At 43.3% G+C, this 115343-nt stretch carries 115 protein-coding genes, 1 tRNA gene and 2 pseudogenes (1 of these 118 running past the window's edge); 80 read left to right on the top strand and 38 right to left on the bottom strand.

Translation table 11 applies throughout. From position 1 onward, the window contains the following. From JMX93_RS10595 to JMX93_RS10630, 8 genes are all read left to right on the top strand, one after another. On the top strand, positions 1–1076 hold a 1076-nt coding region (locus tag JMX93_RS10595; protein ID WP_499204675.1), incomplete at its 5' end, for a TRAP transporter large permease. Positions 1077–1513: 437 nt separating this feature from the next. After that, complete coding sequence (locus JMX93_RS10600; protein ID WP_499204676.1) at positions 1514–2968, top strand: NosD domain-containing protein; 1455 nt, start codon at positions 1514–1516, stop codon at positions 2966–2968. 131 nt (positions 2969–3099) lie between these two features. Beyond that, positions 3100–3393 carry a hypothetical protein gene (locus tag JMX93_RS10605; RefSeq protein WP_499204677.1) on the top strand — a complete coding sequence of 98 codons (294 nt, stop codon included), beginning with the start codon at positions 3100–3102 and terminating at the stop codon, positions 3391–3393. Between the two features lie 204 nt (positions 3394–3597). Then, complete coding sequence (locus tag JMX93_RS10610) at positions 3598–4248, top strand: hypothetical protein (RefSeq protein WP_198332305.1); 651 nt, start codon at positions 3598–3600, stop codon at positions 4246–4248. Positions 4249–5171: 923 nt separating this feature from the next. Beyond that, positions 5172–6002, top strand: a complete 831-nt coding sequence (locus JMX93_RS10615; RefSeq protein WP_499204678.1) for a p-hydroxycinnamoyl CoA hydratase/lyase — start codon at positions 5172–5174, stop codon at positions 6000–6002. A 160-nt stretch (positions 6003–6162) separates the two neighbouring features. After that, a complete protein-coding gene (locus JMX93_RS10620; protein WP_499204679.1) occupies positions 6163–7611 on the top strand; it encodes an aldehyde dehydrogenase in 1449 nt (482 codons plus the stop codon). Between the two features lie 58 nt (positions 7612–7669). Continuing rightward, positions 7670–9565, top strand: a complete 1896-nt coding sequence (locus tag JMX93_RS10625; protein WP_499204680.1) for a feruloyl-CoA synthase — start codon at positions 7670–7672, stop codon at positions 9563–9565. A 99-nt stretch (positions 9566–9664) separates the two neighbouring features. After that, complete coding sequence (locus tag JMX93_RS10630) at positions 9665–10120, top strand: MarR family winged helix-turn-helix transcriptional regulator (RefSeq protein WP_499204681.1); 456 nt, start codon at positions 9665–9667, stop codon at positions 10118–10120. 155 nt (positions 10121–10275) lie between these two features. Here the strand turns inward: JMX93_RS10630 and JMX93_RS10635 are convergent, their stop codons facing one another. Next, a complete protein-coding gene (locus JMX93_RS10635) occupies positions 10276–11325 on the bottom strand; it encodes a hypothetical protein (RefSeq protein WP_499204682.1) in 1050 nt (349 codons plus the stop codon). 754 nt (positions 11326–12079) lie between these two features. Between JMX93_RS10635 and JMX93_RS10640 the strand changes: the two genes are divergently transcribed. The 5 genes and pseudogenes from JMX93_RS10640 (at position 12080) to JMX93_RS10660 (ending at position 18381) form a co-directional block, all read left to right on the top strand. Then, positions 12080–13108: a TRAP transporter substrate-binding protein gene (locus JMX93_RS10640; RefSeq protein ID WP_499204782.1), complete on the top strand. Its 1029-nt coding sequence runs from the start codon at positions 12080–12082 to the stop codon at positions 13106–13108. A gap of 63 nt (positions 13109–13171) precedes the next feature. Then, positions 13172–14974 (top strand): acyl-CoA dehydrogenase C-terminal domain-containing protein, encoded by a 1803-nt coding sequence (locus JMX93_RS10645; protein WP_198332312.1) that lies wholly within the window; start codon positions 13172–13174, stop codon positions 14972–14974. Between the two features lie 116 nt (positions 14975–15090). Further along, entirely contained in the window at positions 15091–15300 is a 210-nt protein-coding gene (locus JMX93_RS10650) for a hypothetical protein (protein WP_499204683.1), read from the top strand. Positions 15301–15348: 48 nt separating this feature from the next. Next, positions 15349–16529, top strand: a pseudogene (locus JMX93_RS10655) (aldehyde dehydrogenase family protein). A 463-nt stretch (positions 16530–16992) separates the two neighbouring features. Further along, positions 16993–18381, top strand: a complete 1389-nt coding sequence (locus tag JMX93_RS10660; protein ID WP_499204684.1) for an ApeA N-terminal domain 1-containing protein — start codon at positions 16993–16995, stop codon at positions 18379–18381. 261 nt (positions 18382–18642) lie between these two features. Here the strand turns inward: JMX93_RS10660 and JMX93_RS10665 are convergent, their stop codons facing one another. The 4 genes from JMX93_RS10665 to JMX93_RS10680 all read right to left on the bottom strand — a co-directional run bounded on the left by JMX93_RS10665 (position 18643) and on the right by JMX93_RS10680 (position 23420). Further along, positions 18643–19737 carry an NADH:flavin oxidoreductase/NADH oxidase gene (locus tag JMX93_RS10665; RefSeq protein WP_499204685.1) on the bottom strand — a complete coding sequence of 365 codons (1095 nt, stop codon included), beginning with the start codon at positions 19735–19737 and terminating at the stop codon, positions 18643–18645. Positions 19738–19868: 131 nt separating this feature from the next. Continuing rightward, on the bottom strand, positions 19869–20714 hold the full coding sequence (locus tag JMX93_RS10670; protein WP_499204686.1) for an IclR family transcriptional regulator: 846 nt from the start codon (positions 20712–20714) through the stop codon (positions 19869–19871). 158 nt (positions 20715–20872) lie between these two features. Then, positions 20873–22138 (bottom strand): MFS transporter, encoded by a 1266-nt coding sequence (locus JMX93_RS10675; protein ID WP_499204687.1) that lies wholly within the window; start codon positions 22136–22138, stop codon positions 20873–20875. Between the two features lie 127 nt (positions 22139–22265). Further along, positions 22266–23420: an acyl-CoA dehydrogenase family protein gene (locus JMX93_RS10680; RefSeq protein ID WP_499204688.1), complete on the bottom strand. Its 1155-nt coding sequence runs from the start codon at positions 23418–23420 to the stop codon at positions 22266–22268. 342 nt (positions 23421–23762) lie between these two features. Between JMX93_RS10680 and JMX93_RS10685 the strand changes: the two genes are divergently transcribed. The 6 genes from JMX93_RS10685 to JMX93_RS10710 all read left to right on the top strand — a co-directional run bounded on the left by JMX93_RS10685 (position 23763) and on the right by JMX93_RS10710 (position 31033). Beyond that, positions 23763–24539, top strand: a complete 777-nt coding sequence (locus JMX93_RS10685; protein ID WP_499204689.1) for an enoyl-CoA hydratase — start codon at positions 23763–23765, stop codon at positions 24537–24539. Between the two features lie 75 nt (positions 24540–24614). Further along, positions 24615–26180, top strand: a complete 1566-nt coding sequence (locus JMX93_RS10690) for a 3-hydroxyacyl-CoA dehydrogenase (RefSeq protein WP_499204690.1) — start codon at positions 24615–24617, stop codon at positions 26178–26180. Positions 26181–26253: 73 nt separating this feature from the next. After that, a complete protein-coding gene (locus JMX93_RS10695; RefSeq protein WP_499204691.1) occupies positions 26254–27456 on the top strand; it encodes a 3-oxoadipyl-CoA thiolase in 1203 nt (400 codons plus the stop codon). Between the two features lie 49 nt (positions 27457–27505). Then, entirely contained in the window at positions 27506–29194 is a 1689-nt protein-coding gene (locus tag JMX93_RS10700; protein ID WP_499204692.1) for a fatty acid--CoA ligase, read from the top strand. 170 nt (positions 29195–29364) lie between these two features. Beyond that, positions 29365–29838, top strand: coding sequence for an acyl-CoA thioesterase (locus JMX93_RS10705; protein ID WP_499204693.1), 474 nt, complete (start codon positions 29365–29367; stop codon positions 29836–29838). Between the two features lie 160 nt (positions 29839–29998). Next, positions 29999–31033 (top strand): porin family protein, encoded by a 1035-nt coding sequence (locus JMX93_RS10710; protein ID WP_499204694.1) that lies wholly within the window; start codon positions 29999–30001, stop codon positions 31031–31033. A 23-nt stretch (positions 31034–31056) separates the two neighbouring features. Here the strand turns inward: JMX93_RS10710 and JMX93_RS10715 are convergent, their stop codons facing one another. Beyond that, positions 31057–31221, bottom strand: a complete 165-nt coding sequence (locus tag JMX93_RS10715; RefSeq protein WP_499204695.1) for a hypothetical protein — start codon at positions 31219–31221, stop codon at positions 31057–31059. Positions 31222–31691: 470 nt separating this feature from the next. Here JMX93_RS10715 and JMX93_RS10720 point away from each other — a divergent pair, with 470 nt between their 5' ends. Continuing rightward, complete coding sequence (locus JMX93_RS10720; protein WP_499204696.1) at positions 31692–34046, top strand: FepA family TonB-dependent siderophore receptor; 2355 nt, start codon at positions 31692–31694, stop codon at positions 34044–34046. 413 nt (positions 34047–34459) lie between these two features. Then, complete coding sequence (locus JMX93_RS10725) at positions 34460–35590, top strand: NAD(P)-dependent alcohol dehydrogenase (protein WP_499204697.1); 1131 nt, start codon at positions 34460–34462, stop codon at positions 35588–35590. A gap of 181 nt (positions 35591–35771) precedes the next feature. Here JMX93_RS10725 and JMX93_RS10730 read toward each other — a convergent pair whose 3' ends face one another. Then, entirely contained in the window at positions 35772–36218 is a 447-nt protein-coding gene (locus tag JMX93_RS10730; protein ID WP_499204698.1) for a DUF2798 domain-containing protein, read from the bottom strand. Positions 36219–36502: 284 nt separating this feature from the next. On the opposite strand from JMX93_RS10730, the gene JMX93_RS10735 reads away from it, so the two are divergent. From JMX93_RS10735 to JMX93_RS10750, 4 genes are all read left to right on the top strand, one after another. Continuing rightward, on the top strand, positions 36503–38059 hold the full coding sequence (locus tag JMX93_RS10735; protein WP_499204699.1) for an ABC transporter substrate-binding protein: 1557 nt from the start codon (positions 36503–36505) through the stop codon (positions 38057–38059). Between the two features lie 69 nt (positions 38060–38128). Beyond that, the gene (locus JMX93_RS10740) at positions 38129–39067 is read left to right on the top strand and encodes an ABC transporter permease (RefSeq protein ID WP_499204700.1); all 939 of its coding nucleotides are present in this window, start codon (positions 38129–38131) and stop codon (positions 39065–39067) included. A gap of 96 nt (positions 39068–39163) precedes the next feature. Then, a complete protein-coding gene (locus JMX93_RS10745) occupies positions 39164–39967 on the top strand; it encodes an ABC transporter permease (RefSeq protein WP_499204701.1) in 804 nt (267 codons plus the stop codon). Further along, a complete protein-coding gene (locus JMX93_RS10750) occupies positions 39964–41424 on the top strand; it encodes an ABC transporter ATP-binding protein (protein ID WP_499204702.1) in 1461 nt (486 codons plus the stop codon). Before JMX93_RS10745 ends, JMX93_RS10750 begins: the two co-directional genes overlap by 4 nt. Positions 41425–41505: 81 nt before the next feature. Here the strand turns inward: JMX93_RS10750 and JMX93_RS10755 are convergent, their stop codons facing one another. Both JMX93_RS10755 and JMX93_RS10760 read right to left on the bottom strand, forming a co-directional pair. Further along, the gene (locus JMX93_RS10755) at positions 41506–42831 is read right to left on the bottom strand and encodes a basic amino acid/polyamine antiporter (protein WP_499204703.1); all 1326 of its coding nucleotides are present in this window, start codon (positions 42829–42831) and stop codon (positions 41506–41508) included. A 10-nt stretch (positions 42832–42841) separates the two neighbouring features. Beyond that, a complete protein-coding gene (locus JMX93_RS10760) occupies positions 42842–43783 on the bottom strand; it encodes a homocysteine S-methyltransferase family protein (RefSeq protein WP_499204704.1) in 942 nt (313 codons plus the stop codon). 605 nt (positions 43784–44388) lie between these two features. On the opposite strand from JMX93_RS10760, the gene JMX93_RS10765 reads away from it, so the two are divergent. Beyond that, entirely contained in the window at positions 44389–45453 is a 1065-nt protein-coding gene (locus JMX93_RS10765) for a 2,3-butanediol dehydrogenase (RefSeq protein ID WP_499204705.1), read from the top strand. 135 nt (positions 45454–45588) lie between these two features. On the opposite strand, the gene JMX93_RS10770 is transcribed toward JMX93_RS10765, so the two are convergent. Next, a complete protein-coding gene (locus JMX93_RS10770; protein WP_499204706.1) occupies positions 45589–45978 on the bottom strand; it encodes a tautomerase family protein in 390 nt (129 codons plus the stop codon). 489 nt (positions 45979–46467) lie between these two features. Between JMX93_RS10770 and JMX93_RS10775 the strand changes: the two genes are divergently transcribed. Then, the gene (locus JMX93_RS10775) at positions 46468–46971 is read left to right on the top strand and encodes a hypothetical protein (RefSeq protein ID WP_499204707.1); all 504 of its coding nucleotides are present in this window, start codon (positions 46468–46470) and stop codon (positions 46969–46971) included. A gap of 26 nt (positions 46972–46997) precedes the next feature. On the opposite strand, the gene JMX93_RS10780 is transcribed toward JMX93_RS10775, so the two are convergent. The 3 genes from JMX93_RS10780 to JMX93_RS10790 form a co-directional block, all read right to left on the bottom strand. Next, on the bottom strand, positions 46998–47318 hold the full coding sequence (locus JMX93_RS10780) for a phosphatase PAP2 family protein (protein WP_499204708.1): 321 nt from the start codon (positions 47316–47318) through the stop codon (positions 46998–47000). After that, positions 47319–47474 carry a hypothetical protein gene (locus JMX93_RS10785; protein ID WP_499204709.1) on the bottom strand — a complete coding sequence of 52 codons (156 nt, stop codon included), beginning with the start codon at positions 47472–47474 and terminating at the stop codon, positions 47319–47321. Positions 47475–47844: 370 nt separating this feature from the next. Further along, entirely contained in the window at positions 47845–48750 is a 906-nt protein-coding gene (locus tag JMX93_RS10790) for a LysR family transcriptional regulator (RefSeq protein ID WP_198332339.1), read from the bottom strand. 320 nt (positions 48751–49070) lie between these two features. Between JMX93_RS10790 and JMX93_RS10795 the strand changes: the two genes are divergently transcribed. The 3 genes from JMX93_RS10795 (at position 49071) to lldD (ending at position 53820) form a co-directional block, all read left to right on the top strand. Then, positions 49071–50777 (top strand): L-lactate permease, encoded by a 1707-nt coding sequence (locus JMX93_RS10795; RefSeq protein WP_193013499.1) that lies wholly within the window; start codon positions 49071–49073, stop codon positions 50775–50777. Between the two features lie 62 nt (positions 50778–50839). Beyond that, complete coding sequence (dld, locus tag JMX93_RS10800) at positions 50840–52546, top strand: D-lactate dehydrogenase (RefSeq protein ID WP_499204783.1); 1707 nt, start codon at positions 50840–50842, stop codon at positions 52544–52546. 131 nt (positions 52547–52677) lie between these two features. Next, on the top strand, positions 52678–53820 hold the full coding sequence (gene lldD / locus JMX93_RS10805) for an FMN-dependent L-lactate dehydrogenase LldD (RefSeq protein WP_443557210.1): 1143 nt from the start codon (positions 52678–52680) through the stop codon (positions 53818–53820). 97 nt (positions 53821–53917) lie between these two features. Here the strand turns inward: lldD and JMX93_RS10810 are convergent, their stop codons facing one another. The 12 genes and pseudogenes from JMX93_RS10810 to JMX93_RS10865 all read right to left on the bottom strand — a co-directional run bounded on the left by JMX93_RS10810 (position 53918) and on the right by JMX93_RS10865 (position 60902). Beyond that, on the bottom strand, positions 53918–55534 hold the full coding sequence (locus tag JMX93_RS10810) for an NAD(P)/FAD-dependent oxidoreductase (RefSeq protein WP_499204710.1): 1617 nt from the start codon (positions 55532–55534) through the stop codon (positions 53918–53920). Positions 55535–55700: 166 nt separating this feature from the next. Then, positions 55701–55922, bottom strand: a pseudogene (locus JMX93_RS10815) (hypothetical protein); the annotation flags it as partial. Between the two features lie 500 nt (positions 55923–56422). Further along, complete coding sequence (locus JMX93_RS10820; protein ID WP_443557212.1) at positions 56423–56617, bottom strand: hypothetical protein; 195 nt, start codon at positions 56615–56617, stop codon at positions 56423–56425. Next, positions 56614–56823, bottom strand: coding sequence for a hypothetical protein (locus JMX93_RS10825; RefSeq protein WP_499204711.1), 210 nt, complete (start codon positions 56821–56823; stop codon positions 56614–56616). Before JMX93_RS10825 ends, JMX93_RS10820 begins: the two co-directional genes overlap by 4 nt. Continuing rightward, positions 56816–57466 (bottom strand): hypothetical protein, encoded by a 651-nt coding sequence (locus tag JMX93_RS10830; protein ID WP_499204712.1) that lies wholly within the window; start codon positions 57464–57466, stop codon positions 56816–56818. The genes JMX93_RS10825 and JMX93_RS10830 overlap by 8 nt, the downstream gene beginning before the upstream one ends. Continuing rightward, a complete protein-coding gene (locus JMX93_RS10835) occupies positions 57450–57896 on the bottom strand; it encodes a hypothetical protein (protein ID WP_499204713.1) in 447 nt (148 codons plus the stop codon). The genes JMX93_RS10830 and JMX93_RS10835 overlap by 17 nt, the downstream gene beginning before the upstream one ends. Further along, positions 57880–58008 carry a hypothetical protein gene (locus JMX93_RS10840; protein ID WP_499204714.1) on the bottom strand — a complete coding sequence of 43 codons (129 nt, stop codon included), beginning with the start codon at positions 58006–58008 and terminating at the stop codon, positions 57880–57882. Before JMX93_RS10840 ends, JMX93_RS10835 begins: the two co-directional genes overlap by 17 nt. A gap of 2 nt (positions 58009–58010) precedes the next feature. Further along, the gene (locus JMX93_RS10845) at positions 58011–58769 is read right to left on the bottom strand and encodes an exonuclease domain-containing protein (protein WP_499204715.1); all 759 of its coding nucleotides are present in this window, start codon (positions 58767–58769) and stop codon (positions 58011–58013) included. Position 58770: 1 nt separating this feature from the next. Then, the gene (locus tag JMX93_RS10850) at positions 58771–59784 is read right to left on the bottom strand and encodes a recombinase family protein (RefSeq protein WP_499204716.1); all 1014 of its coding nucleotides are present in this window, start codon (positions 59782–59784) and stop codon (positions 58771–58773) included. A gap of 1 nt (position 59785) precedes the next feature. Further along, positions 59786–59962: a hypothetical protein gene (locus JMX93_RS10855; protein WP_499204717.1), complete on the bottom strand. Its 177-nt coding sequence runs from the start codon at positions 59960–59962 to the stop codon at positions 59786–59788. Then, entirely contained in the window at positions 59959–60627 is a 669-nt protein-coding gene (locus tag JMX93_RS10860; RefSeq protein ID WP_499204718.1) for a hypothetical protein, read from the bottom strand. The genes JMX93_RS10855 and JMX93_RS10860 overlap by 4 nt, the downstream gene beginning before the upstream one ends. Then, the gene (locus JMX93_RS10865; protein ID WP_499204719.1) at positions 60624–60902 is read right to left on the bottom strand and encodes a hypothetical protein; all 279 of its coding nucleotides are present in this window, start codon (positions 60900–60902) and stop codon (positions 60624–60626) included. Before JMX93_RS10865 ends, JMX93_RS10860 begins: the two co-directional genes overlap by 4 nt. A gap of 361 nt (positions 60903–61263) precedes the next feature. Between JMX93_RS10865 and JMX93_RS10870 the strand changes: the two genes are divergently transcribed. The 3 genes from JMX93_RS10870 (at position 61264) to JMX93_RS10880 (ending at position 62164) form a co-directional block, all read left to right on the top strand. Continuing rightward, complete coding sequence (locus tag JMX93_RS10870) at positions 61264–61515, top strand: hypothetical protein (RefSeq protein ID WP_443557221.1); 252 nt, start codon at positions 61264–61266, stop codon at positions 61513–61515. A 139-nt stretch (positions 61516–61654) separates the two neighbouring features. Further along, positions 61655–61900, top strand: a complete 246-nt coding sequence (locus tag JMX93_RS10875) for a hypothetical protein (protein WP_443557222.1) — start codon at positions 61655–61657, stop codon at positions 61898–61900. Between the two features lie 87 nt (positions 61901–61987). Beyond that, positions 61988–62164: a YdcA family protein gene (locus tag JMX93_RS10880; protein ID WP_499204720.1), complete on the top strand. Its 177-nt coding sequence runs from the start codon at positions 61988–61990 to the stop codon at positions 62162–62164. A gap of 52 nt (positions 62165–62216) precedes the next feature. On the opposite strand, the gene JMX93_RS10885 is transcribed toward JMX93_RS10880, so the two are convergent. From JMX93_RS10885 to JMX93_RS10915, 7 genes are all read right to left on the bottom strand, one after another. After that, the gene (locus tag JMX93_RS10885; RefSeq protein WP_499204721.1) at positions 62217–62912 is read right to left on the bottom strand and encodes a hypothetical protein; all 696 of its coding nucleotides are present in this window, start codon (positions 62910–62912) and stop codon (positions 62217–62219) included. Then, positions 62905–63333 carry a hypothetical protein gene (locus JMX93_RS10890; RefSeq protein ID WP_499204722.1) on the bottom strand — a complete coding sequence of 143 codons (429 nt, stop codon included), beginning with the start codon at positions 63331–63333 and terminating at the stop codon, positions 62905–62907. The genes JMX93_RS10885 and JMX93_RS10890 overlap by 8 nt, the downstream gene beginning before the upstream one ends. Before the next feature lie 10 nt (positions 63334–63343). Further along, a complete protein-coding gene (locus JMX93_RS10895) occupies positions 63344–64420 on the bottom strand; it encodes a hypothetical protein (RefSeq protein ID WP_499204723.1) in 1077 nt (358 codons plus the stop codon). Between the two features lie 115 nt (positions 64421–64535). Continuing rightward, positions 64536–64925: a hypothetical protein gene (locus tag JMX93_RS10900; protein ID WP_499204724.1), complete on the bottom strand. Its 390-nt coding sequence runs from the start codon at positions 64923–64925 to the stop codon at positions 64536–64538. Then, a complete protein-coding gene (locus JMX93_RS10905) occupies positions 64898–65191 on the bottom strand; it encodes an excalibur calcium-binding domain-containing protein (RefSeq protein ID WP_499204725.1) in 294 nt (97 codons plus the stop codon). The genes JMX93_RS10900 and JMX93_RS10905 overlap by 28 nt, the downstream gene beginning before the upstream one ends. Positions 65192–65225: 34 nt before the next feature. After that, complete coding sequence (locus JMX93_RS10910) at positions 65226–65672, bottom strand: hypothetical protein (RefSeq protein ID WP_499204726.1); 447 nt, start codon at positions 65670–65672, stop codon at positions 65226–65228. Between the two features lie 122 nt (positions 65673–65794). Then, the gene (locus JMX93_RS10915) at positions 65795–66442 is read right to left on the bottom strand and encodes a LexA family protein (protein ID WP_499204727.1); all 648 of its coding nucleotides are present in this window, start codon (positions 66440–66442) and stop codon (positions 65795–65797) included. A gap of 106 nt (positions 66443–66548) precedes the next feature. On the opposite strand from JMX93_RS10915, the gene JMX93_RS10920 reads away from it, so the two are divergent. From JMX93_RS10920 to JMX93_RS10970, 11 genes are all read left to right on the top strand, one after another. Further along, positions 66549–66725 carry a Cro/CI family transcriptional regulator gene (locus tag JMX93_RS10920; RefSeq protein ID WP_499204728.1) on the top strand — a complete coding sequence of 59 codons (177 nt, stop codon included), beginning with the start codon at positions 66549–66551 and terminating at the stop codon, positions 66723–66725. A 66-nt stretch (positions 66726–66791) separates the two neighbouring features. Next, positions 66792–67274, top strand: coding sequence for a phage regulatory CII family protein (locus tag JMX93_RS10925; RefSeq protein WP_499204729.1), 483 nt, complete (start codon positions 66792–66794; stop codon positions 67272–67274). 153 nt (positions 67275–67427) lie between these two features. After that, positions 67428–68666, top strand: a complete 1239-nt coding sequence (locus JMX93_RS10930) for a YdaU family protein (RefSeq protein ID WP_499204730.1) — start codon at positions 67428–67430, stop codon at positions 68664–68666. Continuing rightward, positions 68663–68935 carry a hypothetical protein gene (locus JMX93_RS10935; RefSeq protein WP_499204731.1) on the top strand — a complete coding sequence of 91 codons (273 nt, stop codon included), beginning with the start codon at positions 68663–68665 and terminating at the stop codon, positions 68933–68935. Before JMX93_RS10930 ends, JMX93_RS10935 begins: the two co-directional genes overlap by 4 nt. Before the next feature lie 22 nt (positions 68936–68957). Next, positions 68958–69155, top strand: a complete 198-nt coding sequence (locus tag JMX93_RS10940; protein ID WP_499204732.1) for a hypothetical protein — start codon at positions 68958–68960, stop codon at positions 69153–69155. Then, on the top strand, positions 69155–69499 hold the full coding sequence (locus JMX93_RS10945; protein WP_499204784.1) for a DUF1064 domain-containing protein: 345 nt from the start codon (positions 69155–69157) through the stop codon (positions 69497–69499). Before JMX93_RS10940 ends, JMX93_RS10945 begins: the two co-directional genes overlap by 1 nt. Positions 69500–69590: 91 nt before the next feature. Beyond that, a complete protein-coding gene (locus JMX93_RS10950) occupies positions 69591–70157 on the top strand; it encodes a hypothetical protein (protein WP_499204733.1) in 567 nt (188 codons plus the stop codon). 61 nt (positions 70158–70218) lie between these two features. Further along, positions 70219–70551, top strand: a complete 333-nt coding sequence (locus JMX93_RS10955; protein ID WP_499204734.1) for a hypothetical protein — start codon at positions 70219–70221, stop codon at positions 70549–70551. Beyond that, positions 70551–70775 (top strand): hypothetical protein, encoded by a 225-nt coding sequence (locus tag JMX93_RS10960; RefSeq protein ID WP_499204735.1) that lies wholly within the window; start codon positions 70551–70553, stop codon positions 70773–70775. The genes JMX93_RS10955 and JMX93_RS10960 overlap by 1 nt, the downstream gene beginning before the upstream one ends. A gap of 82 nt (positions 70776–70857) precedes the next feature. Then, complete coding sequence (locus JMX93_RS10965; protein WP_499204736.1) at positions 70858–71118, top strand: hypothetical protein; 261 nt, start codon at positions 70858–70860, stop codon at positions 71116–71118. A 289-nt stretch (positions 71119–71407) separates the two neighbouring features. Further along, complete coding sequence (locus JMX93_RS10970; RefSeq protein WP_499204737.1) at positions 71408–71827, top strand: hypothetical protein; 420 nt, start codon at positions 71408–71410, stop codon at positions 71825–71827. Positions 71828–72116: 289 nt separating this feature from the next. Here the strand turns inward: JMX93_RS10970 and JMX93_RS10975 are convergent, their stop codons facing one another. Beyond that, entirely contained in the window at positions 72117–72503 is a 387-nt protein-coding gene (locus JMX93_RS10975) for a DUF6173 family protein (RefSeq protein ID WP_499204738.1), read from the bottom strand. An 86-nt stretch (positions 72504–72589) separates the two neighbouring features. On the opposite strand from JMX93_RS10975, the gene JMX93_RS10980 reads away from it, so the two are divergent. Genes JMX93_RS10980 through JMX93_RS10995 form a run of 4 tightly spaced genes read left to right on the top strand, consistent with a single transcriptional unit; the run spans position 72590 to position 76425 of the window. Further along, positions 72590–73153, top strand: a complete 564-nt coding sequence (locus JMX93_RS10980) for a putative metallopeptidase (protein WP_499204739.1) — start codon at positions 72590–72592, stop codon at positions 73151–73153. A 32-nt stretch (positions 73154–73185) separates the two neighbouring features. Next, complete coding sequence (locus tag JMX93_RS10985; protein ID WP_499204740.1) at positions 73186–73659, top strand: DUF2280 domain-containing protein; 474 nt, start codon at positions 73186–73188, stop codon at positions 73657–73659. Next, positions 73640–74905 (top strand): PBSX family phage terminase large subunit, encoded by a 1266-nt coding sequence (locus JMX93_RS10990; RefSeq protein ID WP_499204741.1) that lies wholly within the window; start codon positions 73640–73642, stop codon positions 74903–74905. Before JMX93_RS10985 ends, JMX93_RS10990 begins: the two co-directional genes overlap by 20 nt. Continuing rightward, positions 74902–76425, top strand: a complete 1524-nt coding sequence (locus JMX93_RS10995; RefSeq protein ID WP_499204742.1) for a phage portal protein family protein — start codon at positions 74902–74904, stop codon at positions 76423–76425. Before JMX93_RS10990 ends, JMX93_RS10995 begins: the two co-directional genes overlap by 4 nt. A 31-nt stretch (positions 76426–76456) precedes the next feature. Here the strand turns inward: JMX93_RS10995 and JMX93_RS11000 are convergent, their stop codons facing one another. After that, positions 76457–76828, bottom strand: a complete 372-nt coding sequence (locus tag JMX93_RS11000) for a hypothetical protein (protein ID WP_499204743.1) — start codon at positions 76826–76828, stop codon at positions 76457–76459. 308 nt (positions 76829–77136) lie between these two features. Here JMX93_RS11000 and JMX93_RS11005 point away from each other — a divergent pair, with 308 nt between their 5' ends. The 29 genes from JMX93_RS11005 to JMX93_RS11145 all read left to right on the top strand — a co-directional run bounded on the left by JMX93_RS11005 (position 77137) and on the right by JMX93_RS11145 (position 101638). Continuing rightward, on the top strand, positions 77137–77943 hold the full coding sequence (locus JMX93_RS11005) for a PhzF family phenazine biosynthesis protein (RefSeq protein WP_499204744.1): 807 nt from the start codon (positions 77137–77139) through the stop codon (positions 77941–77943). A gap of 76 nt (positions 77944–78019) precedes the next feature. Continuing rightward, positions 78020–78694 (top strand): LysE family translocator, encoded by a 675-nt coding sequence (locus JMX93_RS11010; RefSeq protein WP_499204745.1) that lies wholly within the window; start codon positions 78020–78022, stop codon positions 78692–78694. A gap of 78 nt (positions 78695–78772) precedes the next feature. After that, a complete protein-coding gene (locus tag JMX93_RS11015) occupies positions 78773–79717 on the top strand; it encodes an EamA family transporter (RefSeq protein ID WP_499204746.1) in 945 nt (314 codons plus the stop codon). A 326-nt stretch (positions 79718–80043) separates the two neighbouring features. Continuing rightward, complete coding sequence (locus tag JMX93_RS11020) at positions 80044–80844, top strand: phage head morphogenesis protein (RefSeq protein ID WP_499204747.1); 801 nt, start codon at positions 80044–80046, stop codon at positions 80842–80844. A 128-nt stretch (positions 80845–80972) separates the two neighbouring features. Then, positions 80973–82166, top strand: coding sequence for a S49 family peptidase (locus JMX93_RS11025; protein ID WP_499204748.1), 1194 nt, complete (start codon positions 80973–80975; stop codon positions 82164–82166). Continuing rightward, a complete protein-coding gene (locus JMX93_RS11030) occupies positions 82166–82546 on the top strand; it encodes a hypothetical protein (protein WP_499204749.1) in 381 nt (126 codons plus the stop codon). Before JMX93_RS11025 ends, JMX93_RS11030 begins: the two co-directional genes overlap by 1 nt. Before the next feature lie 12 nt (positions 82547–82558). Beyond that, on the top strand, positions 82559–83653 hold the full coding sequence (locus JMX93_RS11035; RefSeq protein WP_499204750.1) for a major capsid protein: 1095 nt from the start codon (positions 82559–82561) through the stop codon (positions 83651–83653). Between the two features lie 62 nt (positions 83654–83715). Continuing rightward, complete coding sequence (locus JMX93_RS11040; protein ID WP_499204751.1) at positions 83716–84051, top strand: hypothetical protein; 336 nt, start codon at positions 83716–83718, stop codon at positions 84049–84051. Between the two features lie 2 nt (positions 84052–84053). Next, positions 84054–84491, top strand: a complete 438-nt coding sequence (locus JMX93_RS11045; RefSeq protein WP_499204752.1) for a phage protein Gp36 family protein — start codon at positions 84054–84056, stop codon at positions 84489–84491. 8 nt (positions 84492–84499) lie between these two features. Further along, positions 84500–84937, top strand: a complete 438-nt coding sequence (locus JMX93_RS11050) for a phage virion morphogenesis protein (RefSeq protein ID WP_499204753.1) — start codon at positions 84500–84502, stop codon at positions 84935–84937. Next, positions 84934–85452 (top strand): phage tail terminator protein, encoded by a 519-nt coding sequence (locus JMX93_RS11055; protein ID WP_499204754.1) that lies wholly within the window; start codon positions 84934–84936, stop codon positions 85450–85452. The genes JMX93_RS11050 and JMX93_RS11055 overlap by 4 nt, the downstream gene beginning before the upstream one ends. Before the next feature lie 12 nt (positions 85453–85464). Next, positions 85465–86214 carry a phage tail tube protein gene (locus tag JMX93_RS11060; RefSeq protein WP_499204755.1) on the top strand — a complete coding sequence of 250 codons (750 nt, stop codon included), beginning with the start codon at positions 85465–85467 and terminating at the stop codon, positions 86212–86214. A gap of 126 nt (positions 86215–86340) precedes the next feature. Then, positions 86341–86772 carry a hypothetical protein gene (locus JMX93_RS11065; RefSeq protein ID WP_499204756.1) on the top strand — a complete coding sequence of 144 codons (432 nt, stop codon included), beginning with the start codon at positions 86341–86343 and terminating at the stop codon, positions 86770–86772. A 32-nt stretch (positions 86773–86804) separates the two neighbouring features. Beyond that, positions 86805–86942, top strand: a complete 138-nt coding sequence (locus JMX93_RS11070; RefSeq protein WP_499204757.1) for a hypothetical protein — start codon at positions 86805–86807, stop codon at positions 86940–86942. Between the two features lie 72 nt (positions 86943–87014). Then, complete coding sequence (locus JMX93_RS11075; protein WP_499204758.1) at positions 87015–88679, top strand: hypothetical protein; 1665 nt, start codon at positions 87015–87017, stop codon at positions 88677–88679. After that, the gene (locus JMX93_RS11080; protein WP_499204759.1) at positions 88679–89023 is read left to right on the top strand and encodes a hypothetical protein; all 345 of its coding nucleotides are present in this window, start codon (positions 88679–88681) and stop codon (positions 89021–89023) included. Before JMX93_RS11075 ends, JMX93_RS11080 begins: the two co-directional genes overlap by 1 nt. 1 nt (position 89024) lies before the next feature. Continuing rightward, positions 89025–89249, top strand: a complete 225-nt coding sequence (locus JMX93_RS11085) for a hypothetical protein (protein WP_499204760.1) — start codon at positions 89025–89027, stop codon at positions 89247–89249. A gap of 9 nt (positions 89250–89258) precedes the next feature. After that, entirely contained in the window at positions 89259–90155 is an 897-nt protein-coding gene (locus tag JMX93_RS11090; protein ID WP_499204761.1) for a hypothetical protein, read from the top strand. A gap of 2 nt (positions 90156–90157) precedes the next feature. Then, positions 90158–90481 (top strand): hypothetical protein, encoded by a 324-nt coding sequence (locus JMX93_RS11095; RefSeq protein WP_499204762.1) that lies wholly within the window; start codon positions 90158–90160, stop codon positions 90479–90481. Between the two features lie 18 nt (positions 90482–90499). After that, a complete protein-coding gene (locus tag JMX93_RS11100; RefSeq protein ID WP_499204763.1) occupies positions 90500–92959 on the top strand; it encodes a hypothetical protein in 2460 nt (819 codons plus the stop codon). Next, on the top strand, positions 92952–93185 hold the full coding sequence (locus tag JMX93_RS11105) for a hypothetical protein (RefSeq protein WP_499204764.1): 234 nt from the start codon (positions 92952–92954) through the stop codon (positions 93183–93185). The genes JMX93_RS11100 and JMX93_RS11105 overlap by 8 nt, the downstream gene beginning before the upstream one ends. Then, complete coding sequence (locus tag JMX93_RS11110; RefSeq protein WP_443557261.1) at positions 93182–93616, top strand: DUF6631 family protein; 435 nt, start codon at positions 93182–93184, stop codon at positions 93614–93616. Before JMX93_RS11105 ends, JMX93_RS11110 begins: the two co-directional genes overlap by 4 nt. A 2-nt stretch (positions 93617–93618) precedes the next feature. Continuing rightward, a complete protein-coding gene (locus JMX93_RS11115; RefSeq protein ID WP_318260515.1) occupies positions 93619–93753 on the top strand; it encodes a hypothetical protein in 135 nt (44 codons plus the stop codon). A gap of 54 nt (positions 93754–93807) precedes the next feature. After that, the gene (locus JMX93_RS11120) at positions 93808–94383 is read left to right on the top strand and encodes a hypothetical protein (protein ID WP_499204765.1); all 576 of its coding nucleotides are present in this window, start codon (positions 93808–93810) and stop codon (positions 94381–94383) included. A gap of 12 nt (positions 94384–94395) precedes the next feature. Next, positions 94396–94632 (top strand): hypothetical protein, encoded by a 237-nt coding sequence (locus JMX93_RS11125; RefSeq protein WP_443557263.1) that lies wholly within the window; start codon positions 94396–94398, stop codon positions 94630–94632. A gap of 20 nt (positions 94633–94652) precedes the next feature. Beyond that, positions 94653–94970 carry a hypothetical protein gene (locus JMX93_RS11130; protein ID WP_499204766.1) on the top strand — a complete coding sequence of 106 codons (318 nt, stop codon included), beginning with the start codon at positions 94653–94655 and terminating at the stop codon, positions 94968–94970. A gap of 70 nt (positions 94971–95040) precedes the next feature. Beyond that, positions 95041–100560, top strand: a complete 5520-nt coding sequence (locus JMX93_RS11135) for a tape measure protein (RefSeq protein ID WP_499204767.1) — start codon at positions 95041–95043, stop codon at positions 100558–100560. Positions 100561–100607: 47 nt separating this feature from the next. Then, positions 100608–101000, top strand: a complete 393-nt coding sequence (locus JMX93_RS11140; RefSeq protein WP_095568777.1) for a hypothetical protein — start codon at positions 100608–100610, stop codon at positions 100998–101000. A 56-nt stretch (positions 101001–101056) separates the two neighbouring features. Next, positions 101057–101638 (top strand): N-acetylmuramidase family protein, encoded by a 582-nt coding sequence (locus JMX93_RS11145; protein ID WP_499204768.1) that lies wholly within the window; start codon positions 101057–101059, stop codon positions 101636–101638. 67 nt (positions 101639–101705) lie between these two features. On the opposite strand, the gene JMX93_RS11150 is transcribed toward JMX93_RS11145, so the two are convergent. The 4 genes from JMX93_RS11150 to JMX93_RS11165 all read right to left on the bottom strand — a co-directional run bounded on the left by JMX93_RS11150 (position 101706) and on the right by JMX93_RS11165 (position 104609). Then, complete coding sequence (locus tag JMX93_RS11150) at positions 101706–102911, bottom strand: tyrosine-type recombinase/integrase (RefSeq protein ID WP_499204769.1); 1206 nt, start codon at positions 102909–102911, stop codon at positions 101706–101708. A gap of 162 nt (positions 102912–103073) precedes the next feature. Then, a tRNA-Arg gene (locus JMX93_RS11155) sits at positions 103074–103149 on the bottom strand. Between the two features lie 73 nt (positions 103150–103222). Then, the gene (locus JMX93_RS11160) at positions 103223–104020 is read right to left on the bottom strand and encodes a hypothetical protein (protein WP_499204770.1); all 798 of its coding nucleotides are present in this window, start codon (positions 104018–104020) and stop codon (positions 103223–103225) included. Between the two features lie 67 nt (positions 104021–104087). Then, on the bottom strand, positions 104088–104609 hold the full coding sequence (locus tag JMX93_RS11165) for a hypothetical protein (RefSeq protein ID WP_443557271.1): 522 nt from the start codon (positions 104607–104609) through the stop codon (positions 104088–104090). Positions 104610–105066: 457 nt separating this feature from the next. On the opposite strand from JMX93_RS11165, the gene JMX93_RS11170 reads away from it, so the two are divergent. The 3 genes from JMX93_RS11170 to recD form a co-directional block, all read left to right on the top strand. Beyond that, positions 105067–109530: an exodeoxyribonuclease V subunit gamma gene (locus JMX93_RS11170; RefSeq protein WP_499204771.1), complete on the top strand. Its 4464-nt coding sequence runs from the start codon at positions 105067–105069 to the stop codon at positions 109528–109530. A 60-nt stretch (positions 109531–109590) separates the two neighbouring features. Beyond that, positions 109591–114045, top strand: a complete 4455-nt coding sequence (locus tag JMX93_RS11175) for a UvrD-helicase domain-containing protein (RefSeq protein WP_499204772.1) — start codon at positions 109591–109593, stop codon at positions 114043–114045. Between the two features lie 72 nt (positions 114046–114117). Next, on the top strand, positions 114118–115343 hold the 5' portion of the coding sequence (gene recD, locus JMX93_RS11180; RefSeq protein WP_499204785.1) for an exodeoxyribonuclease V subunit alpha. 982 nt of this gene lie beyond the right edge of the window; the window shows 1226 of its 2208 coding nt (coding positions 1–1226); its start codon is at positions 114118–114120; its stop codon lies off the right edge, out of view.

Genomic DNA, 115343 nt, shown 5'->3' on the forward strand with positions numbered 1-115343 from the left:
GCGTCTTTGCCACTCATTCAGGGATGGCAGGGAAGCTGTTTGAAGCTACACGAACTATCTTTGGTGGGGTGAGGGGAAGTCTTGGTATTGCAGGTATTGGTTCCTCTGGTATCTTTGCTTCTATCTCAGGCTCATCCTTAGCCACAGCTTCCACTATGACTAAGGTTGCGCTACCGCAAATGGAGAAGTATGGCTATCAACCCGGCTTTGCCTGCGGTATTTTAGCCGCTGGTGGCACGTTAGGTATTATGATCCCGCCCAGTATTGCGCTACTGGTCTATGCCATCCTAACCCAGCAGTCGGTTGGTGATATGTTTATCGCAGGTTTTTTACCTGGTATGTTAGGGATGGTGATGTACTCAATCACGGTGATGATTATGGTGCGCTGGAAACCGCATCTGGCAAAGCGCGGTGAGAAAACGTCTTGGAAAGCCAAGTTTGTATCACTTACTGGTTTGATCCCTTTTAGTTTTATCTTTGTTGTGATTATCGCTGGTATCTTCTTTGGGTTGTTTACCCCGACAGAAGGTGCGGCCGTTGGTGCCTTTGTCTCTTGGGCTTATGCGTTCGTGAAAGGTATGCGCATGGATGGTCTCAAGCAATCCTTGATTGAGACCTTGGCGCTCTCTGCAGTGGTGTTCTTTATGCTCTTGGGCGCAGAAGCCTTGGGTTACTTTATCTCAGTGTCGCGTTTGTCTTATACATTGGCGTCTTGGATTGGTGGCTTGGCTGTCAGTCCGATGATTGTGCTGATCTGTATTTTGATCATGTATTTCTTGCTGGGTCTGTTTATGGATGCGCTAGCGATGCTGGTGATTACCATTCCAGTGGTGTATCCGATTATTCTAGCATTGGGGTTTGATCCGGTATGGTTTGGTATCGTGGCGGTGCTGACGGTGGAATTAGGTTTGATTACGCCGCCAATGGGGATGAATATCTTTGTGATTAAGGCGATGGCGCCACATATTAAGCTGTCCGATATGTTCCGCGGGGTGGCTCCTTTTATTGTGTCGGATTTGGTTAGATTAGTAATCTTGGTTATGTTCCCTGCGATTTCGCTGGTGTTGTTAAGTTGAGGTCTGTCACTTAGATTGCGAGCGCACTTTATTATCAGCCTTGTCATCTTAGTGCCTAATATTATTCACAATGCTGCGTGTTGTTATGCGTAGCATTATATAGACCTTACTTTATAAGGGCGTAGTCATACTTCATTTAGACCACTATATTTGGATACGGTGCAATGCTCTCGTTTGGCAAGATTACGACAGATGAGTCTGTGTCAGGTCTCGATTGCCGCATATTGGTTTTGTACAATTAGCGAAGAGTATGGAATATGAAGGAACACTTATAAAGGCGTATTTACCAAAAGCAATAGATGGAGCAGTCAATACATCAGACTTTTATCTGTTAGAGATTATTGGCCCAAATACAAGCGAAATTTAGGAAGCGATCTTGTGTGATGTGCTAAGTGTGATGTAAGCAAAAAGAATCAGTCATTAATAAGGGAATATAGATGAAAAAGACGATTTCAGTATTGGGTGTCATGGCCTTAAGTTGGAGCAGTTTTGTACAGGCTGATACATACATAGTAGATAGTTATGCCGATGATAATTCACAAGGAACACTACGCTGGGCTATTGAACAATCTAATATTAACAACACGCAAGAAAATGACATTTTAATTCAAGCTGTTGGTAAAGCACCTTATATTATTCAAGTTAATAAACCATTGCCACCAATAAAATCTGCAGTAAAAATTATTGGAGCGCAGTGGGCTAAAACAGGAGAGTATATTGCAATTGATGGTTCGCAATATATCAAGGGCGAAGGTGCGAAAGCGTGTCCAGGAGCTAATCCTAAACAATATGGAACCAACGTGCGTACAATGACCTTACCTGGATTGGTAATACAAGATATTAATGGTGTGACGTTAAAGGGTTTAGATATTCATCGCTTCTGTATTGGTGTGTTAATTAATCGTTCAAGTAATAATCTAATTCAACATAATCGCATTAGTAATAATTATGGTGGATCAGGTGTTATGCTTACTGGTGATGATGGTCAAGGTAATCCAACTTCAACGACAACCAACAACAATAAAGTGTTGGATAACTTGTTTATCGATAACGGTGACGGTTTAGAGCTTACACGTGGTGCAGCATTTAACCTTGTAGCAAATAATGCTTTTATTTCGACCAAAGCTAATCCAGAGCCTTCACAAGGTATTGAGATTTTATGGGGCAACGATAATACTGTGGTTGGTAATAAATTCGAAAATTATTCTGATGGTTTGCAAATTAACTGGGGTAAACGTAATTACATCGCATATAACGAATTAACTAACAACTCGATTGGATTCAATTTATCGGGCGATGGCAATATTCTTGATAGTAATAAAGTGCATGGTAACCGTATCGGCATTGCGATACGTTCAGAGAAAGACAATAATGCCCGTACTACTTTAACTAAAAACTTAGTTTGGGATAATGGCAAGGACATTAAGCGTTGTGAGGCAGGTGGTTCTTGTGTATCAGGTCAACGTGTAGGTTCAATTATCTTTGAGGTTCCTGGATTAGAACATGCTGACTTTGTTGGCTCTCGTGGCGGTGGTGTGGTCATCGAAGCTGCAAAGCTGCAAAAAACCTGTACCCAGCTAGGTCAAAAAAATTGTAATAGCACACCCAACCAAGCCATTCAGACACCCACGCTAATTGTCAAAGAAGGCATAATCGTAGCAGAAGTCAATGCGCAGCCGAATCAGAGTTACCAGTTAGAATTTTTTACTAATACTCAAGCAGCTTCTCAAGAAGCTGAAAAATATCTTGGATCGAAAATGGTAACAACCAATGCTAGAGGAACAGCAGAGGTATCTTTAAAACCTATAACTGGAATATCCACAGTAACAGCTACATTAACTAATCATCTAGGTGCAACTTCTGAGCTCAGTGCGCCTATAGTTGTTCCTTAAGGCCATGTTCTATATTGAAAAACACCATGATAACCTTTTAATGTCATCATAGTTTTTATTTGTGAGGAATAGTAAATTGTATTTTAAAACTACGTATTTTGAGACCAGTTTTAATCGTTATGTTCAGATGTATGTATTCAAAACTCTTGGAAGTATTTGGCCATATCGATGCGCTAGTTAACGATGCAGGACGCGGTTTATATGCGTCGACAGAGGATATTGATACTGTTTCTTATCGTGAGCTTCTTGAGCTTAACAACTTAGTGCTTCTGACTAGACGCAAGCTTGTTGAAGAAGGGCAAAACGCTGCTGAAGCGGAAATAAGCAATATTGGCTTGGCGGCTCGCTCTCCCGAATGTGTAGAAGAAAAGATTCTTGGCTTAATCCGAACAGGCGAGAGCCAAGATGATCTGGTTACTAAATAATATGGGGGTAGCCTTCTACAAATATACTTTCTGATGAGGTTAAAAAAGACTTATTTTATTTTAGATGATCGTAATCAAAGTGTAATATATCCGCAAATAGTAGTTATAGCCTTATCCAATAATATTATTGACAGTTGTTTTGGGAGGCTATAAACCACGCAATGAGATTGAATAAGCTATTAGATATAAAGGAAGTTGGAACGCATGAATTATGAAGCGAGAATTAAACAGATCGTTGAAATAGCCTACGATCGTCTTTGCGGGAAAATAACAGGCCAACGAATCAAAGTGTCCAATGAGGCTTCCTTACAGTTACAGTTTGCGTCAATTTTAAAAACAATTGGCGAACTCTACGAGGAAACGCCAAATGAAATATTCAATATCGAAATCGAGAAAAATGTCACGCTGAGCGGTGGTACATTTTTTAAAAGTAAAACCGACAAGGCTAAAATCGATATTTGGTTTTCGCTAGAGAATGTTAAAAGTGGTGAGAAACACTCTTGTGCTATTGAGCTTAAATATTTCAAGAAAGTAAATTACCGTGAGCCAAATAATCGATATGACGTCTTCAAGGATATCCATAATCTTGAGCGCTATGGAAACTTTGTAGATGTCGGGTTTCTATTGGTGGCCACTGATCATTCTCATTATATCAATCAACAAAAATTTTCTGAGGATACTAAAGATTTCGATTTTCGAGAAGGTCAAAGTTATAGTGCTGGTACGGAACTTGTCTATAGGACTAAAAATCCATATGGGCCACCTATCATTTTGAAAGGCAGCTACGATTTCGTGTGGCGACCCGTCGAAACAGGCCTAAGCTTTCTATTCGTTCCGGTAGCACCCTGCGAATGAAATCTAAAAACCTCCTAACTGACCATCGACTCTGTTAAACCTGCTATCGGGTATATTGTATGAATATATCCAATAGGATTATTAAATTGGTATGATCATTAACCAATAAAAAATAAATTGGCAACGTAATCAAATTACTTAGACAAAAAGTCTCTTAACTTGAATTGGGGTGAATATCTTTGTAATTAAGGCGATGGCACCGCATATTAAGCTTAAGCTTTCCGATATGTTTCGAGGGGTGGCACCGTTTATTGTGTCGGATTTGGTTCGGTTGGTGTTACTGGTAGCCTTCACGTCAATTTCGCTGGTGTTGCTGAATTAAGCCTTATTGATAGGGCTGAGTACGATGCAATGGTATTCGTGTCTTCGCTCAGTCCCTCATTTCTGTTTTATTGCCATGCCGCCTCAATGACGGCATGGTTTTTTTTGGATTTTAAGCTCGTGTTGACAATAAGAGACTCAAGTAACGTGACTGATAGTATGAAGGGTAATGATTTTATGCTGACCTCACTATAAATACTGATGTTTGATATGTTTGTCTGCTAGAAACATATAATTTATTATCAACTAAGTTTATTAAATAGGATAGTTGTCATAGGTATTCGTAGAAATATTGTGTTATATATTTTGCCTTACTTATGATAAAACCACCATTAATTCCTATTTTTATCAGTAAAATGATAGGTATTATTACTATATATGGTTATTTATCAATAATCAGAGTATTTAAATATTAGTTCCCTGTTAAAACAGCTTTACAAGTTATCAACTTTATTGATAATATTAAGTCAAGATCAGCAGCACGTTATTAGTCACTCTCTAAGCTAGTCTCAATTGCCTGCTTAAGAATTGATGTTGATTCTTTGAATAACACTTATTTATATATTATCAGGAAAGTAATAACATACATCATGGAGCACACTATGTCAGATTATAAAAACCGCTGGACAACCGTCAAAGTAGAAGTGACCGAAAATATTGCTTGGGTGACTTTCAATCGTCCAGATCAACGTAACTGCATGAGCCCAACGCTCAACCGAGAAATGATCGACATACTAGAAACGCTAGAGCAAGATCCTGAAGCTGGAGTGGTGGTTATCACTGGTGAAGGCAGTGCATGGACAGCAGGGATGGATCTAAAAGAATACTTCCGTGAGACAGATGGCCAGCCTGAGATTGTTCAAGAAAGAACGCGTAGAGACGCCTGTCGATGGCAGTGGCAACTACTGCGCATGTACAGCAAACCGACTATTGCAATGGTGAATGGCTGGTGTTTCGGTGGTGCTTTTTCGCCGCTCGTGGCCTGCGATCTGGCCTACTGTGCTGATGAAGCCACCTTTGGTTTGTCAGAAGTGAACTGGGGTATTCCACCGGGCAATCTTGTGAGTAAAGCGATGGCTGATACGGTGGGTCACCGCGAATCCCTATACTACATTATGACAGGCGAACCGTTTAAAGGTAAAAAAGCAGCAGAGATGGGTCTTGTTAATAAAAGTGTCCCACTTGAGGAGCTAAAGGCGGAAGTAGAGCAAGTGGCAAAGGTACTGCTCGCAAAAAATCCAGTCGTGCTGCGCTATGCAAAAAATGGCTTTAAGCGCTGTCGTGAGCTGACATGGGATCAAAATGAAGACTATCTCTACGCCAAGATTGATCAGTGCGCTATGCGTGATCCAGAAAATGGCCGCGCTGAAGGCATGCGTCAGTTCCTTGACGAAAAAAGCATTAAGCCTGGGCTACAAACGTACAAGCGATAAGCGTCTTGCAGTTATAGACTTGTGAAATAACCGATTAAAAATACAATAATTTTTTTGCTGTAAAGCCCTTCTAGCAAAGGGCTTTCAGTATTTTATTAAATAAAAAATGAAAGATAAAATCTAAATAGCGTCTACTTCTATCTGGAAAAGGAACTCCAATATGTATCACGTCCAAATGATTATTAATGGTAAATCATGCCCCGCAACCGACAACAGTACCTTTGACCATATTGGCTCAACTACTGGTGACGTTGTCACCAAAGCAGCTGCTGGAAAGGCTGATGATGCAAATAAAGCGATTGAGGCCGCCGCCGCCGCTTTTCCAATGTGGTCAGCGCTACCACCGAGTGAAAAAAGAATACGGTTACTAAAAGCTGCCGATTTACTTGCCTCACGGGCAGAGGAGTTTATCAGTATCGGCATGACTGAAATGGGGTCAAGTGGTGCATGGTACGGTTTTAATGTGCAGGTAGCTGCCAATATGCTGCGTGATGCAGCAGGAATGGTCACTCAAATTCAAGGTGATATTATTCCCAGCGATGCTGAAGGTCGTATGGCGATGGCTTGGCGTGTGCCTTGCGGCGTAGTGGTAGGAATGTCTCCTTGGAACGCTCCTATCATATTGGCGACGCGGGCCCTTGCCATGCCATTGGCTTGTGGAAACACAGTGGTACTCAAAGCCTCTGAAAACTGCCCTGCTACTCATGAGCTATTGATCCAGACTCTAAATGATGCAGGTTTAGGCGAAGGGGTCGTCAATTTGGTGACGCATAGTTGCGAAGATGCACCAAGTGTAGTGACGGCTCTAATCGCACATCCAGCCGTCAAGCGTATCAACTTCACAGGTTCAACGCATGTCGGGAAAATCATTGCAAAACAATGCGCTGAATATCTAAAGCCAGTTATCCTAGAATTGGGAGGAAAAGCGCCCGTTATTGTCTGTGAAGATGCAGATCTCGAAGAAGCCGCCAATGCCATTGCTTTTGGTGCTTTTTTCAATCAAGGTCAAATCTGTATGAGTACAGAGCGTGTTTTGGTCAATGAGAAAGTTGCGGACAAACTGATTGAGTATCTTAAGTTAAAGATTGATGGTTTTGTTACTGGTTTGCCAACAGACCAAGTACATATTGCCCATGTGATAAGTCAGCAAGCCGCTGATCGTATCAAGGCTCTGGTAAAAGACGCAGAAGATAAAGGCGCTAAGGCCATTACTGATTACACTTTTAACGGTACGGCTGTTAGCCCAATCCTGTTAGAGCATATCTCTCCAGAAATGCAAATTTATACGGAAGAGTCTTTTGGTCCTGTCTGTACCTTAGAGCGAGTAGCAGACGATGATGAAGCAATCATGAAAGCAAATGCTTCAGAGTTTGGGCTGTCTGCTGCTATCTTTAGCAAAGATATTGGACGCGCTATGAATCTTGCCAAACGCATTGAAAGTGGCATATGTCATATCAATTCTGCCACTGTAGACGATGAAGCACCTATGCCATTCGGCGGTGTCAAATCTAGCGGCTATGGGCGTTTTGGTAGTAAAGCTTCAATCAGCGAATTTACTGAACTTCGCTGGGTCACCATGCGTAGTACGCCAAAACATTATCCGATTTGATGTAAGGAAAAACAAAGTACGAAAAGGAAGCAAATAATTAGAAATAAAGGAATATTTCATGACCCAATTTACCTATCACAGCTATCCAGAACGTGCCGTTGCTGTCGGTAGTAGCGATGCTGTCGTTCACCAAAAGTATGATTCAGAAGGCGATATTCACTACATAAACGCTACCACACCGCTGGACGATTATCCCGATTTTTTATTTGATAAATTATACGACTATGCCAAAAAATATCCCGATAGAGTACTGATTGCGCAACGTGAGCTAAATGTCGCCACCAATGAGCGTGGCGATTGGGTCAAACTGACCTACAGCGATGTGTTAAAAAAGGCGCGTAGCATTGCTCAGGCATTACTTGAATATGATCTCTCAGAAGAGCGCCCGTTGATGATCTTATCTGAGAATTCAATTGAGGTGTTCTTACTCATGTGCGGCGCGATGCTGGCAAATGTGCCTTATGCCTTGGTCGTACCTGCCTATTCATTGGTGGCCAAAAAACCCGATAAGTTGCAGTACGTGATCGAAAAGCTCACGCCAGCTCTGTTTTATGCGGGTGATGGCAAAGGGTTTTTGCGTCAGCTCAAGGCTTGTGGTCAGATGGACAAACCGATCATCACATCGACGGGCAATATTGATGGCGAGCCGTGCCTGAATCTGAATGATTTGCTGGCAACTGAGGCGACGGATGCGGTTGAGCAAACCCATAAGCAAATGTCAGCAGACAGCATTGCCAAGTTCCTCTTTACCTCAGGCTCCACAGGCAACCCTAAAGTCGTGCCCACAACCCACCGTATGCTGTGTAGTAATCAGCAAATGCTCAAGCAAGGACTGTGTTTGACAGAAGACGATCCACTGGTATTGGTCGATTGGCTCAGTTGGCATCATACCTTTGGTGGCAGTCACAACCTTGGCATTGCACTATACAATGGCGGGACATTTTATATTGATGATGGTCGTCCTGTTGCCGGTAAGTTTGATGAGACCATTCGCAATCTTAAAGAAATCTCTCCCAGTAAGTACTTTAACGTACCCGTTGGGTGGTCGATGCTTGCCAATGCCTTAGAGGAAGATGAGGCACTGCGCGATAACTTTTTCAAAAAGGTCGATTTGTACTTTTTTGGCGGTGCCAGTTTATCGGCAGAGCTGTGGCAACAGCTGGGCGATATCAGCTATCAACACTGCGGCGAAAGAATCCGCATCATGTCGGGCATCGGTATGACAGAGACCTCACCGTCTTGTACCTTTACCACGGGTCTATCAAACGACACGGCAAGCTTTGTGGGCGTGCCTGCAGCAGGTGTTGAAATTAAACTGGTGCCGATGAAGGACAAAATAGAGCTGCGTATCAAAGGCCCCCATGTGATGCCAGGGTATTGGCGGCATGATACTGCCACATCCAAGGCAGCAGACAGTTTTGATGACGAAGGATTTTACTGCAGCGGTGATGGCGTACTGCCTTACAACCCTAACGATCTTTCAGAGGGCTTGGTCTATGATGGCCGTATCGCTGAGGATTTTAAATTAACCACAGGAACTTTTGTCAACGTGGGCGAACTGCGTAACCGTATGGTATTAAAAGGTATGGAGCTGATCGAAGATGTGGTATTGACGGGTGAAGGCAAAAGTGAAATCGGGGCTTTTGTGTTTGTAAAAGAAAAAGTGGCACGTAAGTTAACCGAGCTGCATGATACTGAACTTAAGCAGGTACTAGAGCATGATCGATTGCAGGCATGGTTTAGCCACTTCATGAGTACCATCAATGACGGCTATGAAGCCAGCTCAAAAATAATTGCCCGTATCTATTTGATGGAAACTCCGCCTAATGTGGTTGAAGGTGAGAAAACCGACAAAGGCACTCTCAATCAACGAAAACTGCGCAATAATAGAGTGAAAGAAACGGATAAATTATACGAAGACAAAGCAGATAAATTGAGGTTTTTGGCCAAATAGCTTAACATGACACGCTAGAGTGTGCCTTCAATCTGAACGAAAGTGCCTAAATGAGGACACGCTCTAGAATACCTAATACTGTCGAGCAAGGAAAATCCATTGAATAACATACAGTCAAGCAAGCCTACTGGCAATGCGCCAACCGTTAGCTATAGCGTTGGTAAGCTCGACAAGCTCGTTAGTCAACAGCTCAGTGAATTACTCTCAGAGTTGGATGTCAGTTTGCCCCAATTCACCATGCTATCAAACCTTCATCTGCATGGTGAAATGGCAAATGCTAAACTGGCGTCGCGATCATTTATCAGTCCGCAAGCCTCTAATCAAATCATCAAAACGATGGAAGAGAAGGGGTGGATCAGTAAAAGTGACGATCCCAATCATGGACGTATTTTACTGATTGGCTTGACGTTAGAAGGGCAAGCAGTGTACGAGCGATGTAAGGCAAAAGCGATGGATTTTGAAAATATGATGCTCGCGGGGCTGCCTGCTGAGAATGTTATAATGCTAAAAGCCACAGTACAGCGATTGATCGCGAATTTAAAACAAGAATCTTAAAACAAGACTAAAGAGACACTGAGATTTGATAGACCTTTAGCTTATAAGGACTTAAGTGGAAAGCCTCAGTAAAAGCAGAAATGAACCGATACGTTGTCATAAACGTATCGGTTTTATTTTAAGCTAATAACAGTGCGGTTTAGAATGATGACTGCTTAGAATTTGTATTTGGCCATCACCTCGACTTCTTGACCTTTTAAGCGCCATGGTAGGGTGGTATCGCTGCGATCGCGCCACTCAATACCAACATCAAGATCGGGTAAGTAGGTATAAATAAGGTTGGCACTTTTTATATCGATTGAGTTGTCAGCCTCATCATCCACATTGACCTCACCATAGCGCATGTTACCGCGCAGTTTTGGCGTAAAAGTATGACTATAGCCGACGCTAAAGCCCGTTTGCGAGACAAGCTTACCATTCTCGGCATCACAGTTGACACTGACTGGAGTGAGCGCTCCTGTGGTACACACGCCTGAGTATACCCCCATACCTTTGCCAGTATAGACACTACCATGTAGCGACCCATCTCCTAGCGTGAGCTTACCCGCTAATGACGCACCAATACCGATGTCTGAATCCGAATCATCTTCAATACTTGTACCCGCTTCACGGCCAGTCACGGCGGCAGTGTAGCCAAAATCGGCGATATTGTCGCTATAGCTGACAACCATATCAGGTAAGTTGGCATCGTCATAGACAGGATCTTGCGCGGTCACCCGTAGTCCGTCATTCACATAATGAAATGTTAGGTCTGGACGAACATAAAGCCCACTACCAGCGATGGTACCAAAGCCTGTGCCATAGAAATCAAGCTGTTCCGTGAGACGCGGGGCAACGGCAAAAAACTGACCGCTCCAGGTCTTACCTACCGTAAATTTGTCATATTGCATAAAAGCGTGGCGTAGCCTTAATTCAGGCGTGCCGCTATCATAGCCCGTAAAATCGCCATAAAAATCGCCTTCAATAAAGCCTGTCAGTTTTTTGTTATCAACGAGCGTAGTGGCTTTGAGATTAATTCTCGATTCTCTGATATTGCCTTCAAAATCAGAATCTTTGTCATCGGGCGAAATAAACATCCCTTCAGCTTTAATATATCCCCCGATACTTAGCGTTGTGTCCCCGTCAGTCACGACATCTATTGCTTGTACATGGGTACATAGGGATAAGGTGGATACCGCAAACAACACCGTTTTTAGATTACGCATATACGTCACACTCCGTGTTTATTTTAAAACCAAAGTCACACGTGCTAAAAATCACGCGCGCTATTCGCCACTGCTTATAGCGACTTTAGCCTATAAAAAATAGTGCAGATCATGTCATCTGGCACTAACCAATTCCTTTTGTTTTCTACTTTTATGCGCTAACCACAGCTCTTTAACGCTCGCTCTTTACTGTTTACTTTCTCAAGAATAACGCACACTCACATGACATCACGGCGGGGCACAAAGCCTTATTGTTCGCCGTATGATGATAGCGGTGTATGACAGAGAGAGATGAGACAGACGTTTGAGTACCTATGACACGTACTACTGAACGCGTAGTAAACCCCCTTATGATTGATAGGAAAAATGCAGTTGTTTACCAGTTATTAAGGTTGTGTTAACGCGTATTACAAGATAGCAACTTATCTAAATTATTGTCAAGCTTCTTTATAAAATAGTTTGACATATTTATATTATAAACCGTATTATGTACCAATATTAAGGGATTTATAAATTTATAGATGAATTTTAAAAATTATATTATAAAGAAGGTTTATAATATAACGAGTGGTTACGTAGCGATTAAGGCTTCAAATAAGAGGGTATATTTGAGTCGTCCGCTTTGTAATACAAGAAATAAATATGACGTCGCCCTCACTCTATTAATCAAAAGGATTTGATCATGTCTAGCGATAACGCGCATTTCAGAAATACTCGTACTAAGGCTACTCTCAACTTACGCCACGGCCTTTCTATGTTGGCATTATCACTGGTATTACCACTGAGTCTGACGGCTTGCAGCAGTGGCTCAGAAGCCAAAAATGGCGGCGCGGATGAGGTGGTAGTCTTGCGTATGTCACATTTCATGCCTGCACCATCGGCCATGAATGCGGAGATATTTGAACCTTGGGCCAAAAAAATCGAAGAAGAATCCAATGGTCGTATCAAAATCGAGAATTTTCCTGGATCTACACTCACCAAACCCTCTGATACGTATGAGGCTGTGGTAAACGGTAGGGTGGATATAGGCATACAGTTACAGGGTTACACTAGTGGCCGCTTTCCATTGTCACAAATCGCTGAATTACCAGGTCTATCAAACTCAGGGTCTCAGATGAGCTGTCTGATGCAGACGTTGTATGACAACGGGACTATCGCAAGCGAGTATGAAGATTCTCATGTCATATCGCTTTACGGTCTTGGACCTGGCGTACTTCATAGCACTAAATTGATTGCCAAACCTGACGACATGAAAGGCCTACGTATACGCCGCCCCTCTGCCGTGGCTGGTGACATCATAGAAAGTATGGGCGCCGCGCCAGTCGGGTTACCTGCGACCGATATCTATACCTCTTTACAGCGTGGGGTCATCGATGGGTTGAGCTTGCCTTGGGATGGCGTACCCATATTTCGTGTGAATGAGCTGGTCGACAATCACACCAATATCCCGCTTTATTCTTCTAGCTTGGTCATCAATATGAATAAAGAAAAGTACGATTCACTACCACCTGACTTGCAAAAAGTTATTGATGATAACTCTGGCATGGTCTTTGCCAAAAAAGTGGGAGAAATGCTGACTGAAGACGATAGGGAAGCTCTGCAAGCTGCCAAAGACGCGGGTAGTACTATTGTTGATATTCCTGATCCACTCAATGACCCAGCATGGTCAAGTCTCTTAAAACAAGGCACGAAAAAATACCTCAACTCTGTAAATCAAAATGGGGTCGATGCCGATGCAGTATATGAGAAGGTAAAAGCGGCTAGTGAAGCCTGTAAGGTGTAAAAATGCTTGAGCAGATCATTACGCCCCATTATTTTATGTTAGGTTTTATCAGAAGGAATATTTATGCATATCTATAATGCCCCGCTACAAGACATACGTTTTTTATTGACGGATGTTTTTGATGCCCCATCATTTTGGCAGGTCAACAAAAGCCTGAACCATATTGATATGGATACGGTGGATATCGTGCTTGAAGCATTGTCCAAGTTCACCAAAAATGTATTGCTGCCTTTGAATCGTAGCGGCGATGAAGAAGGGGTTGGTTTTTCGTATGATGAAGAAGGCTATGGCGCAGTCAGTACGCCGACGGGTTTTAAACAGGCTTATGATCAGTATAAAGAGGCCGGCTGGGTTGGCCTAGGGGCAACGCCAGAGTATGGCGGGCAAGGGTTTCCTAAAATGGTATCGATGTTTCAAGAAGAGATGATGTTTAGTACTAATCAAGCGTTCGCGCTTTACCCCAACCTTGCGTTGGGTGCAGGCCTGTGCTTATTGAAGTCAGCTTCCGAGTCACAAAAAGACAGGTATCTGGAGAAAATATACGCTGGCGAATGGGCAGGCACGATGTGTTTGACAGAAGCACATGCAGGGACGGATTTGGGCCTGATCAAAACCAAAGCCGTGCCCAATGACGATGGCAGCTACGACATCACGGGCAGCAAGATTTTTGTGACCGGCGGCGATCATGATTTGACAGAAAACATCATTCATTTGGTATTGGCAAAAACACCCAACGCCCCTGCAGGCTCAAAGGGTATTTCTTTATTTATTGTACCCAAATATTTGATTGAAAAAGAGGCTGATGGTGGCGACCGAATCGGTGCGCGAAACGCCGCTTCGGTGGGTTCTGTCGAGCATAAAATGGGGGTCAAAGGCTCAGCAACGTGCGTGCTCAATTTTGATCAGGCCAAAGGCTGGATGGTGGGTGAAGAATATACAGGACTTGCCTCTATGTTTCTGGTGATGAACTACGAGCGTCTGGCTATCGGTATGCAAGGCATTGCCGTCACAGAATTGGCGTATCAAAATGCTGCCGCCTACGCCAACGATCGATTGCAGTCACGTAGTGATTCTGGGATAAAAAATCCTGATAAATTAGCAGACGCCTTGATTCATCATGCTGATATACGCCGCATGCTGCTTAATGCCAAATCTCATGCTGAAGTGTCTCGCTGCTTTGCGATGTATGTTGCCAAACAATTGGACATTGCAAAATACAGTCATGACAAGCAAATGATCGACACGGCCAATGCGCGTGTTGCATTATTGACCCCGATTACCAAAGCCTTTTTGAGTGATAAAGGGTTTGAGGCAACGGTTGACTGCCAGCAAGTATTTGGCGGGCATGGTTATATCTGTGATTGGGGGATGGAGCAAATCGTACGTGATGCACGCATTGCCCAAATCTATGAAGGTGCAAACGGCATTCAGGGGCTAGATCTACTGGGGCGCAAAGTTGCCAAAGATGGTGGTGCCATGCTGTTTGATTTTTTAACTGAAATACGCCGTTTTATTGCCAATATGTCAGGGGAACATGGCATCAAGCAAGCCACACTGACTGCGGCTGATGACCTTGAGCGCATGACCAATACATTATTAGGTAATATGGATGAGCGGAGCGATGATGTGAATGGCTGTGCGGTCAATTATCTACACGCCACTGGGTATCTGTGTTTTGCCTATATGTATGCCATGATGGTGGCGGCCAGCCAGTATAAGAAAGGGGCATTTTATGCCAATAAGCTTAAATTGGCAGACTACTTTATCGATCATGTGTTACCGCGAATGCAAACGCATATAGAGATGGCTCAAGCGGGTAGCCAATCCATGATGGCGTTTGATTTGGCCTATTTTGAACCTGCGTGATCCAATTGCAAATATCAGTTTGTTATCTATTCGCTTAACGATGCATTGACTATTAACCAGCAGTTTTTATTATGATCGACAAGGAGTATGACCTGTCTAGCTATAACAATCTGAATATGAACTATATCACTGGAGAGTGGTGTGATGGCACCTCAAACCATCAATTAGTGACGAGTAATCCATTTACCGGTGAAGAGATTGCTACCTTTAAAGCGGCAAGCTTAGATAATCTCAATGACGCATATATCGCACTAGAAAAGGCGCAGCAAGAATGGAGCATGACCAACCCTTACCCCATGAGTTATATCATCGAGCAAGCCGTGTAAGTCCTTATCAATCGCCGTGAGGAATTAATTGATATGCTGGTGCGTGAGATGGGCTCCACCGTCATTAAAGCCAGTATCGAAGTCGATGCTTGTGTTGGGACGATGAAGGTAGCGGCAGAATATCCGTTTTTATTAGAAACAACTGTTGCGCGCTCTGCCATCCCTGGCAAAATCAATCGCATCATTCGTAAGCCTGTCGGTGTGGTGACCGTTATTGGCCTTTTTAATTTTCCACTAGTGTTGGCCATGCGTTCGGTCGTCACCGCGCTTGCAAGTGGCAATGCGGTACTACTAAAGTCACCACTAATATGCCTATTAGTGGCGGGGTCTTACTGGCCAAAATCTTTGAAGAGGCAGGACTGCCAGCTGGCGTACTATCCGTCGTTGTACCTAAAACCTCTGAAATTGGCGATGCACTCTACACGCATCCTATCCCACGGGTGATCTCATTTACTGGCTCTACTGAAGTAGGACAGCGTATTGGTGAAAAAGCGGGTCACGGCATCAAGCGCACTATCTTGGAGCTTGGCGGAAATAATGCGTTTGTCGTTCTGGACGACGCTGATGTTGATTATGCAGCGCGTTCGGCGGTCTTTGGGCGCTTCTTACATAGTGGCCAGATTTGTATGTCAGCCAACCGTATTATCGTTCATGAGTCTATCTTTGATGATTTTGCAGCGAAATTCGTTAAATATACCAAAGCGCTCAACGTCGGCGATCCGTCACGACCTGAGGTACTGGTCGGACCATTGATCGATGAAAAAGAAGTGATCCGTGTGGAAGAAGCGGTAAAAGCGGTAAAACGTGCTGTGGAAGATGGCGTTGAAATACTACTGGAAGGCAAACGTGAAGGGGCACTTATTTATCCATATATCCTCAAAAGTACCAATGATGGCTATTCTGCTTGTACAGAAATGTTTGGCCTCGTCGCGACTTTGATTTTACATACAGGTGATGAGGATGCACTGCGATTGGCCAACGATACCGACGCTGGACTAAGCGGAGCTGTACACTCAGCCGATATCGCACGCGCGCAAAAATTTGCCGCTGGCTGGAGAACGGGTATGGTGCATATCAACGATCAGAGTGTCAACGATGAACCACGTATTGCCTTTGGCGGTGAAAAGGCGTCAGGTATCGGGCGTTTTGGTCGTCACATCACGTTTGATGAGTTCACAACCTATCAGTGGGTATCGGTACAAACGGAGCAACGCGCTTATCCAATCTAAACAAGTGTGCTTTAGCCAATAGAGCAATTCTGTATCTAAAAAACCATGATGACCTTTTACGGTCGTCATGGTTTTGTTTTGGGTGATTGAAAATCGAGGATTTTTGAGGTTAATTTTGATAGTTATATTTAACAAATGTGGGTAAGCTAATAAGGTTATGAGTGCTAAAGTATATTAGAGCGGTCGAGAAAGACAGGAGGCTGAAGCGAAATAAGTAATTCTAAAACCACAGGTTAAATTCATAGGTGATAAGCAGCCGACCATGGCGCAACTTGAAAAAATACATCATTAAACACATGAGCAATGCTTTATCGCGAACACGGTAAAAGCTGACGTTGTTACGGAGATCGTGGTTTAATAAGGTGTTAAAAGGACAAAAAACAATTGGTATGTTACTTCGTTGCTTATTCCAAGTGACTATTTGAGCCTCTTAACGAGGTATTAAATTCTATAAGGAAACCGCATGAGAATTAAAGAAGAATTGAAAAATTCTGGTTACTTTTGGCTACCTGGAAACGAGGATAAAAAAATACCAGGAACCTTAACTATTTTAGATGGTGGAAAAATTGAGCTTGAGGTGGTAGGACTATTCGACGAAAGTATAAAAGCCTTGAGTGGAGATGATGACTTAAGAAGAATTATTGGTTACGTAGAAAAAGATGGTCTTGTTACACTAGAGAACTGTTTCTATAGAAAGAAGAATATTACATTTGGTGGTATAAGCAAATCAACTGTTCATGTCCATAAAGTCATTAGCGGAGTTGCTTACGATAAAGACGAGGCTATTACCTTTAATACTGTTTCTTTTATAGTAGAAGGTATAGATGAGTGGGTAGGGATAACAGGGATAAAAATTTCACGTAGCAATGACTACAAAACAGCAACTATAAGTTATATTCCTCAGGAAGAAATAGTTTACAACTTACAAGCAGGGTTTAAGTTACATATCTTTTTTGGATATACGCTTCCAGGGTTTGCTAATACAACAGAAGCTAGGATAACTCATCGAACATACTTCAAACTATCATCTGATGATGCCAAAGAGTTTTCAGAGTTTAGCAAGATTATACATCGGATTACGTACTTGCTTGGTTTTGCGGTTGATTCTACAGTCACGATTAGTGACATATCTGCAACATCAAATGAGATAGTCAGGGAAATTTCAGAGGGGGAAACAATACCTGTAACTATGAAACTATACTACCCCAGTCTACCTTTCTCGGATAATGTACCTAAAATTGACACACATAGAATGCTATTTCGTTTTGCAGACATTAGTGAAAATGCTGAACATGTATTTAATCAATGGCTTAGTACCTATTCAATAATACGTCCTTCCCTTGGGCTGTACTTCTCCGCAGTATCTGGAGATCACAAATATCTGGATGGAAAATTCTTGGCACTTGCACAAGGTCTAGAAACGTATCATAGAAGAACATCGAATGAGACCTTGAAAGATGAAGCAGAGTTTAGGGCAATGATCGCATCTATTCTATGGAGTTGCCCAAAGCAAAATAGAAGATGGTTGCGGGGGCGATTGTATCATGGCAATGAAATTAATCTTGGTCAAAGGATTAAACGGATTATTGAGCCCTACAAGTCTTACCTCGGGAATTCAAAGCAGCGCAATAAGTTTATTAGAAGCGTAGTCAACACTAGAAATTATCTTACTCATTATAGCGAAGAGCTTGAAAAAGATTCTGTGAAAGGCTCAGAGCTATGGAGTCTATGCCAAAAAATGGAAGCTGTTTTTCAGCTTCATCTTCTACAGCAGTTGGGTTTCGAAGAGTTTGATATTCAAAGAATACTAAGTAATAACTACAAGCTAAAACAGAAGTTTGATGAAATCTAACAAGTCAATTAACTATGCGTTTTTGGCGCCAAAAGCAGCAAAGATGTGCCTGTTGTTGAGGAGTCGGCATAATCCACTCATGTTACCAAGTTGACAGTCAAAACTTTAACGGCATAAATATTTATTCCTCTTTTAATTGTGCCAAACAGCCTAACCTAGCATTTTAAACGCTTCAGAACTGAACAGTACTCGCTAACGGCTTTATTTATAACGGTAAGGCTCAATCGGTTGTAACCAATTGAGCCAGTATTGCCTATACCGTTATTCTATTGGAGAGGGCTTACCGTGTGGGCTTGAGCGCAGATATTGTTTAGGGGCTTTTACTTTTGCGCCAAGCTCTGCCGCAGCATGCCAAGGCCAATGCGGGTCATAAAGCATACCGCGTGCCAATGCAACTGCATCCGCTTGCTGCTCAGTAATGATGCTTTCCGCTTGTTGTGCTTCGGTTATCAATCCCACTGCGATGACGGGTATATCTACGGCTTCTTTTATTGCTGTGGCAAAAGGCACTTGAAAGTTCGCTTCCACAGGGATTTGCTGCTGTGGGCTAAGTCCTGCTGTGCTCACATGGATATAATCACAGCCTAATGCCTCTAGTGCTTTAGCCAGTTCGATCGTTTGTGTAAGATCCCAGCCGCCATCAACCCAATCGGTTGCAGAAACACGCACACCCACTGGCTTTTCACTTGGAAATTCGGCTCGAACCGCTGTAAATACGTCAAGTAACAAGCGCATTCTGTTCTCAAGGTTGCCGCCGTATTGATCATCACGCTTATTAGAGAGTGGCGACAAAAACTGATGTAATAGATAACCGTGCGCACCATGAAGTTCAATTAAGTCAAGGCCCAGAGCGTCTGCGCGTTTTGTTGCATTCACAAAATCGCTTATTAACGCATCAATGTCATTTTGATCCATTGCTTTGGGCACGTTTGAATTTTCGTCATACGCCAGCGCCGAAGGTGCCACCGTTTGCCAGCCATTTAATTGATCAGGGGCAATCGAACCGCCGCGATCCCACGGTTTTTTGGTTGACGCTTTACGCCCCGCATGGGCAAGTTGTACGCCTATCGGCATCGGGCTGTACTGCCTGATTGCTGTGAGCGTTTTATCCAGTGCCGCTTGTGTCCTGTCATCCCATAATCCCAAATCCGCATAGCTGATGCGTCCTTGCGGATTGACCGCCGTCGCTTCCAAAATAAGTAGCCCTGCACCGCTCAAACTCATTTGGCCCAAATGGATAGTATGCCAATCGCTTGCCGCGCCATCATTGGCAGAGTACTGACACATGGGTGCGATGATAATACGGTTATCTAATGTGAGTTGCCCAAGCTTTAAAGGCGAAAAAAGTTGGCTCATGGTAAATCCTTAAAAACGTGTCTAAAGGCATGTAAATACAATGTAAAAGCGATATCAATGACTTATACGATTATCGCTTGAATAGTTGGTGGGGATGACTCGTTATTTTTATAGGGTGCATTTAAGTGACGCTAGCTAATATATAAATTACTCTCAATCATGTTTTTCATATGCAGCAGGCGAGGGGCGATGTCTTCTTCTAGCTTGGTGCGGCTCAAGATAAAGCTTGGCGCGCCGCAGTTAAAGGTGAGCAACCCTTCCGTCGGGTGCATTAGCGCAATGGCAACCGCATTGACATCTTTTTGCCATTCGCTGATAGAAAAACAATAGCCGTAATCTTGATAATCTTGAAAGGCTTTGTCTAGCCCTCGTCTGATCTTTAACCAATCATCTTTATACTTATTGCGAATCGCATTTAGGATAAATTCTTGCTCAGCAGGGGGCATACTTGCTAGGCAAGCGCGACCCATCGAGCTTAAATGAATGGGGAGATATGAGCCGATATTGCGCTGCATGGTCGTGCTACCTGCGCCTTGTACCACATTGAGATAGACCATCATCAACCGATCGCGAGTCGCCATAGCCACCGCACTATTGGCATAATCTGCCAGCTCTTCCATATAAGGGGTGGCGAGATTATTGATAGAGATGTTGGTCATCATCGTATAGCCAAACCCAAGCACGCCTGTTGAAAGCTGGTACTTGCTGCTATTGGTAGACTGTTTTAGATAGCCTAATTTTACCAAGGTGTACGTCAGACGCGTGATGGTACCTTTAGGAATCCCTGTCAGCTGACTGAGGTCTTGATTACCCAAATAAGGGCGCTGCGGGGTAAAACAGCGCAGCAGCTCGAGACCGCGAGCCAATGCAGTGACAAACTGTCTGTCGTTTTTGTCACGCATCTCTGCAATGGGTTCTAATAACTCCATATGCATCTCACTATTAGCGTTGTCATTGGCAAGCGTGTCATTCGTCATAGGTGGTCTATTATCCCCAATTAAGTTCATTCAAATATCGTTTATCGCTTTAATTATACTATATTAATGTATATTTATAGTCTCAGCATAGCACGATGCGGAGTTATTGTTTCGCTATGCGGTATGAACGGTAGTGATATTCGTCATAAGAGGCATTATCACGCCTCTTGAGGATCATACTGCTTTTCTTTAATAAACAACGTCGGAATAAGACCGCATAAGAAGTACGCGCCTGCCATCAGCAATAAACCTGCACCGATAGAGTTATGCATCGCCATGTAGCCAATAGCGACAGGGGCAATCACAGAACCAAGTCGCCCGATATTGAATGCTCCACCAATGGCCGTACCTCGGATAGCCGTAGGGAAGCTTTCTGTTAAATAGGTGGCGTTGATAGCATAAGGGATGCCATACAAGAAACCGAAAGTGATCATCAGCCAACCGATGTTTTCTGGAGTATGAAAATATACCAATAGTGGAATAAAGAGCGCTGTACCCATCGTCCCGAATGCAAAGACTATCTTGCGTCCAATTTTATCAGACACTATACCTGCGATCACTTTTGCAAACATCATGGTTAGATAAGTTCCTGCCATATATAGTGCCATCTCCTTGAACTTAATACCCAGTTCAGTTTCTAGATAAGAAGGCAGCCAATTGCTGACGCCAAAATATCCAAATAGTAAAAGCCCTGAGCTCATTGACCATAATATGAACATGATGCGATGTTTGGGGTTTTCAAATATGGCTTTGTAGGGATTTTCCGCTTTTGGCAGTGTGTTTTTCTCGCCACTCAATTTACGCGCACGAGACTCCTTCCAAGATTGTGGTTCAGGTACTAGGAAATACATGGATATTGAAAGGAGAATGGGTAAAAATGTTAAAAGGTATAATGTACGCCAGCCATAACTGGGAATAATCCATGCTGAAATACTTGTAATGACCAAAGACCCGAGCGTAAAGCCTGTCATGAGCGCAGCAAGTACAGTAGTTCGATGCTTAGTCGGTACCATCTCTGACATGAGCGTATTGGTCGCGATATACAAACTACCCAGACCCAAACACGCGAATACCCGGAGTGCTATAAATTGTTCATAGCTTTGTACAAATCCACTAAAACCAGATAGGATTGAAAACATCCCAGTAGCCAGAACAATCACGCGTACCCGTCCAAAACGATCGCAGGCCCAGCCGCCAAAAACGCCGCCAATCGCCATGCCAAATAATGACCAACTACCTAGCGCGCCAGCTTGTACATTGGACAATCCGAATTCTTGCTTTAGGCTAGATAGGGTAAAGGCAAGAATACCAATATCAGCCCCATCACATAATAAAACTAAGAAACAAAAAACAAAGGCGAGTTTCCAAGGCTGTTTTTGGGCAGCGCTTACATTTGGGTTGGACGTTATAGCGACACTTTTCACAATGTATATCCTTATCGTTGTGAGAATGAAAGACTAATTTGAGGCGTGGTGGTAGAGATAGAGGGAACGGCATCAGCATCCTAGCAAATACCGCTTTGTGTTTTGGTGGGTGAATCAGTATGCGTGATTACTCGCTGGCTTCTTTGATCATGTTGCGGGCAATAATGACTTGCTGAATTTGCGTGGTACCTTCATACAGACGATATAGCCGAACATCACGATAAAAGCGCTCAATACCGTAGTCTGCGATATAGCCCGCACCGCCATGAATTTGCACCGCTCTATCAGCAACACGGCCACACATTTCGGTGGCAAACATTTTGGCACACGAGGATTCAGTAACGACATCTTTGCCCTCATCACGTAGACGTGCAGCGTCTAGCACCATGGATTTGGCGGCATAGATTTCTGCTTTTGAGTCAGCAAGCATGCCTTGAATGAGCTGAAAACTGGCAATGGGTTGACCAAATTGCTTACGTTCGACGGCATAGTTGAGCGCATCATTTAGCATGCGAGTGGCGGCTCCAGTACTGGCTGCCGCAATGTGTAAACGCCCTTTATCTAAGACTTTCATGGCAGTTTTGAAGCCCACACCCTCGACACCGCCAATGAGCGCATCAGCTGGCACGACACAGTTCTCAAAGATTACATCGCAGGTATGCGTGCCTTTTTGCCCCATTTTTTTATCAATTTTGCCCAAGGTAATACCCGGCGTGTCACTCTCCACAATGAATGCCGAAATGCCGCCCGAGCGTTTGTTTTGCGGATCCGTACGTGCCATGACAGTGAATACGCCAGCTTGAGGCGCATTAGTGATATAGCGCTTGGTACCATTGATGATGTATGTATCACCATCCTTAATAGCCGTCGTTTTTAATGAGGCGGCATCTGAACCTGACTCAGGCTCGGTCAAACAGAAGGAACCAATGATTTCACCACTGGCGAGGCGAGGCAGATATTTCTGCTTTTGCTCTTCAGTCCCATCAATCACAAGACCAGATGAGCCAATACCATTATTTGTCCCTATTAATGAACGAAACGCGGGGGAGGTGCGTCCCAGCTCAAATGCCAACGTCACTTCTTCTTCCATCGTGACACCCAGTCCGCCGTACTCTTCAGGGATAGTTAGCCCAAATAGCCCTAACTCGCGCATCTGCTCAATGATGTCTTCTGGCAGACGGTCGTTTTCTGCAACCCAATGCTCCATAGGAACCAGTTCGTCGTTAACAAAGTTGCGAATCGTTTGGGTGATGTGGTCGAGGGTCTCTTTATCTCTAATCATGTGAATCTTCCTTGTTTGATTAATGCCTGATAGTCATAACGGCTTTTTGACGGTGCTAGTAGTGCTGTACTCAGTAATTTGGTGACCTTGCTAAACAGCATAATCCATGGATTATTAAATTACAATAGTTTTGGTTTAAAAAACCGCAATGCGGTATTTTTATAATAATTATCCATTATCACTCACATATTATTTTTCGATTCAGCGGGTTTTCACCCTTCACAAATCAAAATAAACAGTATATATTGATATTAAATACCGCATAGCGATATTTTTATTTCAAAATAATCGTTTTAATATGCGTTTGTACTTTATATCGGAATGATGTCTAAGGAGTGGATCATGGAAGAGCAAATCCTTATTTGTGAAAAACAAGGAGAGGGCGTGAGTGTCATCACACTTAATCGCCCCAAAGTACGCAATGCGCTAAACGCTGAATTACGCCAACAAATGGCAGATTTGTTCATTCAGTTAAATGAGGATCCACAAACCAAAGCGATCGTGCTGACGGGTGGTGATAAGGTGTTTGCTGCTGGTGCTGATATCAATGATTTCTTGACGATCAGTACGGCTGATATGTATCTGCGCCATAGCGAGCGCTATTGGGATGCCATCACTCATTGCCGCAAGCCCATTATTGCTGCCGTCAATGGCTATGCGCTTGGCGGTGGCTGTGAGCTAGCGATGCATGCTGACATTATCGTCGCAGGCAAGTCTGCCAAATTTGGACAGCCCGAGATCAAAATAGGACTCATGCCAGGTGCTGGCGGGACGCAGCGTTTGTTTCGTGCCATTGGCAAACATAAGGCCATGAAAATGGTACTCACTGGCGATATGATCAGCGCTGATGAGGCGGATACAATGGGGCTGGTCTCTGAAGTCGTTGACGATGAGGCTACCATCACTCGCGCCATTGAGATCGCTGAGCAGCTGTCAAAGTATTCTCCTATTGCCTTAGCGCAAATCAAAGAAGTGGCAAATCTAGGTGTTGATATGTCCTTAGAGGGCGCGCTAGCACTGGAGCGTAAAGCCTTTCAGATACTGTTTGATACCCACGACCAAAAAGAAGGGGCCAAAGCTTTTTTGGAAAAACGCTCTGCAGAGTATAAAGGCTATTAATCTGCATCGACGCCGCTTATGTCTTTTGAGGTCCACGCCGACCAAATCCTATCGCAAATTATGTAGAGAATCATTATGACCGTGAATACACTTGCCATTGTTGGCACTGGTATTATGGGTATGGGCATTGCCCAAATTGCTGCCCAAGCTGGTATCCAAGTCCTTTTATATGACGCCAAAGCAGGCGCAGCTGAGCAAGGGCGACAGTCGCTGCAAGCTATGCTCGAAAAGCTTACCGCTAAAAGCAAATTTAGTGATGATGAGCTGCAGTTGATGCTAAGCAACTTAACAGTCGTCCAAGAACTGAGCCAGATTGCTACCGCTGAGATCGTGATTGAAGCCATTATCGAAAACTTAGATATCAAAAAACAGCTTTTTGCCCAATTAGAAAGTGTTGTCACAGCCGATACCATTTTGGCGACCAATACCTCGTCTTTATCAGTCACCGCAATCGCTGCTGACTGTGACCATCCAGAGCGCGTGGCAGGATTTCATTTCTTTAACCCAGTCCCCTTGATGAAAATTGTAGAAATCATCCCTGGGATTTCTACTCAGCAATCGGTCGTTGACGTTCTCACCGATTTGGCTAAACGGATGGGTCATCTGGGCGTGGTGGCAAAAGACACACCAGGATTTATCGTCAACCATGGTGGTAGAGCCTATGGTACCGAGGCATTAAAAATATTGGGTGAAGGTGTCGCAAGTTTTGAGCAAATTGACCGCATTCTACGTGATGGTGCAGGGTTTCGTATGGGGCCGTTCGAGCTGCTTGATTTGACGGGCGTTGATGTATCTCATCCTGTGATGGAGTCGATTTACAATCAGTTCTATCACGAAGCGCGTTATCGCCCGCATCCATTAACCCGCCAAATGCTGGTAGGCAAAAAGCTCGGCCGTAAAGTTGGTGAAGGTTTTTATCACTATAAAGACGGTCAGAAGCTGTCTACGGCTGCCGCTCAAAATCAATCGTCCGAAGCGCTCATATCTGATGCCGTTATTACATCGGTTTGGATTGGCGCTGATTTGGCAGAAGATAAAACACAGCTAATCGATTATCTAAACACTTGTGACATCACTATTGATAATAACGACACACCGCACCCTGATAGTTTGGTGTTGCTGGCTATCTATGGCGAGGATACGACCAATGCTGCGATTCGTTATCAGGTCGATCCCAAGCAAGCCGTTGCTATTGATATGCTTACCGAGCTTACAAAGCATCGTACGTTGATGCCAAGCATCGTCACGCAAGAGCAGTTTGTAGCGCAAGCTTACAAGTTATTTGGTAACGGTTTGGATAGCAGTGAGGCAGATGCGCAGGATGCAGGCAGTGCCACGCTGATTACTGAAAGTACAGGTTTTGTGGCACAGCGTGTGATCGCTATGGTAATCAATCTTGGCTGTGACATCGCAATGCAAAAGATTGCCACGCCAGAGGATATCGATAATGCCGTCAAGCTTGGGCTAGGTTATCCATATGGCCCTATATCTTGGGGCGATCATCTTGGTGCTTCGCGTGTGCTGCTCATTTTAGAGCGCATATACGCGCTCACAGGCGATCTACGTTACCGTCCAAGCCCTTGGTTACAACGCCGCGCTAAACTAGATGTCTCACTCTTTACTCAGCAAACCACCTATTAATAAGAACGACAGAATATGGTTATCAAACCATAGAACCATTATTCAAAGTTAAAAAATACGACAAGGAAAAGTTATGTTAGATGCTTATATTTATGATGGATTAAGAAGTCCTTTTGGTCGCTATGTCGGCGCATTAGCAACGGTACGCCCTGATGATTTGGTCGCCACCGTGATCAAAGCGTTGGTTGAGAAGCACCAGCTATCTGCCGATATTTTCGACGAAGTATTGTTAGGCAGTGCCAACCAAGCAGGTGAGGACTCTCGCAATATTGCTCGCAACGCTGCTCTATTAGCAGGATTGGACGTAAAAACGCCTGGTCAGACAGTCAACCGCTTATGTGCGTCAGGTCTGTCTACTATTGTCGATGCTGCTCGCAGTATTACGTGTAACGAAGGCGATATTATTTTAGCAGGTGGTGTGGAGTCGATGACGCGTGCGCCATTTGTCTTTGCCAAGACTGAGCAGGCTTTTAGCCGTGATTTTAAAGTATTTGATACGACCATTGGCAGCCGTTTTCCCAACCCAAAGATTATTGAGCAGTTCGGTAGCGATACCATGCCGCAGACGGGCGATAATGTCGCGCAGAAGTATGGTGTTACGCGCGAGGAAGCGGATAAGTTTGCCGCCGCATCACAATCAAAGTATCAAACTGCCAAACAAGCAGGGTTCTTTGACGATGAGATAACACCTATCACCGTCTCACAAGGTAAGAAGTTGCCCGCAAAAGTAGTCACGGAAGATGAACATCCTCGTGCCAGCTCCGATATTGAGGCACTACAAAAGCTTAAGCCTTTAAACAAAGATGGTCTGGTCACCGCAGGTAATGCCTCCGGTATCAATGATGGTGCTGCTGCGCTAATCATCGGCTCGAAGCAAGCAGAAGAAAAGCTAGGCTTTAAACCGATTGCCAAAATCTTGTCATCAGGTGCGATGGGTGTTGAGCCTAACATCATGGGCGTGGGTCCTGTTGAAGCGATTAAGCTTGCGCTAAAGCGTGCGGATTTAACCCTTGATGACATGTCTGTCATTGAGATTAATGAAGCCTTTGCCTCACAGGTATTGGGTTGTCTAAAAGGGTTGGACATTGATTTTGATGATAAGCGCGTCAACCCTAATGGCGGGGCAATCGCTGTCGGCCATCCGCTTGGCGCATCCGGTGCAAGAATCGCCTTGAGCACTGCTCGAGAGCTACAGCGTACGGGCGGCAAATATGCAGTGGTCAGCTTGTGTATTGGTATTGGGCAAGGGCTTGCCATGGTGATAGAACGCGTCTAAGCCGTGCCGCATAAAGCTTGCCAAATTATTTATTATCAAGGATGACACTATGACCACCATACTCAACGAACACGACAACTACCATCAAGCCGAAGAAGCGTATGGGTTTCCCTTAATTATCAAACAGCTACTGAACCGTGCCAAAATTGCTTCTACTGATCAAACCATCAGTTATGCAGATAAAGTCACTTATACCTATGCTGAGTTTTTTAAGCGTATCAATCGCTTGGCCAATGTCCTAAAAAACATGGGCTTGCAGGCAGGTGATGTGGTCGCGGTCATGGATTGGGACAGTCATCGTTACCTTGAGGCATACTTTGCAGTGCCGATGTCGGGCATGATTTTACAAACCGTCAATGTACGCTTGTCAGAAGACAAAGTGCTGTACACCGTCAATCATGCTGCGCCAAAAGCACTGCTACTAAACGCTGAATTTGCGCCGATGATCAAAAACTACCGCGACGACGCGCCTTCTATTGAGCATGTGATATGGGCGGATGACGCAGAGGATGACAAAGCAGGTGGTGAGAAAGCAGAGTTGCCTGACTATGTTGACGGTGAATACGAGGCACTATTGGCAGCTGCTAGTGATGAGTTTGATTTTCCAGATTTTGATGAAAACACCATCGCGACCACATTCTATACAAGTGGTACCACAGGCGATCCAAAAGGGGTTTTCTTTACCCATCGCCAGATCGTACTACAGACGATGGCAAGCACCTTGGCATCAGCTCTCAATGCCGAAGGTCAAGGCGCGCGCTATAACGATGTCTATATGCCGATGACCCCTCTATTTCATGTTCATGCGTGGTGCTGGCCGTATGGCGCAACCATGATAGGGCTAAAACAAGTATATCCCGGACGCTATCTAGCACCAAAGCTAGTCGATTTGATCGAGCAACACAAAGTCACGCTGTCACATGGTGTTCCCGCCATATTACAAATGCTCCTCAAAGAAATGGCAGAGCGCGGCCGCAAATTTGAGGATCTTAAACTGCTGCTAGGTGGTTCAAAGCTCAACGAAGGCTTGGCTAAAGCCGCTATAGAATGTGGCATAGAATTTATGTCAGGGTTTGGGATGTCAGAATCCTGTCCTGTACTGTCTCGAGCAGTATTTGATGATAAGACAGAGTCGATGACACTGGAGGATAATCTGAATTATCGTTGTCTGTCAGGCTCGCCCATCATGCTGGTATCGATGGAAATTTGGGATGAAAACGGACAACCTCAACCCATGGATGGCAAGTCGACGGGCGAGCTAGTGATACGAGCACCGTGGCTAACACAAAGCTACTTTAAAAATCCTGATGCGGGCAATGCGTTATGGAAAGGTGGCTGGATGCATACGCAAGACATCGCTTGCATGACTGCTGATGGCACGCTCAGCATTACCGATAGGCTCAAAGATGTTATCAAATCTGGCGGTGAGTGGGTGTCCTCGCTCGAGGTCGAAACCATTCTATCCTTCCATCCTAGCGTTGCTGATATTGCTGTGATTGGTGTGCCAGATGAGCGCTGGGGCGAGCGTCCTTTGGCATTAATTGTGCTAAAACCAGACCATATCGATACAAAAATGGAAGATATTCTGGCGTTGGGTTATCAAGCAGTAGAGAGAGGGCATCTGCCAAAGTATGGTGTGCCAAGTGAGATTAGGTTTTTATCAGAAATGCCAAAAACCAGTGTCGGTAAACTCGATAAGAAGAGAATGCGGTTGATGTGCTCAGAAAACTTAATCTAATCCAACAAGCTTGCTAAGCATAGTAATGATTTTAATAAATGCTAAAGCTTGCATAAATGCGAGCGTTTGCATAAATGCCTAGGTTTGAATAAGTGTTAGATGGTAACGAGTACTCTTAGAAACGATCATAATCTGCATAACAAAACCTACATAATAAGAAGAGAAAAACTATGGAAGCTGTGCCTATATTCCCAGAAATACAAGAGATTGTCACAAGCGATGACAATCATCCATTGCATGATTTTACGGTTATCTACCCTCAGCAAGTGGAATGGGGTGATATGGATACCTTTGGTCATGTCAATAATGTTGTCTATTATGAATATTCGCAAAATTCTCGTATCTATTACAACAGGCGCTTGGGTTTATTCAACGAAAAAACGTTTTCGGTGATGGCGGCCTCGTCATGTCGATATCTCAAATCTGTTGCTTATCCTGATGAATTATGGATTGGCGTTAAAGTCAAAAAAATCGGCAACTCAAGTCTTATTCATGAATATACCTATTATAGTACAGCGCAAAAGACAATCGTCGCGATTGGTGAGTCCGTATTAGTCTATCTCGATAAATTGAGTGGACAAAAAAAACCGATCGATGAGTCGCAAAAAGAAGCGATTGCGGCGTTAGAGAACATTAATCAATAAGCGTAAAACTCAATATGTCGGTTGAATTATTATTGAATTTTTTAATTAGAAAGTAGGCGTTAATTTTCATATAGAAGGATCATTCATTTTTATGAAGTAGAGAAAACGTAGTAGCGATTGGGATTGATAAGGATATCAAAATAAAACAGGGAATAGATGAATGATGCCTTATACAAAAAGGCTATCTGTAGGTTTGGCTATAGTGGCAACATGCGCCTCTGCACAAGCGATAGATATTGTGACAACGGGCGATACAACATTGAGTATCGGTGGTTATATCAAAGGAGAAGGGGCGTTTAATTCGCCCGATGAAGGGGATTCAGAGTTTAAGGGAAACTTGCGCCAATCGCGTATCAATGTGAAGACGACCAAGTCCGTCGAGGATAAAAAACTTACGGGTTTTATTGAAGGCGATTTTTATGGGGATTATGCTAAGGGCGGCTCAAACCTTCGCTTGCGTCATGCTTATGTTCAAGTGGATGATTTGACAGTCGGTAAGACTTGGAATGGTCAGTTTTTGGCAGTTGCGCCCCTTTCCACTGAGCAGCTCGATTTCTGGGGTACAGGTATTGGAACGGCTTCTGGTGGAGGTTCTTATATCCGTCCAGATTTGACGGTACATTATACTTATAACGGGCTGCGTTTTACGGCTCAAGACCCTGTGTATGACGACGCGAGCCTACCTGATATGGTAGTCAGCTACAAAGATAAGATATCTAATTTTGACTATAATGTCGCTGTCACGGCTCGTGAGGCTGAAAATGGAGACGATTCGGATGTGGGCGTCGGCGTGTCTTTAGCAGGCAAGGTGACATTAGGTAAGGACTCACTCCATGCCAGTGTATACAATGGTAAAGGTATGGGCGTCTATTCTGCCATCTGTGTTGGCGGACCTCTCATTATGAATGGCGGTGTAAATTGTGATGCCGAAGATGGCAAACTGATCTCACAAACAGGTTATAGCGTCGGTTATAAGCATCAATTTACCCAAAAGCTGCGTGGTAATTTGCGTTATGGCGAGGTGAATGTCGAGGGTGCGGCAGATACGTCTGCCAATGTAAAAAGCGCAAACCTTATCTATGAGTACTTACCAGATTTAGATTTGGGCATTGAGTGGCGAGAGCAAAACGCAACGACATTTCCGTGGATGCCAGCAGGTCAGCAGATTGAAGTAATGGCGAAATACGACTTCTGATTAAATAAAAACACTGCATGCATCTATAAATGTTGTATTGGCTCATCCCAATCCCAATAAGGCGGTGAGCCGTAATACCCTTCGATAAAATCAATAAAACATGGAATCTTGGGCGGCAGTAGCTTTCTATGAGCATACACTGCATACAATCCTAATGCCTCGGGTTCGTCATTAGCTAACACTATCACAATAGTACCTTTAGAATGCACATAACGATGGTTTGTTAGATATTCAGGCTTGCGAGGCAGGTTGTATTCTAACTTTGAGACATACTTACCGACCAGTCGCGGCAACCATTACATCGCGGCTGCGGCATTACTGAACCTGCTTTGCGACACAAATGGCTGTATCGCATCAATTCTATCCAGAAAAATTCTTTTCTTGAAACTAAATGATAATAATTTTCATTAACATTTGTATTATTTATACAATGTTGCTAGAGTATGCACTCTCTATTACCGAACCGTTAACATCGCTTCGTTTTTGCTGTTTTTAAGATGTGTTTTAGATCAATACTTTAGCTTATATAAATTGTAGTAAAAGAGGGGCAGTTTTATTTTCCCTGAGCATAATGCTTATTACTCAGCTCTATAACACGCCTTTTATGAGCAAAGCTGGCAGGTATTAATAAAACGAAGTACTTTTAGGATTGTGATTTATGCCGACGTTATCAACACCTTCTAACTATAAAAAATATTTTCGTTCACAAAAGCCGACCTGTATCTTGACCAGTCGTGCATTATTGAGCATTGCTATCACCTCTATCATTAGCACGACAGCACTCGCCTCTGACACCAATGAGCTGGCGACCATGCAAGTAGCAGTGCAAGACGCGACTGAGTCAGAAGCCATGCCCTCTACCGAGCTTGATACCATTGTCGTCGTTGCGGCAAGGGAGGAGCTCGTACAGGCGCCAGGTCTGTCCGTCATTAGTGAGGAAGCCATCGAAAAAGCGTCAGTTTCTAATGATATTTCAGAAATCGTGCGTAAGATGCCAGGGGTGAACCTTTCAGGTTCGTCTACTTCTGGTCAACGAGGCAACCAGCGCCAAATAGATCTGCGCGGCATGGGGCCGAATAACACGCTCATCTTAATTGATGGGCGTCCAGTGACGTCACGTAACGCGGTGCGTCCTGGCCGTGCCAGTGAACAAGACACGCGCGGTGACTCACAGTGGGTGCCGCCAAGCGCCATTGAGCGTATCGAAGTATTACGCGGTCCAGCCGCCGCTCGTTATGGTTCGGGAAGTATGGGCGGGGTCGTCAATATCATCACCAAGTCTCCCAATAAAAAAGAGTTTTCGGTGACTGGTCACTATGAGATGCCAGAAAGCGATCTTGAGGGTAAAGATTGGCGCACCAATATCAACATGGCAGGGCCATTGACAGATAAGCTGTCTTTTCGTACTACACTTGGCTATCACGATAGTGAAGGTGACGATCCTTATATCAATGCAGATGATGCTCAAATTGTTGATGGTCGTAGTGGACCAGCAGCGTCTGTTGCCGCCGGTCGTGAAGGGGTTGAGAATATAGACGCGCGCCAGCTGTTTGAATATGCCATGGATGCAATGAATACCGTTGGCTTTGAGGTCAATTATAGTAATCAAAGCAATCGCTGGGCAGGTGATTCGCAATTTCAGACAGTGAATGATGACTTGGTCAATGCGCTGGCAGGTCAAGAAACCAACAAGATGGAGCGTTATGGTGCGGCATTGACTCATCGCGGTGAGTATGACGATGCCAGTAGCAACAGCTATATAGAATATACACGCACTCTTAATGAGCGCTTAAATGAAGGTAATGGCGGTAGTGTTGAAGGACAAATTTCAGTCCCTGAGGCAGGAGCAGAATATACATGGACAGAAGCCACCTATGATACGTTAAATGCAAAATCAGAGTGGGACATCTACTTTGACCGTCATACACTGACTGCTGGAGCAGAGTTCCGTGGTGAGAGGTTAGACAATCCGCTGGTTTCTGCTGTAACATTTGATGAAGGGTTTGATTTTGGTGATACAGAGACCGATCCTGCTAAGCGTGATCCAGTATCAGACGCGTATCTTATTGGTGCTTACTTAGAAGATAACTATCAAATTACACCTGACTGGTATATCACCCCTGGCATACGTTTTGATTATCATGATCAGGCAGGTAGTAATTGGTCACCTAGTCTGAATACCACTTGGCATTTTAGTCCGAACTGGTCGGTAAAAGCAGGCGCCAGTCGCGCTTTTAAAGCGCCCGCCCTATATCAGCTGGATCCGAACTATATTTACTATACTCGCGGGAATGGTTGCCCATCAAGCATACCGACTGATGAACGGGGCTGTTATGTCTTAGGAAACTCCGAGCTTGAGCATGAAACCTCTTGGAACAAAGAGTTGACCTTTGCTTATAAGGATGACACAGGACTCAATGCAGGGTTGACTTATTATCGCAACGATTATGATAACCGTATCGGTGCTGGCATAGAGCGTGTGGGCGTGGTCGGTGTAGTGGCTGATGGTGTCGCTGCCGACCGCTCTGTTTTTCAATGGGAAAACCAAGGAGAGGCGATCATTGAAGGCCTAGAAGGGTTTGTCAAAGTGCCTGTCACTGATACGGTTTCATGGTCAACCAACTTAACAGGAAATATTCGTTCAGAACGCAAAGATACTGGTGAGCCATTGTCCTTAATTCCTAAATTTACGATGAACTCAAATGTCAATTGGGACATTACCCCACGCTGGAATACTGACTTTGGTGTTAGTTACTATGGACGCATTGATGCCCCCGATGTTTCGGTCACGACTGGTGATGAGCTTGAGACATTAAATCTGGCTCGCAAGCCCTACGCGCTTGCCAATGTAAGCACCCGCTATGATTTGACGGATGGTATCACCGTTGGTGCGGGTATAAAGAATTTATTTGATAAACAAGTCAAACGAGAAGGGACTGGCACTAATGCAGGAGCACGTACTTTTAATGAGCCTGGACGTTATTATGTCTTCGATATCAGGGTTGATTTTTAACTGCTAAACCAGTCATTTGTCTAAATAAAAAAGGTCTAAGCAATGTGCTTAGACCTTTTTTTGATTATGCATTTTGAGCTTAGCGTGATAGCTGTATTGATAAATCAACAAAACCAAACCAATCTGGAGACTCTCGCTAGCCTAATTGTATCAAAACGGATACAGCGGCAGTTTCTATGTTGACACTGTCCGTGGCACTCACGTATATTTTAGATAGACTTACTTTAAAGTGCCCGCTGTAAAGTAGTCGTTTTAAAAGAGTCTGTTTTAGAAATGCTATAACTGTCTAAAAAACACAATATCTCAGCATAAAAAGTGCTCTAGTAGCAAGCACTCCGCCCTAAAACAGGCATATAGAAGCAGTGCTTATCAGCGCTAGGCTTCACCGCATATGATAAAAAAGGATTTTATATATGAGTATAACAGAATATATTGACATTACCGCCGCCGTCACCCGAGAAAAGGGAGCTGACTTCACCTTGGAGCCCGCCAAAATTCGAGCGCCCAAGGACGATGAAGTACTGGTAAAAATCGTTGCGACAGGCATGTGTCACACCGATATGATCGTGCGTGACCAAGATTACCCCGTACCGCTGCCGCTGGTGTTGGGTCACGAAGGCGCAGGCATCGTCGAAAAAGTCGGGCCACTGGTTAAAGATATTGTAGTGGGTGATCATGTAGTACTGAGCTATGGCTATTGCTCACAATGCAGTTCGTGTCATTCAGGTCATGAGCCCTATTGTAAAGAGTTTTACCCGCGTAATTTTGGCGGCAGTGACATGGACGGTAATAATGCTATTCAAGATGCTGACGGCAACCCGCTCAACGACCATTTCTTCGCCCAGTCCTCATTTGCCACCTATGCGCTCAGTTTAGAGAGCAACACCATCAAGGTATCGAAGGATGCTCCAATTGAGCTACTTGGCCCATTAGGATGCGGCATTCAGACAGGCGCAGGCGCGGTCATCAACTCGCTAAAAGTGCGCCCGGGCACGAGCTTTGTGACTTTCGGTGCAGGCGCTGTGGGCTTGTCTGCGGTACTGGCCGCACAAGTGGCGGGCGCAACCACTATCATCGCCGTCGATGTAGTGCCATCACGGCTGGAGCTTGCTAAGGAGCTTGGTGCGACCCACGTTATCAATAGTAAAGAAGAAGACGTGGTCGAAAAGGTGCGTGATATCACAGGTGGCGGCGCGCTATTTGCCTTAGAATCAACCGGTATTCCAGCTGTCTTGCGTCAAGGTATCGACTCGCTGGGCACACTTGGGACCATTGGTGTCGTAGGCGCACCTGCGCTTGAGACAGATGCCAACTTTGATGTCAATGATTTGCTGCTTGGCGGTAAATCTATCCAAGGTATTGTTGAGGGCGACGCGACTACCAAGATATTTATCCCGCAGCTGGTAGAGCTTTATTTACAAGGACGTTTTGCCTTTGATAAATTGGTCAAATACTATGACTTTAAAGATATCAATCAAGCCGCAAAAGACAGTGCCGAGGGTACTACCTTAAAGCCTATCATTCGTATTGCTGATAATGCTTAAAAGTTATTTGTCTATAAAAAATGGGCAAATATATTATCAGGTATGTTATTGATAGCTTGTATCGCAAATCCGCATAAAAATTTTTATTTTCTTTCAATATAAAAAGGTCTGAGCCATTCGCTCAGACCTTTTTTGTTTTATCGACTGCTCTTTTTATTAATTCGTTGTTTTTATTCTACAATTATTTTGCCCAAAAAATTTCGAGTTTGGGTTTAATGATTAACGAGAGAATAATGGAAAAGAAAATGCCAATCGGTAGGGCGGTCAATAAACTGGCGATCCACATATAGAGAAAATGATGCCAATCAGAGAAGTCACTGAGATTAATCGTGGTAACCACGGCCATGATTGACTCCATGATGATTGCCATACATAGACCAAAAATGACATTCATCTGTACGGTGGAAATATCTGGCAATACCGCCCGTAATATTTTATTGATTAGTATGGCGATCACGCCACCGATAGGTGCAATGCAGACCACGCAAAGCGCAAAAGAGCTCAGCCAAGCACGCAGAAAACTATCCCCAAAACCGATATTATTCCAAGTCATGACAAAGGTTAGTGTCCCACCGATAACCGCTACTATACTAAAAATGATCAATATTTTTTTGAAATTTCTGAGCATTTACCTATCCATATTAAATAATTCAAGTGCAGTATAGCCATATATTTTTGCGAAAGGCAGTCTTGTTCTTTTGATTTTTTTCTGTACAAAGCGATGAATTCACTCGATATTTTGATGAAAATTATGATGCGTAAGCGATGTGTTTTTATAAGGTTAGTACCATTTTGAACTCATAAAATGACATGAGGATTAGTACTTAACCTCAATAGAAAAAAGGTTTACCTCAAGCGCCTTTCGTTATAACATAACGTTTTTTTGAAATGTTATACTATAACGGAAGATATATGAAGAAAATTAGCTTGATTTTGGTATTGGTGATGTTAGCAGGACTGGCATGGTATGCCATTGCTGGCGCTAAGACGGCGAGCACAGGCGCTGACACAGCAGCAAAAGATGACAGTCAGCAGGAGCTAATCGTAGTGACGCCGTGGGAGCTGACCTCCACTGATCCTAGCAAGTCGGGATTTATTTTTCAGCGCTTGCAAATTGCCGAAACGCTGGTCGATGCCAAACAAAATGCTGAACTGCAACCCATGCTGGCACAAAGTTGGTCTGCCAATGAGAACGGCGATGTGTGGACGTTTGTGCTGCGTGATGGCGTAAAATTCCATGACGGCTCGCCACTGACGGCAGATGATGTGGTCAAAAGTTTGCAGGTGGCGCTCAGCAAGCCCACTGCTTTGGAGTCAGCGGCTATTGCACAAATGAAAGCAATTGATAGCAAGACGGTTGAAATCACATTAGAGAAGCCGCTCATGTCTTTCCCCGCTTATCTGGCGCATGCGACCAGTATTATTTTAGCCAGCTCATCGTTTGATGAGAATAATGAGATCACTCAACTTATCGGTACAGGGCCATACTATGTCACCAAATTTGAGCCACCACAAAAAATCGAGCAAAAAGCCTTTGCCGATTACTGGGGCGAGAAGGCTAAGATCCAAGACATTACTTACTTAGCTAATAGCCGTAGCGAAACGCGCACCCTGCTGGCGCAGAGCAAGCCCAATTATTTAGTATTTACCTTAGATTCCGCGAGTCTAACCCGCCTAAAGCAGGACCCCAATCTACAAGTTCAGTCAAAGTCACTGGCGCGTACTATCGAATATAAAGTCAATGCGGACAATCCGTCGTTTAGCGATGTGCGTGTTCGTCAAGCGCTTAGTGATGCCATTGATAGACAAGGCATTGCCCAATCTGTGATGCATACTGATAATGCGGCCGCCGCGCAAATCTTGCCACCGATATTTAAAGACTGGCAAATCAAAACGCAAAGTACGCAGCCGAGTCCCCAAGCGATCAAGCAGCGCCTATTAGACGCAGGCTTTACCGAGGATAGTGATGGCATGCTCCAAAAAGACGGCAAACCCTTTAAATTTACTTTACGAACATTCTCAGATCGTCCTGAATTACCGATTATCGCCACCGCTTTGCAAGCACAGTGGAAAAAAATTGGGGTCGATGTGGATGTGTCCGTGGGTAATTTTTCAGAGATTCCATCAGGTCATCAAGACGGCACGCTGGAGATGGGACTATATGCGCGTAACTACGGTATGACGCCTGATCCAGTCGGTTCACTCGTTGAAGATTTTGACCCACAAGGCAGCGATTGGGGCGTGATGAATTGGCAAAATCCAGAGCTGACCGAGCGTTTATTGACGCTTGAGACGACCAAGGGCAATGATGTGGCGACCAAGCAGCGCGTCTCGCAAATCATTTTTGATGAGCATCCTATCGTGCCTGTGGTGTACTACCAACAAAACGCCGCCGCGCATAAGTCATTAAAAGGCTTAGAAATCGATGGTTTGGAGCGAAACTTTTATTTAAACAAGTTGTCTTGGTAAGTCGTCTTTACTGTCATTTGCTTTGTAACGCCAATTCTTTATAACACTGAAAAATTGTAATGGATAACTATGTTTAAATATATTGCTCATCGAGTGCTGCAGCTGCTCTTGGTTATCTGGTCGGTCGGCACATTGACCTTTGTGCTGACTCGCAGCTTGCCCGGTGATATGGCGTACCGCATCGCGGCCAGTCGCTACGGGTATGACCAGACCGATGCCGCCGCCGCCGCACTGGTGCGCTCAGAGCTTGGTTTGGATCAACCGTGGTGGCAAAGCTACTTTGATTGGTTGCTTGATTTGTTGCAGTTTAATCTTGGTCACTCCTTAGTCAGTGGCGAGTCAGTATGGGCTGAGATTGCGCATCAGTTTGGGCACACGCTGTCCTTAGCGCTAGCGGCATTGGTGATATCGATTTTTATCGGGCCGCCGCTTGGCTTGCTTGCCGCACAAAGACCCAATGGCTGGTTTGATCGTCTGACTTTGGTGGCCAGTACGGTACTGCGTTCTGTGCCTATTTTTATTATTGGTATTGCGCTCATCACGCTACTCGCCGTCCAAATAAAATGGCTACCCGCTGCAGGTTATGGCACGCCGCAACATTATATTTTGCCGGCATTGACCTTAGCGATCGGGCTGTCTGCGGTGTCGGTTCGCGTGAGTCGCCATGCGATGGTACAGGTACAAACGTCTGAATATTATGATTTTGCTCAGTTAAAGGGACTGAATAAATGGACGGCATTTTGTCGGCATGGCCTACGTAACGTGACCATTCCGATTTTGGCTTATCATTCAGTCCAGTTGGTGTATTTGGTGGAAGGGGTGGTAATCGTGGAGAGTTTGTTTGCTTGGCCTGGTAGTGGCCATGCGTTGGTGCATGCCATCGTCGCGCGTGATGTGCCGATGATACAAGGCACCGCGTTGATTATGGGCGGTATGTTTGTGGTGCTCAATATGGTGGTGGATTTGCTCAGTGGTTTGATTGATCCGCGTATTGATTTGGCACGTTAATCATTACTGTCAAAGCCATTATCAAAAAGCTTTATCACAAAATGGCAATCACGAACTTAAGCCATAAACCGAAGCCACATGAGGAATTATGATTTTATGACTATTTTTAGCGGGGTTCATGCCCTACAACCAGTACAAAAATTTGGCGGACTGCTACTCATCTTACTATTGGTGTTTGCGTTTTTGCAGCCGCTTTACTATCCGATAGATGCCGACATACAAGACCTTGGCAATATGTTGCAATCGTCCAGTATCAGCCATTGGTTTGGCACCGATCATTTTGGTCGAGATATGCTGGCACGCGTCGCGTCAGCCATTCGTTTGTCATTTTTACTGATTGTCCTATCGGTGGGTTTTGCCCTATTTTTTGGACTGTTGATGGGTGTGCTTAGTGGCTATTTTGGCGGTTGGGTGGATAAGATATTCACCTTTTTATGTGACATTATCATGGCGCTACCGGGGCTGTTGTTTGTATTGCTGTTTGCAGCGATTGCGCCCAACACCTTTTGGTCGCTCTATCTTGGTATATCCTTGGTGCTCTGGGTTGAGTTCTTTCGCATGGTGCGTGCCATGACGCAAACCATTGCCAGTAGCCGAGAGATCGAAGCCTCGCGTTTGATGGGTATGGATTTTTTCTATTGTTTTAAACGACACTTTTTACCCAAAATTTTGCCCGTTGTCGCTACTCTAAGTGCTTTTGCGGCAGGCAATGCGGTGCTCGCGCTTGCCACGCTAGGCTTTATCAATGTTGGTTTGCGTCCGCCTACCGCCGAGCTGGGCTTGATGATGACGGAGCTGTTTCCGTATTACTATCAAGCACCTTTTGTGTTTCTCCAGCCTATTATTGCCGTCTTTATTTTGGTATTAAGCCTACAATTACTCTCAGGAAAAATGAAATGATCGCTCATACTGCAGGAGACAATACTGACAAGGCTGCCGCCAATGTATTGGTAAAAACGGACGACTTGGCGGTGTTTACCAAGTCAGGGCACGGTTTGGTTGAGCCAATTAGTGTCACGTTATACAAAGGCCAAAATCTGACCATTTTGGGTGAAACAGGGTCGGGTAAAAGTTTGCTAGCGCAAGCCATCATGGGCGCATTGCCTGATGAGCTGGTGAGCCGCGGCGATATTTTGATCGAAAACCAAGCGTTAACTAAGCCGGAACTGCGTGAGTATTGGGGTCGCCGCATGGCGATGCTGCCACAAGAGCCAAGTCGTTCGCTGAACCCCACGATGGATGTGGTCAGTCAAGTGTGGGAGAGCCTGTATTTTGTTGCCAAGCAAGACAGCAAGGTCAGTAAGCAATTGGCACAAGAGAAGATAGAAGCACTAGGGCTAGGCAAATTTGCGGCGTACTATCCGCACGAGCTGTCAGGCGGTATGGCGCAGCGTGCGTCTTTTGCGATTGCCACCTCGGGCGGCGCGTATATTGTCATCGCGGATGAGCCGACCAAAGGCTTAGATGAGATCAACAAACAAGCGGTGATTAATCTGCTAAGAAACGTCGCTAAAGAGGGCGGTACGTTGCTTACCATCACCCATGATATCGATGTGGCAAGAGCGCTGAGTGTTGGTGCTGATGATCGCATCATGGTAATGAAAAAAGGCAAACTGCTTGAGCAAGGTAAAGGCGAGCAGGTATTGAACCAACCGATATCAGACTACGCCAAACAACTCATCGCTGCCGCGCCTGATAACTGGCCAGCAAAAAATAGCACAATCATTGAAGAGCAACCCTTATTGACCGCAAAAGAAGTGAGCTTAGTGCGTGGTAAGCGGGTATTGTTTGAGGGGTTGAGTTTTAGTCTCAAGCGCGCTGAAGTGCTTGGGGTGATTGGTGGCAGCGGAATTGGCAAAAGCTCATTAGGCGACGCGCTCTGCGGTCTACTTAAACCTGCCAGCGGTTCCATTGCATGGCAAAGTAAACCCAAACGCCATAAAGTGCTCAAACTGTATCAAGATCCGCCTGCTGCTTTTGCCTCGCATGTACCGTTGCAAACTCTGCTAAATGATGTCATCCGCAAACATCGTTTAGATGCTAGCCGCGTACCTGAATTATTGGAGAAGCTAAAGCTAGATAAGCAGATTCTCACTCGCAACGCGCTCAATGTCTCGGGCGGGGAGTTGCAACGGGTGGCGATTTTGCGCGCATTACTCTTTAATCCTGTTTTGCTGTTTGCTGATGAGGTTACTTCCAGACTCGATCCCATCACCCAAAGAGAAACGCTGGATTTGCTGGTCACACAGTGCCAAGCCCAGCAGTGCACGCTAGTGATGGTCAGCCATGATCATCACATCATGCGCCATTACTGCCATCAAGTGATTGACTTAGAACGCTTTACTAAACCGTCATAATGGCCGACAACGCACAAAGAAGTCCAAAAACGATGGTTTTTGGACCTTTTACGTTATTAAAATAGCTATTGATCAGTTGGATTATGTTAACTGCTGCCGTGCCTGATAGCGGCTGTAATAAAAAATCGCTAAGCCTGGGATATAGAGCAGTAAGGACAACAGTAAGTTGTCCACGCCAGCGGCATAAATCAACCAAACACCATAGACACTCGCGCCCAGACCAATGGCTTTGATATGCCAGCGCTCTGACTGTGCAAATGACACCTTGACCAAATATGCCCCGACCAAAAAATAAGGAATCAAAATCATCGAGGTAGAGATAATCACTAAGGTGTTATAACCCTCACCTGTCAAAAAGATCATCAATAAGCACAGCTGAACGGTGGCACTGGTCAGCAGCAGTGAAGCAGTCGGTGTGCCTTGCTCGTTTTGCTTAGTAAAGATACGCGGAAACGCATTGTACTTGGCAGCGGTATACGGTACTTCGGCAGAATAAAGAATCCAGCTCAGATAAGACGCTAACACCGAGACGATAAGCCCAATACTAATGACCCATTTGCCAACGCTGCCCGTCATTTGCGCCATGATGCCTGCCATTGAGGGATTGCTAAGTGCAGCCACATCAATGCGGCTCATCACCCCAAGCGAAAGTAGGGTGATGGCAATATACAGCACTAGTGCGAAAATCACGCCGATGTAGGTGGCGCGACCGATATCAGAACGCTTTTTGGCGCGCTGTGATAAGACAATCGCACCCTCGATACCCGTAAAAACCCAAAGGGTAATCAGCATCGTCCCTTTGACCTGCTCCATAAACGGCACTTCTAACGTCGTACCTGCGCGGTCAGCATTAAAGGTCTGCATATCGAAAGCATAATAGGCAAACACAATAAAAGCAATCAGCGGTAGGCTTTTTGCCAAGGTCGCCAGCAGGTTAATAAAGGCCGCTTGTTTGACGCCGCGCAGTACCAAATAATGCACCAACCATAAGATAATCGATTCACCAATTAGTGCGCCAATCGTGTTGCCTTCACCAAAGACAATACTGGTTGGCGTATCAATAAAGCTACCCAATGCTGCAAACGCCACGACCAAATAACCCACCACACCAATGGTGGCACACAGCCAATAACCCCATGCTGAAAAGAAGCCTGCCAAATCGCCAAACCCTGTTTTGGCATAGGTATAAATACCGCCATCCAGTTCAGGCTTTAGGCGTGATAAATGCAAAAAGCAGCCTGCGAGGAACAAAATACCCACGCCTGTGATGATCCATGCAGTGATGATGGCATCCACGCCTGCCACTTCGGCCATGTTTTGCGGTAGGCTAAAAATGCCCGCACCGACCATCGAGCTGAACACGATGGCGGTGAGCATGGTTAGCCCGATTTTTTGTCCATTTTGCATCGTGCTATCTCTATTTTGTTGAAGTACCTGTTATCAAAGTGCTGGTGAAATGCTGGCTCAATTCCTGAATGTGCTCAGGGCCAATACCGCAGCAGCCGCCGATCAGTGATGCGCCTTGGGTTTGCCATTTCTTTGCCCAGACCAAATACGCAGGCGGGGTTAGGTCGTCACGCACTTCATCAAGGCCGTCATTGGCGGTGGCGTCTTTTGTCTGTGGTGGGAAGGCATTGGCATAGGCGCCAAGCTTGATGTGCGCGGCATCTTTGTCTTGTAACGTGCTTTGGGCGACATCAAGCGCTTGGTCGATCACTTCTGGCTGACAGCAGTTAAACAAGATCGCTTCTACATTGATATCCGCCATTTTGGTAACGGCTTCTTCTACCGTCTCACCTGAGCGTAGGCGTGGTACATCAAGATGCTCACTGTCTTCTAGGGTGAATGACACCCATAACGGCTTGTTGTCAGTATCCAACGTATTTAGTAACTCGCGAACAGCGACAGATTCAGCGATTAAGCTTTGGGTTTCTGCTAGCCAAAAATCCACATGTTCGTTTAAACCCTTGATAAGTGGCGTTGCGATATCTTCGACATGCTCAGCGTCAAATAAGTCAGCACGGTATGATCCAAATAGTGGCGGGATAGAGCCTGCTACCTTAGTCGCGCTCCCTTCCATTTCGACCGCTGCACGCGCCATTTCTCCCGCTGACGCTGCCAATTCTTGAGCCTGATTGGTAAAACGCTCTTCGCCAATATGAAAGGGCACGAGCGCATAGCTGTTGGTGGTGATGACTGCTGCGCCGCTTTGGATAAAGGCGCGATGCACGTCACGGACGATCTCAGGTGCTTCGATCATCGCCAGCGCCGACCATTCAGGCTGACGAAATGGTGCGCCGCGTTTAGCAAGTTCGCGTCCCAAACCGCCGTCAATAATAGTGACTGAATTAGTTGCCATAACACATCCCTCTTTATTGTAAATAGTAGAATTATTTAGAAGGGCGAAATACTAGGCGTAATGAGGGGCAGATGCAACCAAAAGTTTGGCAACACTGACAACTTATCACCTTTATTGTTTAATTCTATTATTTGCGTATCAATATCAGCCAACACTATAAGGAATTAGCCCAGTAATGGACGCTACTAGATGTATGTTTTACATTAAAACCTATGACAGTCGTAAATCACCTAAGCATTACTTGATCATTTTTATGTGGTAAATGCGCTTTAGTAAATCTAAAAAAATACTTAAAAAAGTTATATAGAGACAATTTGATAAACCTATTTGTCCACTGCTTTACTCTTATGACTTTGGTTTGTGTTTTTTACTATTTTTTTTAGAGTATTCATAAGAGTTTTATGGACTATAAATAATCATCATTTGATATAGAAAGTCATGTAATGACAGATAATCATTGATATCAGTTATTTGCCTAAAAGTGTGTATAAGCGTTACTTTCGCTTAACAACTGCACACGCGGCCATCGTTGACAGCCCAACTTTAATCTGGGCATGATGGTAGCGAGTAACCCTCGTTGTATACACTTATCAAAGGAGCATGATATGAAAGCAGCACGTTTTTATGATAAAGGTGATATTCGTATTGAAGACATTCCAGAGCCTACTGTTGAGGCGGGTAAGGTCGGTATCGATGTGGCATGGTGCGGTATTTGCGGCACGGATTTGCATGAGTTTATGGAAGGGCCTATTTTTATCCCCCCATGCGGTCATCCGCATCCCATCTCGGGAGAGTCCGCACCCATCACGATGGGGCATGAGTTCTCAGGCGTGGTTTACGAAGTAGGTGAGGGTGTCGATGATATCGAAGTCGGTCAGCATGTAGTGGTTGAGCCTTATATCATCGCTGATGATGTCTCCACTGCCGAAGGGGAGAACTATCATCTATCAAAGGACATGAACTTTATCGGTTTGGGTGGACGTGGGGGCGGCTTATCAGAAAAAATCGCCGTCAAACGCCGCTGGGTGCATCCGATTTCAAATGACATTCCATTAGATCAAGCAGCTTTAATTGAGCCGTTATCGGTCGGCTATCACGCCTTTGTGCGTAGCGGCGCAAAAGAAGGGGATGTGGCATTAGTCGGTGGCGGTGGCCCTATTGGTCTATTACTATCCTCAGTGCTCAAAGCCAAAGGTTTGACGGTTATCTTGACGGAGCTGAGCAGCAAGCGTAAAGAAAAAGCCAAAGACAGCGGTGTTGCCGATTATATCTTGGACCCTACCGAAGTAGATTTAAAAGAAGAAGTGATGAAAATCACGGACAATCGCGGTGCGGACGTGGCGTTTGAATGCACCAGTGTCAATGCGGTGCTCGACTCGCTAGTCGAGCTGACCAAGCCTGCTGGCGTGGTGGTCATTGTCTCTATCTGGAGTCATCCTGCCTCCGTCAATGTCCATAGCGTGGTGATGAAAGAATTGGATATTCGCGGCACCATTGGCTATGTCAACAATCACAAAGACACCATTAAACTGGTCGAAGACGGTTTGGTCAATCTTGAACCGTTCATCACTCAGCGCATTGCGTTGGATGATTTGATCTCAAAAGGGTTTGAAACGCTCATTCACAACAATGAATCTGCGGTAAAAATCATCGTGAATCCAAATTTATAAGCGATATATTTGAATAAAATTGGCTTTGCAGAATAGAGTCGATGATAAGAATAAAAAAAGCGCCATCTTATTAGAATGGCGCTTTTTTATGAGTTTTTGACTGTATATACTGTGATGACAAAATCGAAATCGGCTCTACAATTTACCGTTCAGATATTGGATTTCACCATAGCCAAAACTCCAATCCACATCAGTATTGGTCATAAAAGAGATAAACAAGTCTTTTGGGTCAAGTGAGCAATGCGTCTGGAGCTTGTCTGCCATCAACTCACAAAATTTCTTTTTCATCACTGTTGCGCGCGGACTGGTAAATACTTGAATGACAATGGCGGCTTCTGTGCGCTCAAACCCCAAACCTGTATCGAGCAAAATCATACGTCCGGGCTTATGCTCGGTGACGATTTGATATCGGTCTCTCTCAGGCACTTCAAACGCGCTCACGACGCAGTCTTGCACCGTATCCATTAATATTTTAAGCTCGTTGTCGCTGCGACCTTCAGTCACGTCTATTCGTACTAATGGCATGTTTTTATCCTTATACAATTGTAATTATGGCAAATCATCATTGACGCCCAGTGCGCTCATGCAATGATAATAGTCGCAGATATCATCATCGATAGCCGCTTTGGCTTCAGTGATATTCTCGTAATTATTTTTTGATATTCATCGTTGGACGGTCAGTATTAAGCCTTTTATTAACTAAAAACATCTATCATTGAGAAGTGTTTCTTGGTGTGGTCGTTGCTGCTGGCGGTGATGCATATTTTTTGCCACTTAGGAATGTGTTTGGTTAGTCGCAAAGCGCTGAATATTTTATGCGCTTTGATGTTGCCCAATCCACTGATCCACGCATCTTTGAGGTGTTGGCAGAAGCGCTTGCGGTGTCAAAAGCGGAGGATAATGCTTAATTAGTTTTTATTACATTCAATGCCTTTTACTGAATACGTTGAATGACATACACTGTTTGGGAGTTGTTATGCCCATATATGCCAAAACTTGCATTGTGAGATAGTTTTGAAATTTAAAGAGTTAATGAATTTTTCTGCTGACCAAGCAGGAAACATAGATATTGATGAGCTAATCCTAAGTTTGCCGAATACACCAATGGATGTTTTAGAGCAGTTTTATCGAGATCATGGACGTAATGATCAGTTTCAAGCACAATACGCTGAATTAAATATTTACAACCTAAACTGGGAGCTTGTCGATCTCACGTTTGATGAAATGTCACTTGCTACAGTTTTTCCTAGTTTTCAAAAATGGGTACATGCCTGTTATATGAAGTCTTGTAAAGTATCTATAGATTTAGAATGGAAGCTAATTGGGCATACAAAACAGACTGTAATGTACTGGGAAAATAATCACACATGGAAAAGGTCACCAATATTCCTTGAATTGAAATGTAAGTTACATTTAGTCGAAGGGCACTCAAGATTTGGTTGCTTGAAAGGACTTGTAAGTAATGGTTTAATTCCTAATCATAGAACTCATAAGATATGGTTAGCAAAGCACGTCTAGCATATTAAGAAAAGCCTGCTTTGCTACTACCCAAGCAACGGAAACTGATAAATATTGGCATACACAAAGATAGCGATCAAAATACTCAACACACTAAACCATAGCATATACACCGACCCTGATGACCACGACACACGCCAATTGATTTTACCTCGGGCGGTCAGCCACTCCATCATACTAATGGCAATCGTCAGCCATAATGTCCCCACCAAAAACCCACCCATCACATCGCTCAGATAATGCTCATTGAGTACGATTCGGCTTAACCCTATGAGCAGACATAATAAAAGCGCGAGCGATAATATCCGCACTTGGTGAATAAAGCTTTGGCTAAAACGAATCGCCATCTAGGCAAGAAAGCCATACAGCGCGATGCTGATGGTGGCATGACCACTTGGGAACGAATAGGTGTGCTCTTGCAATAAAATATCAATTGGGCGGGCACGTTGAAAAACCATCTTATTCGCAAAAGTAAAAGCGGTACTGCCGATGGTCGAGACCATTAGTCCGATCACAAAATAAAAAAATCTATGATGCCAGATTCGCGCAGCACACTCATATGCTGCGATACAAACAGATCCGTGGTCACAATAGAGTCGGCCTCCACTATATCCTCGACCAAGCCTGCAAACAGCGCCAAAATATATATATTCTAGAGTGTCAAAATGGTGAGGATTAGACCAGAAAAGTGATGCCATTGTTACCTAAAAAGGTTTACTTAGTATGCGACTCGTGGAGTGCGCTGTATTATTGCTGCAGCACACTCTTGATAAAAGTAGTCTAGCATAGTGCTTATCTATTACAGCCTCGAAACCTATTGTTAAGATTTTGATTTAACTAATTTTTTTACGTACATCAAAATCAGGCTTTTACTTAGCAGTAATAAGCCTGATTTTGATGTAATGACTCTTGTAAATGGGTAACAAGCAGTTTCAGTTTTTGATCAGGCTGCCTTGCTTTAGGGTATACCGCATACATCCCCATTTTTTTTCGTGTAAAACGTTGCAAAATTTGCGTGAGCGTATTTTGCTGAAGTTCATTATAAACAAGTACTTGTGGTAAAAAGACAATACCTAGATCGCTAAGAGCAGCTCGTTTAATGGCACTAAGATGATTGCTATGAAATCGACCCTGTACAGGAAGTAATTGTTCTGCGCCATCTATGTATAGTGGCCATATGCCGTTAGCCGTATTATCAAACTTATAAACTAAGCACTCATGATGTTGTAACTGTTCAGGAATTTGAGGCGTACCATGTTGCTCTAAATAGACTGGTGTCGCACATATGACCCACTGGCTATCTATAAGGCGCCTTGCAATGAGAGATGAGTCTTCAAGTTCGGCGGTTCTTATTGCCAGATCAAATCCTTCTTCTATCAAATCAACCAATCGATTGGTAATTTGTAAATCTACCGATATTTCAGGGTACTTTTTACAAAATTCGGCAATGGCTTCACTCAATACTAAGTCAGCAGACACCACTGGCATAGTGATACGTATGTTGCCTTTCATGTCTTCGCCATAACCTGTCACAGCATTTTCGGCTTCTTGAAAGGCAAATTTAGCAATTTTCGCCTTGTTATAAAGTGTCCTTCCTGCATCGGTTAGGCTTAACTTTCTGGTTGTTCTGTAAAGCAGCTGTGTATTCAAGCTTTCTTCTAGTCTTGCAATACGTTTGCTAACCACTGAGTTCGTCAATGATAATTTTTCAGCGACTCTAGAAAATGACTCTTCTTCAACAACCTGAACGAATAAAATCATGTCGTCAGCTTTGATCACACTTGTTCTCCAATTGCAGTAATGTGTTTCTGATTATATCAAAAAAAGAAAATAACATTGTCTTTTGAGACAATATATCAATTTATTAATAAAGCGTAGAATATTTTAGGGAATTTTGAGTATTTGGTCATAGCACTGGCAGAGGCTCTTTTTGGCTTCGTTTGCAAGACAGCTTTGATAAATTAATATTGATTAGCAGTACTTATCTGTGAATGTTCAACATGTTCTAGTCGTCATTGATTCATGAAAAACTGAGTCATAAAAATAAATATTTAAATGGCTTTACTCAAGGAAGATCACACAATCAAAAGGATGTAATTTTGAATCAAACAATATATGGGCTGTTGGCATTACTGCCAATCGTTCTCTGTGGTATTTTTCTTATAGGCTTGCAATGGTCGGCCAAAAAAACAATGCCAATCATTTTAGCTGTTACCGCTGCGCTTGCCATTTTTATATGGGATATGACGCTTAACCGAGTGTCATCATCTATTATTCAGGGTTTGGTGATAACTGTCTCGGTGTTGTGGATTGTCTTTGGTGCTATTTTTTTGCTGAATACATTGAAAAATACTGGTGCAATCGCCGTTATCCGTGCTGGGTTTACCAATGTATCGCCAGATAGGCGTGTGCAAGCCATCATTATTGCATGGTGCTTTGGCTGCTTTCTTGAGGGTGCCTCTGGTTTTGGTACAGCTGCCGCTATTGCCGCGCCTTTGCTGGTGGCGATAGGATTTCCAGCGCTGGGTGCGGTGTTGATGGGAATGATGATACAAAGTACGCCTGTATCATTTGGTGCGGTCGGTACGCCTATCGTTATTGGGGTAAATAATGGGTTAGATAAAGCGGCTATTAGCGCTCAACTGGCACAAGAAGGACTACAGTGGGGCGACTTTTTACAACTGATTACCAGTCAAGTGGCTATCATGCATGGTGTCATTGGTACGTTTATGCCACTTTTTATGGTGATGATGCTCACTCGCTTTTTTGGTAAAAACAAAAGCTGGAGAGAAGGCTTCGCTATTTGGCCATTTGCTATTTTTGCAGGCTTGGCATTTACGATTCCTTATACATTGACGGGTGTTTTTTTAGGACCAGAGTTTCCGTCACTGGTCGGTGGTTTGGTCAGTATTACTATCGTTGTTAATGCTGCTAAAAGAGGGTTTTTAGTACCAAAAACCACATGGGATTTTGAACCGCAAAAAAGCTGGCCAAGTGAATGGCTTGGTAAGTTAGTGGTCAGTAAAGAAGATATTACGCCAACCTTGAGTGATAAAGAGATGTCCACCGTTATGGCGTGGTTCCCTTATTTACTGGTTGCCCTCTTACTGGTATTTTCAAGAGTATTTACAGGTTTTCAGTCTTTGCTTAACAGTGCGACAGTAGACCTAAACTCGATTTTAGGTGAGGCAGATATCAGTGCCAGCTTTAGTCCTTTATATTTACCAGGCGGCTTGTTACTAATCAGTGCTTTGGTTGCTGCCGCTCTTCAAACTAGAAAACCCGTCAGCGCACTAAACAATGCCTTTAAAGAATCAGGTAAAACCGTGTTAGGGGCAGGTTTTGTACTTATCTTTACAATTCCAATGGTGAGGATTTTTATTAATTCAGGCGTAAACTTATCAGATGTGGCGAGTATGCCAGTCGCAAGTGCAGAGTTATTTGCGGGTACTTTTGGCAATGTTTTCCCCTTGATTAGTGCTACCATTGGTGCGTTAGGTGCCTTTATCGCGGGCTCTAATACCGTATCTAATATGATGTTCAGTCAATTCCAGTATGAAGCCGCCATGAGCTTACATGTTTCACCTTCTCTGATCATTGCGGCTCAAGCCGTTGGTGCAGCAGCCGGTAATATGATTGCCATACATAACGTCGTGGCTGCATCAGCCACAGTGGGTCTACTTGGTATGGAGGGCGCCACACTTAGGCGTACTATTTTACCCACCATATACTATGTGTTGTTCTGTGGCATCATCGTCATGGCTGCAATTTACATTTTTGGTTTTCAAGGGCCCTTGGCATCATGAGTGACACACCATTACAAGATAAGGAGCGTCATATCTCTTCGTCAAATCGAGCTTCTCAAGGCATGCTGAGTCCTGATCACGTGTTAGATAAACTAACCAACTTATTAGGAGCCAGTAATGTACAGGCTGATCCAGAGAAAAATGAGCACTATAGAATGGGGTGGCGCTCTGGTGGCGGCAATGCCTTAGCCGTTTTATTTCCGCAAACATTGCTTGAGATTTGGCGTAGCCTAGAAGTGTGTGTAGAAGGCGATTGCATCATCATCATGCAAGCGGCAAAAACAGGACTGACTGAAGGCTCAACGCCAAGCGGTAATGACTACGATAGACCCGTGGTTGTTATCAATACCCTTGCCATAAATCAGTTGTATTTGGTGAACGACAACGAGCAAGTGATTAGCTTGCCTGGGGCTACATTGCACCATTTACAAAGCCAACTTAATGCCGTAGATAGAGCGCCGCATTCAGTCATTGGTTCATCAACTTTAGGTGCGTCCATTATTGGTGGGGTTTCTAATAACTCAGGTGGGGCTCTTGTGAAAAGGGGTCCTGCTTACACTGAGCTTGCGTTGTTTGCACAAATAAACAAACACGGTCAGCTGGTGCTAGTCAATCATCTAGATGTAGAGTTAGGAAATACCCCTGAAGAAATACTCACTAACTTACAAACAGGTAATTTTGATAAAAGAAAGCTACCTGACACTGGTAAGCTCGCATCTGATAAAGAGTACATCACTAGAGTAAAAGATGTTAATGCAAGTACACCAAGTCGTTTTAATGCTGACAAGCGGAGACTGTATGAAGCAAGTGGGTGTGCTGGCAAGCTTGCTGTATTTGCCGTACGCCTTGACACTTATCCAACCGCTGCAAGAGAGAAGACCTTTTATATAGGCAGTAACAGTGTGAGTGAGCTTGCACAGTTGCGACGGCAGATATTATCGAGCTTTGAAAATATTCCTGAAGTTGGTGAATATATGCATCGCGATATATTTGATGTATCCGCTAAATACGGTAAAGACACGTTCCTGAGTATTAAGCACCTTGGTACAAATGCTTTACCTAGACTGTTTTCTATCAAAGGCGCTATGGACGCAAAGTTCCATAAGTGGTCGTGGATGCCAAAGCATTTCACAGATAAAGTCATGCAGTTCATCGCCAATATATTTCCAAAGCATTTACCGAAGCGAATGCTGAAGTACCGCGACCAATATGAGCATCACCTAATATTAAAAATGAGTGATGAGGGCATAGAGGAAGCACAAGATTTCTTGAAAACTTTTTTTGCGTCATCAAAAACCGGTAGCTATTTTGAATGTAGTGAGGAAGAGTCAGAAAGCGCCTTTTTAAATCGTTTTGCAGCAGCAGGTGCCGCATTGAGGTATGAAGTCATACATGAAAAAGAGGTAGGGGAGATATTAGCGCTTGATATTGCCATACCACGTAATGAGTTAGACTGGCTTGAAACGCTACCTGAAGAAATAGCACAACATTTAGAAAAGAAGCTCTATTACGGTCACTTTTTTTGTTATGTGTTTCACCAAGACTATATATTGAAAAAGGGCAGTGATGCTAAGCATGTCAAAAATATGATGCTAGCATTATTGAATGAGCGAGGGGCAAAGTATCCTGCTGAGCATAATGTCGGGCACTTATACGAAGCGGAACCTGATTTACAGAACTTCTATAAAAGCCTAGACCCAACGAATACGTTTAATCCGGGTATTGGTAAAATGTCGAAAACTAAACGTAATTGCTCGTGCTGTGTGTAATAGCAAGTGTGGGCTAAACTTGCTGCTTCAAAAATAAGTCAGTTGTATCCATCGTTTAGTACTGAGCTATGCACAATCTAGACATTTAGAAAAATCACATAGATATCTAACAGAATAAAAAGGGTAACCGTATGATTATTTCATCTCCAAACGACTACAGAGCCGCTGCCGAGCGCCGACTGCCACCATTTTTATTTCATTATATAGATGGCGGCGCCTATGCTGAACATACCTTAAAACGAAATATCGAAGATCTATCACAAATTTCCCTGAGGCAGCGTGTATTGAATGATATGTCACAGCTAAGCCTTGAAACGCAGCTGTTTAATGAAACGTTGTCTATGCCCGTAGCTTTATCACCAGTAGGTTTGACAGGTATGTATGCACGTCGCGGGGAAGTACAGGCAGCTATGGCAGCGGATCAAAAAGGCATTCCGTTTACCATGTCGACGGTTTCAGTTTGTCCGATTGAGGAAGTGGCCCCTAAAATCAACCGTCCTATGTGGTTTCAGCTTTATGTATTAAAGGACCGAGGCTTTATGAAAAATGCCTTGGAGCGTGCCAAAGCCGCAGGGTGTTCGACACTGGTCTTTACGGTGGATATGCCAGTACCAGGCGCACGCTACCGCGATGCACATTCTGGTATGAGTGGTAAAAATGCGGCTATGCGCCGTTATTTACAGTCTGTGATGCATCCGCAATGGGCGTGGGATGTAGGAATACACGGCCGTCCGCACGATCTTGGTAATATCTCTACTTATTTAGGCAAGCCAACAGGATTGGAAGATTATATAGGCTGGTTGGGCAATAATTTTGATCCTTCTATTTCTTGGAAAGATTTAGATTGGATTCGTGAATACTGGGATGGACCTATGGTTATCAAAGGTATTTTAGACACAGAAGACGCCAAAGATGCGGTGCGTTTTGGGGCAGATGGCATAGTCGTGTCTAATCATGGTGGACGACAGCTGGACGGGGTTTTATCAAGTGCGCGTGCTCTGCCTCCTATTGCCGATGCTGTTAAAGGACAAATTAAAATTCTAGCAGACTCTGGCATACGCAATGGATTGGATATTGTGCGCATGCTGGCTTTAGGTGCAGATGTTTGCATGATAGGGCGAGTATTTATATATGCCTTAGCAGCGGCTGGTGGTGCAGGGGTAACCAATTTGCTTGAACTGCTGGATAAAGAAATACGCGTAGCGATGACGCTAACTGGCGCACAATCCATTGCTGATATTAATTCAGATTGTTTGGTGAAATTAAATAACTAAATCGAGCTTGTTGAGATTAATATTTTATTAATCTCAATTCTTCGCATATTTTTATCTAGGTAAGAGGTTTAATATTGTGGCTTGCCTAAAGCTGCTCTTAATCTATCTTCAGCATCGATTTCGCCACAGCTTCGGCCACTTTAATGCCATCAATCCCTGCTGATAATATGCCACCTGCGTAGCCAGCGCCTTCGCCTGCAGGGAATAAGCCTTTGGTGTTAATGCTTTGGAATTCTTTATTGCGTTTAATACTTATTGGTGACGATGTTCTGGTTTCTACGCCAGTTAGTAAACCGTCGTCAGATGAGAATCCTTGGATTTTTTTATTAAACGCTGGAATGGCTTCACGTATGGCATCCACGGCAAAATCGGGTAGTGCTTTACTTAAGTCGGTTAAGGTAATGCCCGGTGTGTAAGACGGGTTAACATCGCCTAATTCTGAGTCTGGTTTTCCTTTTAAGAAATCACCAATGGTTTGCGCTGGTGCACTGTAGTCTTTGCCGCCTAATTCAAACGCTAAGGTTTCTAGTTGTCTTTGTAAGTCGATACCGGCAAGAGGGTGGTTTGGGTAATCTCGCTCTGGGTCGATGCCTACAACAATAGCACTGTTGGCATTACGTTCGTTTCTTGAATATTGGCTCATGCCGTTAGTGACAACACGGCCTTCTTCTGATGCTGCGGCAACAACGGTTCCGCCTGGACACATACAGAAGCTATAAACAGAACGACCATTTTTACAGTGATGAACAAGCTTGTAATCCGCAGCGCCAAGTATTTCGTTTCCAGCATTGTCGCCAAAGCGTGCTTTATCTATAGTTGACTGTTTATGTTCAATCCTAAAGCCAATCGAGAAAGGTTTTGCTTCAACATACACCCCTTTATCATGGATCATTTCAAAAGTATCTCGGGCGCTATGACCAACAGCAAGCACAACATGGTTAGTTTTTAAGGTTTCGCCACTATTAAGTGTCACGCCAGTTACTTTTGAGTCAGTTATATGCAAGTCGTCTACGCGAGTAGCAAAACGGATTTCACCACCAAGCTCTATAATCTCGGCACGCATTTTTTCTACCATGCTGACTAACTTATAAGTACCTATGTGCGGTTTACTAACAAATAAAATCTCCTTTGGTGCGCCTGCTTTTACAAATTCTGTCATTACTTTACGGCCATAATGATTTGGATCTTTCACTTGGCTATATAATTTGCCGTCGGAAAAGGTACCTGCGCCGCCTTCACCGAATTGTACGTTTGATTCTGTGTTTAATTTACGCTGACGCCAAAAGCCAAAGGTGTCTTTGGTGCGTTGTCTTACTTCATTACCGCGTTCAATGATAATAGGTTTAAAACCCATTTGAGCAAGGGTGAGTCCTGCTAATAAACCACAAGGTCCAAAACCAATGACAACAGGGCGTTCAGTTAGGTTCTCTGGCGCTTCACCTACGTATTTGTAGCTGGTATTTGGTGTTGCCTTAACATGGTTGTCTGACTCAAATTGAACCAGTAAATCATTGGTCAAATCCGAGTCGGTCAGTGTGATGTCTAACGTATAAATTAATTGGATATTTCTTTTATTACGAGCATCATAACCACGTTTAAACATCACAAATGACGCCATTTGCTCAGCAGAAATTTTAAGTTTTGTCGTTATAGCAGTCGTTAGATCTTCAGGTGCATGATTTAATGGCAATTTAATTTCAGTTAAACGTATCATTGGTTACTCATAAACTAGTGTAGAAAACAGTCTCGCATTTTACTGGTACTGATACAAATAAGCGAATAAATATTTTATTTACGCATGGTAAATTTACGGATGTGTATTGTCGTTTGAAAATGACCCTTGCCGTCAAACTTGTAAACATTCATTTGGGAGGTTTTAATTAAGCAACCTGATGGTAAGAGTCAGACCACATCTGTCTTGGCAATAGATAACCCAAACCTTTTTCAATTCTAGTCCCACTACGATCATAGCTCTTGTCTTGCGTCACTGCAAAGCAGTCCTTTGCTGATCGCTCCTCATTATAATACAGCTCGGTATACCCAATGATATCGTTGATCGCTACAAATCTTGTTTTATAGTATTGGTGATACACCAGATCAGAGGTCACTAATTCTCAAGCAGCAAAGCCTAAAGTAACAACAAATAATGCAGCTTCCACAGCAGAAATAGATGCTCAACGTATAGAAAATAATGTAAATTCGGATAATCCTAGTTTTGGTAGTTCAGCTATTAAGGATTTCAATGCTACTGAAGGTAATCCAGTCATACACCGTGCAGACAACATAAATGCTAGTCAGGTGATAGATCGAGGTGGTCGCTGAAGATAAAGCTTTCATAAGTAAGAGGCGCTTTGTGCAATAACGTTTGGTAATATTGGAGAATAAAGCTATTGACCGCGCATCAAAAAACCCCACAGGCTATGGGGTCATATGATAATAATTGATGGTGCGCCCACCAGATTCCAAACTGTAAACGTAAAATATTGATTTATATGATTTTATTTATTATTATAATTGGCGATACCGTCATGAATACCGCCATTCGTTGAATTGGCTCAGTAATTTATACCAGTTCGAATCCCACTTTTGGATTCTAACACGGTTACGCTTCATCTTTCTCGTAATCATTTAGCTTTTCAACTATGTCGTCAATTTTGACTTTAAGCCACTTGTTGGGCCGACCTTCCAAATCAGCCTCAGGCAAAAAACCTTCTCTAATTTTTGCTTTTAAAGCCGTGTCACTCTTAAAGCAAAATATCTGCTTGATGTCGCTAGTGGTGTAGTAAATGCCTGTCATGATGTCACCTCGTAATCTACCAAAACATACTTACTGTCTTCAATACGTCTTGCTTCAACTTCAAAAAGTAGAATGTCGCCTTGCATAACGTAAAGCGCGTTTTCGTCTTGATTAAAATTTTGGTAAAGCGCAACGCCATTTTTGGTGCCGCTAATACATTCCGCTTCACCGCCTTTTATTGTTTTAACCTCGCCTAGCTCACTCACAATCATTCTCCTTATCCATGCTGAAATACAAATCAGCCACTTTGTTCATTGCAGCTACGCACCATTTGAAGTGACCTGTATACTCCATACAACCAATACCGTCACAAGCGTCAATTTCAAACTTCATGCTGTCATCAACCCTGACAGAAAGGCTGTAAGCAGTTCGGTAGAAAGCCTCTTCGCTTTCAAAATCCAAATCATCTAGCACTTCGTCATATAAAGATTGCTGCCAATTAGCTAAAGCGACCTCAAAGTTATCATCGTCCTCATCATCACAACCGCTTTCAGAGTAGTCGTATATATAATCCGTGCAAAAATCATCAACCATCATTTTGATGCTTTCTTTTGCTGAATCTTCGTTAAACTTACGAGTACCACCAGTTCGGCATTTTTCAGCTACGTAACTTAAACTCATGTTGCCATGGAACCAAGCAAGCATATCTGCATCGTGATTAGTGAAAACAAATTCACCCATATCACCAGTAAAGCAAATGCGACCTTTTGCCTGCATTACGATAAAAAACTGATTTGATGAGCCGTTCTTATTTCTAAATTCAAGTATTCGATTAACGCCACTATCAACAATTACTTCTAATTCGTGATCGGCAATATCTTTCTCGAAGATATTAATTATGCTTTCCACTACTATTCTCCTTATCCAAATCCGCATAGATATCGGTCATATTAATTGGCATCCAATACAGCACATCGTCGTAAAAGCTTTCGCCATCATCTAAATCGCCAAAGCCTTGAATTACTTGCCCTGCATAATATTGTGATTGGTACACACGGCACTGACCGTCAACCAATCGACAGACAATGCAGTCTTGCAAGTGAGTTGGTAACTGTTTGCTTGGTTTGATAAAACCACTAGCAACTTTGCTCAGTGCTTGGATTAACTCAGGTATTTCAGATAGTGGTGCCACAATACTGGTTATCTGCTCATCAATTTCGCCATATGGCAATTCTCGTATGCAATTTACGCCAATATAGATACCCATCCCGCATTCATTGACCATCAGCTTTTCTTGAGTATGGTGACTTTGAGCAATGTAATTAAATAAGTGATTCATTGTTATTCCTTTTCTCAGCGCCGCACGTCTCGCACACGATTGGCAATTCTAAATCAATTTCTAGCAGCTCAGCTGCTAGGGCGGTCATTTCTTCTTCTGTAGGTGTTGTCATTATCATTCCTTAACTTTAAGTGCTTGTTGGCATGCTTTAACCAAATAAGCGTTGTCCACGTTTCCGATCACCCATTCAAGATATTCACGGTCTTTGGGTTGATTCGCCATATCTATAATTAACTTGCCCTTATGTTTGCCCATGGGTAGCACTTTAGGTATGCGTGCTTGTTCGCTGTATTCATACAGTGACTGCATATCAGTAATACCAGTCTCACGACAGAATATACGGAGCAGACGAATACAGAACCGGACATCATGTGCAGCACTGTGAGCGTTCTGCGCATGCTGACGAGCGTAGTCATAATCCAGCATATAAAGCATGGCGGTTAGGCTATGCTGAGCGTCAGGATATAATTCGCGTGATATTGCTAAAGTACAGATAGCTTTATATTCACTGACATCGATACCAGCGTTTTTAGCTACTTGAATATCATAGTCGACGTTGTGGCCGACTATATAAGCAGGACCTTTCGGTAGCCAAGGTAACAAAGCTGACCTGTGACTAGGTTCGTTTGCTACGTCTTCAGGACATATACCTGTCACGGCCATAGATCCAAAGCTAATATCACGTTCTGGTTTGCATCTGACAGCCACAGCATCTATGCGTGGGTTTAGTATTCCATTTGCAGAGAAAATGACCGGACAAAGCCCTAGCTCAGTTGCTTGAGCTTCGCTAGTTGCACAAGTGGTCTCAAAATCAATAGCTACCGCAGGGATAGCTATCGTTTCAGAGTTGTTCGAATTCTTGGCATTGGTCACATCAAGCTCCTTCTTCTACTTGCTCTTGAGCGTAGCTTGCCTGCTCATCTTGAATGACTTGCATGTCTATAGTTTTTTTAAGCTTATTTTGATAAGCATCAAAATCAACCGCCTTTATCATCCTTACGTCTGGGATAGCTTTGTTGATATTAGCGATAGACTCTGGGTTGGTTATACATACAATCATCTTTGCTAGGATTTCAGCTTGCTCGTCGTCAACGTACTCTATATCAGGCTCGTTAGTTTGCATTTGACTTACTTGCGATATAGCGGATGGCTGATTGTTTTGCTGCTGAAGCGGGGTTACGTCTCGAGCTTCTGTAAAGTCCTCAACTTCATCTTTGGTGTAGATACCCATCGTGACTTCTGGTGCATAAACTCGACCAAAGAAGGCAGCAGCTCGATACATTGCCATTTGCTGGGGCATGGTTGGCCACTTACTGCCTTTCTTGAAATACCACCCTTCTTTAATGGCTAGTTCTAAGGTGATGGGGGAGGATTCAATCTTGTTTCCTGTGGCCTTGTCTATCGCCCAAGCCACGCAAGAAAACTCGTTGATATTGGCGGTCTTGTTGTTGTACTGCTTGTTTCTGCCGTAACCAGTAGCTTCTTGATACTGAATATCGCGGTTGCCAAGATCGGTAAACTCAAAGTTTAATGTACCGAATCGGCCACAAGAGTTAATACCTGCAATAATAAAGGTCGATGACCATGCTGGGCGGCCTTCGATTAGATAAAGATTTTGCATAATCATCAAAGGATCAGCGCCCATACGATTAGACATATTTAGTGCGATCAAGCAGTTTGCGACCGCATTAGGATTTTCAGTGCGTGTTTCTTTATAACTATCACCCCAGCCTGATGACTTTATTACCACAGAACGATAAGTCTCAGGTACGATGTTTGAATTAGCCAACAACTCAGCTGCTCTTACCACTTCGCCAAAGTTATTGAAGTTAAACAGTCCGGTACCAGGCGCATTCATTTGCGCATTTACTTGTATGTCGCTATTCATACTATTCTCCTTCTGTCATAAATATGCTGTCAAAGTCGGCTAGTAATCTGTCGTTGGCTTGTTGAGCTTCAAAATGCTCATACATCGCTATGTCACGATCAAGATTCATGTTTTCAGAGTGCCAAAGTCGCTCGTCTTCCTGCGACCACTCCCAACCCGCTTGCTGTTGATAGCTCATGCGCGGCTCCTTTGCAGTTCGCGATGGTCGTAACGAGACTTACCGAACTCTTTACGCGCATTTTGATTGTCTGCCCAAGAACCACCACCGATTGGTCTGCTGTTCCTAACACGCTCATACCTTTCTTTAGCAACATAAAACTGCTTTTGAAGGCGTTTTAATAGGTAAGGGTCATCAGCTAAGTTAAGGCTAAGAATACGTAGCGAGTCTCCTATTAGGCGGTACTCAATAACGTTTTGACCATTACCTAAAAGAGAGATAGCATCTTTGGATTCAAATATTTTGTCGCCTATTTTTAACTTATGCTTGCCACCTTTATCAGCGATAGCGACAACCGCATCAGCCCACATTGCGAACTGTTTACCGTCTCTGCCTTCAGAAACGTCCTTAGTAAATAGGTGAGCATATGACGATACAAACCTACACATTGAGCCTGTCAGCTGCGTAGCGAGCGCATCATTGACAGTGGCAGTCTGCCAGCGGCTATCGATGAATTCATGAACATTACTGCGATCAAGCTCTACTTCAAATGGAGCAGTGCGTTTAACTTTGCAGGCGTAGAATGCTTGGTTGTCATCTGCATCCGATGTGATCACCTGAGCGCCAAACGTACCATCAGGATATTTGCGCACTGAGTTCAGATTTAATTTGATATGTAAGTTCATTGGTTGCCTCCAGCAGCGTATAAGCGCATTTCAGCGAGTTTTTGATTGGCGTAAGCGTTCTGCTCTCTGAACTCTATTAGCTCAGGGCTATCGATTGAGTTGATGCGCGGTTCCAGCGTTGATGTCGCTACGTCTTGTTCCGCTTGATTGAGTAGGTAGCTATTGCAGCCAGTGATGTTGCCGACTATTACGAGCGACATACCTGCTGCCAGTCCTGCAGCGATATGTGCACCGCCTGACTTTATTTGGTTGAGTCTTAATAAATGTTGTGCCATAATTAGCTCCTTAGCTAAGTTTGTGAAAGCCCCTTTAGATGTCGAGTCGGTAGGGGCTTTTTTATTGTCTAAAATTTGGTACTACCGTTAATCCAGTAGTTGTTTAATCCCAAGTTGTTAAGTAGTTTCGGCTAGGTCTTCCCGTCGCCATATTTATAAGGTAACTTAACTTACCTTTTATGTCAAGAAGGAAAGTAAGAAAACTTACCTTATTTTGTAGGCACAAAAAACCCCGCTCAATGGCGGGTTGGATTTATTGTTTAAATAAACTTACAAATATTGTAATTTAAATTTAAATTGATACATATGAATGTATCTGCACAGTGTAGAATATGAGATTAATCAAATATAAGGTCTAGAAATGAGCGCGAAATTAGTAGGCAGTAGTTTAACTAGAGAGATGTTAGAGAATGGCGATACACAGATTTGGTGTGCTGTTAGTAATGATAGTGAAGCGCATGCTATGACTATCATTGAGAACTCTGACTATTCTTTACTGGTGTATATTACGTCTTTCAATGATGGTGAATTTGTCTGCAGAGAAGGTGAGTCATGGCGATTCGCTATTCCGGTTAGAAAGATTGAGCTGACCCAAAAAGAGGTTGGCTTATAGAGGGTAGGGCTACCGCTACTTTGAATCATAGAGTTTTCACGGGTTCATAATAACCTAACTAAATTTCATAACTATATTTACGTAATCAAATATAGTTGTGCTAATATGTAATCTAGAGTAGATATTAGAGGTGTTTAGTATGGATATAATGCTCAAAGGTAGTGAATTGACTCGTGCAATGTTGGAAGCTGGTCATCAAGAGATATGGTGTGCAGTAGACGACAGTTCTGATCAAGAGGCTATGTCCAATCTAGCTAATAATGACTTTACAGCCCGTATTGAATATTTCGAAGATGGCATGTTTTATTGTACAGGTGGTATGGCTTGGTCATGTGCAGTACCAATTAAGATAAGAGCATTGACAGATACTGAGGCAGGATTTTAGATAATAAACATAAGTAAGATATTTGTTGCTGATGATAGGTGGCAGTGCTATATTTTAAACTTACGTCATCTAACCCTAAGGTTGCTTATGAAAACTTGGTCAGCACTTCTAATATCTCTGTTCATGATGGCGCCTGTAGTACAGGCGAATGCTCAGAACTATCCTTGTTCTAAAAGTATGGGCGGCGTGTCACATTGCCAGAATGGTAAGTTCGTTTGTAAGAATGGCAAGATTAGCCAGTCTAAGAAGGTTTGTAGTGAGTAGGTTGTGATTAGTTAACAGGCAATAAAAAACCGCCCCATTTTAGGGCGGTTTTTTATTTTTTAGACTGGTCTTTTGGTTGATGTCTGAAATCGATGGTTCTGTGTCTCACACGATAGTCAAGCCCTGATAAAGGATGTTGATGATGACTATAAAAAGCAAAACTTGACCAACAATCCGTGAAATTTTTTGCTTTAGAGATAGGTATCTCATCTTCACCAAGATCCTCTATTTCTAGCTGTTGGCTATCTAGATCTCTTATGTCGTCTTTCCATCCATCTGTTATATCTTTTTGGTTTATAGACGTTTTGGTGATATATATAAGCAATCCACCTTCAGTTTGGTTATCTACCCCCGTAGAGTATCTATGAAGTAATTGCTTTAACCCCTTATAATGGTAACTCTTATTTTGACGTATTTTACCTTCACCTATCCACATATAATTTGTGTGAGGGTAAGTCACAACTATATCACAATGCCCATTGACGTTGGGATCATGCTCCGCCTTCCAACCAATCAATTCCAAACTATTACAAATGGAGACATTGATTAAATTTTCTCCATTCTTAGGATTGTCTCCAACCATTGACTGATAGTATATGTTCTTAGCTTTACTAAACTGATCAATAATACGATCTATATCGTGATTTAATTTATTTACAAAATCATTATAGTCATCAACATGAGGTATTATTGATTTTTCGTTTATTTTTTCTGAAGAAAGAGTTGCGTTTGAAAGTTTTTTAGGCACTTGTTATCCCCATAAATCTTTCAGAAGGCTTAAAAAAAGTCACAACTTGGATACCAAAGTCTTCTAGCGTTAGCTGATCCCCTGTATGAGGATTGTAGTACTCTCTTTTTCGCATATCTTCGATAATTTCTTGTTTATCAGGCACCTCTATATATCTGCCTTCAGTAGGATCTAAGGCTTCAAACTCCTGACTTAGTATACTGATGGGTGGTCTAGTAAGGTAGAAGACAGCATCATAGAATATGTCTTCATCCGCTACTGGGCTGACGCGATATAAGTCATCAAAGTTTAAATGATTTTTTGTTTCTGGGCCCACAGACACATAGTCGATAATTGCAAAGCAAACAGCTTGCATATCTTTATCAACAGTAGGGTTATCAGAAATCAGAATTTTGATTTCTTTTATTTTTGAGGATTTCATAGTATCGCCGTCATGAAATGAGTTTGGCTATTGCAAAATCTAAATCGTTTTCATTGCGAGATTCTTTGATAAAAGCATCGAATAGATGTTTGTTATTAGGGGACGTGATATTAATATAGCTGCTTTTCAGTGAAATCTCTAGGTGATTTCTGTTATTCCTATAAAACTTGCTAGTAATTTTGTATGGAGTAATATCATTATTTAGAGGTACTTTTTGATCTTTATCTTTCTCTTGACGGACGCCTTTGGCTCCTTCTTTGTGATAAGTTGCGCTACGTAGGTCTTTACATGACTTTCTTGCACCTTCTTCATGTGTTGTGCCTGATGGAGTTTCAAAAGTAATTTGAATGACACCGTTAGTTCCATCTTCTGGCAACTTGTAGAAAGTACGTATTTTAGGGAAAAAATCGATAGCCGTATCTTTATCTAAACTAATCTGTAAATCCTTCTTCAAGAATTGTAATAGTTGACTTTTTGAAGACATGGCTTGTAGGTGACCAAGGATACTAGCTTGATCAATTCCTAGTATAATGCGGTTGTTAGTCTTGTCCAATATTAAAAAATCATAGCACTTTAAGTACTTTGATACGACGGCTATAATCTGATCATATTCCTCAAACATTCCTTTTTTAAACGCTTTTTTTATTTCAGCTAAGGTAAGATTTTTCCTAACCTTTACTCTACGACCTGTACTGAACTGGTATAGAGTTCTTTTGCCTGATAATGTTGTCTTCTTCATACAGGCATACTTTGCCTTATCTTTTGAAGCAGCTGAAAAGCTTGTTTCTAATGCCTTTTCTATTTTTTTAATATTATCTTGCTCTGGATAAATTGTGATCATTTTATCATCAAAGGAAACGTGTTCAGTCAAAAGCTCCATTACTATCTGATACAACTTAGTCAAGTCTGTTTCCGATTTGTTTTTCACGACATTGGCTTTAATGCCATCAATATTTCTACCAGTAAAGCTTTCGCTAGCTTTTTTACATTCTGTACGTACTTCATATAGTACTAAAGCACGATCCTCTAACTCTGTTAAAATCTCACAAATACTGCTTTGTAGTGCTTCTATTTCTTGCTCTGTCATAGTAATCATCTCTTATCTTAATTTCACTTTAGTAATGTACATATATAATTTTTTAACTTATATCTTATAGAAAATTGGCAGACTGCTTGGCTATAGTTTTAGTATTCATAGTGTTTCATGGTATGCAAAGCTTCAACCCAGCCTCCACAGCCTCACTCAAGTCAGCACCTTTCTTAATACTGTAAGGCACGTTTGGGGTCATACCATCTTTCTCCAGAGATTTTGCAGCAGCCTTATTAAGCGGAGTACCAATAGAGGACTCATCAATATAGCCTGCAGGCTCAAAATACACTTCAATACCAAAATCTGGATAATAAACACAGGATATTTGACCTGATGTCGTAAATGGGTAAGGCCTATCATGATCAGCGAACCAGAACATTTCATGCACTACAACATAGCCAGAAACAAATTGACTAGCGTAACTGTCATTGTGAGAAGGGGTGCATGCAGCTAACGATAAGGCAGCTATGCTAATTAACCACCTGGGCAAATTGATTCGCATGGTACTCCGTCCTTGTCTCGGTCTAATCGAGTGTTACCACACTTAAGCGCTTGCTTGGCTTGCTCACAATTAGCCATTTGGCCACAAGTGCTAGGTAAGCCTTTGCATTGAGTACCACCAGCACCCTTAGCGAATAGAGGATGATTCACTTCGACAGATTCTTTCAAAACCGTATTGCCTTGAAATGGATTGTCTACCGTTGTGACTCCAGCGTTGGATGATAGAGCAAATATAGAGAGTGCTACAGCTAGTATTAGTTTGTTCATGGCTAAATCCTTTTTGTTGAACCAACGGACTGTATTATTCAGCTAAATATTCTGCGGTATAACAAGACATATCAACATTGGTTTCAGCTATGGTGTCAGGAAATGCATATTGAAAATCACTTGCAGTAAGGATTGATTTGTTTGAGCGCCATGAATCTAATACCTCGTCCTTAAAACCATAAGTTATAAAGCTGTTCAAAAAATAAGTTTTCTGCTTGCAGTTTATATATAGTTGAGCCTTGGAGTAATATTCTCCCTTTTTTCTCCTAGGATTGTTATTAATATAAGTCCCCTGTAATACGGCAGATATATATTTAGATCTAGGCTGGTCACCTATAACAGTGACATGCATACTCATAACTGAGTCTATATCCAAAAAAGATTGATACTGATTATCACTAGTCTTACCTAAATCAACCCAGTTAGAGGCACTAGATATAGCTGGAAGTAATAGCACACCAAGCAATATATATTTGTTCATAATTACATCCTTGTTTTAATCCCAATCTAGCGCCTCACGATACACGCACCAACCCAATGGTAGCGTGTCGACTGGCTTTGCGTGTTTTAAGAAATGGTGTATCCAGTAGTATTCGTATGGTTTCATGACTTCCTCAGTATCTGATTGCGCTGTACTGCTACGCCACAAATTGAAAAAGGTGTGAAACGACTATCGATAATTGGATAGTTTTCATTGGATGGTATTAGCTGTGAATACTCTTCACCTGTATTTTCATCGAAACCACGTGGACGCCATTTTTTGAAAGTAACCTTCTTCTCACCTTTTCGTAAAGCAATTACATAATCAGCAGGATTTGGCTGCATATCAGGATCAATAAGCACGAGCTCTCCTGATTTAAAATCAGGCTCCATACTATCGCCTTCGAGTAATATCCAGTAGACATTATCGCCAGCATCACCTATGACAGGTTCAAATTCGTCAGATATAGCCTGATCATGGTATTCGCAAAACTCACCTGCTTGGACATAGTTTAAAACTGGTGCACGTCTAACTGGTTTTTCTTGTATCTTTTTAAAATTATCGCCATCACCAGTACCGTTAGTCAAGTATTCAACGCTGCAACCAAAGTAATCAGCCATGGCCTGAAGGTGCTCAAGTTTTGGAGGGTTCTCATCGTCTTCCCAATTCTTTATTGACGTTTTTGATACGCCTATTTTCAGTCCAAGCGCATCACGTGCAAGCTTTTTTTCTTTTCTCAATCTTAGTATTCGCTGACCCAAAGTATCCATAGCTTTTCCTTTCTTATAGGTAACTTATCTTACCACTTGATAAGGTAAGTTTTCTGTGCTTTAATAGGTAACTTAACTTACTTTATTAACAACCGAGGTAACTATTATGACTAAGGACGACGCGCTCAAAGTTGCTGACGGCTCTGTCAATGAACTTGCTCGCATGCTTGGTATTAAGCACTCTGCTGTCTCCCAATGGAACGAGGAAAAAATCCCTGAGCTGCGTGAATATCAGATTAAAGAAATTATCCAGAAACAAGAACGACAAACAGAAGAAGCCTAAACCCTGTAACAAAATATACAGAAACAAAGGCTTAAACAAAACGTTTTTAAATATAGGCGAAACACGATGGACGTTATCGACGCAGCACACAAGACAGTACACGACCCTAAACATGGTGGCTCTATTGCGCTAGCAGCGCGTATGGGTATGTCTAGCAATGTATTGAATAGCAAAGTTAATCCTAACTGTGATACGCACCATCTGAGATTAGATGAAGCATTAACCGTCATGGAATTTACTGGCGACCACTCGATCATCCAAGCGATGGCCAGCCGATTGGGTGGGGTTTACTGCGAAGTAACTGGGGAAGCAACAAAGGATGAGTTGATCATGACGGCATTATCAGCGTCAGCATGTCAAGGCGACGTGATGACTGAAATGCACAAGGCGCTGGAAGATGGTCGTATCAGCTGCAACGAGCTTGACAGTCTGCTACCGAAAATACAGAAAGCGATGTCTTCACTTCAATCGCTCAAGAACCACGTCAAGCGCAAACATGCTAAAGACAATCCGCATTTACAAAATAATCAAGGCAATAAAAAACCCTAATCAGCTGCAACTGATTAGGGCTTCAATAAAGCTAAACCTGTAATTGGAGTATAGCACTATGAATATCTTAAGGCAAAACACTGATAAAAAGCTGACCAGCCAGCAAATAGCTGACCTGGTTAATAAGCGTCTAGTGAGTGAAGGAGTGGCCTAATGCATTTTTATATGTTCAATCCTGCTGACTTCAATAACTCAGCACGTCACCTGTCGTTACCTGAGCGTGCTATCTATCGTGATCTGATAGACATGTACTATCACAGCGAACAAGCCATCGATACATCAGACATGGATAGACTGGCACGTCGTCTGCTATGTACCACGCCTGAATATCGCACAATGCTTGAATACGTACTTGATGAGTTCTTTGTCAAACGTGGTAAGCGTCACCACCACCATCGTATCGATAGAGAAATTAAAAACTATAAATACCAAAACCGTAACGCCGACAGTAACGGCAAGCGTAACGCTGTAACGAATGATGTAACGCAGGGTGTAACGCCAAGTAACGATGCTTGTAACGTTACATGTAACGTTGATGACACACCAATGACCAGTGCAGAGCGTATTCGTAAGTTCCGTCAAGAGCGTAAGTTGATGACTGATGCCCTTATTAATATAGGTGTGTCGGTTGAGAAAGGTATTAAGGCTGCTGATCTAAAACATCTATATGCAACACACATTGATGATGTAAAAAGTAACGTTACAGACGATGTAACGAAAGCTGTAACGCACAGTAACGAGCCATGTAACGCTAGTAACGCAAAAAACGACGCTATAACTAGTAACCATGAACTAGAAACCAGTAACCAATTAAATACTCTCAACAACAACAGCGCAGCCGTGAAGGAAAAATTTGATGTTGAGTTTTGGCAGCCAACGCTTACTGAGATACAGCCTGTAGTAACTGCTGAGGCCCCAGCAATGCCTCCAATGACTCAGGCTGAATTCAACAGCCACCTCAAGAAGTTTAGAAACTTTCGTATTGAGGATAAGCAAAAAGGGAATCCTGTTTTCACTGAGAATCGTTGTCTAGACATGTTTGTTGACTGGATTAAGCGTGAATATATCCATCAGCAAAGATCTAAGTCTAATGCAGCAAAGCCAGCGCCAGACAGTCAAACACCTACTGTAGATTATTCAGCCATTGGTAAGTCACCTATAGCTGGCGATAGTGATCTACCACCTATCTACCATCCTAGCCATAGCCAGCCTGTCACATCAGTCAAACGTGACCCAGAAATATCGGTCATGGTTAATGGACTTTGGAAAGAGCCATTGCCTGGTATGAGCGTTACTGAAACTTATGAGTACATCGAACAACAGCACATGCCTGGTGAAATGCAAGATGAGGTATATGACAGGTTATTAAACCAGATGCAGGAGGCGGTATGAGTTATTTCGACGGGTTCGCCCAAGGTCCTGTAAACACTAACCAAAAGGTTAAGTTTAAGCTAACTGAAAGAGGTCAGAAAATACTTGATGATCATAATGCGGCTGTTAGAGCTACTAGCAATATGCTGTCCGATTATAGCGCTACCGCTATAGATGCTGATGGTGTGCATGTGATGCAGTTGCATGTGGCTATGAGGGTGTTTGGTGCTGCAAATATGCTAGGCATGGAATCTCCTTTTGAAAACTGCGTCTTGACTGTTTTGCGTTAAACCATTTGGAGGTGGTGTGAGTATGAAAACCACAAAGAGCTATTCAGTCATCTATCTGCAAAAAGCTTATCACCCAAGGACGGGTGCTTATCAGGGATGGACCGCAAGATTAAGGGTGGTTGCTGGGGATCCATTCCATGATGACTATGCCAAGTGGGACGACCAAGGCTCTGCAATAGATCATGAATATGGTGATATTAATTTAAAGGATGGTGAGTGATGAACAAAAACATACAAGCACTAGGTCGCATGAAGACAGGGAAGATGAACAACACTGAGAAAGCCTATGCCCAGCACTTAGAGATGCAGCGCCGCGCAGGTGAGATATCTTATTACTCTTTCGACGGCATCAACCTACGGTTAGCAGACAACACGTTTTACAAACCAGACTTCTTGGTGATGCGCTCAGATGGTCAGTTAGAGATACATGAAGTTAAGGGCCAGTGGACTGACGACGCTTTGGTGAAAATTAAGGTTGCTGCTGATAAATTCCCTTTCAAGTTTATTGCAATCATGAAGCAAACAAAGAGAAATGGTGGCGGTTGGGATGTTCGAGACCTTTAACATATAGAAAAGTATAGGTGCAGCCGTGATTAGCAAATTGCTGACAATGATGTCAATTCACATGATTACTGATAAATTGAGGTTGAGATAAATGGATAAAATATTGAGTCAACGATTTGCCACAAGCCCACGCTTAGAATTGCAGCATGGCGATTGGTTAAAGCAGGGCATGGGTGCTAAGACGGTTAAGTTTGATATTGGCAGCGGTGGATTGCCTCCTGAGGTCAATTGGGAAGATAAGGCGGCCGCTATTGGATTAATCAAGAGCAAAACAGGCAAGGCCTTAGCTTCTCTCTTAGTATGGGGTGATAACGAGCTGTACGACTGGTCAGAGTCGTTTGATGACGTGGTTAATCACTTAGCGGCTAACATGATTAAATACTGCGTAGAGGACGACAGAGGCGCGCCTAAGTCTAAATACACGCTTAATGAGTTAGCATACAAGATGGCGCGTATGACACTACATTTTGAGTTATATAATTTGTGGTCGCTGTATTCAGTTGAAGGCCGCTTACTCTTTAGCGGTATCGATATGTCAGCGAGCTCATACAGTCAGATATGGTCCAAGTATCAAGAGAGGATGCTGCATGATATTGACTACCTAATGAGCTTTATTAATCAAGATGTGTGCAATTATCGACATGAATTAAATAATTGATCTGCTCTTGCAATTCTAGTATTAAACCCGATTAAAGTTTTTTAAAACTTTTGAGGTGTTTATGAGTCAGTTGAATGTGAATGGTAGTGAAATTCTCACTTATAAGTTAGATATAGTTGTTAGGAGCCAAAATAATCACGATTATGAAGATCTATTTGTTGAGATTATAACGCGTGAACAAGGTAAAAAGCACAGTTACAAGTATAAAATGCATAGTGATGAAAGAGTGCCAAACGTAGAGTGGTTGAAACAAGAGTTAGAAACAATGTTAGAAACCGCTAACGCAGAAAAGAGCTTTTTTAAAATCGAGGAAGATTCTGAAAAAAGATACTTGTTTGTTAGTATAATAAGTAATAATGACAAGAGACTACAAATTACAGGGGACAGATTATAATGATAGCTTTTAGTTCTCTGGCAACAAGCCAATTATCAGCAATACATGATGGCCTGAATACATTAGGTTCCAAAAATGGCTGGGTTAATGCGGCTAAAAATAAAATCAGTGAGGCTGTGGCTTCGGGAAAATATACCGTAACGATTATCCCTGGTTTGACCCTTTCATATGATGTAGAAAAGAACGATACAGCATTAACTGTAAAAAGTATCTATATAGTTTGAGGAATGGCTTGACCCTCACTGACAGTTGATGCTATATTTCTTATACTGACAAATGTAAGCTTTACTAATTCGAGTATTATTCATGAGAGAACATGATGCTGTTTTTCTAGAGAGTATTAGTAGTATAGCAATAGTAGTGCTAGGTGCTACTATCGTGTTTATGGGTTTTCTAGTAGTTCCAGTATTTTTAGGAATGTTTCTAGGCTATGTATCTTTAGATCTATCATCTACAAAGTTTTTATCAATAGTTTTCGAAATCATTCTTGGAATGTTATGTTACTCTGCTATAAATTTTCTACTTGATTTTAGAAAAAACAAAATTGATCCCTTTTTACCGGCATAGCGTATTATAAGCCTCCAATCAGACATAAAAAAACGATAGTTTCATCGCTATCGTTTTTTTATGTCTGATTGATCTTTCTATAGCCAGCAGATGTCAATAAAATAGTCGTTAGTAGATGGCAACTGCTGAAATATAATGAGCCACCTTCTTTGCCCGTTATGATTTTTCATGATGGGTTTTTTTACGTCCAATATTTGAACTATATTTTCGTTTAGCGTCTTGAAATGCCACTCCTAGACTCAACATAAGTTAATTCAATAAATGATGTTTCAACATGGAGTGTGATGCAATGAGTAATGACGTAACATTTGAGGAAGTAGAAGAAACGGCTTTGCAGTTTGCTTTAGCAGAATTTCAAGGGAATATATCAGCAGGTCATTTTTCTTCTACTTCGGCTACAAATGAAAATTCCATGAAAAAAGCTATAGAGTGGCATTCAACAAAGACAAAACGTTTAGAGATATTTTATAGCAATCCTACTAATCGTCCAGATTGGAAGAAAAGACAAAATGCAAAAATTACTATGCAAGACATTGAGAATGATAATCTTAGGTTAGTAAAAGACCAACTATATTGGGTTGTCCCAGCTATTAAAGGTCGTGAGGCTATTTATGCTAAATTCATAGGATATGACGGGCTTATTGCTGAATTTATGAACCTAGATGATAGTCAGGATTATTTCGCTGTAGAAGAAATAAAAATTAATTAAATTTAAAATCCCATAATAAAAAACCCACCACCCGGTGGGTTTTTTATTGGCCAAGATTCGGTGCCTTTATTTTTGAGAGAGATAACCAATTGCAGAGGTTTACATGTAGATAAGCAAAGGCTTTGACATGCGCCTAAATTAAAGCACTCACGTACTACCTGCCAGATTTAGCCACTGGTAGCACATGCCATAGAGGCAACCGCTAGCAGATGACGACTGCGATATACGATGAGTTATCAATCACCATATTATTTGCATGTGATTAGGATGCGATTTGATAACATCTTGTCTATTCATCATGGATAAAACCAATAGGTGTGCGCTTTTCATCAGAATCTTGTTTTGGAACAGCTTGAAGTAAAAAGCTCAGCTGATTGCAGTGCTGGATCAGTCGTGTAGGCCCGCCATCTTCAGTTGTTCCATTAAAAATAATAAGATTTGGTTGGTTGTACTCAATAGTATTGACATAAAAAGTCACTGAACTACCAAATGATGCAGCTAAGACCATAACCTCCTGATTCTCTTTGAGTTTAGACTCAAAATCTTTTATATGGCGGACTAAAGATTCCCAGATCGAGAGAACAGGATTATTTACGCGGTTATATAAATCTCGTGTGTCTTGTATATCTCTGAGCTTATTAACATCAAGTTCTGGTCTATATGAATAATTAGACATCATGTATTCCTTTTCTGCTATGAAATGAAACTATATCTTATATCAATTTTATAGACTTTAACGGATCGAATGATTACGAGGTGAGTATGTTGAAAAGACCAATGCCGCCTAAAACCGATCTACGCCCACTAATGGCTGCACCAGAGATACATGAATGGCTACAAGCAACCATACTTAATCCTGATCATGAGTGGTTTAACGAAGACCATCGACACTTAATGGAATACTCAGTAACTGAAATAGCGTTTATGTGGGCTCAAAGCGAATACGTGAAAGCTGGTAAACAGATATTAGGCCAGTGCGAAAAAGTGATGATGATGGCTGGTGGTTGGAAAAAGACACGTCAGGAAATGTGGTTTGAAGACACGTTAGGTGATGTGCCTGAGTATCTTGTCACGCTTGATGCTAACTACTGCCGTGATTGTACAGACGCTGAGTTTGCCGCACTGGTTGAGCATGAGATTTATCACATGAGGCACAAACCCGATATGTTTGGTGACCCATCATTCAAAGCCGATGGCAGACCACAGCTTGAATTGATTGCTCACGACGTTGAGGAATTCTTCGGAGTCGTCAGACGATATGGCGGTGATGAAGCGGTTAGACGAATAGCTGAACTGCAAGATAGTGATCCGCAAATAAAATACTAATTAGGTATACCTAGGGATACGAAAGGACAGATATGGCGACTCTTAACAATGGGGTTAAGGCCTTTATTGTACAAGGGCTTGCTACCTATATGACCCCCTCAGAAGTAGCAGAGGCTGTAAACCAAGAATTTGGCATTACTATTACACGTCAGCAAGTGGCGAAATACGATCCGCACAAAGCAGCAGGTGTAAATCTTGCTCAAAAATGGAAGAACCTATTCAAGCAATTCCGTGATGACTTTAACAATGATATTCAGGCGATACCGATTGCTAATAAAGCTTATCGTTTGAACATGCTTGACCGTATGGCGCGTGATGCTGAGAAGTCAAAGAATAGACCATTGGCGGCAAGCTTACTCGAGCAGGCAGCTAAGGATGTGGGCGAGGTGTTTACCAATAAGCAGAAGGTGGATAACACATCTAGTGATGGATCAATGGCTACCAAGCCGACAGTGATTAGACTGGTTGCACCAAAGGTAGATGAAAATGGGCGAGCAATTAAATGATGAAGTCTATGCTGACATAACGATACCGCCAAAACTTATACCAGTATTTGAATCTAAATCGCGCTATAAAGGTGCTTATGGTGGCCGTGGTAGTGCCAAGACACGTACATTCGCATTAATGACAGCCGTAGAGGGTTATCGACTAGCCGAAGCAGGTGCTAGCGGCATAATCCTATGCGGCCGTGAGTATATGAACTCACTAGAAGAGTCGTCGCTTGAAGAAATCAAGCAGGCAATACGCTCAGTTGATTGGCTTAATGATTACTATGAGATTGGCGAGAAATACGTTCGCACTAAGAATAGGCGTGTTGCTTATGCCTTTACTGGCTTACGTCACAATCTGGACAGTATCAAAGGTAAGTCAAGAATACTACTCGCTTGGGTAGATGAAGCTGAAAACGTCAGTGAGGCTGCATGGCGCAAGCTGCTACCAACAGTACGTGAAGATGATTCAGAGGTTTGGATAACTTGGAACCCTGAAAACAAGGGTAGCGCGACTGACAAGCGATTCAGACAGGTTGAGCATGAGTTCATCGTTGAGATGAATTATAACGACAACCCATTCTTCCCTGATGTACTTGAGCAAGAGCGCTTAAGTGATCAAGCTAACCTTGACGATGCGACATATCGTTGGATTTGGGAAGGTGCTTATCTTGAAGCTTCAGATGCTCAGATATTTAATGGTAAGTTTGTTGTTAGAGAGTTTGAAAGACACCCAACATGGAACGGTCCATACAACGGCTTAGACTTTGGTTTCTCTACGGATCCAACTGGCGCCACAAACTCATGGGAACACGACGGCATACTCTATATTGAGCATGAGGCATGCAAGGTTGGTCTTGAGATTGACGATACACCAGACTATCTGAAGGACAACATACCAGGTATTGAAAAGTATGAGCTTATAGCAGATAACGCCCGTCCCGAATCAATCAGCTACCTGAAGCGTAACGGCATACCAAAAATTAAGGCATGCGTTAAAGGTAAGGGTAGTGTTGAAGATGGTATTGCTCATCTAAAAGGCTATAAGCAGATTGTCATTCATCCAAGGTGCACGGCAACCGCAAAAGAGTTCAGATTGTACAGCTACAAGACGGACCGATTAAGCGGTGAGATATTGCCAGAGATTATCGATAAGCATAACCATTTGATTGACTCACTAAGATATGCACACGAGCGCACTATGAAGCGTGGTGCTAATACTAAACGATATAGAGCCACTGCTGGCAAACGGACGTATAGATGAATGATATAACTGAAAAGCCGCGTTACCGTGTCACAGCAGGTAAGGCGCTAAGCCAAGAGCAGGCAACTGACCTACGTGGTAAAACCTTTTACCGTTACCTGATCCGTACTGATACTGACGAGATCCTTAAGAAAGCGGGTATCAGTCGTCATGCACTAAAGACATTGCTTACTGACCCAGATATTGACCAAGCGATTGATAGACGCGAGGAAGAGTTAAGCAATGCTACTTATACGATTACGCCAAGCGAGGGTAGTGTTGCTGATTTTATCTATGACCAACTGGACCTACACCTCGGAACGATCTTACAAGGCTCATCGCTTAGTAAGTGGTACGGCTATGATGTGATTGAAATGCTCTGGGGTAAAGATAGTAATGGGCGTAATGCAGTCACTTCAATGATGTCTAAGCCTATTCAGTGGTTTGAGCCATTATCAGGCGGTGCGCTGCAATGGTTTCCGAATGATGGTAGCCAGCCGGTAATGATCAGTGATCAAAAAGACTTTTACTATCGCTATCTATACCAACAACATAAGCCAACGTATCTAAACCCTAAAGGCAAATCATTATTAAGCCGTGTTTACTGGCTGCATTACTTTAAAACTAATGGCTGGCGTTTTTGGTCTAAGTTCTTAGAGCGTTTCGGCTCACCCTTGCTCATTGGTAAAACCGATGCAACCAGTGATGATGACGCACAAGGGTTTGCCAATGCATTACTCAAGGCGCACAACTCAGGCGTGGTCACTATCGGCATCGATGAAGACGTGACAGCCGTTACAGGTGGCAGCAATGGAGAGGCGTTTGTAGGTTACGACAATGTTGTTAAGCAGAGCATCACCACTTACTTGCTTGGTCAGACGCTTACCAGTGGCACAGATAAAGGCGGTACTTACGGTCAAGGTGTCGTGCATCAAGAGCAGCAAGAGATTATCTTTAGCAGCGACCGTAAGCATGCGCTTAAAGCCGTTCAACGATTCATTGAAGTCATTTGTACGGCTAATGGATTTGAAGCGCCTGAGTTCAAATGGGTCGCTAAAAAATTCATCAATCAAGAGCAGTTGGACGCTGACAAAAAAGCGCATGAGATGGGTGTGAGATTCACCAAGTCTTATTTTGTAGATGAGCATGGCTATAACGAGCAGCATATTGCTCACATGGATTATGGCGATGGTCAAGGCGCTATTAAGTTGCCAGCATCTTCACAAGCCAATCGCTACCCATCGCTGGCTAATAAAACATGGCTGCCGTTTAAAGCTGCTGACAGTGATAGTGAATTTACCGATGAGCAGCAAGAGCTTGAGCAAGTCGCAGATGATGCGCTTGAATTGAGCGTACAGCCATTTGATGCTAAGGCAGTACTATCGGCTATTGCAGATGCGACAGACGAATCTGAGCTACGTGAAGCGTTATTCAATCTATGTGGTGAGGGGTTGGCTGAGAGTGAATTTACACAGTTGGTCAATACATCGTTAGCGGTCGCTGATGTGCATGGTTTTGCTGATGAAAGTAGTGAAGTGTAATTTTCTGGATATAGAGTGATGTCTAATACACTCATTCAAGCAGACGACAGTCTTCCGTCAGTAATGGCCAGGTGAACTCTTCATTATCACTATTCAATAAAATAGTATCATTGGTTATTCCGTTAATAGTACCGTTTAAACCCTGTAAGCGTATTCTCAAAGAAGTCAGACTACAATGAGCATTTTGATAATTCTGTGTCTCTAGGCTAGCTAATGTTTGCTCTACATACTTGTTGATGCCATCAATCATCTCATTGGCATCTTCTTGCCATTCAAAGCTGTAGTCTGCATCAAGAGAATCTAGATCATTAATCTTTTTCAGACTGATCAACGCATCCATGAGTTTGCGTAGATTATTAAAGTCTAGGCTTGATATAGAGATTTGTGGTTTACTGTTTTCCATCAAAGAGACTCCTACGAGTGTTATAGTTTTTTAAATGGTTCCATTATATCAGTCTGTTTTAAGTAGGCTGTTAATATGTTTGAAGGGTGAAATAGCTGGTTCCCTTGGGGTATCCCCCAAGGGAACTAATCAGGCACTTTCAGTGTTTCGGTTTCCTAGTGAGGACTTGAATCTTTGGTTGTAAGTTGTTTTTATCAACAATTCAAATTATTTATAATATTACAGTGTACGCTGTGTACCTATTAAGATGAAATGAGTACGCTAATCCAACTAACGGATTAAATGATATATTTATTAAAGGACAGAGAATGCAACTCGAGATCAACGTCGTTGACGCTTTCACCGATACCGTTTTTAAAGGAAATTCAGCAGCAGTTATTGTCACTAATAGTTGGCTAGACGAAGACTTAATGCAGTCTATTGCAATGGAGAATAATTTACCCGCAACTGCCTTTTTAGTTGCTGATGAGACAGATAAAAAAGGGACTTATCATGTTCGTTGGTTCTCTCCAACGACTGAAATTGCTTTTTGTGGTCATGCAACCTTAGCGTCAGCCTTTGTCTTATTTAATAAAAACCCTGCTTTAAAAACGATTAAGCTTTCAGCCAAAGCGGTTGGAATACTGACAATCGCACAAACAGACGCTGGAAAAATACAAATAAACTTTCCAAATACTAAGCCTGAGAAAGTGGATGGTATTTCCAATAGCTTATTAGCAGGTCTATCTATTGTTCCTGTTGAAGTCTATCGCAATACACAAGCATATTTTGTAGTTTATAACTCCGAATCTGATGTTCTGTCTGTAGATCGTGACAATGAAATACTTAAACAAATCGCACCTTTAAAGCTAGTTGTGACTTGTCTATCCGAGTGCAAAGATTATGATTTTATCTCTAGATATTTTGTACCAGAAAACGGTGGTAATGAAGATCCAGTAACCGGATCAATCCACACTGGGCTTGCACCGTTTTGGGCAGAGCGCTTAGATAGAAATGAATTGGTAGCCTATCAAGCATCAAGTCGAGGCGGAATACTTGAATGCGTCGTAGCAGGTGATAGAGTGCTTATTTCTGGCAATGCGGTGCAGTATTTAACAGGATTTATTACTGTTTAAGGCATAATCTTTCGTTTTTCAGAATGACTATACTTTCTAAAATAAGCATAGTTTAAAATATCAATTAAATGCTAGAATGCCAACAAAAGCTTACTCTGGTAGTCGTATTTTAATGAATAACATTGCCCTATATATCCTTATAGCCTCTGCCACTATTGCTAGCCCAGGCCCCGGTGTCATTCTAAGTATTACAAACTCCCTGACGCATGGTCGAAAAAAGACCGCTTATGGCATCTTGGGTATCTCTCTAGGAATGCTAGGCGTGGCTATTGTCTCAGCTACTAGTATTGGACTAGTGATCGCAACATCAAAGAAAATGTTCTTGGCCATTCAATTGTTGGGCGCAATGTATATATTTTACTTGGGTTTTAAAATGGCCTTTGGAAAAAGAAAATCATTTGTCCTAGATTCTGGCAACACGTTAGATGTGAGTAGTACAAGTGCTGGTAGGTTATTCAAAGAAGGTTTGCTAACCTCTCTTTCTAACCCAAAACCTATCTTATTTTTTATGGCTGTATTTCCGCAGTTTATCGATACTGAGCAAACCTATCTTTCTCAATTTCTGATTTTAGCTTCAGCTTTTTGCCTGCTGGTCTTACTTATCCATTTTTGCTACGCAGAAGCATTTGCTTTAGCCAGTCGATATCTATGGAAAGCTCAAGATAACCTATATTTAATTACAAAAATCGGCGGCGTAACATTGATGTTCATTTCCGTTCTATTATTTGTAAGTGTGGTGCTCGCTCTCTAAAAGCCTCCTATGGTTAATACGAGATTGCCATAAGATTTTTAAATATAATAACCAGCCATAATTTCCTAGGCCAACGATATGACCCCTATATACACCGCATTGGCTGTACTGGTTACTTTTATTTGGGGTGTGAACTTTACCTTTATTGCATGGGGACTTGAAAGCTTTCCACCGCTAATGCTCACCGCCCTGCGTTTCTTCTTTACCGCTGTGCCACTGGTTTTTTTTCTGAAGCCGCCCAAATTTAACCGTACATTACTTATCTATGCTATCGGTACGTTTGTCATGCAGTATGCTTTTGTCTTTACTGCCATGCATTTAGGGGCATCGGCAGGGTTGACGGCGCTATTGCTACAAATTCAAATTTTTATCACCGTATTGCTGGCGTATTTCATATTGGGTGAGGCAGTGAGTCGCATGCAAATCATCGGTATGCTGGTTGGTGTGCTAGGACTTAGCGTCATCGCGTTAAATCTTGGTGGTGACATGCCTTTAGCTGGGTTTGTCTGTATCTTGATTGCGGCCATAGGCTGGAGCTTTGGTAACATTGCTTCAAAACAGGCGTCAACACAAGCGGCGCAGCAAGGATCAGACGTGGCTATTATTTCGTCTAATACTGGAAAGAATAAGGCATCCGCGTTGGCTGCTCTCGCTCTCGTGGTTTGGGGTGGTCTGATCGCTTGCGTGATTTTAACTTTATCTTCTCTCATGTTTGAGACCGAGGCATGGCAGTTAGCGACATTTACCGAGGCATCACTTAAGTCTTGGTTATCACTTGGGTTTATCGTGTATGTCTCAACGCTGATAGGCTTTGGACTGTGGGCGCATCTGCTTAGCCAAAATACGGCTTCTAAGGTTATGCCGTTTGCTCTGTTGGTGCCAGTATTCGGTATGACAACCTCAGTGCTGCTCACAGGAGAAGTCGTGACATGGTGGAAGATGCTGGCAATGGTATTGATATTGTCGGGATTGGTACTAGCGAATATGAAAATTAAACTGGGAAGAAAGCGCCAGCCAATATGATGTTAGCTGTACTTATTCCCATAATAGCGTTTACGGTAAATAAAAATAATGTGATCTACTATTCAAAAACTCACTGCATGTACACAACGAAGTACATTGATAATACTTCAGTGAGAAAAATCGTTGATGCCATTAGCCTACAACTTAGGGTTCGAGTCCTCACTAGGGAACCACTTTTACCTCCATAAGAGCGGTTATGATAGATACTTATATATACAGTAAGTTTAATACTAGTAGAAGAGTTCAGTACGCTAATTAAAATGAAAACTTTAAAGCTCATTCTAACGAATGGGCTTTTTTATTGTCCAAAATACAGTGAGCAATCAATGGCAACGACGACAGCAGCATTTGACGTAAAGTTTATTGAAGCCATTGCTTACGCGCTTAATCGTGAGGTAGTGCTACCAAATAACTACTACAACGTAATGACACCTATCCAGCGTCAGCAAGCGGTATCCATCGCAGGACTAGGGCAGACTGAGCAGATCAAGCACGTTATGAGCTTGGTTAATGACCAACTTGACAGCGGTGGCACTTTTGCAGACTTTCAGAACGCGGTTAAAAAAGGTGACATTGATATCAACCTGCCAAGGCATCGGCTAGACAATATCTTTAGAACGAATATCCAAGGCGCATATGGTCGAGGTCGCTGGTACCAGCAGCAACAGAATAAAGATGAACGCCCGTATTTGATGCGTGACGGCATCAATGATATTAGACAGCGCCCAGCTCATAAGGTTCTAGATGGTGTGGTTAGACATATCGATGATCCGTTCTGGCAACAGCACTACGCTCCTTCAGGGTATCGCTGCCGGTGCGTTTGCCGATCACTTACCGAGTCGCAAGCACAGGCCAAAGGTATAACGACCGACGACAACTTACCAAACGTACCAAACGATAAAGGTTGGATTGGTGGCACACCTGCACAGTACACGGGCAATATGAATAAGTTGGTCAATGACAAAATAGCTGAGCTTGCTATCACATACTACAAGCAGTCAGGTGCGATATTGGCAGCAAGACAGCGCATTGAGGCGGCAATTAACGTGATGTTGGCACAGCCGATACCTGAGCTTGCTGCGATGATTGATGAGGCTAAAAGACTGGTTGAGGAGGAGGGCGCATGAATAAACGAACGCGAATACTCAAAGCTATTGTGCTGATGATAGACATAGCATTGGTCACGTACTCAAAGAGACGTAAAAAAAGATAACCAATAAGCCGCCCATTGAGGCGGTTTTTTAATGGGTGAAATATGAACTTACAAGCAAAGATTAAGCGCGATATTGAAAGTCATGCGCTCATGGCTTGTCACGACTTGCAGGGCGAGCTTGCCTCTATCGACTTCAGGGCACTATCACGCTATGACGATGAAGACAGCGAACCAGCTTACACAGTTGAAAATGGCGTAGCGACCATCGATGTTCGCGGACTGCTAGTACCTGAGACATCAGGTGATTATCGCTCATGGGGTGTTACAGGCTATGCAAACCTAGCGGACTACATTCAGCAAGCCAATGATGATTACACGGTGACTAGCATTGTCCTAGATATTGATAGCGGTGGTGGTTATGTCGCAGGGCTTGACGGTATCACTGAGACTATCTATCAGTCTGCAAAACCGATTGAAGCGTTTGTAAGTGGCGACGCCTATTCCGCTGCTTACTGGCTTGCTGCAAGCACGATCAAGATTACCGCAACCAAGCAATCAGGCCTTGCCAGTATTGGTGTTTATGTGGTCCACACCGAAGAAAGCGGATGGCTTGAGCGTTATGGTGAAAAAGTCTCATTGTTCCGATCGGGCAGGTGGAAAGCGGCATTCAACTCATTCATGCCACTGACAGACGATGAAAAGCAGCGCCTACAAGAAGGCGTTGATGAATCAGCGAGTATATTTTTCAATCATGTGGCAGCACAGCGCAATGTTGATGCTAAGACAGTCAAAGGCTGGGAAGGCGATGTATTCACCGCCACGAAAGCCAAAGAATTAGGTCTGATTGATGTGATTGCCGATAGTGTCGCAGTCTCAAGCAGCATCGCACAGAGCAACAATAACCCCGAGGAGTACGACTTGAACGAGTTAGAAAAGGCGCAAGCCAAAATCACAGCGCTTGAAAAAGAAAAGGCTGAAGCTGTACAGGCCGCCATTGAGCGAGCTGAAAAAGCAGAGAAAGCACTATCTGATTCTCAAGCGTCAACACGCCAAGCCGCTATCGATAAACTAGCTGCTGACACTGGTCGTGAGTTTACGGATGAGCAATCAACTGCATTCAAAGCAATGGATGAGGCGCAGTTTGCTACTTCAGTTGCATTGGCCACACCAGTTGCACCTAAAGCACCGACATTGCCTGATGGCTTGGATAAGCCGCAAGCAACCAATGGACGTGAAGGTGGCGAAAGTAAAATTCTAGCAGCTGTTGAAGCAGCTAAAGCACAAGGAGCTAAATAATGGGTGATTTCAACTATACAACTGAGCAGCCGTTAACGGTCGATGTTGCACCTATCACTGATAGCGTCGTACCTACAACTGGCACTGCATACAAACGTGGTGACTTGCTAGTAATTGCTGCTGGCACCAACGTAGCGACTCACAGTGACGCATCAACGGGTGCACAAGCTGACTGGCATGTCATCTGTCTAGCTGACGTAACTGCCGAGCAAGCAACTGCCAAGATTGCAGCAGGTGTTGAAATGCCCGTTTATGTTGCAGGTAAGTTTGATGTTGCAGAAGTCAAGCTGAACGGCGCGGCACTCACTCCAACTCAAAAGCTAGCGGCGCGTGCATACGCTAATCGCTCAACTAAAATCACGCTTAGCGTCGTTAAATAAGGATAAATATTTATGGCTACTTTTAATATTGAAGGCGCTGAAATTGAAACAGCATCTTTTGAAGAACTTGGCGCGGTTTATGATCATAGCAAACCAGTCGATACTTTTTTTCGTGATCGTTACTTCAGCGATGAAGAATACTTAAACAATGAAGATAAAGTGCCAGTAGGCGATATCAAAACCTATATTCCGCTAGCACCTGCTGTGGTGCCGACAGCTCAAGGTCGTGTGATTAAAGACAAGGTTGAGTTGAATGTTAAATACATTCCAGCACCTTACTTTAAACCTGCCTGTGTTGTAGAACCTAGCAGCAAAATCAAAGCCAAAATGCTCAAGTTATTACAAGCCATGCGTGTCATTGCAACCAATGCTGCTGGTGTGCCGCCTACCATGCAAGATGAGTGGGAAATGGCTGCTGCTGTATCGTACTGGACCATCCGTGAGTCATTGTCTGCTCGTATCGCTATCATGTGCCGCGATGCTTTGCTATACGGCAAGGTTGTTGTGGAAGGCGATGATAATGCGGGTGTTACCGTTGATTATGGTCGCCATAGTGATTTGACATTTAGCCCTGCCATTGCATGGGACCAAGTAGGCGCCACACCTTACCAAGACATTCGCAAGATGGTTAAAAATTTGGTAAAGCATGGTAAGCGCCGTCCAGTTGATGCTGTTATGCCTAGCCGTGTATTCGATACGTTGTCAGATAACAAGCCGTTTAATGATAAATTCACCGAATCAAAAGACAGTACGGCAACTCGTGTATTTGATGGCAGCTTTGGTGGCGAAGTTGAAGCAACCTCGCGTGGAACGCTTGACGGTATTGAATTTTGGACGTATGACGCTGAATTTGATACAGAAGATGGTACAAGCGAGTTAATGATTCCAGAAGACGGCTTTTGGTTGGTGTCTGAGCGTAATAACAAGCTTTACTTCTGCATGATTAAGCATCGTAAAAATCCTGCGAAGTTGGCAATGGAATTGATGCCGTATCACGTATTTAGTGACGATCCATCAGTTGATAAGTTTATTGCTGACTCAAGCCCTTTGCCTGTGCCAATCAATAAAAATGGTGCCTGTGGTGGTACTGGTTTTATCACTCTTTAACCAACTTCCTTTGTTTAAATAATTAAATGGGTCGCCTATCAGCGGCTCACATGGAGCAAATAATGTCTAAATTTTACATTGCAAAACAAGCTATTGGCCAATACGTTACTGGCGAAAAAATCCCAGTCATCACTGACGATGAGCTAAAAGCAGCCATTAAAGACAGCAAAACAATCACTGGCTTAACTGCTGATCGAGCTAAGTTTTTGTTAAGCAAAGGTGCTATCGCAGAAGCTGACGGTGAAGAAAACGATTCTGACGAAGATGACACCAATGAAGTGGTTGAGCTCGATAAACTCACAAATAAAGATCTGAAGGTTTTGCTTGATGAAGAAGGCATTGAGTACAACGCATCTGATGATAAGAAAACACTAATTGCTCTATTTCCGAAGGACTAACTATGTACGCGACTCGTGATGATTTAATCAGTCACTTTAGTGAGTTGGAAATTAGTCAGCTTGAGTCGTTACATGAAGACCCGTTGGCTGCAACCGCTAAAGCATTAAAAAGCGCAAGTGGCAAGATGGATAGTTTCTTATCTACTCGATATAACACGCCCATCGCCAAAACGGATAACTTAGAGCTAGTTTGCTGCAATATCGCAAGATACTTGCTGTATAAAAACGACGCAACAGGTGAGCCGGAAGACCGCTACAAAGAAGAGGTTGCTTGGTTAAAGGACGTTAGCGCAGGTCGCGCCAATGTCACGTTTGCTCAGACGCTTACACTAGATGAGCAGCAAAGCACTTATATTAAGCCTGCTGTGCCAATTGGCAGTAGTTACCCTGGTCAAATCTTTGGTGATGACGTGTTTGCCAAGATGCCTAGCATTAAGTGAGGTGAGTCATGTTTGATGCTGAATTATCAGGCGGCGATGAGATTATTAGGCGGTTGGGCGACTTGTTTTTTGATAGTCAAAAAATGCAGAAGTTTAGCCGAATGGCTGGCGCTGAGATGGTTTATCAGACCGAGGAGCGTTTCTACAATCAGCACGATCTACAGCGTCAACCATGGTTGCCCTCTCTAAGAGCTATTGAGCAAAAAGGTAAGACGCTGCGTGATACTGGTCGCTTAATGGGTTCGTTAACCTATGTGCCACTACCTGATGGCGTCAAGTGGGGCACAAACGTGGTGTATGGACCAATGATGCACTATGGCGGCACCAAAGAGCAATTCCCTCACTTGTGGGGCAATATCACGCCCAGACCGTTCTTAGGTATGAACGAAAACGACAGAGCGTCAGTGCTTAATATCATCAATCGAATTATGGACGTGGACTTATGAGTAATTATTTTTCAGTAGGTCTTGGCTTGATTGACCATTTACTTGAGGAGTTTAGACCTAAAGACAGAAGGGTTTACGAGACAAAGAGTCAGCACGAGGTAAGGTTGGTATCTGATGAAGAGTTGCTGATTAAGGCTCAAGCTAATGCTGATATATGGGGTATTAAACACATTGGCACCATTGCAGATATCAGTAAGATTAATAAAAGTATTACTCCCGCTTTGTATGTTGTTAATACCTCAAATAATCCAAATGCCAATGGTTCGATAGACAGTAGCGATACGCAACAATGGACGGTTGTAGTAGCTGTAAGCAATCAAGCGGCGCAGACAACCACAGTTGAGCTAATGCAAGCGTCTGGTGAGTTAATAAGCAAGGTTATCAATCATGTGCAAGGGTATCAACTTGACGAATACCATGACGCACTAGAGCGCACATCAACAAGCGGGCGTCCTGATTATTCCAGTACGTTCGCACTATATCCATTCACTTTTCAAACTAAATTCCAGCCTTAGAGGACAAAAATCATGGCAGATAAACAACAATCTCACGCATTTATCGGTAACGGTAAAGTGTATTTAACCGCTGTTAAAAATGGCGTAGAAGGCAAACCCTTTTGGGTTGGTTTAGCAAATGCCGCCTCTTTTAGTCACTCGATAGAGGATGAAAAAGAGCTAATTGAATATCACTCTGGTAAAAATCAAGTATGGGACAAAGATGATGGCAGAAAGGCCACAACGTTTAGCTTAACGCTTAATGAGCGTCGTCCAGAAGCAATGCAAGCAGCATTACAAGCAACGGTTACAGAAGTTGCTACCGGCACAGCGACGGGCGAAGAACATGCCGTTTCAGAAGTAGGTGATATTATCTTCCTGAAGCATAAAAACGTGACTGAAATCACATCGTTTAAAGACAGCACTACCGTCACCGCGCTTGATTTGGTCGAAGGCATTGACTACACGATTGATAAAAAGTACGGCACCATCGAGCTATTAGAAAAGCAGACGCTCACATCGCCGCTAATCGTGACTTATAGTTACGGCACTGCAACGGTTATGAAGCCAATGACTGACGATGTTGATTATTATCGAATCCGTGTTGATGGTCTAAACAAAGTTGGTCAAAAAGATAAGCAGGTGGTCACAGCTTATCGTGCCAAGCTATCACCTGCTGATACGCTTGATCTAATCAGTGATGACTTTAGCGAAATGACGCTTGAAGCTGACTTGTTATATGACGAAGCAGAAGAAGCAACTTACGAGATTGTGAAGTTATAGCTTAATCGCAAAGACCAAATATAAGTACCTATAGATAAAACAAAAGCTCATCTTAATCGGTGAGCTTTTTTTTATTTAAGTAAATCATTGCGCGTCGATGGCTTACTCAAATAAAAAGGAATGATTATGCGTACTAATGCACAAACCAAGCTGACGAATACAGCCACAGGCGCGGTTATTGTCTTATCTGATAGCTTATATCCTGAAGGTGAGCACGACTGGTCAGCCATTGTATCAAGTACAAAGTACGCGCTAGACGGTACGATGATCGCTGAGCAGTCAGAGCGTAAGGCTGGCAGACCGTACACGATGCAAGCACCTGATGGTCATGGCGTACTATCACGAGCGACGATCAATGCGCTCAAGTCTGAGCGTGACAAGCTGGGGGCTACGTTTTGGTTGGATTATCTAGCGGATGGAGTCGTAAAGCGAGTTAAGGTGATATTTGATACGACAGGTGAGGCTATTGAAGCCAAGCCAGTTAAGAATACGACCAGTCCCGAGCTGACCGATTATTACAACGTGACGCTTAGGTTTTTAGATATACCGAGCGAGTAAAGCAACAGAATAATTGAGAGAGGTGGTTGGTCATGAGTGATAAAGATAAAACTCTTGCGGCTAAGCTAAAAGAAAAGGACTTCAGGGTTCTTATCCTACTTTATGTTATGGCGATAATTCTTGGCATCAACATGATTATCGAGACAATACAAGCCTATAAGAATATATAGAATCTACAAGCAAAACCACAGCCCACTCATTGTAGTGGGTTTTTTAATGTCCAAAATTTGATGGATGACGACATGGCGATTACTCAAAACGATTTAGAAATACTAAAAAGCGAGGTCATGGCAGACACTCCTGATGGTGGTGGATTGCCAACGGGTATTGCTGTCATTGATGGGGTGTCAAATAACTTACTCCCTGATGTGTCAGATATTGATGCGCTGGAAGGTCGTGTGCGCTTGCGTAAAGTATTCCCGTCCGTCTTAACACCTAGCACTGACTTACTGCAAGCGTCACGTGTGTTGATTACGGAGATACCTAGCAACCCTAACACCTCGGTATTTATGTTCGCTGCCACAAGTTTTGCTGATAGACGTACTGATGCTGTGGAATACATGAATAGCTACACTTATCCGCAAGAGAGCTACCGCGCCTACTATCAGGGCAAGAATTACAAAGGTAGCTATACGTTTAAATTTGCAAATCAAGGCGAGTTTGTACCTGTAATCGGCGATGTTGTAAAAGTTACCCAGTTGATGCAAAAGCAAATTCCGCAATCCACGCCAATCGGTGAGGTTGTTTACTCTCAGTTTTTAAAAGTTACTGACGTACTGGTTGAGACTCCCGATCCGCAATATGCCATGAGGGTTGTTACGCTGACGATTAGGGAGCCGTTAAATTATGATTTTGGCGGCGAATTAGATACTCCAGATTTAGGGCAAGCATTTGATATATTCAGCACAAGAAAAAATGCAAGTCTAAAGTTTTATGGTGCAACCAAGCTAAGTGCGCCAGCTATCATCGGCGCTGAACAAGTAACACTACTATCTAGTAAGTTGCGTATCGCGCCATCAGGCTTATCGCTAGATAGTCAGAAGGTTGGTGTTGATTTATCGAGACTACCATCAGACGGCTTAGTTGATTTGGTTGATGTCGGCGACTTAATAACAATCACTGAGATAAAATCGATGCAACTACCAACCAATAACCCGAACGACACGTTTGATTTGGTTTTTGAGCGACTGTCCGATGTAAACGTGGTTGATGCCAATGATGTAAAAATCAGCTTTGATTATCTTGATATCGACCTAGATGCAGGTATATTGCAGCTTAACGGTATGTTTGATATGTCAGGTTATACAGCTCCATTGACCGCTAAATATCGCATCATGGATTTGGCTAAAGTGGAATCAATTAGCGGACAAACAGTCAACCTGCTAAACCCTATTACTCACAACTATACAGATGCAGCAGTGTTTAGCTCAATGCTCGTCATGGGCGATATGCAAGCACGAACGTTTAACGTGTTTAGCCAAAAGTCGTGGACAAAAGAATTTAGCGACCAGTTGATTGGCGATAGAGCTGAGGCGCAATTACAGGTAGCTAATAACCCTATTGTCGTGACCAATCGTGATGCGATTGAGGAGCGATGGGCGCTAGTGTTTACGAGTGCCACTGCATTTCGCATCGTTGGTGAAACAGTGGGCGAGATTGGCACTGGCTCAACAACAACGCTGACAGCACCTATTAACCCCATGACTGGCTATCCATACTTTACGATACCAGTAGCAGCGTGGAGTACAGGTTGGTCAGCTGCTAATGTGGTGCGACTCAATACCGAAGCAGCAAAGAATCCCGTATGGTTTGGCAGTGCTATCCAGCAGCATCAGATCGACAGCTTAAATACTTACGATTTCACTATTGGCTATCACGCCAATATTGACCGTGTGCGAGGTGCGTAATGATACTAAGTGTTGATGCAAAAAACGCAGCGTTGCAAGGGATTGCTGATAGATTAAATGTCGGTACTAACTCGGTGCTATCAATCTACGTGGGCGCAACACTTGCCGCTGAGTTTGCGCTACTCAATCCAGCACAGGAATCAATTACCAATGCGGTAATGACGTTTAAGATACCACCAAAGGTTTTGGCTATCGCATCAGGCGCACCAACAGTAGCAAAGGTGCTAGATGCTAGTGGGGCGCTTATTGCGACGCTTGATGTCGCAACAGAGCTGTCTCTTGATAAGCCGCAAATCTATCAAGGTGGTTACGTAACATTGGCATCGCTAACAATGGGCGTGTGATATGGCAACAATCAACGGTAGAGCAAAGAGATTTAACGGCACAGCCATTGATTATGTGCTGCTATTCGCTTGGAAAACAGGAAAGTGTCTAGGCAAATCGATAACAGATGCATCTGGCAATTGGTCGTTCGATTACGATACCAATCTAATAGTTGGCATTACTTACGTTGCTGACGGGTGCGAACCGATTACACACGGGCCATACGAATTTGTATTAAATAAATAAGGGTAGATTATGAGTTTTTTGAATCCAGTAAACGAGACAGTGAAGAGGTTTAAAAGCACCGATACGGGCGCACCTCAAATCAACTATAACAGCCGTGTAGCAGGTGATGTTTACGCAATAATAAAATCCTGCTTGGTAACTGGCTATGGATCTGTCACAAGTGCGGGTTGGTCTGTAACGAATGAAACAACTAATGCAGGTGAGTTTGTTAGTCCTAGCACCTCAATGAGTAGTTATAAGATAGGTGTTTCCGATGCCAGTGCCACGACGACAACATGGTATTATAAATATTTAGATGTCCGAACAGACCCGACCAATAATTCTGGAAAAAAAGTATTTACTTATATAGATAAGACAAGCCCTAATAATGGTTGGCAGATGCTAGTGACTGGTCGCGGTTTTTTCTTTATCGAGTCAATGTACCAATCTGATGTAAGCGCAATGGTTGCAAGGGTTACATATTTTGGCATGGTTAAGTCCGCAATTGCAACAACCAGTGGTAAGAATATCGCTTATTGGTCTGTAGGCCACGGTGCAAGTTATCAGCCGTATCAGCTTTACTCGTCAACATCAGCGTCACACCTAAACCTAGAGTCTTACAGCAATCTAACCTTTTCATCGGCAAACATATCAGGGATAACAACCGGAGCAAAAACCTACGGAACATCAGATGTTGACGTCATATCCAAGCTGTACTTATACAATGGGGGTATTTTTGCTGCTGAACATCCAGGATTCATGGCAGTTGATTCCGCTAAGTCCATAAACTTATTTGGCGTTAGGGATACCGTTGATGATGATGGTAGGCCGATGGTTTACGTCTGCATGGGCAGGGAAACGACCTCTGCAAACGTAGAGGCAAGTGCTAGGGCTATTCTTTTATATATAGATTATTGGGAGTATTGAATATGTATTCAAAATCATATACTCAGCTAAATACAAATCACACTGGTTATATTGCTGGTCGTGATGACGGTATTGTTACCGTTGTTGGTAAACCAGCATCTAGGCATATTTACCTGCTTAGTGCTGATACCTTGCAAGTTATACAGCGCGTAACCTCGCTTAATAGTGGTCATTATATGTTTATTGGGATTAATACTTTGCAAGAGTATTTGGTAATGGTACGCGACCATAAGCGAGAGCTTGAGCCATTTGCATGGGATTATGTTACCCCTGCTGATGACTTGACGGTAGTTGAGCAGCAAGCACTGTGGCAAACTTGGCAGTAACTTAAATTGAGGTGTTAAATGTCTAATCAGTTACGCCTCATACTTGAGCGTTATTTATCAGTGCAGCCAAGAGCTAATAGATTGTCATTGCCGCTTGATCGAAATCTTGGCGATATAACACGCTACAAGTATGTTTTTGCTGATGCGCTACCGCTACGTATGGAGCGGTTAAGTAGCGACCAACCAAGTGCTAATGCGCTGACTTTATCCATGAGTCAGCCGCTAGGTACGATAGCTCCACCGCTATATTTTATATCAAGCAGCTTACCGCTGCCTTTGTCTTTAGAGGTGAGTGAGCAACCGTTATCAAGTGAATTACCGCTAGGTATGACGCGCAGACTTGGCACGGTTGTTGGTGTGCCGGTTACGCCGCCTGACGTTGGTGATGATGTGTCGATTGCTATCACTTCGATAGCCGGTATAACACCGATAGCGTCAGCTACATTTACAGTTGATGAGTCCGAGAATGATGTAAACGTTAGTATTATTGCTTATGGCGGTTTAAACCCTACAGCAAGCGCTACTGTCGGTTATGACTCAAACGTAGAGAGGTCATCTTTTTTTGAGATAGGCATCAAGTTTGAGCAATCAAAAACAACAGGCATTAGTAGGCAGTCAGGCTTTGATAGCACCGCAAGACTTAGTGACAGCGTAACAAGCAAAGTTGAGCAATCAACGCTCCTTGGAAACACAGTACAATCAAGCTTCAATAATAACGATCAGCTGCATATCAATCTTAAATCGAAAGGCGAACAATCAAGATTAATTGGATTAAGGCAAGCGCAGGGCTTTGAGTCTCAAAAACTGATAGGTAAAAGCAAGGCTATTGATACCGAGCAAGCCGCACTGGCTGGTCAAAGTAAGTGGTATGGTTTTGAGTCCATGGCTAGGCGGCAAATTGCCAGAGCGATACGTACTGAGACAACTAAGTTAATAGCAAATAGCAATAGGATTGGCTTTGAAAATAGCGCAATCTTAATTGCGCAAAAAGAAGTGTTGACAGAGTTTGCAAGACTGCCATTCTCAAAACTCAGATATGTACCACCACCATTATCACAGACCGTCATCCTCAAAGAACAAATTATTGAAGGCTGGGAGTGTGGATCGGGCGCATTACGTCACTATGTTTACAATGACGAATTAGTGTTACCGATGACAAGGCGTATCGCTGATAGAGGCGCATCTAGTAGCTTAGCTATGACAATGACGATGCCACGTGGCACGTTGTTGTTATCAGCTACTGATGCCGATGCCATGGACACCTATCTGTGTAAGCGCAAAACATTGGCAGTTAATCCGACGCTTGATGTTGTGATGTGCAAACCAAAAGTGTTTGGTCAATCATCAGGCATGGTGGTAAACGCAAATACTACATTTGATGCAATCGCATTGCTTGTGCTGTTGATTGGCGAAAAAGGCGAGGCATATAAAAAAGGGGTTATATTTGTGACAAATAGTGTGTCATTAACGCGCTCCGACGATGGGCGTGATATTAAGTTGCTAGGCTTTAGCGTTGGCATTGATAGTAATAGCTATACATGGTCATTTAGTGCCACCGTACCGCTATCAGAGCTATCTAAAGTCGATACGGCACATGAGCAACAGATAGGAGTGGACTTTACTTGTAACGGCAATCTGTGGCGCTTTATCTTAGATGGTTGCGATGATAGCGCCTCATTTGGCGAAAGCTCATTAACAATCAAAGGTAAATCACGCGCAATGCTATTGGCGCATCCATACGCTACACATCGCGGCTTTAAGTACGACACACCAATGAGCGCAAGGCAGATTGCAGATGACGAGTTAAACCGCTCTGGTGTACCTAGTGGCTTTACACTTGACTGGCAGTTAGCAGGTGTAAATGGTTGGGATGTGCCAGCCAATACCTACAGCTATACAGGTCGAACGCCCATCAACTCGCTACAATGGATAGCAGAGGCAGCAGGTGGGTTTATCAATGCTCACATGAGCGAAGATATTATCCATGTGTTAGAAAATTATCCAATACCATCGTGGGAGTGGGCAGTGCAAGAGCCTAGCATTAGCTTGCCAATATCACTTATCATCAGCCGCAGCCGTGGTCGTATCAATAAACCTTCTTACAATGGGGTTACGGTATATGGCGAGCGTGACGGTAGTATAGGCGCTTTAATAAAGCGCACAGGTACTAGCGGAGGTTATCAGCCGCCTATGGTTACTAGCGACCTAATAACCGAGCAAGCAGCCGCGATTAGCCGAGGTATATCGATATTGAGTGATACTGGTGATATCGGTAACATCGGTATATCAATGCCACTGCATCAAGATATCGGTGTGCTAAAACCATCGACTTTAATTGAGGTCAACGATGGTGATTCATGGGTTGGCATGGTCAGAGGTACGACTATCACAGGTCGTCTATCCAGCAATCGAGCGTTAGAGATTGACCAGTCCATCGATGTTGAGCGTCATTTTGATAAGGAGGCGACCAGTGGCTAGTGGTAACTTATGGGCGCTATTTAAAGGCGTAACCGAGCAGGGCGCTAAGCAATTAGCAACCGTCACTGCTCGTAATGGCTCAACTTATACCGTCACCATGCAAGGTGGCGGTACTACTATCGTAACAAGCTCTGCTGCTTATGATCTAGGCTCAAAGGTGTTTATTCAAAATGGGCAGATTGTAGCGCAAGCACCCGATTTACCTTATACAGAGATTGACGTATGACAGACATTAAAAAAGACGATAGTGTTAAAACTATCAATGTGGCAGGACAAGAGATTACAATCAAGCGCGTCAAAGTTAAAAACCTAAATGAAGTAACACGAGCATTTACGCCTTTTGTCGCTGAGTTTGAGCGTATCGTAAAAGCAAATAAGGGACTACCTGAGAGCGAGCTATTAGCACTCATTGGCAGCTATACGGATGAAACTGTCATATTAGCATCGGTGCTGACAGACCAGACGCCCACTTTCTACCGAGAGCTTGAGCCGCTTGAAATGCTCACTGTTATGCAGGAGGTTGTCGCCCATAGTGGCGATTTTTTTATGCGTCAGATTTTCATACCCCTAAAACAACTGGGCGCACAACTGGCGCTACTTGGTTCGACAGCTTACTACCATTCTACAAAATCGGATTTAGAGAAGCCGACGTCCTAGATATGGCGTTCGGTGAATGGTGGGGATTGTCCAAGGCATTTGCTAAAGATCATCAGCAGAAAATCAAAGATATGGCAGTCGCTATGCGAGTATCGCAGGCTGATGTGAAAGGCTGGAAAGAGTTTATGAAAGACTAGCGTAACAAAGCACAATCAACTAAGATTGAGTAAATAACATTTTAGGGGTTGGCTGTGAAAAATCTATTGGCTGTATGTCTGGCATTGACGCTGATTGGGTGTGGCGGTGGGTATGACACTATTGATGCTGCCAGACCTGGCGGTGGTATTGGGAATACAGTTACTCAGCCCAATAATCCAGATACGGGCGAAAAAACACGGTGGCAGTATTCATCTACAGGTGATAGTGGTGGCATATTTTCATTGAGAGCAAATAACTATGCGCTTAATTTCTTTTACGACCCCCAGTTTAGCAATGTAAAACATACGCCCTGGATTGAGCTCGAAAAGCGCAAAAGTAGTAGTGGAGCTGTAACTAGCGCAGTAGTGATTTTTGTGAATTCAAACCTATCATGCACACCATCATGCAGAGTAAGTATGAATTTTGACGGTAATCAAGCGAGCTATGAGATGCGCAATAGTATTGATGGTGTTATCGTACCGGTTAATGATTTCACAGCAAGTCAGTTGTTCAATAAATTTACGACATCAAATAGAGCTATTGTAAGACTACCTGTTATTGGGCTGTCTGAGCCGTTCAATGCCAACTTTGATTTGCGCGGTTATGATGTTAATCAAATGAAATTTTAAGCGAGTGATAATATGGCCAATCAAGTTGAACAACAACTCATATTTTGTCCGCGCGAGCAACGTAATACCTTGTTTTATCGCAACACTGAAAGCCGAAATTGGATAATGCATATTATCTTAGTATTAGTGACAGGCGGATTTTGGTTACTTGCCATGCTGTTTATGAAACGTGGTGGTAAGGGCGTTTGGACTTGCAGCCAGTGCGGAAAAGAAATGATAGAGGACAAAAAGGCTGGTAACTGGTTTTAAATAAAATGAAAGGATAAGTCATGAAGGCTGCTAAAGAACAGACGTTATTAGATATAAATTACATGACGCCCGAACAATGGCCAAAAGCTCATGAAGTTTGGGGTGATGACGGCTTTGAGCGCATCAATCAGCTACTAGATAAGGCAGTGCATTTAGTTGGCAGAAAAGCACCAAATGAAGTTATGATCTACGCTGGATTGTCGGAAAACAAAAGCACAGCAGGTAAAAATCCAGTCGTCTTTATCGATTGCGACAGCCTGAGTCGCTACCACATTGATGAGCGCCATATTAAAAACAGTAAGCTACCAAAACCAGATAGGGCAAGCGCCTTTAAATAAACAACGAATAAATTAACAAGCTCACTTTAATTAGTGGGCTTTTTTTATGCCTAAAATTTGAGGTAAGACTATGGCTGGTGATTTGGATTTTAGCGTACAGCTTAGACTATTAAACGAGAAGTTTAATCAAGGCGTCAATCAAGCGCGTGATAAGTTTACTGATTACGCTCAGTCTGTAAAGCGCAATGTTGATCAGATGAATACTGATACTCAGCGCGCTACTACAATGCTAGCAGGGCTTAATAATGTTAGTTCGGACAGACTGACAGCCGAGATACGCGCAACAGCCGACCAATTACGCCAGATGGGTGCAGGCGCAAATCTATCAGGTGAGCAAGTTGAGGCGGCAATGCAAGCGTCAGCATTGCAAGTTACTCGCTTGGCTCGTCAGCTTGAGGTTGCAAGGTCAGAAGCGCAAAGACTTGGCAGTACACCTGCTACTCCAGCACAATTGGCAGAAGCGGCAGCTAAGGTAAATACGCTTGGTGATAGTGTTGCAGCAGCAAGATTAAAGGTTGAGCAGTTATCGCAAACTAATGGTACACCGGCACAGATTGAAGCAGCGAAAGCCAAAGTTGATACATTAGGCTCTAGTCTTGATGAAGCTAGACAAAAAGTGACACAGATGTCACAGACCAGAGGTACGCCTGAAGATATAGACAGCGCTAAAGGCAAGGTTGACAATCTAGGTAGTAGCTTAGCAGAAGCTCGCGCTAAGGTGCTTGCTCTATCTCAAACTAATGGTACACCCGAGCAAATCGAGCAAGCTAAAGTTAAGATCGATAGCTTATCGAGCGCGGTTGATGAGGCTCGATTAAATGTTGAGCGTCTATCACGGACTAACGGTACTCCTGCTGATATCATCGAGGCTAAGGGGCGTATTGATAGTGTCAGTAGCAGTCTGGATGCAGCACGACTAAATGTTGAGCAGTTAAGCCGTACCAATGGCACGCCCAGCGATATCGCACAAGCTAAAGCGAAAGTAGATCTACTGGGCTCAAGCATTGATGACGCTAAGCTAAAAGTAACCGAGTTATCACGTACTGTTGGCACACCTGCGGATATCGCCGAGGCGAAAAATCGTGTCAATGATTTAGGCTTAAGTGTTGACGTTGCCAAGCAAAAAGTAAAGGAGCTGTCTCAAACTAAGGGCACACCCGAGGATATTGAGAACGCTAAGATTAAGATTACAAGTTTAAAAGACGAGCTTGGCTTGGCTAAAGATAGCGTTAAGCTGCTACGCGATAGCAAAGCAAGTCCCGAAGATATAGAAGAGGCACAAAATAAAGTTAAGGCGCTAACAGCCTATATCTCAGGTACACGAGACGAGGTTAAGCGTCTGCGCGAAACCAAAGGTACGCCAGAAGACATAGCACAAGCTAAGACTGATTTCAACAACCTAAAATCTAGCATCACAGAGGCAAAGGAGCAGGTCAAGCTACTATCACAAACACGCGGTACGCCAGAAGATATAGCTTCCGCTAAAGCTAAAGTCAACGAGCTTGGCGATAGCTTAGTAAATGCTAAAAATGAGGTTAAGCTACTCAGTCAATCAAATGCCAGCCCAGAGGATATTGCTGAGGCAAAAGCCAAGGTTGAGGCACTTAAAGCTACGCTAGGCGCTACTCGTGACGAAGTGCGACAGCTAAGCCAGACAAGTGCGTCACCAGCTGAGATTGCTGAAGCACGCGCTAAAGTTGCAGCACTCAGTCAAGACTTATCAGGTGCTCGAACAGAGGCAAGACAGCTCAACCAGACTAGCGGCTCACCCGCTGAATTGATTGAGGCAAAAGCTAAAGTTAATGAGCTTAAAGGTGGGCTGTCTGCTGCACGCGATGAGGTTAAGCGATTATCAGAAACTAATGCCAGTCCTGCTGAAATTGCAGAAGCTAAGGCTAAAGTCGCAGCACTTAAAAACGAGTTAGGCGAGGCTCGAACAGAGGCAAGAACCCTAGGTCAGACAAGCGCGTCACCTGCTGATATAGCACAAGCTCAAGCAGAGGCGCAGCGATTAGGCAGTGAGCTTGACGAAGCAAGGTTGGCGGCTGAGCGCTTAAATAACACTGGTGCCAGTCCTCAAGAAATTGCCGAGGCAGCAGCTAGCATCAATCGTCTAGAACAAGAGCTGAATGATGCACGCAGCGCCAGTGTAAGCCTTGCGAATGAATTATCAGGCGCTATGAACAGAGCGTCTAGTACTGCTGATAATGCACGTAATGCTATCTATCGCATGACAAACATTAGAGTACCTGAAACCATACGCGGTGAGATTGACCAGATCAGTCGCTCATTGGTTGAGTTCCAAAACAACAGTGGTCGCCCTGCTGCTGAGATTGACCGTGTGACTCGTCAAGCAGAGGAGCAAATCAGACGGCTTGAGCGCGAACTAAATGGACTTGATGACACGCAAAATCGAGTAAGCCAAGGCGCTGGCGGTCTTGGTAATAATGTTAATAAGCTGCAGGGTGCTTTTGGTAGCCTGCAAGGGCTTTTGGCTGCCGCTGGGCTTGGCATTGGCGTCGCTGAGATCATTGAGACAGCCGACGCATTTAAAAGCTTAGAAGCTCGAATTAAGCTAGCGACTGGCGAAGGCGCGGCTTTCGTTACTGGGTTTGAAGGTGTCAAACAGATTGCAAACGAGACATTTAGTAGTATTGAAAGTACTGGTGAATTATTTGCTCGAATATCACAAGCGGGTGAAGAGTTAGGATTGGCGCAATCGCAAGTTTTGGAAATCACTCGTACTATTAACGAGGCAATCCAGTTATCAGGTGGCAGTGCTGACGCTGCTGACGCTGCGATCACCCAGCTGATCCAGGGTCTCCAATCGGGCGTCGTACGTGGGGAAGAATTTAACAGTATTATGGAACAAGCGCCACGTCTAGCCAAAGCAATGGCTGACGGTTTAGGCGTGACTCGTGGTGAATTACGAGCATTGGCGCAAGACGGTAAGTTAACGTCAGAAGTGGTTATCAATGCCGTGCAATCTCAAGGTAAGGCCATTGCTGGTGAGTTTGCAACATTGCCGAATACAGTTGCTAATTCACTGCAAGTTGTTAAAAACCAAATATTCAACTTCATAGGAGAGATAGATAAAAAAATCGGTCAGTCATCCAAGCTTGCTGAGGCGATCAGCTATATAGGTGACAGTTTAGAGGATTTAGATCCAAACCTTGTATCAGCTTTGACAGGTGCTTTTCAGAATACGATTGGAGCAGTGGTTGAGCTTGCAAAAGGCATTAAGGGTGTTTACGACACCTTTGGCAGTCTAATTAGCATAATAGCAGGTGGCTCTGCTGATGCGGCTGAGCAGGTTGGACTGATAACAGCAGCGCTTCACGGTCTGAATATTTTTATTGGCTTTATTAAAGATGGGTTTAGCGCAATCGGGGTTGCGGCTGGTTTTGTCGTCGCTAGCTTATATGGAGTTATGTCGGATTTAGCTAATATCGCATCCAGCATAACTTTTGGCGATATATCTGACAGCTTCAAGCAAACGGCTGACGAGCTGCAAGTCAAGTCTAAAGATACATGGGATGGCGCTGAACAAGATATTTTGAACTGGGAGTCGTCAGGGGCGCAAGCCATTACCAATGCTGCCAAGACCGCGAAAGAGCGATTTGCAGAAATAGCAGCAGATTCCGAAGCAACCTACAGAAAAATGGGTGAGGATGCCGAAGCGACCGCTAAGCAACAAGAAGCAGCCCTTGTTAAGTATGCGCTGGATAACATCAAAGCAAATGACAATGTTATCTCTGACAAGCTGCGCATTGAGCTAGCAGAAAAAAATCTACAAGCCGTTATAAGTGATACTGGCAAGGTATCCATTGAATCTGCCAAGGCAATACAAGTCTCGTACACAGAGCTTGGTGCGAGCTTTGCAGAAGTTGCGCTAAAAGCGCAGGAGTCCGGCAAGAGTATTGAGTTGTCATTATCCGAGGCGATACACAAAGCGAATACTCGTGGCGCGGTAGATGATATTGTTAATTCGCTACAAGCTATGGCAAATCAAGGCGTAATCACTGGTGAGCAGCTCGCGCTTGGTCAAAATATAGCTAAAACTCAGTACGAGATAGTTGAGCAGCAGATCGCTAAAAATATGGAAACGTTTGGCGAGTATGCGGCAGGGGTGCTTGCTAAAAACGGCAACATTATAACGGCTGAGTTGCAACACGCAGCGTCGCTCGAAAATCTAGCAATACAGATGGACGAGACTGGCAACGTCATGATTACCGAGCTTGATGCGTCAACGGTCGCTAGTGGCCGCACCAAAGAGCAGATTGACGAATTAGCAGGTGCAGTCGGTATCGGTCTATCAAAAGAGTTTATCAAATCCAGTGCTGGACTTGACGATCTTATTGATGGCTTTGACGACTTAACTGATGCAGGTTATGACGCGGGCGGTGCACTCGTTGACTCATTGACCGCAATGTCTGATAAGGCCAGTAACACGGTCGAAATCGAAGCATTGATCGTTAAATGGAACGAGCTATACAAAGAGGGAAAAATCACTGGGCAAGAGCTTGCCGAGGGCTTGGAGGGAGTAAAAAACCGAGCTGACATACTTAAGGACGGCATCAATGGTGTAACTGAGGCTTACGGCTTATTGGGTTTAAAGACTCGTGAGGAGTTAGCCAAAGACGCAGGTGCTTATACTGACGCTTACAACATTGTTAAAAGAGACGGTCAAGCTACAGCACAGCAGTTAGAAGAGGCGTTTGAGAAAACAGCGAAATCTAACATTGCATCAAATAATGGTGTCGTTGATGCGGTCACTAAGCGTATGGCAGCTGAGCGCGGTGTCACTGTCGCAGTCGATGAACAAGGCCGCGTCACGTTTGAAAAAATGGGTCAGACTAAGACGGCAAACGACAAAGTAACAACGTCAGTCAACAATATCCGCACAGCTTACGATAGCATATCTAGCAGCTCAGGCAGTGCCGGTAATGCCATGGTGCGCGCTGCAAACGAGGCGTCATCAGCTTATGATAAATTGCAAGCCAAGATCAAAGCGGTCAAAGAAGCGCAAGCGGTAGCTGGTGGTGATGAGGCGCTTAAAAACTTACGAATTTACGGCACCGAGAAAGCGCCAGCAGAGGGCAATCAGTTTGGGTCCAAGCTCGCTGTTGAGAACTTTCTAAAATCCGCTGGATTATCAGAAGAACGTGCTATAGAGGAAGCGCGTAAGCTGTATGCAAAGCAGGGAACAAGTGATGGCGCGCTAAATGTTGCTGAGCTGCAAGGTTTTAAAGACGGTCAGGTAATGACTGCCGCTGACATTGAGGAGTTTAAAACAGCATCCGTTTATCTTGCTGAAATTGCAAGCCGCGCGCGTGATGACGACGCAAGGCGCAGTAAGTACGAGGCTGGGTTAAACAAACTACCTGATTCGGCGTTGCAAGCAGTTAGCAATTTAAATAGACAGCCTAACTATGATACGGGTAGCAACAATATTAGCAGCAAGAGTTATAACGTCAAGTTTACACTTGGCGGTATAACGGCAAATGCAAGTGTACCAGAGTCACAAGCAGGTATGTTTGAACGCATGATGCAAGAATTACAAGACAGTAAAGCAATTGCAGGTTACTAGCCACTCACTCGAGTGGTTTTTTTACGACTAAAATTTGAGGGGGCGTTATGCCACAGAACACACCGTTTTTAGAGCTAATCATACTAAAGCTGATGGTATTTCTACCTAAAGTTTTTGCAGCAGTGATTGGTGCAATATTTGGATTGATGCTATCAGGTGACATCGGTAAAGACGGTAAGATACAAGTAAATATGTCAGTGATAGTCAAGTTTACTATCGCTGTCACAATCTCGCTGTTTGGCGGGGCAGCCCACATAGAATTTATGGGTTACCAAGATTATAGCGTTATGACACAGGGCGCAATCATGCTCGTCTGGGCAGTGTTTGGCATGTTAGCCATAGGCATTGTTTATCAAGCCGTAGCCTTATGGCAGGGCAAAACGATTGCTGAAGTAATCAAAGAGATCAAAGACGCAGCGTTTGCGATATTTGGCAAATAATTATCGACATTAAATAACGCCCCTTAATCGGGGCTTTTTTACGTCTGGAGTAAAGCATGAGTAAAACACTGACAGAGCAGCAGATCAAAGATGCTGCTAACAAAGATGGTATCGGATACGCAGAACTAAAAACAGTTATTGAAGTTGAGGCTCGATCAAGTGGTTTTTTCAGTACTGGCGAACCAGCAATTTTATTTGAGCGTCATAAGTTTTGGGAACAGTTGGGCGCTATCAAATGGTTTACCTGGCGTTTGCGTATTTTGGCCAAGCACCCAAGAATTTGCAATCCTCTTTCTGGTGGTTATGGTCGCTATAGTGAGCAGCATGACAAGCTACGCATTGCAACAAGCTACAACCGTGACATTGCATTGCAATCTGCTTCATGGGGTATCGGGCAGGTTATGGGTTATCATTGGGAGGCACTAGGCTACCCATCACTACAATCATTCATCAACGATATGTATGAAAGTGAAGCTAAGCAGTTAGAAGCTATGATACGTTATATCAAGGTCAATAATTTGGTTGATGAGCTCCAGCGTCATGACTGGGCAGGTTTTGCACGAGGTTATAACGGCAAAGCATATGCTAAGAATAATTACGATGAGAAACTACGACAGGCTTATAGTAAGTACGTTTGATTGACCATGCCTAACGAAAAGAGCCCTGCCAATAGGCGGGGCTCTTTTTTTATGTCTGGAATTTGGTCTAAACCCGTCTAAGTTGGTCTAAATAGTCAGCCCATTTTTGCATCATGTCACGGCGTTCATCTAAAAATATTGTTCTGTTATAAGCACGTCCATGCATGTCTCTAACATTGTGGCCCAGCTGCATTTCTACCAAGTTTTCAGGGTACTTCAATTTCTCAACGATCAGCGTTCTAGCCGTGGCCCTAAAACCATGGATGGTTTGTTTGGTCCCATCATAGCCTAATCGCTTGAGCGCTTGATTCATTGTATTTTCGGACATTGGCTGTACGGTCGTATGAATAGCAGGGAACAGGTACTTACTGCGAGCATGTAGTGATAACTCTCTGATCAACTCAATCGCTTGTGTTGGCAGTGGAACAATAAGCGATAGACCAGTTCGTCTTTGCGTCTTGCGAGGCGTAAACGTCCAAGTACCTTCGTCCAAATCGAAGTCATCCCATAGCGCATAACGCAATTCACCAGAGCGCACAAATAGCATGGGCATTAATTTAATGGCTGTGCGTACTTCAAAGCTGCCCTCATAAGTATCAATAGCATTGAGTAATACACCAAGCTCTTTTGGGTCCGTAATTGTTGGATGGTGAGTTGTCACTGATGCTTGTAATGCCCCGATTAAATCTTGAGTTACATCACGCTCACACCTGGCAGTCTGCACACCATATCTAAATACTTGACCTGCAATCGTCCGCATCTTAATAGCTGTCTCGTAGTACCCTTGCGCCTCTGCACTGCGGCACGCTTTCAATACATCAATAGGTTTAATATCAGTAATGACCATATCACCAATGTGTTTATTTAGTCGCTTAAGCTGTCTGTTATTATTTGTGATAGTAGCAGGGCTTACATTGCGCTTACGGCTCATGTAGTCCTCTGCTATCGCTGCAAACGTGTTGTTAGACAATAGCTCTTGCTCACGTTCGGCATCTATTTTCTGTTGCTGAGGATCAACACCTTTAGCTAACATCGCACGTATCTGTTTGCGCTGCTCACGAGCTTGAGCTAATGACACATCAGGATAAAGGCCCAATGTGATAGTTGCTCGTTTTTTACCAATAGGCCGAACATAATCCATGCGCCATGACTTGGCGCCCAACTTACTGACATACAAATAAAGGCGACCGCCGTCAGCCAACTTGTACGGCTTGTCTTGTGGCTTAGCTTGTTTCACCTGTGAATCGGTTAGCGGCTTTATGATTTTAGCCATTTTGACGGTATCCTATTTGGCGGTATCGGTGAATACCGTCTATAATACCGTCATTTAATGTATAGATAAAGACAACTAAAGACAACTAAAAACGTCTAAGCAACAAAAAACCCCACAACCAAAGGGTTATGGGGCTCTAAAGCAAACTAAAAATATATTTGATGGTGCGCCCACCAAGACTCGAACTCGGATCGATCGCTTAGGAGGCAACTGCTCTATCCTGTTGAGCTATAGGCGCATTTTGGAATAACATTGTAGGAAAAAGCGCTCATAAAAGCAATCAACAAAAGATAAATAGAGCTAATTTGTCCTTACTTGCCATTACTTAGGGCGTCAGCGACATTTACAGTATTGGTATTTGATGTTTTTTGTGCACGTGATGTTGGATTAAATAAGTCATCTACGCTATTTTTATAACCTTCGATATTATAATAATCGTACTTTTCTAATATATCTTGCCCCGTGCTCGATAGTAAAAAGTTACGGAAGTTAATAGCAGCAGTATTCTCTGTCAAAATCACCCCTTCAAGCGTTTGCTTATCTCTCAATGCATAACTGAAAGAATTTAGGGTACGTGCCTCTGCATTATCAATCTCAACAGCATCAGTCTCAGCAGTATCTACTTTTTCATCATCAGTATTACGGATATTTGCTTTGTCTTGGTTTATTTTATCTTGAGCGGATTTTAGCTCTGTTTGTAACGGTGTGAGACGGTCTGCAGACAAACTGTCGTTAGCGATGATCATGTCTACATTAGTTACTAATTCTGTGCGTTTATTATGGCTAGAATTGTTATCTGATAATGTTAAGAGGTCGTTGGCGGGTACATAACTTGCTAACACCTGCATATGAGGGTAACGAGATTCGAAGCTAACGATGATATCGTCCAAGGGTGCTTGCAAGTTCTCTTCTGCCTTTATGTACAAAGTACTGTCGGTGAGGGTATTCACCTCGTCCTGAGTGGTGGCTGACGGTTCATTTGCATTTGCCATGATCGGTAGTGGATCTATATTTTTACGATTACTGCTCCACAACCAAGTAAAAATAGCGATAAAGATTACTAGCAGCAATAAAATTAGCCCAGCCAGTAGCAGCTTGTAGTCTTTCATATATTACAGCTCTTTTATTAATTGGTTTGTGTCAAGTTTACATAAAATACGGGATTTGACGTATGTTTTAAAGCTGTTGATGCAACACTTCATCTGCTAAGTCCGCAAGCATATCTGCAAAAACATCGGTTTCTGAATCAGGTAAAAGTTTTTTCTCGTTATTATTCTTATGACTAACTGTATTATTTTGATTGAATGGCGCAGGTTGCTCGTTTGAAGGAGAAGTAAGATTATTGTTAATGGCTTTTACTTGGTGTGCGGCCAATGGCGATTCGCCCATCGCAAGCTTGTCTTTAAGCCATTTAAAACCATGGACTTCCCACCATGCCTCAAAGCGTGGCAGCGTGCTACCACGCACCGCGACAGGTAGATTCAACGTTCGTAGTTTTTGTGCGAGTATAGGGTCTTTGATGGCTTGATGGATGCTCAAATAAAGCGAGCTACTATCATCGGTATAGGGCTGTCTATTTTGCCATGATCTATCGTCTATTTTCATGCGCGGCAATGCCCACAGCTCACCGCGATAGTATACAACATATAAACGTCGTTTAGGATGAACGAAAATGGCATCAATGGGACGCAAGGGCATAGTATTAAGTTATTCCATTAAAAAGGGTTATGGATATAAAAATTACAACAGTTGATTTGACAAAGATACTGAATATTTGATTCATAAATATGAGGCATTATAAATGCGACACTATCTGTCGCAAGATATTATAATAGTGGCACGCGTACTAGTAAACGATAGCTATCGATGGCACACTAATAAGCAGCCTATTTTATGATTATAATAAATAAATACCAGTGAAGCACTGATGGTTAATTACTTTTGTCATTTTCATAGTGTTTATGACGTTCATGCTAGCAGAAATACATTATAGTAACGACCGTGAAATATGGATTGGTGAGTGTCCTTCGTGGTATTCCTTAGCAGACATTAATATGCATTGAACGGTTAATGCAAATGCTATTCCTTTTCAGGTATTCAAGACCATCCACTTCACTTTATCATTCTTACTATTACCTCAATCAGACTATCCTTTATGTTTACCATTATTCAGTCGCACCGTACCGAAAATCTCGTTGATCAACTGCTTGTACAATATCAATCAAAAAGCCAGAATATTTTTGAGCCTTTTATCGTTATTGTGCCCTCAATGGTATTGGGCGATTGGTTGGATAAAACCATTGCCAGCCGCGCGGGTATCAGTACTTTGGTGCGTACGAAGTTTTGGGGCCAGTATCAGTGGACGCTCATGCAGGATGTGTTAACCCGCCATAATGCGTCTTTGTTAGAGCATAACCCTGAAGCAGTAATATTGAATGTGCCTGAAGTTGCAGTGCTGTCACCGACGGTGATGCAGTGGCGGCTGTTTGGGTATTTGACCTACTACCAAGCATCGATTGTTAAAGATGAAACACATCCAGTGAACCCACTGCTGGTATCTTTGATTGATGAGTCACAAGAAGGCACGGGGCAAGACACTATACAACAAGACGCGCGCATTTGGCAGCTGGCAAGTGATTTGGCGAGAGTCTTTAACCGTTACTTGACTCACCGTGAGGATTGGCTGGCGCTATGGTCGCATAACAAGTCGCTCAATGTGGATGAGTTAATCGCAGATAAAGATGCGTTGTCCCTACGTTTTGATCAGTATGCGCGCGGTACGCCTGAGTGGTTGGTGGCGCACTATGTAGAATTAGAGATGGCACAGCGATTCTTGTGGTCGCATCTATTTGCTGATGTACATCAGCACCGTGTGGCAATTGAGAATACCTTTTGGTCAGCTTTAGAAGAAAACAAGGCAAATGAACGTGAGCAGTTGCCCAAAGTGCTGCGTATTTTTACCATTCAGCAATTGCCACAGACCGAGCTCGACTTTTTGCAGCGCTTGTCGAAATATATGAACATTACACTATTGCACTACAATCCCTCAAAGCTGTTTTGGGCAGATATTGTTGATAAATCGTGGCTACAGCGTCAGCAGATCATTAATCCTGAAAGCGTGTTTTTGCGTGATTACGGGCACAGTTTGCTGTCGCGTTTAGGAAAGCAGTCACGCGATACTTTTGCCATGCTGGCCAATTTGTCGGGTAATGAGCAATACCAAGAGGCGCTTGTGGAGTGGCAAGATAACTTTGATAGTGGCGTGGATGAGAGTATTTATGATGACGATTTCAGTGCCCAAGATGCACAAAATAGTCCAAGTTTATTGCGCCGTTTGCAAAACGATGTGTTGATGCTTGACGAGCAATCAACCCAACAAGCGACAGCCGCAAAAGTCTCAGAGGCAGTCAGTAACCAAATCGCATTGGATTTTGAGCAAGAAACGTCATGGTATGACGATGAGGTGCTAGAAAATAAACGCTTTGAAAAAGACCGCTTTTGGGCTATCTCTTCTCAAGATAATAGCCTAAGCATTCATTCTTGTCATAATTTACAACGCCAACTTGAAGTACTGCGCATTATGATTGGACGCTGGCTAAATGAGCCCATCAAAGCTGGTGAGAAAAAACGCCATATATCCGATATTGTGGTGTTGCTACCTGATGTTGAGCGTCATCATGCGTTAATTAGCTCTATTTTCGTCAATGGCAGGGGACAAGATGGTCTGACTTTGCCTGCTAAGGTGACTGGTGTTGTCGATGCTGATATTCGCCAGTTATGGGAAGCGATTATTGGGTTTTATAAGCTGTTGGGTAGTCATAGCGCTCGTTTTGAAGCGGCTGAGGTTCTAGACTGGCTGATGCTGCCACCCTTATTTGAGAGTTTTGGGTTGACCCATGAGCAAATGAGCCGTGGTTGTGATTTGTTGGTAGAAGCTGGATTTATCCGCGGGTTTGATGAGCTGCATCTAAAGCAGACCCTAGACGTCAATGACTATGATTATCGCTTTAGCTTTGCACAAGCATTAGACAGATTGACTTTGGGGTTAATCATGCCAGAGGCGAGTCTGAGCGATTGCTTATATCCTTTGCATGAAGATGAATGGCCAAGTACGGCTGTGCCTGAGATGAGCTTACCACTCGCGCAAGTGAGTCTAAATGATGCCATGATTGTAGAAACGCTTTGCCGTATCTATGCTGGTCTGGTCGCACGACGTGATGACCATACACAAAAAATGAAAGCGGAAGACTGGCTCGATCAGATTGAGACCCAAGTGATTCATTGCTACTTTGGTGATGTTGATCAAACACGCACGATGCGCGCTATCTACAATGCGATGAACGGCTTCAAATCGAGCTTACGTGCCAATCGCCATTATAGACAATACTCCCGTGGTGATACTAATAGGGTAGAGGTGGAGCAAAAGCTGGCAGGGGTCGAGCAGTTACCGCTAAAGTTGAGCTTTATGCTAGACAGTATCGAAGCTGAGCTTGAGAGCCAGCAAGTCAGTGCTGAGCCGACTGGCGTGATCACTTTTGGCCGATTTGGCGCACTAAGGAACGTACCATTTGAGTTAGTGGTCATGCTCAATATGGATCTCTCTGAGTTTCCTGGGCGCGACCGTGACAACCGATATGATTTGATGAAAGCGACCAATTCACGGCGCGGTGATAGAGTCAGTGAGGATGATGATAACGGGGCATTTTTGGATGCGCTACTATGCGCACGTAGCGCATGCTGGATATTCTACAATGGCCAAAGCCTGACTGACACTCATGAGCATCTACCAGCGAACCCAGTGAGTGAGCTGCTACAGTTTTTACAAGGTGAGGTGCAGTGGCAGGTCAACTCGCTTGACACTTTGCCTGAAAGTATTGATCCAACGACAGAGAGTCTTAAGCGTTATTTACCAAAGCTGATTAAGCAGTGGCTGGTCACTGATCATCCAGCACTACCTTTTCACAAGAGCTTGTTTGAAGCAGATATTGAAGAGGCTTCTGAGCAAAAGACTAACACGTCTAATGCCAATGTTGATGCAAGCAATACGTCTGATGATGTTAGAGATAGCAACCCTGATACTGCAGCAGCCGATGAGCTAGATAGGTTGCTAAATAAAGCCATGCGCAAAACCAAACTGGCTCAAAAAAAACAATTTCCACCTGCACCGCTCTGGCAGGCTGTGTTTGAGACGCTACAGGAAAGAGTGTCTAGTAAATCTCAGCAATTGATTGGCTTACCCACAAAAGCACAGTACGAAGCCATGACTCACATGTTTGGGCACAGCTTTGGTCAGCTAGGGCAACTAGACAATCAAACCGTGTCTACATTGGCTAATATGTTTGGATTGGATACCGCTAATGCTAATGATTTTAGTGATATGAACCAAGCGATGCGCGACACCGTATTTAACATTGGCGAGATAGATATTGAGGGTATGCTGGTGTATCAAGTTCGCCATCCTGCCAAAGCGTTTTTGCGTACTCAAAAGGTGCATGTGGTACAAGGTGAGGAAGCGATGGCGCATCAAGAGCCATTATTTTTAGATCACCTGACAACCTACCAAATCAAAGATTATTTGATTAAAGAGATGGCAGTAGCTACAGCTGATAACACTACTCAGCAAGACATTTCAACTTTGATGTATCAAAAAATTATCCCAGCAGGGGTAGCGCGCCAAACCACACTACCTAATCAACAACAAAAACTACAGCAGCAGTGCCTAGAGTTTGAAGAACAGTTGATCGCTAATGGTTTTGGTGAGCGTGTTGTACCTAATGCAGCTAGAACAGAGGGTATTACAGATTTGCATCTACTGGCACCCACTGCAGAGCACCCCGTTCAGATAGAGCTGGCAGCTATAATTAATCGTGTAAACAACAACGCAAACAGTCAAATAGACACAGACGCATGGCTAAAAACCCTACCCAAATCTATTAAGATAAAAGGCCTAGTACCGCTGTTAACGCCAATGCTATCACCAACATCAGTACTATTAGATACCCATGATAAAAGCGCTCATACTCAAGCAGGCATGACCTATGCCGAGCAATCGCCCAAGCAGTGGTTAAATATACTGCCCAATTCTGCTAGTCCAAAACATCTACTCAAGTTTTGGTTGTCCCATCTATATTGGCAAGTAGCAAGACGCACCACTGCTGAGCAAGTGGCAGTAAGTGATGGGGTGAGTATTTGGCGCTTTAATAAGTCCAGCTCAAAAGTAGATGCCTACAAAAACTTCATCGCATTTAAACTAAGCCCAATCGTCTATGAAGATGCAGTGATAGAACTGATAAAGTGGGTGATTTTTGGCAACCTATCGGGTCAAACCCCCATTACATTACTGCCTGAGTATGCGTTAAATTATCTGGCTAAGTGCTTAAAAGCTGAAGAAAATGATAGTGAAAATAGCAATTATTGGCCAAAACGAGCAGACTTCTCAGATTGGCTAAGACCTAATTATAACTCAGACACGGTATACGATACTTGCTCGCAGCATGCTATTTGGCAATATGTATTGCGCGATCAAGATGCCTTTAGAGCCTTATCAGCGGCGTTGACCACCTTGGCTCAACCATTGTATAAGCCGATGTTTACTGCACTAAAAGGATTGGATAGCTAGCCCTTAATAACGTTTTTATCCTTTTGATCTAATCGATAATAATTAAAAGTATACGTTCATATGACAGATTTTACTGACACAGCCAATAATGTTGATATCTCTACACAACCAAATTTATTTGATGAGCACTCAGGTGCTATAGCTGAGCCCAAGGCAAAGGAAGAAATAGCACCAGCGGTTGCTGTTGCATTAACGGGTCGGCATCTGATCGAAGCCTCAGCGGGTACAGGCAAAACGTGGACACTGACTGGCATTGTACTGCGCCTATTGATTGAGGCACGGCGTGCGCCAGAGCAAATCATTGCCACTACATTCACTCGAGCCGCCGCCGCCGAAATGCGTCAGCGCATCCACGACCGTCTGGTAGAGTTCTATCAGCTATTACAATGGGTCAATAACCTGAGTGCGAATACCAAGAACAAAGATAACTTATATCCCAACCTATTGCAGGTACTGCCTGACAGTGACGATAACAATAACAACAAGGGTAAACTAGAAGGTAATGATTCAAGTATTGACTCAAATGCTCAGACAGACGTTGATGAGTTGAATCAAGATATTGACCATGATAAGCAGATGGCTACAAAAAAGCGCGCACAAGTCAGAGAAGAGCGCGGAAAATGGTTAATCGAACAAGCTAAACACGCACGCTTAGATACCATCATGCAAGACCCTATAAATCTACACTTGGTCGGTTATCTATTAGATCATGTGTATAGCTATCCTATGGCGGAGGCGATCCGGCGTACTGCATTAGTATTAACGACATTAGATAAGCTGTTTGTCGGTACACTCGACAGCTTGGCGCAAAAGTGGCTGAAGGAATACAGTAGTGAAACCGGTCATCAGCAAGGCATGGCGATTATCGAAGACAGTAGTATCGAGCAGGTTACGGACAGTATCATTCACGATGAGCTGCGTCAGTTTCAAAGTCGTTTGTATCATGAGCAGCCCAAACTGTATGCGCTTATGGATCAGCAAGGTAAGCTGACAGCAGTAGGTGATCATAAAAAATTCGTTTCTCGTTCGCTCAATTTTATTTCTGCACCGATTGATGAGATTGTGGTGAGTGACTTTTCATTTGAGGGTTACGAGCGGCTTATAAATACTATTATTGAACGCAGCGATGAGCTTGATATTTTCTTCAAACCTGACGGTGAGTATTATGAAGTTCTAAAAGGACAGCTGCAAAACAATAGAGATTCATGGCCTAAAATTATTCAAGCATTAGAAGATTTTGGAGCAGCTGCATACAAGTTTATATGCTCAAGTAAATACCCAGAAAGATTGATTCAAGCTTTTCTAAAAACTGACAATATTGGTAATCAGTTTCGTGTACCACAAGATGGTGAAAGAATTAATTTAATATTTAATGAGTTACAGGTTGTTCGTGATTTCAAACGATACATCGAACAAAGCAAAAAGTTGGATGAATACATAATTACTATTTTAGCTAACCTTAATCGCCATATCGTGCTTGCAGTACGTGACAGACTGCCCGTTATCTTAGAAGAACGAGGGGAGACGACCTTTAGTCTGCAAATGGTGCGCTTAAACCAAGCCTTAACGGGTCGGCAGGGAGATAAGCTGGCGCGTTATATTCGTCATCATTATCCAATTGCATTAATTGATGAATCGCAAGATATTAATGGCGAGCAAGCCATTATGATCGAAAGTATCTATTTGCCAAAGAAAGGCAAACAGTCAGAAAAGGACAAGCAATCTACCACTAAGAAATCCAATCATGAGTTTCTATTGCTGGTTGGTGACCCAAAGCAGGCGATTTATGGGTTTCGTGGCGGTGACGTGACCAACTATAACTATATGAAAGCGCAGTTTGACAAAAGTACTGTTTGGACACTCAACACTAACCGGCGCTCCACCCTCAGTTTGATTAATGCACTAAACTGCTGGTTTGGTATGCCAGAAGCAGCGACTGTTGAAAATAAGCAGGCGCAGCTGGGTACTGGTATTTATTATCAGCATAGCAAAGCCTCAAAAGAGCAGAGTAAATTGTCTTGGTTCAAGGATTCAGGCGCAAAAGATAGTAGCTTGGTGACTGACGTTCTCTCTGTTCAGCCAGTGAGTGTATTGCACCTGCCTAATGGCAAAGAGGCAGAGCTTGACTATGATGAGTATGAAATCACCGCTCGTCATATTGCTATTTTGCTCAGTAGTAGTCAGACATTAAACGATCAGCCGATTCAGCCCAGTGATATCGGGGTGTTGGCACGTACCAAAAAAGACCTAAAGCAGGTTGAAGATGAGCTGGTAAAACTGGGTGTACCAACCCTGACCACCAGCGACGTCAGCATCTTTGAAACGATTATGGCAGAGGATGTGGCAGCGCTACTCAGTGCCATGCTATACCCGTATCGTCATGACATGATTAACCGAGTATTAACCAGTCATCTATATGGACTGAGTATTAAAGACATCAAAGCGATGATGACGGATTATGAGTCAGGTGTGGTTGAGAATGACAACAGACTTACTGGCATCAACAACGATAATGATGTTCAAAATACAGAGAATAAAAAAAGCTATCAAGATTTTATTACCTATCTAAAAGAAGGCGCACAGCGCTGGCAGCATTTTGGTATCTTATCGGCGCTGCATTACTTATTAGATAAAAGCCCCATGCAACTACAAGGCGTTTGGCAAGCGCTGGCATCTCATCCAGAAGGCGATCGACATATCATGGATTTGCGTCATGTGATGGACGTATTGGCACAGTATGGCCTAGGCATGGGTGAGCATGAGCTATTAGCTTGGTTTATACAGCATATAGAGGCCGCACCCAATAGTGATTGGGCCAAGCAGTATCCGCTACCCACAGAGTCTGGCGTGCAGCTTATGACCATTCATAAGTCAAAAGGACTTGAGTTTCCCATCGTCTATGTACTGGGTATGGGAGATGCCAGTAGGAAGTCAGGCAACAAAGAAGACTATGGACTGTATCTATATAATGCTCAGCAAGCGCCTTCAGCGTTAGTACAGCAATCCATAGAAGATCAGTCAATCGGTAATCAGCGTCGTTTCTCACTATTGCAAAGCTCTGCAACTAAAGAGGATTACTACACGGATATCGAGACAAACGAGGGTTTTGATGAGCTACGCCGACTTGGTTATGTTGCATTCACTCGGGCTAGCGAGCAACTTTATGTGGTGTTGCGAGATCCGAATGACACAAGAGATATGAAGCGCAAACCGGTATTTTATTGGTTTGACTCTCCAGAAGCAAAGTTTGAACTGCCTGATAACCTTAAAGGCACGATAGGTATGCTCAGAGGTCATAAGGTTAATGATTTCTATGATAGTCATTATTCTAAAACAGTGACTTCAATGGATACCAAGCCTATTACCATCGCACCTATGACAGAAGCTATTGAGTATGTTCCTTTTGCTGAGGTCATGAAAACGAATTATTTTTATGGTTGGGCTAAGACCAGCTTTACGGCTTTGGCCCGTCAGCTAGATGAATCAACGCAGGCAATGGCTGTTGTTGATGAGCGTATTGATGATGCTATAGATATTGATATGGCAGACGCTGCAATGTCGGTGGAGCCTTCACCTGATAGTAATGCGTCTATTGAAAAAATTGATGAGCTAAGTCTTAAGTCAGAAGAGGATATTCGCTTCACCTTTGTAAAAGGTGCTAATGCAGGTACGTTTTTGCATGAGATATTCGAAAAAATCGATTTCACTAATAAACTGCAGTGGTCTGGGGTCATTGATAGGGCGGTCAGTAGTTATCAATTGCCGCTGGTGTATAGCAGTGCTGAACATCAGAGCCGTAGGTCACAGGGGAAGAGAGAAGGAGATCGTGACTCATTTGATCCTGACTCAATAGACACGACAAAGCATGAGGCATTGATTACTTGGGTTGAAGAGGTGCTGAGCACGCCGCTATTGGCCTCCAGTCAACCCTTATGTGCTCTTGATGCAGGACAGAGATTTGCCGAGTTAGAATTCAACATGGGGTTGTCAGAGAGCTTTAAAGCAGAGGATATCAGCAAACTATTTCACGAGTATCTGCCTGATGAAATAGACAAGCATGTCAATCTTGTGCCACAGAACAAAACGCACTTGTATCGTTACTTACGCGGTGAGATTGATTTAGTGTATGAGTATGCTGGCAAGTATTATGTAGTCGATTATAAGAGCAATTTTTTAGGAAATAGCCTAAGCGATTATAATGAGAGTACGCTTAAAAAAGCCATGTCTAAAGCGGGATATTGGCTGCAAGCAGCAATTTATCAAGTAGCATTGCATCGATTTCTTTCAATGAGAGTCACTGACTATGTAGGCAATGAAGCTAAGTATTTAGGGGCAGTAGAATATGTCTTTTTACGAGGGGTATATGACCCCAACTCTCAAGCAGCTGATACCGTATCGCAAGATGCTAATAAAACTAGCGAATCGCCACACAACGGTCGCTATGGACTCGTGACTTGGGATATTCCAGTCGATTTTATCAAAGGTTTGGATGCGCTATTTGGTGTACCTGATTAGCAAGCCTACATAACGAATATCATTAATCAAAGATTCTAGAAAAATCAACCAGATCAAAATAGAGACAAGTATATCATGAGCAATAATAATAAAAGCAGTGCAGCAATGGGCTTACAAGAAAGCTGGGCTAGTAATATCAGTGATTATATTTTGCTACGCCGTGAGCAAACGCGTATAGCGTACGACGCGACGGATGCAAAGACGAGTAATGAGAGCAAACAGGTCGACAAGACAGCAGACGGTCATTTATTTAACGCATTTTTCATGATGTTAGCGACTCATTTGGAAGAGGGGCATACCGTATTGATCATTGAGGCCTCTGAGCATGAAGTACCATTGCAAGGTCAAATCAATGATGAGGTAACTACGCTATACGCTTGGCAGCAACAGTTATTAGAGATGCTAGCAATGCCAATATTTGCGCTCATAGATACCAAATCAAATACTCAACCGGAGGATCAATCTACCGCCGAAACGTCGATATTTGTATTGCTAAACATATTATTTGATAAGCGGGATCAGCTATGGATGCAGTTGGCGCTGAGTAATCATGAAAAGGACATGCTGACTAAGCGTTTTGATACGATTGCTACGGTATTTCAGCTACTGAAAAATACCGATTTTACTTTTTTCATGAACTTAGTTAATAAGCATGCTTTGTTTGCTGAGGTTAATGCTAACACTAATAGTAACAGTGAAGAAAATAGCCTAAGCAATAATAATCGACCTATCGTTTACAACATGGCTGACAATCAAAATTCAACGAACTATATTACTTTTTGGCTACATCGTGCATGGCAGGCCGAATTTAATTTAGCAAAAAATATCAACAATATCTTGAATCAAAAAGTAAGCCCTTTACCAATAGCAATACCTGAAAGTCTTCACGAAAATCAAATAAAGGCGATTAATGTCGCTAATAACAACGCGTTTAGCATTATTACCGGTGGTCCAGGGACAGGTAAAACATACACCGTTGCTCAGTTAGTTATCGCCCTGCAACAAGCGACAGAGAGTAGGGGTGATAATTCTGAAAATATTAGATTTAGTACGGATAGTGCGAGTCTAGCATTAGCAGCACCGACTGGTAAGGCAGCACAACGCATGCAAGAGTCTTTGCAAGCGGCTTTGGATGCAGTAGGTATCGATCTACAGCTGCAAGAAGCCAAAACCATCCACCGTTTGTTAGGTATTGGGCGTACGGGCAGACCTCGTTACAATGCCGATAATCCACTTGGCGAAGATATTATCATCGTTGATGAAGCCTCAATGCTAGGGGTTGAGTTGGCCAATTACCT

Source organism: Psychrobacter muriicola 2pS, assembly GCF_904846535.1.
Lineage (GTDB): Bacteria > Pseudomonadota > Gammaproteobacteria > Pseudomonadales > Moraxellaceae > Psychrobacter > Psychrobacter aquimaris.

What these genes read in the sequence shown, in the direction of transcription:
- JMX93_RS10995 (WP_499204742.1), top strand. Translation starts at nt 74,902, where the DNA reads ATGAATGATATAACTGAAAAGCCGCGTTACCGTGTCACAGCAGGTAAG.
- JMX93_RS10725 (WP_499204697.1), top strand. Translation starts at nt 34,460, where the DNA reads ATGAGTATAACAGAATATATTGACATTACCGCCGCCGTCACCCGAGAA.
- JMX93_RS10945 (WP_499204784.1), top strand. Translation starts at nt 69,155, where the DNA reads ATGAACAAAAACATACAAGCACTAGGTCGCATGAAGACAGGGAAGATG.
- JMX93_RS10890 (WP_499204722.1), bottom strand. Translation starts at nt 63,333, where the DNA reads ATGAAATCCTCAAAAATAAAAGAAATCAAAATTCTGATTTCTGATAAC.
- JMX93_RS10750 (WP_499204702.1), top strand. Translation starts at nt 39,964, where the DNA reads ATGATCGCTCATACTGCAGGAGACAATACTGACAAGGCTGCCGCCAAT.
- JMX93_RS11150 (WP_499204769.1), bottom strand. Translation starts at nt 102,911, where the DNA reads ATGGCTAAAATCATAAAGCCGCTAACCGATTCACAGGTGAAACAAGCT.
- JMX93_RS10730 (WP_499204698.1), bottom strand. Translation starts at nt 36,218, where the DNA reads ATGCTCAGAAATTTCAAAAAAATATTGATCATTTTTAGTATAGTAGCG.
- JMX93_RS10635 (WP_499204682.1), bottom strand. Translation starts at nt 11,325, where the DNA reads ATGCGTAATCTAAAAACGGTGTTGTTTGCGGTATCCACCTTATCCCTA.
- JMX93_RS10850 (WP_499204716.1), bottom strand. Translation starts at nt 59,784, where the DNA reads ATGAATAGCGACATACAAGTAAATGCGCAAATGAATGCGCCTGGTACC.
- JMX93_RS11100 (WP_499204763.1), top strand. Translation starts at nt 90,500, where the DNA reads ATGTCTAATCAGTTACGCCTCATACTTGAGCGTTATTTATCAGTGCAG.
- JMX93_RS11140 (WP_095568777.1), top strand. Translation starts at nt 100,608, where the DNA reads ATGCCACAGAACACACCGTTTTTAGAGCTAATCATACTAAAGCTGATG.
- JMX93_RS10670 (WP_499204686.1), bottom strand. Translation starts at nt 20,714, where the DNA reads ATGACGAATGACACGCTTGCCAATGACAACGCTAATAGTGAGATGCAT.
- JMX93_RS10770 (WP_499204706.1), bottom strand. Translation starts at nt 45,978, where the DNA reads ATGCCATTAGTACGAATAGACGTGACTGAAGGTCGCAGCGACAACGAG.
- JMX93_RS11165 (WP_443557271.1), bottom strand. Translation starts at nt 104,609, where the DNA reads ATGCCCTTGCGTCCCATTGATGCCATTTTCGTTCATCCTAAACGACGT.
- JMX93_RS10620 (WP_499204679.1), top strand. Translation starts at nt 6,163, where the DNA reads ATGTATCACGTCCAAATGATTATTAATGGTAAATCATGCCCCGCAACC.
- JMX93_RS10660 (WP_499204684.1), top strand. Translation starts at nt 16,993, where the DNA reads ATGAGAATTAAAGAAGAATTGAAAAATTCTGGTTACTTTTGGCTACCT.
- JMX93_RS11130 (WP_499204766.1), top strand. Translation starts at nt 94,653, where the DNA reads ATGAAGGCTGCTAAAGAACAGACGTTATTAGATATAAATTACATGACG.
- JMX93_RS11085 (WP_499204760.1), top strand. Translation starts at nt 89,025, where the DNA reads ATGGCAACAATCAACGGTAGAGCAAAGAGATTTAACGGCACAGCCATT.
- JMX93_RS10605 (WP_499204677.1), top strand. Translation starts at nt 3,100, where the DNA reads ATGTATTCAAAACTCTTGGAAGTATTTGGCCATATCGATGCGCTAGTT.
- JMX93_RS10740 (WP_499204700.1), top strand. Translation starts at nt 38,129, where the DNA reads ATGTTTAAATATATTGCTCATCGAGTGCTGCAGCTGCTCTTGGTTATC.
- JMX93_RS10720 (WP_499204696.1), top strand. Translation starts at nt 31,692, where the DNA reads ATGCCGACGTTATCAACACCTTCTAACTATAAAAAATATTTTCGTTCA.
- JMX93_RS11000 (WP_499204743.1), bottom strand. Translation starts at nt 76,828, where the DNA reads ATGGAAAACAGTAAACCACAAATCTCTATATCAAGCCTAGACTTTAAT.
- JMX93_RS10835 (WP_499204713.1), bottom strand. Translation starts at nt 57,896, where the DNA reads ATGAATCACTTATTTAATTACATTGCTCAAAGTCACCATACTCAAGAA.
- JMX93_RS10640 (WP_499204782.1), top strand. Translation starts at nt 12,080, where the DNA reads ATGTTGGCATTATCACTGGTATTACCACTGAGTCTGACGGCTTGCAGC.
- JMX93_RS10680 (WP_499204688.1), bottom strand. Translation starts at nt 23,420, where the DNA reads ATGATTAGAGATAAAGAGACCCTCGACCACATCACCCAAACGATTCGC.
- JMX93_RS11055 (WP_499204754.1), top strand. Translation starts at nt 84,934, where the DNA reads ATGAGTAATTATTTTTCAGTAGGTCTTGGCTTGATTGACCATTTACTT.
- JMX93_RS11005 (WP_499204744.1), top strand. Translation starts at nt 77,137, where the DNA reads ATGCAACTCGAGATCAACGTCGTTGACGCTTTCACCGATACCGTTTTT.
- JMX93_RS10880 (WP_499204720.1), top strand. Translation starts at nt 61,988, where the DNA reads ATGAAAACTTGGTCAGCACTTCTAATATCTCTGTTCATGATGGCGCCT.
- JMX93_RS11040 (WP_499204751.1), top strand. Translation starts at nt 83,716, where the DNA reads ATGTCTAAATTTTACATTGCAAAACAAGCTATTGGCCAATACGTTACT.
- JMX93_RS10600 (WP_499204676.1), top strand. Translation starts at nt 1,514, where the DNA reads ATGAAAAAGACGATTTCAGTATTGGGTGTCATGGCCTTAAGTTGGAGC.
- JMX93_RS10940 (WP_499204732.1), top strand. Translation starts at nt 68,958, where the DNA reads ATGAAAACCACAAAGAGCTATTCAGTCATCTATCTGCAAAAAGCTTAT.
- JMX93_RS11065 (WP_499204756.1), top strand. Translation starts at nt 86,341, where the DNA reads ATGCGTACTAATGCACAAACCAAGCTGACGAATACAGCCACAGGCGCG.
- JMX93_RS10970 (WP_499204737.1), top strand. Translation starts at nt 71,408, where the DNA reads ATGAGTAATGACGTAACATTTGAGGAAGTAGAAGAAACGGCTTTGCAG.
- JMX93_RS10965 (WP_499204736.1), top strand. Translation starts at nt 70,858, where the DNA reads ATGAGAGAACATGATGCTGTTTTTCTAGAGAGTATTAGTAGTATAGCA.
- JMX93_RS10860 (WP_499204718.1), bottom strand. Translation starts at nt 60,627, where the DNA reads ATGAACTTACATATCAAATTAAATCTGAACTCAGTGCGCAAATATCCT.
- JMX93_RS10975 (WP_499204738.1), bottom strand. Translation starts at nt 72,503, where the DNA reads ATGTCTAATTATTCATATAGACCAGAACTTGATGTTAATAAGCTCAGA.
- JMX93_RS10900 (WP_499204724.1), bottom strand. Translation starts at nt 64,925, where the DNA reads ATGCGAATCAATTTGCCCAGGTGGTTAATTAGCATAGCTGCCTTATCG.
- JMX93_RS10855 (WP_499204717.1), bottom strand. Translation starts at nt 59,962, where the DNA reads ATGAGCTATCAACAGCAAGCGGGTTGGGAGTGGTCGCAGGAAGACGAG.
- JMX93_RS10735 (WP_499204699.1), top strand. Translation starts at nt 36,503, where the DNA reads ATGAAGAAAATTAGCTTGATTTTGGTATTGGTGATGTTAGCAGGACTG.
- JMX93_RS10990 (WP_499204741.1), top strand. Translation starts at nt 73,640, where the DNA reads ATGGGCGAGCAATTAAATGATGAAGTCTATGCTGACATAACGATACCG.
- dld (WP_499204783.1), top strand. Translation starts at nt 50,840, where the DNA reads ATGCTGAGTCCTGATCACGTGTTAGATAAACTAACCAACTTATTAGGA.
- JMX93_RS10925 (WP_499204729.1), top strand. Translation starts at nt 66,792, where the DNA reads ATGGACGTTATCGACGCAGCACACAAGACAGTACACGACCCTAAACAT.
- JMX93_RS11170 (WP_499204771.1), top strand. Translation starts at nt 105,067, where the DNA reads ATGTTTACCATTATTCAGTCGCACCGTACCGAAAATCTCGTTGATCAA.
- JMX93_RS11095 (WP_499204762.1), top strand. Translation starts at nt 90,158, where the DNA reads ATGTATTCAAAATCATATACTCAGCTAAATACAAATCACACTGGTTAT.
- JMX93_RS11135 (WP_499204767.1), top strand. Translation starts at nt 95,041, where the DNA reads ATGGCTGGTGATTTGGATTTTAGCGTACAGCTTAGACTATTAAACGAG.
- JMX93_RS11145 (WP_499204768.1), top strand. Translation starts at nt 101,057, where the DNA reads ATGAGTAAAACACTGACAGAGCAGCAGATCAAAGATGCTGCTAACAAA.
- JMX93_RS11050 (WP_499204753.1), top strand. Translation starts at nt 84,500, where the DNA reads ATGTTTGATGCTGAATTATCAGGCGGCGATGAGATTATTAGGCGGTTG.
- JMX93_RS10780 (WP_499204708.1), bottom strand. Translation starts at nt 47,318, where the DNA reads ATGGCGATTCGTTTTAGCCAAAGCTTTATTCACCAAGTGCGGATATTA.
- JMX93_RS11080 (WP_499204759.1), top strand. Translation starts at nt 88,679, where the DNA reads ATGATACTAAGTGTTGATGCAAAAAACGCAGCGTTGCAAGGGATTGCT.
- JMX93_RS11070 (WP_499204757.1), top strand. Translation starts at nt 86,805, where the DNA reads ATGAGTGATAAAGATAAAACTCTTGCGGCTAAGCTAAAAGAAAAGGAC.
- lldD (WP_443557210.1), top strand. Translation starts at nt 52,678, where the DNA reads ATGATTATTTCATCTCCAAACGACTACAGAGCCGCTGCCGAGCGCCGA.
- JMX93_RS11030 (WP_499204749.1), top strand. Translation starts at nt 82,166, where the DNA reads ATGGGTGATTTCAACTATACAACTGAGCAGCCGTTAACGGTCGATGTT.
- JMX93_RS10710 (WP_499204694.1), top strand. Translation starts at nt 29,999, where the DNA reads ATGATGCCTTATACAAAAAGGCTATCTGTAGGTTTGGCTATAGTGGCA.
- JMX93_RS10930 (WP_499204730.1), top strand. Translation starts at nt 67,428, where the DNA reads ATGCATTTTTATATGTTCAATCCTGCTGACTTCAATAACTCAGCACGT.
- JMX93_RS10665 (WP_499204685.1), bottom strand. Translation starts at nt 19,737, where the DNA reads ATGAGCCAACTTTTTTCGCCTTTAAAGCTTGGGCAACTCACATTAGAT.
- JMX93_RS11125 (WP_443557263.1), top strand. Translation starts at nt 94,396, where the DNA reads ATGGCCAATCAAGTTGAACAACAACTCATATTTTGTCCGCGCGAGCAA.
- JMX93_RS10960 (WP_499204735.1), top strand. Translation starts at nt 70,551, where the DNA reads ATGATAGCTTTTAGTTCTCTGGCAACAAGCCAATTATCAGCAATACAT.
- JMX93_RS11160 (WP_499204770.1), bottom strand. Translation starts at nt 104,020, where the DNA reads ATGAAAGACTACAAGCTGCTACTGGCTGGGCTAATTTTATTGCTGCTA.
- JMX93_RS10645 (WP_198332312.1), top strand. Translation starts at nt 13,172, where the DNA reads ATGCATATCTATAATGCCCCGCTACAAGACATACGTTTTTTATTGACG.
- JMX93_RS11175 (WP_499204772.1), top strand. Translation starts at nt 109,591, where the DNA reads ATGACAGATTTTACTGACACAGCCAATAATGTTGATATCTCTACACAA.
- JMX93_RS10895 (WP_499204723.1), bottom strand. Translation starts at nt 64,420, where the DNA reads ATGACAGAGCAAGAAATAGAAGCACTACAAAGCAGTATTTGTGAGATT.
- JMX93_RS10840 (WP_499204714.1), bottom strand. Translation starts at nt 58,008, where the DNA reads ATGACAACACCTACAGAAGAAGAAATGACCGCCCTAGCAGCTGAGCTG.
- JMX93_RS10915 (WP_499204727.1), bottom strand. Translation starts at nt 66,442, where the DNA reads ATGGATACTTTGGGTCAGCGAATACTAAGATTGAGAAAAGAAAAAAAG.
- JMX93_RS10615 (WP_499204678.1), top strand. Translation starts at nt 5,172, where the DNA reads ATGTCAGATTATAAAAACCGCTGGACAACCGTCAAAGTAGAAGTGACC.
- JMX93_RS10985 (WP_499204740.1), top strand. Translation starts at nt 73,186, where the DNA reads ATGGCGACTCTTAACAATGGGGTTAAGGCCTTTATTGTACAAGGGCTT.
- JMX93_RS11090 (WP_499204761.1), top strand. Translation starts at nt 89,259, where the DNA reads ATGAGTTTTTTGAATCCAGTAAACGAGACAGTGAAGAGGTTTAAAAGC.
- JMX93_RS10910 (WP_499204726.1), bottom strand. Translation starts at nt 65,672, where the DNA reads ATGAACAAATATATATTGCTTGGTGTGCTATTACTTCCAGCTATATCT.
- JMX93_RS10865 (WP_499204719.1), bottom strand. Translation starts at nt 60,902, where the DNA reads ATGGCACAACATTTATTAAGACTCAACCAAATAAAGTCAGGCGGTGCA.
- JMX93_RS10810 (WP_499204710.1), bottom strand. Translation starts at nt 55,534, where the DNA reads ATGATACGTTTAACTGAAATTAAATTGCCATTAAATCATGCACCTGAA.
- JMX93_RS10690 (WP_499204690.1), top strand. Translation starts at nt 24,615, where the DNA reads ATGACCGTGAATACACTTGCCATTGTTGGCACTGGTATTATGGGTATG.
- JMX93_RS10785 (WP_499204709.1), bottom strand. Translation starts at nt 47,474, where the DNA reads ATGGTCTCGACCATCGGCAGTACCGCTTTTACTTTTGCGAATAAGATG.
- JMX93_RS11110 (WP_443557261.1), top strand. Translation starts at nt 93,182, where the DNA reads ATGACAGACATTAAAAAAGACGATAGTGTTAAAACTATCAATGTGGCA.
- JMX93_RS11020 (WP_499204747.1), top strand. Translation starts at nt 80,044, where the DNA reads ATGGCAACGACGACAGCAGCATTTGACGTAAAGTTTATTGAAGCCATT.
- JMX93_RS10610 (WP_198332305.1), top strand. Translation starts at nt 3,598, where the DNA reads ATGAATTATGAAGCGAGAATTAAACAGATCGTTGAAATAGCCTACGAT.
- JMX93_RS10870 (WP_443557221.1), top strand. Translation starts at nt 61,264, where the DNA reads ATGAGCGCGAAATTAGTAGGCAGTAGTTTAACTAGAGAGATGTTAGAG.
- JMX93_RS10905 (WP_499204725.1), bottom strand. Translation starts at nt 65,191, where the DNA reads ATGAACAAACTAATACTAGCTGTAGCACTCTCTATATTTGCTCTATCA.
- JMX93_RS11045 (WP_499204752.1), top strand. Translation starts at nt 84,054, where the DNA reads ATGTACGCGACTCGTGATGATTTAATCAGTCACTTTAGTGAGTTGGAA.
- JMX93_RS11060 (WP_499204755.1), top strand. Translation starts at nt 85,465, where the DNA reads ATGGCAGATAAACAACAATCTCACGCATTTATCGGTAACGGTAAAGTG.
- JMX93_RS11115 (WP_318260515.1), top strand. Translation starts at nt 93,619, where the DNA reads ATGGCGTTCGGTGAATGGTGGGGATTGTCCAAGGCATTTGCTAAAGAT.
- JMX93_RS10755 (WP_499204703.1), bottom strand. Translation starts at nt 42,831, where the DNA reads ATGCAAAATGGACAAAAAATCGGGCTAACCATGCTCACCGCCATCGTG.
- JMX93_RS11035 (WP_499204750.1), top strand. Translation starts at nt 82,559, where the DNA reads ATGGCTACTTTTAATATTGAAGGCGCTGAAATTGAAACAGCATCTTTT.
- JMX93_RS10875 (WP_443557222.1), top strand. Translation starts at nt 61,655, where the DNA reads ATGGATATAATGCTCAAAGGTAGTGAATTGACTCGTGCAATGTTGGAA.
- JMX93_RS10685 (WP_499204689.1), top strand. Translation starts at nt 23,763, where the DNA reads ATGGAAGAGCAAATCCTTATTTGTGAAAAACAAGGAGAGGGCGTGAGT.
- JMX93_RS10950 (WP_499204733.1), top strand. Translation starts at nt 69,591, where the DNA reads ATGGATAAAATATTGAGTCAACGATTTGCCACAAGCCCACGCTTAGAA.
- JMX93_RS10700 (WP_499204692.1), top strand. Translation starts at nt 27,506, where the DNA reads ATGACCACCATACTCAACGAACACGACAACTACCATCAAGCCGAAGAA.
- JMX93_RS11015 (WP_499204746.1), top strand. Translation starts at nt 78,773, where the DNA reads ATGACCCCTATATACACCGCATTGGCTGTACTGGTTACTTTTATTTGG.
- JMX93_RS10765 (WP_499204705.1), top strand. Translation starts at nt 44,389, where the DNA reads ATGAAAGCAGCACGTTTTTATGATAAAGGTGATATTCGTATTGAAGAC.
- JMX93_RS10650 (WP_499204683.1), top strand. Translation starts at nt 15,091, where the DNA reads ATGAACTATATCACTGGAGAGTGGTGTGATGGCACCTCAAACCATCAA.
- JMX93_RS10920 (WP_499204728.1), top strand. Translation starts at nt 66,549, where the DNA reads ATGACTAAGGACGACGCGCTCAAAGTTGCTGACGGCTCTGTCAATGAA.
- JMX93_RS10695 (WP_499204691.1), top strand. Translation starts at nt 26,254, where the DNA reads ATGTTAGATGCTTATATTTATGATGGATTAAGAAGTCCTTTTGGTCGC.
- JMX93_RS10705 (WP_499204693.1), top strand. Translation starts at nt 29,365, where the DNA reads ATGGAAGCTGTGCCTATATTCCCAGAAATACAAGAGATTGTCACAAGC.
- JMX93_RS11025 (WP_499204748.1), top strand. Translation starts at nt 80,973, where the DNA reads ATGAACTTACAAGCAAAGATTAAGCGCGATATTGAAAGTCATGCGCTC.
- JMX93_RS10760 (WP_499204704.1), bottom strand. Translation starts at nt 43,783, where the DNA reads ATGGCAACTAATTCAGTCACTATTATTGACGGCGGTTTGGGACGCGAA.
- JMX93_RS10980 (WP_499204739.1), top strand. Translation starts at nt 72,590, where the DNA reads ATGTTGAAAAGACCAATGCCGCCTAAAACCGATCTACGCCCACTAATG.
- JMX93_RS11075 (WP_499204758.1), top strand. Translation starts at nt 87,015, where the DNA reads ATGGCGATTACTCAAAACGATTTAGAAATACTAAAAAGCGAGGTCATG.
- JMX93_RS10935 (WP_499204731.1), top strand. Translation starts at nt 68,663, where the DNA reads ATGAGTTATTTCGACGGGTTCGCCCAAGGTCCTGTAAACACTAACCAA.
- JMX93_RS10625 (WP_499204680.1), top strand. Translation starts at nt 7,670, where the DNA reads ATGACCCAATTTACCTATCACAGCTATCCAGAACGTGCCGTTGCTGTC.
- JMX93_RS11010 (WP_499204745.1), top strand. Translation starts at nt 78,020, where the DNA reads ATGCCAACAAAAGCTTACTCTGGTAGTCGTATTTTAATGAATAACATT.
- JMX93_RS10820 (WP_443557212.1), bottom strand. Translation starts at nt 56,617, where the DNA reads ATGACAGGCATTTACTACACCACTAGCGACATCAAGCAGATATTTTGC.
- JMX93_RS10745 (WP_499204701.1), top strand. Translation starts at nt 39,164, where the DNA reads ATGACTATTTTTAGCGGGGTTCATGCCCTACAACCAGTACAAAAATTT.
- JMX93_RS10955 (WP_499204734.1), top strand. Translation starts at nt 70,219, where the DNA reads ATGAGTCAGTTGAATGTGAATGGTAGTGAAATTCTCACTTATAAGTTA.